The 115,343-nt window shown below is 35.7% G+C and carries 122 protein-coding genes, 1 pseudogene and 2 riboswitches (2 of these 125 running past the window's edge); of the genes and pseudogenes, 22 read left to right on the plus strand and 101 right to left on the minus strand.

The genetic code is table 11. The features are described from left to right. From copZ to hmpA, 4 genes are all read right to left on the minus strand, one after another. On the minus strand, positions 1-177 hold the 5' portion of the coding sequence (gene copZ, locus MKY26_RS07940; RefSeq protein ID WP_095372963.1) for a copper chaperone CopZ. 33 nt of this gene lie to the left of the window's left edge; the window shows 177 of its 210 coding nt (coding positions 1-177); it begins with the start codon at positions 175-177; the stop codon falls past the left edge of the window. Positions 178-190: 13 nt separating this feature from the next. After that, complete coding sequence (locus tag MKY26_RS07945; RefSeq protein ID WP_095372962.1) at positions 191-526, minus strand: metal-sensitive transcriptional regulator; 336 nt, start codon at positions 524-526, stop codon at positions 191-193. Between the two features lie 143 nt (positions 527-669). Further along, on the minus strand, positions 670-852 hold the full coding sequence (locus MKY26_RS07950) for an H-type small acid-soluble spore protein (RefSeq protein WP_095372961.1): 183 nt from the start codon (positions 850-852) through the stop codon (positions 670-672). A 263-nt stretch (positions 853-1,115) separates the two neighbouring features. Next, positions 1,116-2,270 (minus strand): NO-inducible flavohemoprotein, encoded by a 1,155-nt coding sequence (hmpA, locus tag MKY26_RS07955; RefSeq protein ID WP_341095029.1) that lies wholly within the window; start codon positions 2,268-2,270, stop codon positions 1,116-1,118. A gap of 173 nt (positions 2,271-2,443) precedes the next feature. Between hmpA and MKY26_RS07960 the strand changes: the two genes are divergently transcribed. Further along, positions 2,444-2,881, plus strand: coding sequence for an Rrf2 family transcriptional regulator (locus tag MKY26_RS07960; protein WP_095372959.1), 438 nt, complete (start codon positions 2,444-2,446; stop codon positions 2,879-2,881). 237 nt (positions 2,882-3,118) lie between these two features. Here the strand turns inward: MKY26_RS07960 and MKY26_RS07965 are convergent, their stop codons facing one another. Further along, positions 3,119-4,546, minus strand: a complete 1,428-nt coding sequence (locus MKY26_RS07965; protein WP_341095038.1) for an alanine/glycine:cation symporter family protein — start codon at positions 4,544-4,546, stop codon at positions 3,119-3,121. 224 nt (positions 4,547-4,770) lie between these two features. Continuing rightward, entirely contained in the window at positions 4,771-4,974 is a 204-nt protein-coding gene (locus MKY26_RS07970; RefSeq protein WP_095372957.1) for a cold-inducible protein YdjO-related protein, read from the minus strand. A gap of 267 nt (positions 4,975-5,241) precedes the next feature. Here MKY26_RS07970 and MKY26_RS07975 point away from each other — a divergent pair, with 267 nt between their 5' ends. Further along, positions 5,242-5,535, plus strand: a complete 294-nt coding sequence (locus MKY26_RS07975) for a DUF6509 family protein (protein WP_095372956.1) — start codon at positions 5,242-5,244, stop codon at positions 5,533-5,535. A gap of 41 nt (positions 5,536-5,576) precedes the next feature. Here MKY26_RS07975 and MKY26_RS07980 read toward each other — a convergent pair whose 3' ends face one another. Next, on the minus strand, positions 5,577-5,972 hold the full coding sequence (locus MKY26_RS07980) for a cytosolic protein (protein ID WP_095372955.1): 396 nt from the start codon (positions 5,970-5,972) through the stop codon (positions 5,577-5,579). A 131-nt stretch (positions 5,973-6,103) separates the two neighbouring features. On the opposite strand from MKY26_RS07980, the gene MKY26_RS07985 reads away from it, so the two are divergent. Beyond that, entirely contained in the window at positions 6,104-6,922 is an 819-nt protein-coding gene (locus MKY26_RS07985) for a GNAT family N-acetyltransferase (RefSeq protein ID WP_341095053.1), read from the plus strand. A 140-nt stretch (positions 6,923-7,062) separates the two neighbouring features. Here the strand turns inward: MKY26_RS07985 and MKY26_RS07990 are convergent, their stop codons facing one another. The 10 genes from MKY26_RS07990 to MKY26_RS08035 form a co-directional block, all read right to left on the minus strand. Beyond that, complete coding sequence (locus tag MKY26_RS07990) at positions 7,063-7,263, minus strand: cold-shock protein (protein ID WP_095372953.1); 201 nt, start codon at positions 7,261-7,263, stop codon at positions 7,063-7,065. A gap of 85 nt (positions 7,264-7,348) precedes the next feature. Beyond that, positions 7,349-8,812, minus strand: coding sequence for a DEAD/DEAH box helicase (locus tag MKY26_RS07995; protein ID WP_095372952.1), 1,464 nt, complete (start codon positions 8,810-8,812; stop codon positions 7,349-7,351). Positions 8,813-8,995: 183 nt separating this feature from the next. After that, positions 8,996-9,196 (minus strand): cold-shock protein, encoded by a 201-nt coding sequence (locus MKY26_RS08000; protein WP_095372951.1) that lies wholly within the window; start codon positions 9,194-9,196, stop codon positions 8,996-8,998. A gap of 241 nt (positions 9,197-9,437) precedes the next feature. Next, a complete protein-coding gene (locus tag MKY26_RS08005; RefSeq protein WP_095372950.1) occupies positions 9,438-10,280 on the minus strand; it encodes a bifunctional 5,10-methylenetetrahydrofolate dehydrogenase/5,10-methenyltetrahydrofolate cyclohydrolase in 843 nt (280 codons plus the stop codon). A 39-nt stretch (positions 10,281-10,319) separates the two neighbouring features. Then, a riboswitch (ZMP/ZTP riboswitch) is annotated at positions 10,320-10,402 on the minus strand. A gap of 729 nt (positions 10,403-11,131) precedes the next feature. Continuing rightward, the gene (locus tag MKY26_RS08010) at positions 11,132-12,778 is read right to left on the minus strand and encodes a glycerol-3-phosphate dehydrogenase/oxidase (RefSeq protein ID WP_095372949.1); all 1,647 of its coding nucleotides are present in this window, start codon (positions 12,776-12,778) and stop codon (positions 11,132-11,134) included. Positions 12,779-12,815: 37 nt separating this feature from the next. Then, positions 12,816-14,306, minus strand: a complete 1,491-nt coding sequence (glpK, locus tag MKY26_RS08015; protein WP_341095081.1) for a glycerol kinase GlpK — start codon at positions 14,304-14,306, stop codon at positions 12,816-12,818. 15 nt (positions 14,307-14,321) lie between these two features. After that, the gene (locus tag MKY26_RS08020) at positions 14,322-14,963 is read right to left on the minus strand and encodes a phosphatase PAP2 family protein (RefSeq protein ID WP_095372947.1); all 642 of its coding nucleotides are present in this window, start codon (positions 14,961-14,963) and stop codon (positions 14,322-14,324) included. Between the two features lie 66 nt (positions 14,964-15,029). Next, positions 15,030-15,890, minus strand: coding sequence for a non-homologous end joining protein Ku (gene ku, locus MKY26_RS08025; RefSeq protein ID WP_095372946.1), 861 nt, complete (start codon positions 15,888-15,890; stop codon positions 15,030-15,032). Positions 15,891-16,085: 195 nt separating this feature from the next. Continuing rightward, positions 16,086-16,343 carry a spore coat protein gene (locus tag MKY26_RS08030; RefSeq protein WP_095372945.1) on the minus strand — a complete coding sequence of 86 codons (258 nt, stop codon included), beginning with the start codon at positions 16,341-16,343 and terminating at the stop codon, positions 16,086-16,088. 91 nt (positions 16,344-16,434) lie between these two features. Beyond that, a complete protein-coding gene (locus MKY26_RS08035; protein ID WP_095372944.1) occupies positions 16,435-17,340 on the minus strand; it encodes an ATP-dependent DNA ligase in 906 nt (301 codons plus the stop codon). Between the two features lie 111 nt (positions 17,341-17,451). Here MKY26_RS08035 and ligD point away from each other — a divergent pair, with 111 nt between their 5' ends. Further along, positions 17,452-18,657 (plus strand): DNA ligase D, encoded by a 1,206-nt coding sequence (ligD, locus tag MKY26_RS08040; protein ID WP_322909500.1) that lies wholly within the window; start codon positions 17,452-17,454, stop codon positions 18,655-18,657. Between the two features lie 311 nt (positions 18,658-18,968). Here ligD and dapF read toward each other — a convergent pair whose 3' ends face one another. The 4 genes and pseudogenes from dapF to ribE form a co-directional block, all read right to left on the minus strand. Then, complete coding sequence (gene dapF, locus MKY26_RS08045) at positions 18,969-19,958, minus strand: diaminopimelate epimerase (RefSeq protein WP_095372941.1); 990 nt, start codon at positions 19,956-19,958, stop codon at positions 18,969-18,971. A gap of 128 nt (positions 19,959-20,086) precedes the next feature. Then, the gene (ribH, locus tag MKY26_RS08050; RefSeq protein WP_095372940.1) at positions 20,087-20,554 is read right to left on the minus strand and encodes a 6,7-dimethyl-8-ribityllumazine synthase; all 468 of its coding nucleotides are present in this window, start codon (positions 20,552-20,554) and stop codon (positions 20,087-20,089) included. A 46-nt stretch (positions 20,555-20,600) separates the two neighbouring features. Continuing rightward, positions 20,601-21,191: pseudogene (gene ribB / locus MKY26_RS08055) on the minus strand (3,4-dihydroxy-2-butanone-4-phosphate synthase); the annotation flags it as partial. 10 nt (positions 21,192-21,201) lie between these two features. Continuing rightward, positions 21,202-21,843 carry a riboflavin synthase gene (ribE, locus tag MKY26_RS08060; RefSeq protein WP_095373660.1) on the minus strand — a complete coding sequence of 214 codons (642 nt, stop codon included), beginning with the start codon at positions 21,841-21,843 and terminating at the stop codon, positions 21,202-21,204. A 260-nt stretch (positions 21,844-22,103) separates the two neighbouring features. Continuing rightward, positions 22,104-22,246: riboswitch (FMN riboswitch) on the minus strand. Between the two features lie 434 nt (positions 22,247-22,680). On the opposite strand from ribE, the gene MKY26_RS08065 reads away from it, so the two are divergent. After that, entirely contained in the window at positions 22,681-23,103 is a 423-nt protein-coding gene (locus MKY26_RS08065) for a hypothetical protein (RefSeq protein ID WP_341095110.1), read from the plus strand. 117 nt (positions 23,104-23,220) lie between these two features. On the opposite strand, the gene MKY26_RS08070 is transcribed toward MKY26_RS08065, so the two are convergent. From MKY26_RS08070 to MKY26_RS08115, 10 genes are all read right to left on the minus strand, one after another. After that, on the minus strand, positions 23,221-23,685 hold the full coding sequence (locus tag MKY26_RS08070) for a YxiG family protein (RefSeq protein WP_341095116.1): 465 nt from the start codon (positions 23,683-23,685) through the stop codon (positions 23,221-23,223). Between the two features lie 89 nt (positions 23,686-23,774). Continuing rightward, entirely contained in the window at positions 23,775-23,975 is a 201-nt protein-coding gene (locus tag MKY26_RS08075; protein ID WP_341095120.1) for a hypothetical protein, read from the minus strand. 262 nt (positions 23,976-24,237) lie between these two features. Continuing rightward, positions 24,238-24,639: a hypothetical protein gene (locus MKY26_RS08080; RefSeq protein WP_341095125.1), complete on the minus strand. Its 402-nt coding sequence runs from the start codon at positions 24,637-24,639 to the stop codon at positions 24,238-24,240. 142 nt (positions 24,640-24,781) lie between these two features. Continuing rightward, a complete protein-coding gene (gene rbsB, locus MKY26_RS08085) occupies positions 24,782-25,714 on the minus strand; it encodes a ribose ABC transporter substrate-binding protein RbsB (RefSeq protein ID WP_341051433.1) in 933 nt (310 codons plus the stop codon). 39 nt (positions 25,715-25,753) lie between these two features. Next, entirely contained in the window at positions 25,754-26,698 is a 945-nt protein-coding gene (locus MKY26_RS08090; RefSeq protein ID WP_095372933.1) for an ABC transporter permease subunit, read from the minus strand. Next, the gene (locus tag MKY26_RS08095) at positions 26,685-28,190 is read right to left on the minus strand and encodes a sugar ABC transporter ATP-binding protein (protein WP_307313344.1); all 1,506 of its coding nucleotides are present in this window, start codon (positions 28,188-28,190) and stop codon (positions 26,685-26,687) included. Before MKY26_RS08095 ends, MKY26_RS08090 begins: the two co-directional genes overlap by 14 nt. After that, positions 28,190-28,579 carry a D-ribose pyranase gene (gene rbsD, locus MKY26_RS08100; RefSeq protein ID WP_224937594.1) on the minus strand — a complete coding sequence of 130 codons (390 nt, stop codon included), beginning with the start codon at positions 28,577-28,579 and terminating at the stop codon, positions 28,190-28,192. Before rbsD ends, MKY26_RS08095 begins: the two co-directional genes overlap by 1 nt. Further along, the gene (gene rbsK, locus MKY26_RS08105) at positions 28,554-29,462 is read right to left on the minus strand and encodes a ribokinase (protein ID WP_341095165.1); all 909 of its coding nucleotides are present in this window, start codon (positions 29,460-29,462) and stop codon (positions 28,554-28,556) included. Before rbsK ends, rbsD begins: the two co-directional genes overlap by 26 nt. 23 nt (positions 29,463-29,485) lie before the next feature. Further along, positions 29,486-30,469 carry a LacI family DNA-binding transcriptional regulator gene (locus MKY26_RS08110; RefSeq protein ID WP_263624248.1) on the minus strand — a complete coding sequence of 328 codons (984 nt, stop codon included), beginning with the start codon at positions 30,467-30,469 and terminating at the stop codon, positions 29,486-29,488. A gap of 302 nt (positions 30,470-30,771) precedes the next feature. Continuing rightward, complete coding sequence (locus MKY26_RS08115) at positions 30,772-31,350, minus strand: TetR/AcrR family transcriptional regulator (protein ID WP_341095181.1); 579 nt, start codon at positions 31,348-31,350, stop codon at positions 30,772-30,774. A gap of 205 nt (positions 31,351-31,555) precedes the next feature. On the opposite strand from MKY26_RS08115, the gene MKY26_RS08120 reads away from it, so the two are divergent. Next, positions 31,556-32,302, plus strand: coding sequence for an SDR family NAD(P)-dependent oxidoreductase (locus MKY26_RS08120; RefSeq protein WP_322909504.1), 747 nt, complete (start codon positions 31,556-31,558; stop codon positions 32,300-32,302). Between the two features lie 51 nt (positions 32,303-32,353). On the opposite strand, the gene MKY26_RS08125 is transcribed toward MKY26_RS08120, so the two are convergent. The 4 genes from MKY26_RS08125 to MKY26_RS08140 form a co-directional block, all read right to left on the minus strand. Continuing rightward, a complete protein-coding gene (locus tag MKY26_RS08125; RefSeq protein WP_095372929.1) occupies positions 32,354-32,665 on the minus strand; it encodes a hypothetical protein in 312 nt (103 codons plus the stop codon). Between the two features lie 74 nt (positions 32,666-32,739). After that, the gene (locus MKY26_RS08130) at positions 32,740-33,312 is read right to left on the minus strand and encodes a TlpA disulfide reductase family protein (protein ID WP_322909505.1); all 573 of its coding nucleotides are present in this window, start codon (positions 33,310-33,312) and stop codon (positions 32,740-32,742) included. Between the two features lie 79 nt (positions 33,313-33,391). Next, positions 33,392-34,162, minus strand: a complete 771-nt coding sequence (locus MKY26_RS08135) for a hypothetical protein (protein ID WP_322909506.1) — start codon at positions 34,160-34,162, stop codon at positions 33,392-33,394. A 164-nt stretch (positions 34,163-34,326) separates the two neighbouring features. Beyond that, positions 34,327-35,169 carry a patatin-like phospholipase family protein gene (locus MKY26_RS08140; RefSeq protein ID WP_224937588.1) on the minus strand — a complete coding sequence of 281 codons (843 nt, stop codon included), beginning with the start codon at positions 35,167-35,169 and terminating at the stop codon, positions 34,327-34,329. Between the two features lie 415 nt (positions 35,170-35,584). Here MKY26_RS08140 and MKY26_RS08145 point away from each other — a divergent pair, with 415 nt between their 5' ends. From MKY26_RS08145 to MKY26_RS08165, 5 genes are all read left to right on the plus strand, one after another. Next, entirely contained in the window at positions 35,585-36,070 is a 486-nt protein-coding gene (locus MKY26_RS08145; protein ID WP_095372926.1) for a DinB family protein, read from the plus strand. Between the two features lie 125 nt (positions 36,071-36,195). Further along, positions 36,196-36,579, plus strand: a complete 384-nt coding sequence (locus MKY26_RS08150; RefSeq protein WP_341095206.1) for a hypothetical protein — start codon at positions 36,196-36,198, stop codon at positions 36,577-36,579. A 136-nt stretch (positions 36,580-36,715) separates the two neighbouring features. Beyond that, positions 36,716-36,868: a hypothetical protein gene (locus MKY26_RS08155; protein WP_341095210.1), complete on the plus strand. Its 153-nt coding sequence runs from the start codon at positions 36,716-36,718 to the stop codon at positions 36,866-36,868. Between the two features lie 316 nt (positions 36,869-37,184). Beyond that, complete coding sequence (locus MKY26_RS08160) at positions 37,185-37,841, plus strand: Type 1 glutamine amidotransferase-like domain-containing protein (protein ID WP_341095217.1); 657 nt, start codon at positions 37,185-37,187, stop codon at positions 37,839-37,841. 591 nt (positions 37,842-38,432) lie between these two features. Then, complete coding sequence (locus tag MKY26_RS08165; RefSeq protein WP_340975298.1) at positions 38,433-39,143, plus strand: DUF421 domain-containing protein; 711 nt, start codon at positions 38,433-38,435, stop codon at positions 39,141-39,143. 767 nt (positions 39,144-39,910) lie between these two features. Here MKY26_RS08165 and MKY26_RS08170 read toward each other — a convergent pair. Beyond that, on the minus strand, positions 39,911-40,234 hold the full coding sequence (locus MKY26_RS08170) for a DUF4870 domain-containing protein (RefSeq protein WP_095372924.1): 324 nt from the start codon (positions 40,232-40,234) through the stop codon (positions 39,911-39,913). Between the two features lie 211 nt (positions 40,235-40,445). Here MKY26_RS08170 and MKY26_RS08175 point away from each other — a divergent pair, with 211 nt between their 5' ends. From MKY26_RS08175 to MKY26_RS08185, 3 genes are all read left to right on the plus strand, one after another. Further along, positions 40,446-41,225 carry an undecaprenyl-diphosphate phosphatase gene (locus MKY26_RS08175; protein WP_307313318.1) on the plus strand — a complete coding sequence of 260 codons (780 nt, stop codon included), beginning with the start codon at positions 40,446-40,448 and terminating at the stop codon, positions 41,223-41,225. A gap of 102 nt (positions 41,226-41,327) precedes the next feature. Next, a complete protein-coding gene (locus tag MKY26_RS08180; protein ID WP_095372922.1) occupies positions 41,328-42,455 on the plus strand; it encodes an amidohydrolase in 1,128 nt (375 codons plus the stop codon). 492 nt (positions 42,456-42,947) lie between these two features. Then, positions 42,948-43,508: a GNAT family N-acetyltransferase gene (locus MKY26_RS08185; RefSeq protein WP_095372921.1), complete on the plus strand. Its 561-nt coding sequence runs from the start codon at positions 42,948-42,950 to the stop codon at positions 43,506-43,508. A gap of 20 nt (positions 43,509-43,528) precedes the next feature. Here MKY26_RS08185 and MKY26_RS08190 read toward each other — a convergent pair whose 3' ends face one another. Together MKY26_RS08190 and MKY26_RS08195 are read right to left on the minus strand one after the other, a co-directional pair. Then, positions 43,529-43,684 carry a DUF2639 domain-containing protein gene (locus MKY26_RS08190; protein ID WP_095372920.1) on the minus strand — a complete coding sequence of 52 codons (156 nt, stop codon included), beginning with the start codon at positions 43,682-43,684 and terminating at the stop codon, positions 43,529-43,531. Between the two features lie 56 nt (positions 43,685-43,740). Then, positions 43,741-44,514: an SDR family oxidoreductase gene (locus MKY26_RS08195; protein ID WP_095372919.1), complete on the minus strand. Its 774-nt coding sequence runs from the start codon at positions 44,512-44,514 to the stop codon at positions 43,741-43,743. 189 nt (positions 44,515-44,703) lie between these two features. On the opposite strand from MKY26_RS08195, the gene MKY26_RS08200 reads away from it, so the two are divergent. Next, positions 44,704-45,168 carry an Hsp20/alpha crystallin family protein gene (locus MKY26_RS08200; protein WP_307313313.1) on the plus strand — a complete coding sequence of 155 codons (465 nt, stop codon included), beginning with the start codon at positions 44,704-44,706 and terminating at the stop codon, positions 45,166-45,168. Between the two features lie 16 nt (positions 45,169-45,184). Continuing rightward, on the plus strand, positions 45,185-46,639 hold the full coding sequence (locus tag MKY26_RS08205; protein WP_340975300.1) for a flavin monoamine oxidase family protein: 1,455 nt from the start codon (positions 45,185-45,187) through the stop codon (positions 46,637-46,639). 249 nt (positions 46,640-46,888) lie between these two features. Here MKY26_RS08205 and MKY26_RS08210 read toward each other — a convergent pair whose 3' ends face one another. The 7 genes from MKY26_RS08210 to MKY26_RS08240 all read right to left on the minus strand — a co-directional run bounded on the left by MKY26_RS08210 (position 46,889) and on the right by MKY26_RS08240 (position 53,499). Then, positions 46,889-47,659 (minus strand): SDR family NAD(P)-dependent oxidoreductase, encoded by a 771-nt coding sequence (locus MKY26_RS08210; RefSeq protein ID WP_224937579.1) that lies wholly within the window; start codon positions 47,657-47,659, stop codon positions 46,889-46,891. Between the two features lie 104 nt (positions 47,660-47,763). Beyond that, positions 47,764-48,408 carry a GntR family transcriptional regulator gene (locus MKY26_RS08215; RefSeq protein WP_095372915.1) on the minus strand — a complete coding sequence of 215 codons (645 nt, stop codon included), beginning with the start codon at positions 48,406-48,408 and terminating at the stop codon, positions 47,764-47,766. Positions 48,409-48,753: 345 nt separating this feature from the next. After that, a complete protein-coding gene (locus tag MKY26_RS08220; RefSeq protein ID WP_322909511.1) occupies positions 48,754-49,629 on the minus strand; it encodes a CAP domain-containing protein in 876 nt (291 codons plus the stop codon). 479 nt (positions 49,630-50,108) lie between these two features. After that, positions 50,109-51,512 (minus strand): sensor histidine kinase, encoded by a 1,404-nt coding sequence (locus MKY26_RS08225; RefSeq protein ID WP_095372913.1) that lies wholly within the window; start codon positions 51,510-51,512, stop codon positions 50,109-50,111. Then, the gene (locus MKY26_RS08230; RefSeq protein WP_095372912.1) at positions 51,509-52,189 is read right to left on the minus strand and encodes a response regulator transcription factor; all 681 of its coding nucleotides are present in this window, start codon (positions 52,187-52,189) and stop codon (positions 51,509-51,511) included. The genes MKY26_RS08225 and MKY26_RS08230 overlap by 4 nt, the downstream gene beginning before the upstream one ends. Further along, positions 52,186-53,160: a YncE family protein gene (locus tag MKY26_RS08235; RefSeq protein WP_341095265.1), complete on the minus strand. Its 975-nt coding sequence runs from the start codon at positions 53,158-53,160 to the stop codon at positions 52,186-52,188. Before MKY26_RS08235 ends, MKY26_RS08230 begins: the two co-directional genes overlap by 4 nt. Positions 53,161-53,235: 75 nt before the next feature. Continuing rightward, positions 53,236-53,499 carry a hypothetical protein gene (locus MKY26_RS08240; RefSeq protein ID WP_341095269.1) on the minus strand — a complete coding sequence of 88 codons (264 nt, stop codon included), beginning with the start codon at positions 53,497-53,499 and terminating at the stop codon, positions 53,236-53,238. Positions 53,500-53,599: 100 nt separating this feature from the next. On the opposite strand from MKY26_RS08240, the gene MKY26_RS08245 reads away from it, so the two are divergent. Continuing rightward, the gene (locus tag MKY26_RS08245) at positions 53,600-53,842 is read left to right on the plus strand and encodes a DNA alkylation repair protein (protein ID WP_341095275.1); all 243 of its coding nucleotides are present in this window, start codon (positions 53,600-53,602) and stop codon (positions 53,840-53,842) included. A 91-nt stretch (positions 53,843-53,933) separates the two neighbouring features. Here the strand turns inward: MKY26_RS08245 and MKY26_RS08250 are convergent, their stop codons facing one another. The 10 genes from MKY26_RS08250 to MKY26_RS08295 all read right to left on the minus strand — a co-directional run bounded on the left by MKY26_RS08250 (position 53,934) and on the right by MKY26_RS08295 (position 64,591). Beyond that, positions 53,934-54,752, minus strand: coding sequence for a hypothetical protein (locus tag MKY26_RS08250; protein ID WP_322909516.1), 819 nt, complete (start codon positions 54,750-54,752; stop codon positions 53,934-53,936). 220 nt (positions 54,753-54,972) lie between these two features. Then, positions 54,973-55,893, minus strand: a complete 921-nt coding sequence (locus tag MKY26_RS08255) for a CobW family GTP-binding protein (RefSeq protein WP_341095292.1) — start codon at positions 55,891-55,893, stop codon at positions 54,973-54,975. Positions 55,894-55,915: 22 nt separating this feature from the next. Next, on the minus strand, positions 55,916-56,278 hold the full coding sequence (locus MKY26_RS08260) for a hypothetical protein (protein ID WP_307313291.1): 363 nt from the start codon (positions 56,276-56,278) through the stop codon (positions 55,916-55,918). A 56-nt stretch (positions 56,279-56,334) separates the two neighbouring features. Continuing rightward, positions 56,335-57,234, minus strand: a complete 900-nt coding sequence (locus tag MKY26_RS08265; RefSeq protein ID WP_322909517.1) for an LCP family protein — start codon at positions 57,232-57,234, stop codon at positions 56,335-56,337. Positions 57,235-57,415: 181 nt separating this feature from the next. Further along, a complete protein-coding gene (locus MKY26_RS08270) occupies positions 57,416-58,621 on the minus strand; it encodes an MDR family MFS transporter (protein ID WP_341095315.1) in 1,206 nt (401 codons plus the stop codon). Between the two features lie 5 nt (positions 58,622-58,626). Beyond that, positions 58,627-59,862 carry a multidrug effflux MFS transporter gene (locus MKY26_RS08275; protein WP_307313283.1) on the minus strand — a complete coding sequence of 412 codons (1,236 nt, stop codon included), beginning with the start codon at positions 59,860-59,862 and terminating at the stop codon, positions 58,627-58,629. A 428-nt stretch (positions 59,863-60,290) separates the two neighbouring features. Beyond that, positions 60,291-61,784 (minus strand): lmo1851 family serine protease, encoded by a 1,494-nt coding sequence (locus MKY26_RS08280; protein WP_095372902.1) that lies wholly within the window; start codon positions 61,782-61,784, stop codon positions 60,291-60,293. 498 nt (positions 61,785-62,282) lie between these two features. Next, on the minus strand, positions 62,283-63,140 hold the full coding sequence (locus MKY26_RS08285; RefSeq protein ID WP_095372900.1) for a M15 family metallopeptidase: 858 nt from the start codon (positions 63,138-63,140) through the stop codon (positions 62,283-62,285). A gap of 309 nt (positions 63,141-63,449) precedes the next feature. Continuing rightward, positions 63,450-64,151, minus strand: coding sequence for a purine-nucleoside phosphorylase (deoD, locus tag MKY26_RS08290; RefSeq protein WP_307313278.1), 702 nt, complete (start codon positions 64,149-64,151; stop codon positions 63,450-63,452). A 131-nt stretch (positions 64,152-64,282) separates the two neighbouring features. After that, positions 64,283-64,591, minus strand: a complete 309-nt coding sequence (locus MKY26_RS08295) for a YodL domain-containing protein (protein WP_095372898.1) — start codon at positions 64,589-64,591, stop codon at positions 64,283-64,285. 185 nt (positions 64,592-64,776) lie between these two features. On the opposite strand from MKY26_RS08295, the gene MKY26_RS08300 reads away from it, so the two are divergent. Continuing rightward, positions 64,777-65,655, plus strand: coding sequence for a glycerophosphodiester phosphodiesterase (locus MKY26_RS08300; protein WP_095372897.1), 879 nt, complete (start codon positions 64,777-64,779; stop codon positions 65,653-65,655). Positions 65,656-65,729: 74 nt separating this feature from the next. On the opposite strand, the gene MKY26_RS08305 is transcribed toward MKY26_RS08300, so the two are convergent. Next, complete coding sequence (locus MKY26_RS08305) at positions 65,730-65,912, minus strand: YozD family protein (RefSeq protein WP_095372896.1); 183 nt, start codon at positions 65,910-65,912, stop codon at positions 65,730-65,732. 148 nt (positions 65,913-66,060) lie between these two features. Between MKY26_RS08305 and MKY26_RS08310 the strand changes: the two genes are divergently transcribed. Further along, positions 66,061-66,231, plus strand: a complete 171-nt coding sequence (locus MKY26_RS08310) for a hypothetical protein (RefSeq protein WP_157733954.1) — start codon at positions 66,061-66,063, stop codon at positions 66,229-66,231. Here the strand turns inward: MKY26_RS08310 and MKY26_RS08315 are convergent. The 21 genes from MKY26_RS08315 to MKY26_RS08415 form a co-directional block, all read right to left on the minus strand. Continuing rightward, entirely contained in the window at positions 66,206-66,922 is a 717-nt protein-coding gene (locus MKY26_RS08315; protein ID WP_095372895.1) for a hypothetical protein, read from the minus strand. The genes MKY26_RS08310 and MKY26_RS08315 overlap by 26 nt on opposite strands. Positions 66,923-67,276: 354 nt before the next feature. Continuing rightward, on the minus strand, positions 67,277-68,992 hold the full coding sequence (locus tag MKY26_RS08320) for a SulP family inorganic anion transporter (protein ID WP_341095360.1): 1,716 nt from the start codon (positions 68,990-68,992) through the stop codon (positions 67,277-67,279). A gap of 95 nt (positions 68,993-69,087) precedes the next feature. After that, entirely contained in the window at positions 69,088-70,968 is a 1,881-nt protein-coding gene (locus MKY26_RS08325; RefSeq protein WP_095372893.1) for an alkyl/aryl-sulfatase, read from the minus strand. A gap of 48 nt (positions 70,969-71,016) precedes the next feature. Then, a complete protein-coding gene (locus tag MKY26_RS08330; RefSeq protein ID WP_095372892.1) occupies positions 71,017-72,606 on the minus strand; it encodes a class I adenylate-forming enzyme family protein in 1,590 nt (529 codons plus the stop codon). 27 nt (positions 72,607-72,633) lie between these two features. Next, positions 72,634-73,803: an acyl-CoA dehydrogenase family protein gene (locus MKY26_RS08335; RefSeq protein ID WP_322909521.1), complete on the minus strand. Its 1,170-nt coding sequence runs from the start codon at positions 73,801-73,803 to the stop codon at positions 72,634-72,636. A 78-nt stretch (positions 73,804-73,881) separates the two neighbouring features. Continuing rightward, a complete protein-coding gene (locus tag MKY26_RS08340; protein WP_095372890.1) occupies positions 73,882-75,387 on the minus strand; it encodes a tripartite tricarboxylate transporter permease in 1,506 nt (501 codons plus the stop codon). Between the two features lie 28 nt (positions 75,388-75,415). Next, positions 75,416-75,868 carry a tripartite tricarboxylate transporter TctB family protein gene (locus MKY26_RS08345; RefSeq protein WP_307313261.1) on the minus strand — a complete coding sequence of 151 codons (453 nt, stop codon included), beginning with the start codon at positions 75,866-75,868 and terminating at the stop codon, positions 75,416-75,418. Positions 75,869-75,913: 45 nt separating this feature from the next. Next, positions 75,914-76,933, minus strand: coding sequence for a tripartite tricarboxylate transporter substrate binding protein (locus tag MKY26_RS08350; RefSeq protein WP_307313259.1), 1,020 nt, complete (start codon positions 76,931-76,933; stop codon positions 75,914-75,916). A 38-nt stretch (positions 76,934-76,971) separates the two neighbouring features. Then, positions 76,972-77,778 carry a GntR family transcriptional regulator gene (locus tag MKY26_RS08355; protein WP_180316956.1) on the minus strand — a complete coding sequence of 269 codons (807 nt, stop codon included), beginning with the start codon at positions 77,776-77,778 and terminating at the stop codon, positions 76,972-76,974. 676 nt (positions 77,779-78,454) lie between these two features. After that, positions 78,455-78,673, minus strand: a complete 219-nt coding sequence (locus MKY26_RS08360; protein WP_095372886.1) for a YozE family protein — start codon at positions 78,671-78,673, stop codon at positions 78,455-78,457. Positions 78,674-78,741: 68 nt separating this feature from the next. Then, entirely contained in the window at positions 78,742-79,032 is a 291-nt protein-coding gene (locus MKY26_RS08365; protein WP_095372885.1) for a YokU family protein, read from the minus strand. A gap of 10 nt (positions 79,033-79,042) precedes the next feature. Beyond that, positions 79,043-80,458 carry a lysine 2,3-aminomutase gene (gene ablA / locus MKY26_RS08370; protein ID WP_095372884.1) on the minus strand — a complete coding sequence of 472 codons (1,416 nt, stop codon included), beginning with the start codon at positions 80,456-80,458 and terminating at the stop codon, positions 79,043-79,045. A gap of 218 nt (positions 80,459-80,676) precedes the next feature. Further along, positions 80,677-82,092 (minus strand): sigma-54 interaction domain-containing protein, encoded by a 1,416-nt coding sequence (locus MKY26_RS08375; protein ID WP_307313254.1) that lies wholly within the window; start codon positions 82,090-82,092, stop codon positions 80,677-80,679. A 75-nt stretch (positions 82,093-82,167) separates the two neighbouring features. Beyond that, positions 82,168-83,028 carry a putative beta-lysine N-acetyltransferase gene (ablB, locus tag MKY26_RS08380; protein ID WP_341051466.1) on the minus strand — a complete coding sequence of 287 codons (861 nt, stop codon included), beginning with the start codon at positions 83,026-83,028 and terminating at the stop codon, positions 82,168-82,170. A 70-nt stretch (positions 83,029-83,098) separates the two neighbouring features. Next, positions 83,099-84,520: an aldehyde dehydrogenase family protein gene (locus tag MKY26_RS08385; RefSeq protein ID WP_307313249.1), complete on the minus strand. Its 1,422-nt coding sequence runs from the start codon at positions 84,518-84,520 to the stop codon at positions 83,099-83,101. A 90-nt stretch (positions 84,521-84,610) separates the two neighbouring features. Continuing rightward, on the minus strand, positions 84,611-85,879 hold the full coding sequence (locus tag MKY26_RS08390; protein ID WP_341095421.1) for a peptidase: 1,269 nt from the start codon (positions 85,877-85,879) through the stop codon (positions 84,611-84,613). A 108-nt stretch (positions 85,880-85,987) separates the two neighbouring features. Continuing rightward, the gene (locus MKY26_RS08395) at positions 85,988-86,650 is read right to left on the minus strand and encodes a 3-oxoacid CoA-transferase subunit B (protein WP_095372879.1); all 663 of its coding nucleotides are present in this window, start codon (positions 86,648-86,650) and stop codon (positions 85,988-85,990) included. Continuing rightward, on the minus strand, positions 86,635-87,327 hold the full coding sequence (locus MKY26_RS08400) for a CoA transferase subunit A (RefSeq protein ID WP_095372878.1): 693 nt from the start codon (positions 87,325-87,327) through the stop codon (positions 86,635-86,637). Before MKY26_RS08400 ends, MKY26_RS08395 begins: the two co-directional genes overlap by 16 nt. After that, positions 87,324-88,694 carry an aspartate aminotransferase family protein gene (locus MKY26_RS08405; RefSeq protein ID WP_307313243.1) on the minus strand — a complete coding sequence of 457 codons (1,371 nt, stop codon included), beginning with the start codon at positions 88,692-88,694 and terminating at the stop codon, positions 87,324-87,326. Before MKY26_RS08405 ends, MKY26_RS08400 begins: the two co-directional genes overlap by 4 nt. A 330-nt stretch (positions 88,695-89,024) precedes the next feature. Then, entirely contained in the window at positions 89,025-89,999 is a 975-nt protein-coding gene (locus MKY26_RS08410) for a S66 peptidase family protein (RefSeq protein ID WP_341095437.1), read from the minus strand. Between the two features lie 173 nt (positions 90,000-90,172). After that, positions 90,173-90,346, minus strand: a complete 174-nt coding sequence (locus MKY26_RS08415; protein ID WP_095372875.1) for a YjcZ family sporulation protein — start codon at positions 90,344-90,346, stop codon at positions 90,173-90,175. Positions 90,347-90,552: 206 nt separating this feature from the next. On the opposite strand from MKY26_RS08415, the gene MKY26_RS08420 reads away from it, so the two are divergent. Together MKY26_RS08420 and MKY26_RS08425 are read left to right on the plus strand one after the other, a co-directional pair. Next, entirely contained in the window at positions 90,553-91,641 is a 1,089-nt protein-coding gene (locus tag MKY26_RS08420) for a GDSL-type esterase/lipase family protein (protein WP_341051474.1), read from the plus strand. Between the two features lie 78 nt (positions 91,642-91,719). After that, entirely contained in the window at positions 91,720-92,808 is a 1,089-nt protein-coding gene (locus tag MKY26_RS08425) for a DUF3500 domain-containing protein (protein ID WP_341095455.1), read from the plus strand. 11 nt (positions 92,809-92,819) lie between these two features. Here the strand turns inward: MKY26_RS08425 and MKY26_RS08430 are convergent, their stop codons facing one another. The 3 genes from MKY26_RS08430 to msrA form a co-directional block, all read right to left on the minus strand. Further along, positions 92,820-93,599, minus strand: coding sequence for an IclR family transcriptional regulator (locus MKY26_RS08430; protein ID WP_180316955.1), 780 nt, complete (start codon positions 93,597-93,599; stop codon positions 92,820-92,822). A gap of 147 nt (positions 93,600-93,746) precedes the next feature. Then, positions 93,747-94,184 (minus strand): peptide-methionine (R)-S-oxide reductase MsrB, encoded by a 438-nt coding sequence (gene msrB, locus MKY26_RS08435; protein WP_095372872.1) that lies wholly within the window; start codon positions 94,182-94,184, stop codon positions 93,747-93,749. Then, positions 94,177-94,722, minus strand: coding sequence for a peptide-methionine (S)-S-oxide reductase MsrA (gene msrA / locus MKY26_RS08440; protein ID WP_095372871.1), 546 nt, complete (start codon positions 94,720-94,722; stop codon positions 94,177-94,179). Before msrA ends, msrB begins: the two co-directional genes overlap by 8 nt. Before the next feature lie 208 nt (positions 94,723-94,930). Between msrA and MKY26_RS08445 the strand changes: the two genes are divergently transcribed. Continuing rightward, complete coding sequence (locus tag MKY26_RS08445) at positions 94,931-95,590, plus strand: DUF4397 domain-containing protein (protein ID WP_307313227.1); 660 nt, start codon at positions 94,931-94,933, stop codon at positions 95,588-95,590. An 83-nt stretch (positions 95,591-95,673) separates the two neighbouring features. Here MKY26_RS08445 and MKY26_RS08450 read toward each other — a convergent pair whose 3' ends face one another. The 21 genes from MKY26_RS08450 to MKY26_RS08550 form a co-directional block, all read right to left on the minus strand. After that, positions 95,674-96,255, minus strand: coding sequence for a YpmS family protein (locus MKY26_RS08450; RefSeq protein ID WP_095372869.1), 582 nt, complete (start codon positions 96,253-96,255; stop codon positions 95,674-95,676). A 12-nt stretch (positions 96,256-96,267) separates the two neighbouring features. Beyond that, entirely contained in the window at positions 96,268-97,083 is an 816-nt protein-coding gene (locus tag MKY26_RS08455; RefSeq protein WP_233435227.1) for an SGNH/GDSL hydrolase family protein, read from the minus strand. A 309-nt stretch (positions 97,084-97,392) separates the two neighbouring features. Next, positions 97,393-97,965 carry an SCO family protein gene (locus MKY26_RS08460; protein WP_341095487.1) on the minus strand — a complete coding sequence of 191 codons (573 nt, stop codon included), beginning with the start codon at positions 97,963-97,965 and terminating at the stop codon, positions 97,393-97,395. 158 nt (positions 97,966-98,123) lie between these two features. Beyond that, positions 98,124-98,969, minus strand: coding sequence for a DegV family protein (locus tag MKY26_RS08465; protein WP_095372868.1), 846 nt, complete (start codon positions 98,967-98,969; stop codon positions 98,124-98,126). 310 nt (positions 98,970-99,279) lie between these two features. Continuing rightward, positions 99,280-99,534: a DUF2535 family protein gene (locus tag MKY26_RS08470; RefSeq protein WP_095372867.1), complete on the minus strand. Its 255-nt coding sequence runs from the start codon at positions 99,532-99,534 to the stop codon at positions 99,280-99,282. 86 nt (positions 99,535-99,620) lie between these two features. Continuing rightward, positions 99,621-100,364, minus strand: a complete 744-nt coding sequence (gene tatC / locus MKY26_RS08475) for a twin-arginine translocase subunit TatC (RefSeq protein WP_307313215.1) — start codon at positions 100,362-100,364, stop codon at positions 99,621-99,623. A 201-nt stretch (positions 100,365-100,565) separates the two neighbouring features. Then, complete coding sequence (locus MKY26_RS08480; RefSeq protein WP_095372866.1) at positions 100,566-100,754, minus strand: twin-arginine translocase TatA/TatE family subunit; 189 nt, start codon at positions 100,752-100,754, stop codon at positions 100,566-100,568. Between the two features lie 85 nt (positions 100,755-100,839). Next, on the minus strand, positions 100,840-102,108 hold the full coding sequence (gene ilvA, locus MKY26_RS08485; protein WP_095372865.1) for a threonine ammonia-lyase IlvA: 1,269 nt from the start codon (positions 102,106-102,108) through the stop codon (positions 100,840-100,842). Positions 102,109-102,763: 655 nt separating this feature from the next. After that, positions 102,764-103,249: a dihydrofolate reductase gene (locus MKY26_RS08490; RefSeq protein ID WP_095372864.1), complete on the minus strand. Its 486-nt coding sequence runs from the start codon at positions 103,247-103,249 to the stop codon at positions 102,764-102,766. 133 nt (positions 103,250-103,382) lie between these two features. After that, entirely contained in the window at positions 103,383-104,363 is a 981-nt protein-coding gene (locus tag MKY26_RS08495; protein WP_341095514.1) for a thymidylate synthase, read from the minus strand. 26 nt (positions 104,364-104,389) lie between these two features. Further along, positions 104,390-105,100: an anthrax toxin lethal factor-related metalloendopeptidase gene (locus MKY26_RS08500; RefSeq protein ID WP_307313209.1), complete on the minus strand. Its 711-nt coding sequence runs from the start codon at positions 105,098-105,100 to the stop codon at positions 104,390-104,392. A gap of 118 nt (positions 105,101-105,218) precedes the next feature. Next, positions 105,219-105,830, minus strand: a complete 612-nt coding sequence (locus MKY26_RS08505; RefSeq protein ID WP_095372861.1) for a TerD family protein — start codon at positions 105,828-105,830, stop codon at positions 105,219-105,221. Between the two features lie 22 nt (positions 105,831-105,852). After that, positions 105,853-106,947 carry a toxic anion resistance protein gene (locus MKY26_RS08510; RefSeq protein WP_370873270.1) on the minus strand — a complete coding sequence of 365 codons (1,095 nt, stop codon included), beginning with the start codon at positions 106,945-106,947 and terminating at the stop codon, positions 105,853-105,855. 28 nt (positions 106,948-106,975) lie between these two features. Next, positions 106,976-108,607: a YceG family protein gene (locus MKY26_RS08515; RefSeq protein WP_095372859.1), complete on the minus strand. Its 1,632-nt coding sequence runs from the start codon at positions 108,605-108,607 to the stop codon at positions 106,976-106,978. 436 nt (positions 108,608-109,043) lie between these two features. Then, the gene (locus MKY26_RS08520) at positions 109,044-109,889 is read right to left on the minus strand and encodes an HAD family hydrolase (RefSeq protein WP_341095532.1); all 846 of its coding nucleotides are present in this window, start codon (positions 109,887-109,889) and stop codon (positions 109,044-109,046) included. Then, entirely contained in the window at positions 109,886-110,971 is a 1,086-nt protein-coding gene (locus MKY26_RS08525) for a cysteine protease StiP family protein (RefSeq protein WP_341098679.1), read from the minus strand. The genes MKY26_RS08520 and MKY26_RS08525 overlap by 4 nt, the downstream gene beginning before the upstream one ends. Positions 110,972-110,996: 25 nt before the next feature. Beyond that, a complete protein-coding gene (locus tag MKY26_RS08530) occupies positions 110,997-112,355 on the minus strand; it encodes a phosphoribosyltransferase family protein (protein WP_341095541.1) in 1,359 nt (452 codons plus the stop codon). Continuing rightward, positions 112,264-113,475: an HpcH/HpaI aldolase/citrate lyase family protein gene (locus MKY26_RS08535; protein WP_307313198.1), complete on the minus strand. Its 1,212-nt coding sequence runs from the start codon at positions 113,473-113,475 to the stop codon at positions 112,264-112,266. Before MKY26_RS08535 ends, MKY26_RS08530 begins: the two co-directional genes overlap by 92 nt. 130 nt (positions 113,476-113,605) lie before the next feature. Continuing rightward, a complete protein-coding gene (locus tag MKY26_RS08540; protein ID WP_095372854.1) occupies positions 113,606-114,376 on the minus strand; it encodes a TerC family protein in 771 nt (256 codons plus the stop codon). A gap of 90 nt (positions 114,377-114,466) precedes the next feature. Then, entirely contained in the window at positions 114,467-115,045 is a 579-nt protein-coding gene (locus tag MKY26_RS08545; RefSeq protein ID WP_307313193.1) for a YpjP family protein, read from the minus strand. Positions 115,046-115,076: 31 nt separating this feature from the next. Then, positions 115,077-115,343 carry the end of an LL-diaminopimelate aminotransferase gene (locus tag MKY26_RS08550; protein WP_322909532.1) on the minus strand. Its footprint extends 900 nt past the window's final position, so 267 of the gene's 1,167 nt are visible here — the last part of the coding sequence; the start codon falls outside the window, past its right edge — the gene reads right to left on this strand; it ends in the stop codon at positions 115,077-115,079.

A 115,343-nucleotide genomic window follows, 5' to 3' on the forward strand; every position in this document is an offset into this window, starting at 1 on the left:
TGTTTCTTTAATTTGATCAAGCTTTACAGATGAAGCATCAAAAGCAACTTTGACTTCTTTTCTATTTAAATCTACTTTAACCGTGTCTACTCCTTTAAGTTCACCAACACTACTTTCCACCGCTTTCACACAGTGACCACAAGACATTCCTTCTACATGTAAAATTACGTTTTCCATGTTTAAAATCCTCCTATTTTTTCATTAATTTTTGAATTGTAATAAGAAATTCATCTAACACTTCTTCGTCACCTTCATTTATCCGATCAATGACACACCCTTTTAAATGACCTTCAAGTAAAATCTTAGCGACACTATTTAAGGCAGATTGTGTTGCGGATATTTGTGTAATCACATCATCACAATACGTATCTTTTTCAATTAGACCTTTAATACCTCGAATTTGTCCTTCGATACGATTCAATCGAGTGACTAAATTCTTTTTTACTTTATCTGAATGATGACTTCGTCTATCTGCATGCTCTAGGCACATTGTTTCTTCTCTTACCTGATCTTCTTCATATCCCATTGAATCGCCTCCCTTACACATATTATATTATACCCCGGTACCCTATGTAAAGTGAAAGAAATTTTAAATATGGTTCATTTCTCCACTATAAATAAAAAGGTAGGTAGCAGTATCTACCTACACTCTAACATGTTGAATTGTAATTACACTTCATTAAGGTCTGAAATATCTACTTCTGTTCTTTCTTCTAAAGGAATTCCTCTTAAATGAACAGTAACTGTTTTATCATCTTCATGTAACTTATCTATCCATACAGAAGTTCCATTGTATTGAACTTCTACATCACTCGATGATGAAAGTATTTGTTTTATCCTCTTTGTTTCCATATGATTCACCTCTCATAATTGATAAATATATTCTTTAACATTTTAGCCTTTTTATACATTTCGAAAGGAACTCATTTGTTGATGAAGGACTTCTCGACAATATACAATTAAGGTTACTAAGAGATGAAAGGTCTTAACAATGGATTGATTTTAATTTATTCATTTATATCGTGTAAGTTGAAAGGGAAAAGGCAAAATTGAATAAACAGAAAAGAGATGAGTTTTCATCTCTTTTCTACTGAAATATTTCAAAAGCTCTTCTTTTACATATTGATCTTTTCTTTTAGAGGAACGGCTGGACCAAACAGTTCAAGATGAATATGCGAATTTTCCACACCTAACATCAATAATTGTTCCTTCATATTTTCCATAAAATTGATAGGACCACATAGATAGTACTCTGCTTCCTCACTAATATGTTGCATTAAATCCTCACTATCTAATCTGCCCTCGTCATCACTATATTTTACTAGGAAACGCCCATTTTCAATTCCTGCTATCAACGGCCTCACTTCATCTCCAAACGCATGTAAGTTTTTGTTCTTACAACTATGAAGGAAACTTACTTCTCGCTTTGTCCCTTCTAATGAATGAAGCATACTCAATAATGGTGTGGTTCCAACACCACCACTGATGAATACCACTGGTGTCTCTGCTTGGGATGATAATACAAATTCACCAGCTGGTGCACTAACATCCAAACTGTCTCCTATTTGCACATGGTCATGTAACCAGTTAGAGACTTTACCATGTTCTTCTCTTTTAACAGATATACGATACGTCTTTTCTGATGGTTTTCCTGATAAGCTATATTGACGGTTATGGTCGTATTTTTCGCCAGCTATATTTACCCGAATCGTTACATACTGGCCAGGTTGGTGGGTTGGTAAAGTAATACCATCATTTGGCTCAATATAAAAAGAAGTGATAAGATCACTTTCAGGTACCTTATTTACTACTTTAAAAGATTTAAATCCAGCCCATGCTGATGCATTGTATAGCTCTTCTTCTGTGGAAATAAAGATAGCGGCAATCACTCCATAAGCCTCTGCCCATGCCGTAATAATGTCTTCTGTTGCTGCATCACCTAGAACTTCTTTTATCGCTGCTAATAGATGTTCCCCGACGATTGGGTAGTGCTCCTTCTTAACCCCTAAGCTTCGATGCTTATGAGCAATTGTAGCAACTGCCGGCGCTAAATTTTCTAAATGTTCAATATGGTTAGCTGCTTGAAATAATACATTAGCGAGTGCTTTAGGCTGTCTTCCCTTCTCTTGATTAGCATGATTGAAAATGTTAAGTAGTTCAGGATGTTCAGCAAATAATCGTTTATAAAAATGCGTGGTGATAGCGGTTCCATGAATTTCTAATACGGGTATGGTTGATTTGATGATTTTAATCGTCTCTTGTTTTAACATTAATATCTCCACCCTTCAATTTTAAAGCAATATTTTAAATACATCTTTAAAATATACCGTTTCCAAATTTAAAGCAATATTTTAAATACATCTTTTAAAAAGTTGTCACAATTGGTTCCATAACAAGCAATATGTATAATAGAACTATTAATAGAAAAAAGGTGTGATTCATAATGCGTCTTACCAACTACACGGATTATTCATTAAGAGTTCTCATATATTTAGCAACAATTGAAAAAGACCAGCTTACAAATATTAAAGAAATTGCAGACACATATCAAATCTCTAAGAATCATCTGATGAAAGTCATCTATCAATTAGGGAAAAATCAATATGTTGAGACGATAAGAGGAAGAAATGGCGGCATTCGTTTAGCGATGTCACCTAAAGAAATTAATATTGGTGAAGTGGTCAGAAAAACCGAAGAAGATTTTCATTTAGTTGAATGCTTTGATACTAATAACAATCATTGTGTCATTTCACCTGTTTGTGGTCTAAGACATGTATTAAATAAAGCATTAAAAGCGTATTTAGAAGTACTAGATCAATATACATTAGCTGATCTAACGAAGAATCAAGCGGCATTAGCAGACTTTTTGTTTAAAAGTTAATTTTAGATAGCAATGCATTCTTTCCTACCAAGTAGGGAGATGAAATAATAAAATAGCGGACTTTAGTCCGCTATTTTTATTACAATCGAGAACCTAACGCTAAATTGAAGCGAAATTAACATTGATAGCAATTTCAATCATATTGCATCCGAGATACATTCTCAGCTCACCTCCTCCATTAGCTGACTTACGCAAAAAATGAGCGAACCACTAAAAATTAGGATTCGCTCATTTCGATTACATTGCTTTCTTTCTTTTCTCCTTTTCTCTGACAGGCCAAGCTTCTACTCCTGTTAGACCAGGGATATCCCCTTGATAAAATTGTGGTTCCAAGCCCGCTTTCCGTTGCTGCATATAGTTTTTCAACAGCTTAACTACGATAGGCGATAACATCGTAATGGCGGTTAAATTGACAAGCGCCATGATACCCATTGTTAAATCTGCCATTCCCCAAACAATTTCTAAATTAGCAATTGCACCAAACATGACCATTCCTAATGCAGCTACCTTATAAGCATGATGAAATACTTTACTCTTATGAATGAAATTTAAGTTTGCTTCACCATAATAATATGATCCGATAATAGAAGTAAAAGCAAATAAAAAAATAGCAATACCGAGAAACATTCCACCTATTGTACCAAAGTGTTCCGACATCGCAGCTTGAGTCAATTCGATACCTGTTAAGCCTGAAGCATAGCTTTCGGAGGATAAAATGATAAAAGCAGTAGCAGAACAAACCAATAAAGTATCAAATAATACCCCTAAAGCCTGAACAAAGCCTTGTTTTACTGGATGAGATACAGTCGCTGTTGCAGCTGCAATCGGATCTCCCCCCATACCTGCACCATTGGAGAATAATCCGCGCTTAATGCCATTAACAATAGCAGCAGCTATCCCTCCACCAATAGCCTGCTCAAATCCGAATGCACTTTTAAAAATAAGAGCAAACATTGCTGGTAACTCAGTAATATTTGAAGCAACTGCGAATAAAGCTAACAGAATATAACCAAAAGCCATAAACGGCACGATTAAAGAAGAAATATCTGCTATTCGCTTAATTCCTCCAAATACTACTAATCCTGTTAAGAAAACAAGAATGATACCAATATAAACAGGCTGAATCCCAAATGAGTTCTCCATTGCAACAGCTATCGTATTACTTTGTACAGCGTTGAATGTCGTACCATACGATAAGATAATCATAATGGAAAATAACACAGCCATCCAAGGACGTTTTAATTGCTTCTTGATATAATATGCTGGACCGCCTTTGAAGCCTATATTAGACTTAACCTTATAAGTTTGCGCTAACGTATTTTCGACAAATGAGCTAGCACTACCAATTACTGCAATTAACCACATCCAAAAGATTGCTCCAGGACCACCTAATACCATCGCAATAGCTACTCCGGCGATATTACCTGTACCTATTCTCGTTCCTGCACCAACAAAAAACGCTTGTAAAGGCGAAATAGTTTTTTTAGATTCTGTTGTAACGGTTTCTTTAACAAACAGTAACCTAACCATCTCACCAATATGCCTGACTTGAACAAACTTTGTTCTTATACTAAAAAACAGCCCTGCAATCACTAACACAAAGATAAGAACATAACCCCATAATACCTCATTACTCATATTCACAATGTTTTCAATAAACTCCATCAAATCCCCCTTTAATATAAATGAATACTTACTGTATTTATTAAAAAATTCTGTCTTTTCACCCCCTTAAGATATCTACATACCCGTTCTTACAATAAATAAACCTATATTGATAAAGTTTTTAAATAAAATAAAAAAGAGTGGTTATCAAACAACCACTCGTCTTATCCTGTTCATTCAATTACCCTTGACTTAACGGAAGCCAAAAAAATAACAGAAGAATATTATTTGTTATAAAGACTATTGTTATTAACTACTTGTAATTCTTTTGTTGTTGCTACCATTTCACTCTCACAAATTGGGCATTTTGGTGTACTTTTAAAGTTGTCTCTCACCCAAGCATTACATGTTTCTGAGGAACATTCCCAAATTTTAATCTCTTCAGTCTTCACTTCTTCCATGTTCTTTCTTCCAAATCCCATTGCCATTATCAGGCACCTCCTAAAGGTAGAACATATCATCCGAAAAAAATAAAAATCACTCGCTATGCCAAACCAGTATGGTCCTTTATAACAAGTGTGTGTGATATTTTTTACTTAACAAATATTAGTATAGCACATTTTTTTATCCGTGTCAAAACAAGGAAACTTCCACTTTAACATGTTGTCCTATAAAAAACAACCTTTATGTATGAATTATAGTGGAAAAAGTGTATAATAGAGACGCTGATTGCTTTAAAGAAAGGATGAAGACATTTGCATATTTCTAGTTATACGGTGGAAGAGATCAATGATCCAACTGGTATACTGTCTGGAGAGAGGTACGAATTCTTTTTAGATATTGATGTTGATGAAGATGATGAATTATATTCAGAACAAGGTATTCGCTTGCGCGTGTTATTTTATAAAGGTGAGGACGAAATGAAGATACTTAATTATCACTTCCAAGAGAATAATAATGAAGAGATTTTGGAATTTGGATTAGAGGAAGAAGAAGAAATATTAATCACTAAATTCTGTAGTCAACATCTCAATGCAAATGAAGAATAAATCATAAAATGCCTAGGGTTAGCTCCTAGGCATTTTTATGATTATTCCTCTACTTCTTTACCTTCTTCAATGATATGATACATTAAATGGGCAAGGTGATGTATTGGACCATACACTTCTTCATCCTCTTGCTCTTCTTCGTTAAATTCTAGATCATTTAAATGCAAGGCAACAAACTGGTAAAAATCCGGCAATGAAAAACTGTAACAAGCGGTTGGCTCTTCTTCTTCGCCTTCATAATGAAGAACCATATACGACTCTTGTCCATCCTTATTAAGACCATCAAAGTAAACAAAAAAGCCAATATTCGTATCTAACTCAAACAGGTGTCTTGTTCCACCTTCTGTCATTCGATTAAAATCTTCCTCTGATAGTTTGTTTACATTCATTTCATCTACTTGATCTTCTTTATGGAATTGTACTCTAAATGATTGCATACATCTCCCTCACTTTCTCTATATGATGATAGCATAAACACCTGTATTATCCTATTATTACCTTCGTAATAAAAAAGAAACTTCTCATTTTAATTTTTACAGATATAATAGCTTAAAGGAGTGTGAAGAATATGAATATTCACGAGATCTATCAGTTGCAAAAAATTTGTGAACAACATGATGATATCATTCTTAAATTAAACTTTGATATGATAGAAAATTCCCAAACCGAAACACCTTTGTACAAGCACTCTATTGATGGTCAACTTATCGGTTTTGTTGCACTTTATCCATTCGGGTCAAAACTTGAAATATGTGGTATGGTTCATCCTAATTATCGTAGAAAAGGAATATTCTCTTCATTATTTACAGAAGCTTTGCCGATGATTAACCACTATCAAGAAGTACTAATTAATATACCAGGTCAATCACATACGGGTACTACCGTTATGTCTGCATGGAAACAACCGTATGCTTACACAGAATATCAAATGGTCTATGAAGGAGACCAACCGACAAAAAAAGAGCAGCGAAATATTCATCTCAGAATCGCAGAATTAGCAGACTCTAATTTCTGCAACCGAATCGATCAACTATGTTTTAACCTTTCAGAAGAGGATGCTAAAGCGATCAATGGTGATTTCAACTTACATAAACAAGATAATCAATTACTAGTCATTTGCGATGGCAATCAGAGAGTCGGTAAGATACGTCTTCAAATAAGGAATCATCATTTATGGATATACGGGTTCGCCATTCATCCCGATGAACAAGGTAAAGGGTTAGGAAGTGAAGTATTGCGTCTAATCATTGAACAATACGAAGGGCATTATTCCATTCACCTAGAGGTTGAAGTTCAAAATAACCGGGCACTCATGCTTTATAAAAAGTGCGGATTTAAAGAGTGTGGCAGTCAGGATTATTATCATTTCAATAAAAACCATAGATAGGCAATCACATTCGTTTCCATCTGAATGGGTTTCTATATAAATCTCTTCAAATACAGCGGTGGAGTACTAATAACCATGAATCAAAGAAAAAGATCACTCCCCAATGGAAGTGATCTTTTTTCTTTGATTGAACATTTGTATTATAGCTTTGTCACATTTACAGCTTGAGGTCCACGTTGCCCCTCTTCTATATCAAAAGACACTTCTTGTCCTTCATCTAATGTTTTAAAGCCTTCTGTTTGAATTGCAGAGAAATGTACGAATACGTCATCTCCACTTTCTTGTTCAATGAAGCCAAATCCTTTTTCTGCGTTAAACCATTTTACTTTACCTGTTGCCATTTTTTCTTTTCCTCCTAAACATTTGAAAAACTCACAGGAATAATCTCCTGCATTTCCTAATATACCACAATTTACTTTATTTTAATCAATCGCGGCCCTTATTATTTTTTACACGACGTCTTTCGCGACCTTTATAGTCACGTCCGCCCCCTTTACGATCTCTTCCACCAGATCTCGGACGATCACCAAAGCGACTGCGGTTACGTCCATCTCTATTTTTAGGTTTTTTCGAACGAAGTGGCTCTACAGCTGTAATTTTTACAGGTGTGACATCTGGATCTTTTGTTAATAATTTTAATGCTGCTGCCAATACTGTCACTGAATCTGTATCTTCTAACAATGATTCTGCAATACGCTTATACTCATCGTAGTCATTCTTATCAATCGTATTCATTAAACGATTAATTGTCACACGTTGGTTACCTGCCACAACATCTTTAAACGTTGGCACTGGTTCTTTTTTCATTTTTGTCTTTGTTACATTTTCAATAATTTTCAAGTGATCGATTTCTCGTGGAGAAACAAATGTAACAGCTAAACCTTTATTCCCAGCTCTCCCAGTACGTCCAATACGGTGCACATAGCTTTCAGGATCTTGAGGAATATCAAAGTTATAGACATGTGAAACGCCTGAAATATCTAGTCCACGTGCGGCAACATCTGTTGCTACCATAATATCGATTGTTTGATCTTTAAAACGACGAATAACTTGATCACGTTTCGCTTGTGGAATATCACCATGAATACCTTCTGCAGAATATCCACGTTTAATTAATCCTTCTACCACTTCATCTACGCGTTTTTTCGTTCTACCAAATACAATCGCAAGTTCAGGAGATTGAATATCCAATAAGCTGCATAATACATCAAATTTTTGTTTTTCATGCACTTCGATATAAGATTGTTCAATATTTTTTACTGTTAACTCTTTTGCTTTTACACGAACAATTTGTGGGTCATTCATAAACTTCTCAGCTAGAGTTTGAATACGTCTAGGCATTGTTGCTGAGAAAAGAAGCGTTTGACGTTCATGCTCAATTTCACCAAGAATTCTTTCAATATCTTCAATGAAGCCCATATTTAGCATTTCATCCGCTTCATCTAGAACAACTGATTTAATATTGTTTAGACGAATCGTTCTTCTTTCAATATGATCAATTAGACGGCCTGGTGTGGCAGCGATTATTTGCGGACGATTTTTAAGTGCGCGAATTTGTCTACCAATATCTTGACCACCATATATCGGTAAAGTTCTGATTCCTTTCACTTGTCCAATACGATTTAATTCTTCAGCCACTTGCACAGCTAGTTCCCTTGTTGGAGCAAGAACCAAACCTTGAATGCCATCTTCTTTCGTTACTTTCTCTAACATTGGGACACCAAATGCCGTTGTTTTACCAGTACCTGTTTGGGCTTGACCAATCATATCCGCACCAGCTAATGCGATTGGTAGTGATTGTGCTTGAATAGGTGTTGGCTCTTCAAAACCCATATTAGAAAGAGCTTTTTCTAGCTCTGTACTTAAACCAAAATCCGAAAATTTTACCAAGATAAATCCTCCTTGTATTTCAAACATACTTCAAAATAATCTATAGTATGAGTGTATCCAGTTTCCATTAATTTTTATCAATTTATAAGCAATAAAAGTAAAATCATTGTAACGGTATAAGAACGGTTGGGGAGTAGTTCACATAAAAAGGTGATGCATGAAAGGCCATGCATCACCGCATTATTATGCTTTTACAACGTTTGCAGCTTGAGGGCCACGGTCGCCATCAACGATTTCAAAAGTAACTTCTTGACCTTCTTCAAGAGTTTTGAAACCTTCAGATTGAATCGCACTGAAATGTACGAATACGTCTTGTCCTTCTTGAGACTCGATGAAACCAAAACCTTTTTCTGCGTTAAACCATTTTACTTTACCGTTATTCATGATAATACCTCCAAAAAATAATCACTAAAAAGTCATAATTATATAAGCTTATAGAGAAAAGTGGAATGCCTCGTACTTTAATTTTCTTATGAAGTTAAAAAGGCCGTAACTGAAAGAAATGAAGAGTACAATCGCCTACATTTCTTGCAGTTACGACCACTTATCCAAATAATATATAACGAACTTTACAGCGTATATTTTATAATACATTGTTTTATCGCTAAATGTCAATAGTTATTTCTCACTGAACCGTTTTCTCTGCGGAAGCTACAGTGTGTTTTAATAACATAGAAATCGTTACAGGGCCCACTCCACCAGGGACAGGTGTAATGGCAGATGCTTTTTCATAACAGCTATCATAATGAGCATCGCCAATATTTCCTGGGTTGTATCCCGCGTCTAACACAACAGCCCCTTCTTTTAGCCAGCTTCCTTGAATAAAATTAGGTTTCCCAACAGCTGCAACAACAATATCAGCTTTGCTTAAATGTTCACTTAAATCCTTTGTTTTAGAATGACAAGTCGTTACAGTTGCATTACGATTGAGTAGTAATGCAGAAACAGGCTTACCTAAAATAGGACTTCTTCCAACCACAACTGCATTTTTCCCTTCAACAGGAATATCATAAAAATCAATAATTTCCATAATAGCAGCAGGTGTACAAGATGGGTAAACACCAAAACCAAGTGCTGTTTGACCATAGCCAAGACTGGTGACACCATCCACATCCTTTTCGATGTCAATCGCTTCAAATGCTTTTCTTTCATCTATATGTGCAGGTACTGGATGTTGCAATAGGATCCCATGTACATTTTTATCATTATTCAAATCCTGAATCGTTTCTATGAGTGTTTCAGTAGAAATACTTGCATCTAGATGTATTCTCTTTGATAAAATACCCAGTTTTTCACAGGCGTTACCTTTCATACGTACATACGTAGCAGAAGATGGATCATCTCCCACTAAAATAGTAGCTAGGCAAGGCGTTACTCCTTGTGCCGATAATTTTAATACTCTTTCTTTTAAGTTTTCTTTTACATCTTTCGAAACTTTTTGTCCGTCTAGTATCGTTTTTTCTTCCATGTCTATTCCCTCCGAAATAAAAAAGAGATAAGGAAAACTTACCTCTGCCCAGACGACCGGCTAAACATAGACGCAGCTCCCCAGCGGTTATTTCCGCAATGTCGTCAGTTACTGCGATTTCTTCAGCTTCCTCTTTATTATAACAGAAAACACATATGTTTCAATAAAAAATACGCTTATTGTTCGCCTTTTTGAATTTACGTCATAGGCTATTTTATTACTTTACATTTGATTATTGGTTGATTATTGCATAATTTTTGTTGAGAATCAAAGGTAATGCTGAGAACTACATAAATGAAGGGAATTTATCTTAATTAACGCTACACGACTTTATCTCTATTATAAAGAATAAATCAAAAGCGAACCGCTTCAATGACGGTTCGCTGGTTATATTTGAGATTATTAAATTTCAATAAGTTCTTTACCTAAAACAACGAAAGCCCTACCTCTCTTCCATCCTTGCAACCCCGAAGCTGCGCCAGTGAGAATCAGGTTAAATCTTCATTTGTTCTTGAGAAAAGTAACTCTTTGTTGAATTGTATATTGGGGTTTAATTATTGAAGTAACCATATAAAGTTCATTTATGGGTAAATAGAAGATGATTTAAGAAGAATTTCAACTTACTTATGAAGTTGTCCACAAAATAGTTCTTAATTATAAACCTTGCTTAGCGAACTTTACTCTAAAGAGTAACTTTCACATCAAGAAAAGCCGTATGACTACCGACTATCTTTCTATCTCAAATACCACAATCTATTATAGTACTTTGGTAGATATATGTCAAATTCATTGGTTTTATACGACAGGATATGAGAGAGGCTCACTATATCCCGTCGTCACCCACGATCTTTTCACCCTTTGTTTGTCGCCCATTTAATTACTTCATTTAGTTCGTTCGTATATGATCGTGTTTGTTCAACTGTCCAGTCAAGCTCATCTTCCATGATCTCAATGATAGCCTTTTTATATGTGAACACACACTTAATGTTAAACAACAATGCGCCTGTCCGGCGGAAAAAAAAGTCTACAGGCGAAACAACCATTTCATATTCAATTGCATATTTTAGCTCTAACCATAAGACTCGTGGGATTAGATGCTCTCCTTTATGATATTGCTTAACCAAAGAGAATAAAACCGGCGCATTTGAACCGTAACGCCTTAAGAGATAAAGAGACTCTTCTCCATTTAATCCAGCTTTTATCCCTTCCTGTTTCTTTGATTCAATAAAAGTAGGGAAATATTTTGCTCCGCCTACTCTTCCACCTGACAACGGTAGATGTTTTGTCATACTTTTTGAAAACAATAGTTGATATTCTTCTTTTAACATAAACGAAACTTTGTCTACAATTGTCTCGGCCATTTTCCGGTAACCTGTTAATTTACCACCAGCAATCGTAATTAAACCGTGCTCTGACACCCAGATTTCATCTTTTCTCGAAATTTCTGACGGTGACTTTCCTTCTTCATGAATAAGTGGACGCACACCTGACCAACTAGATTCGATATCTGCTTCTGTCACCTTCACGTTTGGAAAAATCCCTTTAATTGCGTTCAGTAAATATTGCCTATCTTCATCTGTTATCGAAGGATGCACAGGATCACCTTTATAAAAGGTATCGGTCGTTCCAACATAGGTTTTCCCTTCCCTTGGAATAGCAAAAATCATTCGACCATCTTCACTGTCAAAGTAAATAGCTTGCTCTAATGGGAAAATAGAATGATCGATGACAATATGAACACCTTTTGTTAGTTTTAAAGATTTATTTTTCATTTGCTCATCTTTATCTAAAAGCTGTTCCACCCAAGGACCGGTTGCATTCACGCATTTTTTTCCGAAAACTTGAAAAGACTCATTACTTAGTTGGTCTTGCACCTCAACACCAATAATCGTTCCATCCCTATAAACAAAATCAGTTACTTTAGCATAATTAATCACATCTGCTCCTCGATGAGCGGCTTCTTTCATCACTTCAATAGTTAACCGTGCATCATCAGTCCGGTATTCCACATAATGACCACCACCAAGTAAACCTTCTTCTTTCAATAATGGTTCTTTTATTAGCACCTCTTCTTTATTTAACATTTCTCTTCTTTCATCTCTTTTAACTCCCGCAAGGAAATCATAGACCTTCAACCCAATTGATGTTGTGAACTTCCCGAAAGTTCCTTTTTGATAAAAAGGTAAGACCATCCATTCTGGTTTTGTAATATGAGGGCCGTTTTCATACACAATCGCCCGTTCTTTTCCTACTTCAGAAACGACATGAAATTCTAATTGTTTTAAATAACGTAGACCACCATGCACAAGTTTAGTTGAGCGACTTGACGTTCCTGCAGCAAAGTCCTGCATTTCAATTAAAGCTACTTTCATCCCTCTTGTCACAGCATCAAGGGCAATTCCAGCTCCTGTAATACCTCCACCGATAACAACGAGATCATACTCATTGTTAGTTAAATGCTGAATGGTAGTAGAACGATTTTTCACAGAAAATTTCATTTTCGTACCCTCCTGTTTTTTCAAATGGTGAAGTACCTTACTTAAATGCCATTGTTGCGTTGATTGCTGTTTGCCAGCCTTGATACAGTTTATCTCTTTCTTTTTCATCCATTTCTGGTTGAAATTCTTTATCTAGATCCCACTTCTTGGTAAGTTGCTTTTTGTTTTCCCAAAAACCAACAGCCAAGCCTGCTAAATATGCTGCTCCTAAAGCTGTCGTTTCATTAATCTTTGCCCGTTCAACAACTGTATCCAGTAAATCTGCTTGGAATTGCATGAGAAAGTTATTTTTTGCTGCACCGCCGTCCGTCCGTAAAGAAGTGATATCAATCCCCGAATCCTCAATCATCGCTTGTAATACATCCTTCGTTTGATAGGCAAGTGACTCCAAAGTGGCTCTTATAAAATGTTCCTTTTCCGTTCCACGAGTTAATCCAAAAATAGCTCCCCTTACCTCACTATCCCAATAAGGTGTACCTAAACCAACAAATGCAGGTACCATATACACACCTTCTGTTGATTGTACTTTTGTTGCGTAATCTTCACTATCCTCCGCATGCTTTAACATCCTCAAACCATCTCGTAACCATCCAAGAGCAGAACCGGCTACGAAAATACTCCCCTCAAGCGCATAGGTGATTTTACCATCTATCCCCCATGCTATCGTTGTTAAGAGACCATTATCTGAATGTACTGCTTTTTCACCTGTATTCATGAGCATAAAACAGCCCGTACCGTACGTATTTTTTGCCATACCTTCAGTAAAACATGCTTGACCAAATAATGCAGCTTGTTGATCACCTGCTGCGCCGGCTATAGGAACTGACTGACCGAAAAAATGATAAGGAGCCGTTTCTGCATATATCTCTGAAGAACTTTTCACTTCAGGCATCATAGAACTTTCTGCCCCAAATAAATCTAACAGTTCTTCATCCCATTTCAGGTCAAAAATATTAAACATTAGAGTTCTTGCCGCATTTGTATAGTCCGTGACATGAGCTTTACCACCGGATAATTTCCATATAAGCCATGTATCAATGGTCCCAAATAATACTTCCCCTTTTTTCACCTTTTCACGTGCACCTTCCACATGATCTAGGATCCACTTCACCTTTGTTCCAGAAAAGTAAGGGTCAATTAATAGACCAGTCTTTTGACGCACCTTCTCTTCCATTCCGTTTTTCTTAAGCTCTTTACAGATGTCGTTCGTTTGTCTAGATTGCCAAACAATGGCATGGTAGATGGGGTCTCCCGTTTCTTTGTCCCATAAAACTGTTGTTTCTCGTTGGTTCGTAATACCTATACCGGCAATTTGAATGGGAGTAACATTTGCCTCTGATAAAACACTAGCAATCACTGACAGTACACTTCCCCAAATTTCATTCGCATTATGTTCCACCCATCCAGGTTTCGGAAAATACTGTTTAATCTCTTTTTGCGCACTATGTACTGGTTCCCCTTCATGATTGAATAAAATTGCTCGAGAGCTCGTTGTTCCTTGATCTAATGAAAGAATATATTTTTCCAACCTTTTCCTCTCCTTTTATTTATTAAATATATGCTCATACATATGAAAAACCATAATTGAAAGCATTAACCAAATCGCTCCGACCAAAAAACCAGCCGCTACGTCACTAGGGTAATGGACACCTAAATATATCCTACTTAACCCAATCGACAAAATCAGTAACCCCATGATGATTGCTACAGCCCATTTCATACTTGTCTTTTTAGCTACATGAATGATGACAAAAGCAAGCGATCCGTAGAATATAAACGAGCCCATTGAATGTCCACTTGGAAAGGCATAGCCAGTTTCTTCAATTAATGGAAGGATATCTGGCCTTTCCCTTTTAAAATAGTGCTTAAGAGTCCAATTTAAAAGAGCCCCTACTCCCGATGTCAAACAAATATAAATAGCTAATGCATACTTCTTTTTTAAGACAAGAAGGACTATTACAACAACTGTGGCTATGACAAACCACAGCACAGAACCTAGGAAAGTAAAACGATCGATAAATGTGGTTAATGCAGGAGTTACATTTTGCTGGACAATATGAATGACCTCCATATCAAACCAAGCAAGATCATTGTTTGTGTAATCGAAAACGATAAACAAAAACATACCTAAAAATAGAATGAATAGTATGATGTTTGTCGTTATGTATAAGGTTGATTTTTTCATTGCCCATTCCTTTATATTTTTTAGGAAGTTGGAGAAGTCTAGACTTCTCCAATTGAATAAACAAAACTATGCTTCCTTCTTTGTCTTTGCAGCACTCGTTGATTTTTTCTTTTTTGACTTCGTCGTCGCTTTTTCTTTTTTCGGTTGTGGTGGTTTTGTTTGATCGATGGATGCTTGCAATGCAGCCATAAGATCAGTAACATTGGATGTCTTTGGTTGCTGTTGATTTGTTATTACTACCTCTTCCCCATTTTTCTTTGTTTCAATCAACTCTAGAAGTGCTTGGCGATATTCATCTGTATATTTCTCAGGTTCAAATGTTGTCGTTAGTTGGTCTATCAATAACAATGCGGTGTCTAATTCTTTTTTGGCTATTTTTTCTTCTGCAGGAATATTAGGCACATCTGCAAAATTTCTCACCTCATCAGGAAAGTGGATGGTTTCCATTACTAAAGTATTGTGAAAAACTCTAAGAAGAGCTAGCTGTTCTTTTGCGCGAATGATAATTTTCGCTATCCCCACTTTTTCAGACTCCTTCAAAGCTTCCCTTAATAAGGCATACGCTTTCGATCCACTATCTCCTGGAGATATATAATAAGATCGAGAAAAATATATCGGATCTACTTCATTGATTTTGACAAAATCTAAAATCTCCACTGCTTTATCTTCATTTTCTTTTTTTAACGCTTGTAATTCCTCTTCATCAAGTACGATAAATTTCCCTTTCGTGTACTCATATGCTTTCACTATATCACTTTGTTCCACAGGTTCATCACATACAGGACAAACTTTCTCATACTTAATAGGCGAATGACATTTACTATGCAAATTACGCAATTTAATATCTTTATCTTCAGTTGCCGCATGCAATTTGATCGGGATATTGACTAAACCGAAACTAATGCTTCCTTTCCACATTGTGTGCATCAGAAAACCTCCTCCATTCTTATTAATTGTATTTTTTCTCTGAGGATTATTCATATACACGTACAATGTTGGTAAGATTAGCTACATCTCTTTTATATGTCTTCATCTAACACTGTCTTTACAAAAAAAACAAGCAATAAAAGCAATAAACACCACAGCTGAATCTGTGGTGTTTGTGAAATCTGAGCCATTTTTTTAATAAACCGGATAAGGTGGGTATGGTGGGTATACAGGATATGGTGGATAAGGCGGGTACACCAGAGGTGCTAATAATGCGCCACCTAATAAACCTGCCGCTACACCACCTAAAAATGGACCACCAAAACCAAAACCAGGTCTCCCAAAGCCGGGGCCGCCAAAGCCTGGCCCTCCCCCAAAACCAGGACGACCACCATAAGGCCTTCTATATAAGTGAGTCTGTGTATATGCCGGGTAAAAGTGTTGATTCACCATTTAACCTCCTCTGTCGTTCTCTTTATATACTCCTTATAAACTATGTAAAACACCTAAATTTGCTGTAGGCAAAAACCTATCCGAAAACGATTTAAAAAACAAACGACTGAATGACTGGTTGCCTCATTGTATGATCTTTTGTCCACTCTAAGAAAGTAACCTTCACTTTTAAAATTGGAGAAAGCCATTCATGATTTTTCAATAAGCCGCTATAATTATGAAACGGACTTGCTCCCTGAAGTATTTGGTTAGTCACTTCAGTCACTTCACGCCAATCCTTTAAAGTAAGCTTGCTCGAGCCTGCACTGCCGATATAAATAAGCTCACCCTTTTCATTATATACACCTAAATCAATTGAACGAATAAGTGCTCCATTATAAGTTACCCCTCCAACAATAGCAATAAGGTCCTGTTCTTTTTTCTTTTTTAACCAGCGTTCATCTTTTCCTCCTAATATATAAGCACTATATAAATCCTTACAAACAATACCCTCTAATCCTTGCTCTATGACAGCATCATATAATGATTGACAGTCTCTAAAACTTTGGACGATTTGAATCTCATTTGTTGGCTGGATGATTTCCATCAACATCTCCTGGCGTCTATATAATGGGGTTTCAATCAGCCATTTACCGTTAAAATATAAGAGGTCAAATATCATATAAGTAATAGGAATTTCTGTCTGTAAATGATTGATTGTTACCGTATTCTTCCGCCGATCTCTTCTCATCACATCATAAAAAGAGGGAACACCGTCTTGAAAAGCGATTACCTCTCCATCTAAAATGAAGGAATTCCCCTTAATTAATGAGGGTAATTGATGTAATTCCGGATATTGGATGGTGCGCTCATTTCCTTTTCGATTAAAAATCCTTAAATTCTCTTTTTCATAATAAGTCAATATCCTTGTACCATCCCACTTTACTTGCGCTATCCATTGATCGCCATTTGGAATCTCATTTGTCATTTTTGGTTCAAAAGGAATAATTGGCTTCATTGGATCGATCCTCACTTGTATGTCTTTTTTTAATCTAACCATACTATGACCATGTGTAATAGGTTTTATGAATGTAAACCAAAATCTAGTCAAAGGATGGTTGAAGGTCATATGAGGAAAAAAGGTCGTTTCTTTATTACTGGCTGGAATGTTACAACTAATCAGTTTGAATATAGTATCGTATATCAAAATAAAGTAAAGGCAATGGGCGAATTTTCCGAAGGTCTAAATGAACAAGAATTGGCTATTTTAGTCAGCTTGATTCAAAAGAATGGAAAAAAAGTAAGTCAAGTAAAATACAGCATCTCCCCAAGCATTTGTATTCAACTTTGCTTTCGCGACATAATTGAGGATACCTTGATCCACCCTCAATTTATGCAATTCTTACCGACTGAGCAATGGGAAACATGTACTTGGGAGAGATTACTGATAGAAAATGCAAATATCGACTCTTCTATAGAAGTGACCCACCCAGAAAAACCGTTATGGGACAACCCAAAAATCAATAAAGAGCAGCTCATTGCATATCTTGTTTGCGTCGCTCCACGGTTGTTACCGTTTGTGAAGAATAGATTGTTAACAACCATTCGCTATCCACATGGCTATATAGGGAAAGAATGTTTCTATCAGAAGAATAAACCTGATTATGCACCGTCATTTGTGAATTCTTTTACAAAAGACGAAATCGACTATATCCTTTGTAATGATTTATCTACTCTTGTTTGGCTAGGTAATCAATTAGCACTAGAGTATCATACCCCTTTTGAAACAATTGGTAGCGACCATCCGCTTGATATTGTGTTCGACCTTGACCCACCAGATGAAACACACTTTCTACTAGCTGTTGATGCTGCACAGAAACTAAACAAGATTTTCGAAGAATTAAATATTATCGGCTTCCCAAAATTAACTGGTGGTAAGGGTATACAAGTACATATCCCAATTATGCATCATCATTTTTCTTATGAAGATACCAGACTGTTTACTTCGTTCATAGCTTCCTATTTAGTTGAAAAAAACCCAGATTTATTTACGACAGAAAGAATGAAAAAGAATCGCGGGAAAAAGTTATATATCGATTATATACAGCATGCAGAAGGAAAAACGATGATTGCTCCTTACTCTCCTAGAGGCAGAGAAGGTGCGATAATAGCAGCCCCACTCTATTGGGATGAAGTAAATAAACAACTGCAACGAAAGAATTTTTCACTAGACAACATTCGCAAGTATCGTTTAACTGATCGCTGCCCAATGGCAACCTTTTTCGAAACAAAAAATGACACGATTGCAAAAATTATAGATTCATTAAAAGGATAAAACTATACGCAAGCATATGCGATTTTTTGTGTTTTAGGAAGTGAAAGCTAAGCAAATCTGATATGCACGTTATCCAAAGCCAAAACGCATTTAAACGATTGCCTTTTCAGTTTACGTATCACTCAAAAGCTAAAACTGATTTGAACGTTTTGCTCATTCAGCATGCACGACATCAAGGAGCGAAAACACATATGAAACGACCTGCTAATGCAATTCCTGCGCGTTATTCAGATGAAAAAACAAAAAACCGAACCAACACTATTTACTCATAGTGCCGTTTCGGTCCAAAACCCTTTTTTCTTAAACATTTCTTAAGCATTTAATTGCTTGGTTAAAAAAGCAGAAGCTTCTTGTTGCAACTTCGCATATTGCATCATTTCTTCAATATATTCTTCGCTATTATCGACGGTAAATGTCCCTGGATGATTTATATCTATCTCAATTGTACATTGATAGACAAAGCTAGCATTACCAATAAGGTCGATTGTAAAGCTATCATTTTGCTTATGAACAATGCAACGGACCTTACCACCATTGTTATAAACCTCAATCGGCTGCTCATAGGTATTGATACTTTGCAGACATGTGACTAAACTTGAAGCCGACATCGCTGTCCCACATGCATTCGTAAAGCCCACCCCTCTTTCATACGTACGAACAAAAATCCCACCTTCTGGTAGTGGTTTGACGAAACTCACATTTACACCATCAGGAAAGTAATCATTTTCTCCGTTGACATACAAACTTATTTCTTCTTGAATATCTGATTGCATCTGTTCTTTTTCGACAATAGCAACAAGATGGGGATTAGGTACAGAAAGAGCAGTAAAAGCGATATCTTCCGAAAGGTCTTCCATCTTTTCATTGACTAATTGGTGCTGATTGATGTGAAGTGGTAAAGTAGCAACATCAAATGACACCGGTGAAATTTCTACCTTGTAAGTAGGGATATCTTTATAAATATCGCTTTCTTTACTAACATGAAGGGTTACTTTCATCGTATCAATTGTCGCCTCTTTGATTTTCAGTTTCTCACAAACATACCTCGCGACACAACGAAGACCGTTACCACACATGGAAGCTTCTGAACCATCTGCATTAAATACGCGCATTTTTGCATCAGCAACTTCACTGGCTAATATAAATAAAATCCCATCCGCACCGAGCTCACTGCCACGATTACAAAGACTAATCGTTAATTTCGCTCGTTCTTCATCACTCCACCCGAAGGACTGCTCCATTTCATCAATAATAAAAAAGTCATTTCCCGAACCGTGACATTTAATTAATTCTAATTTCATCATAAACCCTCTTTCTCTTTTAGGCTCTTCATTTATCTTCTATACATGTTTTTACCATTGTTCATGTGAATATAAACGTAATATTATTATAACGAGAAAAAGAAAGAGGGAGCAAAGAAAATTAATTTTTAACGAAAATGTTTATTAAAATTACTCATTTCAATCGCATTAACAGCTGCATCCCAGCCTTTGTTGCCTGCTTTTGTACCCGCTCTCTCAACCGCTTGTTCAATAGAATCAGTTGTTAACACACCAAAAATTACTGGAATGCCAGTTTGTAATGAAGTTGCTGCCACTCCTTTGGCTACCTCTGCATTCACATAATCAAAATGTGGTGTTGCCCCTCTAATAACTGTTCCAAGGGCAACAACCGCATCGTATTCGCCACTTTCCGCAAGTTTTTTCGCAGCTAGAGGAATTTCAAACGCTCCTGGTACCCAAGCTACCGTAATATCCTCTTCAGCCACATCGTGACGCTTGAAGCTATCTAATGCACCATCTAATAATTTTTTTGTAATAAACTCATTGAAACGTGATACAACAACAGCTACCTTTATTCCCGTTCCAATTAAATGTCCTTCTAGTATTGTATTCATTCTACTTCACTCCTAAATTAGATTAGTTTAATAATAATTGTGATTGCTTATAAGATATTAATTGTTCAATCGTAATCATCTTCAAATCATATTTTTCTGCTACTTTCTCTAACTCTGCTACTCTAGCCATTTCACCATTTTCTTTCATAATCTCGCATATAATCCCGACCGGACTTGCCTCAGCCAATTTTGCTAAATCTACTGCCGCTTCCGTATGGCCTGAACGCTCAAGGACGCCACCATCCTTCGCTATAAGGGGGAAAATATGACCTGGACGATTGAAGTCTGATGCTTGTGTTTTGTCGTCTAACATTTTTTCTACGGTTAAAAACCGTTCAAATGCACTTATACCAGTCGTTGTCTCTTTATAATCAATACTTACAGTAAAAGCAGTTTGATGGCTGTCTGTATTATTAGTTACCATCGGATGCAAGTCTAATTTTTTGGCGATTGACTGCTCAATCGGCACGCAAATAAGCCCTCTTCCCACTGTCGCCATAAAATTGATTGTTTCAGCTGAAGCATACTCGGCAACAGCGATAAAATCACCCTCATTCTCACGATTCTCATCATCACAAACGATAATCACTTTTCCCATTTTCAAGTCAGCAATCGCTTCTTCAATTGAGTGACTCATATATTCCCTCCTAACTTAAGAATCCATTATTCTCTAATAACTGTTCGAAATTTCTTTCACGTTTCGATGTGTCTGAAAAGGCAAATACATATTTAGCAAATAAATCATATTCGATATTGACAGTATCATTTGGCTTTTTTTCACTAATCACCGTTTCTTCAGCTGTATGAGGAATTAACGCAATCGTAAAATAACCATCCCCTACCTCCATCACTGTTAATGAAGTGCCATCAATAGCAACAGATCCTTTAGGTAGAATTAGATGCTGATACTTCTCTGATAGTGAAATTGAAAGATAAATCGCATTTTCTTGTCTTTGTTTTTTTAAAATTTTTCTCGTTTCATCCACATGACCACTTACATAATGGCCGCCAAATCTTCCTCCTGCTAACATCGCTCTTTCTAAATTCACATTGCTTCCTACTTTTAAAGAGGAAAGCGATGTCGCATGAAAAGTTTCTGGCATCACATCTGCTGTAAAACTTCTTTGTTGGAATTCGGTCACTGTTAAACAAACACCGTTCACAGCGATGCTATCACCGATATGGATATCATCCATAATCTTTGTAGCATTGAACACTAATTGAATAGTAGATCCACGATGAATCGTTCTTTGTACAGTACCGATTTCTTCGATAATACCTGTAAACAGAATGATCAACCTCTCTGCATAAGATTTATTCGTTTAAGTAAAAGTTGAAATTTTCCGCTCGGGGCAAATACGCGGTATCGGGAGAGTTTGTTGAAAATTACAAAAAGAGTTGGACTCACACTTATCGTTATCCCATATCATCACCACCCTTTTTAAAATACTCATGAATAAATAAACCCGTATACGAATACGTATACGGGAAAAGTAATCATGGCCAAATAAACGTCAAAATCAACTGTTTTTGAACGTTTTTACACACACGCATCCTTCTCCCATCCAGACTATACTGTCGGCTTTGGAATTGCACCAAATCCACCGTTCTCATTCCTGAGCCCGGGTCACGGACTAAGAGGTCACCCTCATCACCGCCGGTTGGGAATTTCACCCTGCCCCGAAGGATATTCTATTAAATTGTTGATACTATAGAGAACAGACAGTATCTAATACTTTTAAAATAAATAAAGATTCCCCTGCTCTTATTACAGTATCTAAATATAGGATAAATGTAAATAAGTAATTAATCAATAGAAAGAGTGTTAAATAGGAGATTATACATAAAGAAAACTAAAATAAACCATCACCCTAACATTTGAGACAGAAAAAGGATAATAGTTATATATCTAATATTATATTTCAAAACCCTACCTCAATTTTTTCTTTACTCCTTAAAGTTGTCAATTCATCTATGTATGATATAAAATACAGTTAAATACAGTTAAATACATTATTTCTATTAAATTACATAGAAAAGAAGGTGTGTTTTTGTAAATAACTATTCATCAGGACATAAAGATAACATAAAAATTACAAAATCCAACTATAAAAGGAAGCCCATCTATGAATAGAAAATTAATTATTATTTTCATCTTTCCTTTAATTTTAGTGTCTTGGATGATTTATTCTTGTAAGCAACCAATTGTACTAAAAGGAAAGAGCTCCGATGGAAATTGGAGAGCGGAATATAGCCCTCATCATTCTCCTAACCCTAAAGGGATTTGGAAAGGAGAGGCAACTTGGTTAGGAGGGACCAATCTCCCTACTCTGAATTTTTTGGTATTTAAATCTGGAGAGGAAATGGTCACTTTATACGATAAGCCAAGTGATTTTCCTCAGGGAGATGTTATTGAATTTGTCAGTATCGAAGGCGCCCCGTTGGATGCGAATTACTCTTTACAAATTAAATGGACATACGAAAATAAGGAATTTGATGAGGAAATAAAACTAGAACGAAAGAAACACTTTTTCATCTTACCGTTTTAACAATATTAACATTATGCATAAAGCTAATAGCGCTATTAATATTGCTGACAGTATTTTTATCTGAAAATAGCTCCAATTCTTTCTATAATAAATTCATCACACTCCATAAAGTTTGCTTCATTCACAATATTTCAGTGTTCTACTATCTGCAAGAAGGTTTACAAACCGTTCATCATTGATTTGCACACTATTGGCTTCAATAAAAAATGAGTCTTTATTATTTACTTGAAAGTAAAAATTAGTTTTAGCATGTAATTTTTCGATTTCTTTCAAATCTGATTCTAAACTTTCAATTTTTATATGACCAAAACCATTCTTGTGATAACTAATTTCGCTTAATAAATTCGCATCAGTAAAACTACGGTCATTTAAGCGTATCGTTCCTACATTAGGCTCTTGATAAACAAAGAACGACATCACTTCCTTTATGAAGATGTAGGTTCTCTTAATTTGTTGTTTATGACAACTAAGTAATTTTAATGTAATGGATTCATTTAAATAATCAATCTGTAAATCATCTAAATCCCAGTATTCTGCTTTTTCGGCAAACAAAGTATTTATTCTATTTGGACCGCTAGACATCTGATCACCCCGTTTACTTTTTTCTATTACCTGTGGAAAGCACACAATCTACCGGCGATATTTCAGTCAAACATCTTCTTTTTGACAGTTTATTCCCCTTTGTTTTCGAGTATTTCAATATACCTTTCAAAATTGTCATTGAATCTTTGTTGTTCATAATGACCATCATTCGCTAAACTATTATCTAGTAGACTCTCAATCGCTCCAGCAATAGTACAGGATCCCAATATAAAGCAAATTCCAATAATCCAAGCAGCATTAAGTAAATCTTTCCTGTTTATATTCATCATTTTTCTCCTATCCTTTAATTGTTAGACATCGAATTACATTTACCGTTTTTTCGGTAATTTCTTGATGACGGTAACACTATTTGCTAATCCGTCTTACAGAAGATTACTCATCTTCGTAGAAAGTATCATACATTTCAGGGAATAGATCTTTTAATCTCCTTATCGTATGCGCATTTGCAACTATATCCAGTACATCAGAACTAATATAAAATAAAAAAGCACGATGCACAAAACAAATATAGAGTGACGTGTGACCAACCAATCATTTAAGGGTATAGCGAAAAAACGCAGATGATTTGACGTTCTTTACTGTTGAAAAGACAAAATAACTGCTCATTTCTTCTTCCCAAACTACTTCATTAGACCAATTATTTATCTTAAAAAACCGTCGTAAATTTAACTTTTCTCTCCTTACCCTTGTGCTATCAATATCTTGATAACCAGAAATAAAAGTCATATCTAACTTTTCCTCTATAGGAAATAGATGATGAAATAAGCTTTTCGCTAAACCCGGATGTTGTCTGAATGTCTCTAAACCGAACCGAATTCGATTGTCTTTCACTACTTGAAAATAAGGCGTTGCGGCGTTCGTCATATCAACACCGAAAGTATTTGCAGGGATCATTCTACCACTCGCTTCTTCACAAAATATAATGATTACCATAATTATACACTCATTTCATACTAACCGCTTATATATTTCTTTCACACTTCTTTCCTTAACCTGCGTTCACTTAGAAAATAAAAAAGCACGTGCTCATTCCACCTTTAAGCAGAATCTACACGTGCTTCATTCAATCATTTCCTTATTTAATTAACTCTAACTCAACAGGGATAAATTCTTCCACCGTTTCACCATCGAGTACTTTTTTGGCTGTTTCTACAGCTTGCTCGCCCATTCTGTCTGGTTTTTGAGCGACTGTTGCTGCCATATCGCCACCTTCAACTGCAGCAATGGCATCATCTGTTGCGTCGAACCCGACAACAATGACATCTTTCAATCCAGCAGCCGTTAATGCTTGATAAGCACCAAGTGCCATTTCATCATTATGAGCAAATACAGCTTGGACATCTTTATTGCTTTGGATGATGTTTTCCATTACTGTTAAGCCTTCTGCACGATCAAAATTCGCAGATTGTTTTGTTGCTACTTCCACATTGTCAGATGCTTCAATGGCTTCATTGAAACCCGCACCTCTTTCGCGTGCTGCCGATGAACCAGGGATCCCTTCAAGTTCAACTACTTTTCCTTCGCCATCAAGTTGTTCAATGATAAATTCTCCTGCCATTTTACCGCCTTCTGCATTATCAGAAGCTACGTGAGCGACAACTTCGCCACCTTCTGCACTTCTATCAACAGTAATAACCGGGATATCTGCATTATTAGCTGATGTAATGGCAGAAGCAACCGCTGCTGAATCAGCTGGATTAATAATTAATAAGTCAACACCTTGTTGAATTAAATCCTCAATATCACTTACTTGTGTTGCTGGGTCATCTTGTGCATCTACTGTTTTAATCGCATAACCAAGCTCTTTTGCCTTCGCCTCTGCACTATCACGTAGTGTAACAAAGAAAGGATTATTTAATGTAGAAATCGATAGACCAATTGTTTTTTCTCCTGATGCTTTTTCATCATTATCAGTTGCTTCATTATCATCAGCCCCATTATTTAATGAACATGCACCTAATAAAGCGACTACTAAAACCAAAGTAAGAAGCTTCCATATTTTTTTCATTTGAGTATTCCTCCTTCATAGGTTTGCAAATCATATATGTTAAGCAGCTTTCTTTCTATCAATTAGTACAGCTAATAGAATGACGCCGCCCTTCACCACTTGTTGGTAGAAAGATGATACATTTAATAAATTCAAACCATTATTAAGTACACCAATAATCAAAGCACCAATTAATGTACCAAAGATCCATCCGCGTCCGCCTGAAAGACTTGTCCCACCAAGAACAACTGCCGCAATGGCATCTAATTCGTAGCTTGTACCAGCTGTTGGCTGTGCAGAGTCAAGACGAGAAGTTAACGTAATTCCGGCAACTGCAGCAAATAATCCTGAAATCGCATAAACACCCATTTTCAAGCGATCCACTTTTAAACCAGAGAGCTTAGCGGCTTCTTCATTCCCACCAATCGCATAAACACCGCGACCAAAAGTTGTTTTCTTTAGCAAGAAGTATAAAAATAAATAAGCTAACAGCATCGTAACAACAGGAAATGGTACCCCGAGAAAATAACCTTTACCAATCATTTGAAAGCTAAAAGCATCAGATAGACCAGTTATTGGTCGACCTTCTGTATAAACAAGTGTTAACCCTCTGAAAATTGTCATTGTCGCTAATGTTGCAATAAAAGGAGCGACTTTACCTTTTGCAATAATTACGCCGTTGACAAGTCCCATTAAAGCACCTGCTAATAAACCGAGAAGAACCGCAATTACCGGATCCATACCACTAGCTAACATACCTGCAGTAAGTGCGGAAGATAGCGCTAAAATCGAACCGACAGATAAGTCGATTCCCCCTGTCAAGATAACAAATGTCATTCCAAACGCAATTAAAGCATTGATTGAAACTTGTCTTAATACGTTCAGTATATTGTCAGCTGTTGTAAAGCTTGGACTCATAACCGATAAAATAATAATGATGAGCAGTAAGCCTAAAACCGGTCCTAGCTTTTGAATGGAGCCGATGCCTTTACTAATTTTGTTCATGCTTTGTCCCTCCTGTTGCTGCTTCCATAATTTTTTCTTGAGTCGCATCTGTTTTTTCCAGAATGGCGGCTACTTTCCCTTCATGAATCACCATAATACGATCTGACATACCTAGTATCTCTGGTAACTCAGATGAGACCATAATAATGGAATGGCCCTTCATTGTTTCTTCATTCATAATCGTATATATCTCTTTTTTTGCTCCTACATCCACACCACGAGTAGGTTCGTCCAAAATTAACAGTGTTGGATCGATTCCAAGCCATTTTCCAAAGACCACTTTTTGTTGGTTCCCACCACTTAAATTCTTAACTTCTTGTTCAGGACCGGCTGTTTTAATTTTTAACTTGTCTATCATTTCTTTGGAGAAAGCTTTTTCCTTTTTAGTAGACATAATGGCACTTTGCGAAAGCGCTTTTAAATTAGGAACGGCTAAATTCTCCCTTACACTTAATCCAAGTATAAGACCTTCATCTTTACGGTCTTCTGTAATGAAACCGATACCGGCAGCAATTGCTTGTTTTGGTGCACGAATGTGTAGTTCTTGACCATTCAAAAATATCTTCCCAGACGATTTCTTTCGTGACCCAAAAATCGCTTCCATGATCTCCGTTCTTCCAGCTCCCATTAAACCGGCGACGCCAAGTATCTCACCTTTTCTAACATCAAATGAAATATTAGAAAAATGATCTTTCACACTTAAGTTCTCGACTTTGAAAAAAACATCACCAATTGTTGCCGTCCGAGCCGGGTAACGCTCACCAATTTCTCTACCAACCATCATTTTCACGATTTCATCGAATGAGGTGTCTGTGGTATATTTCGTTCCTATTGATTGACCATCTCGTAAAACCGTAATACGGTCACACATTTTAAAAATCTCTTCCATGCGATGAGATATATAAATGATTGCCACATTCTCTTTTCGCAATTGATCAATAACGGAAAATAATGTATCAATCTCTCTATCTGTTAAAGCGGCTGTTGGTTCATCCATGATAAGAACTTCAGAATTGGCAGCGATTGCTCTTGCAATTTCAATCATTTGTTGTTGTCCAACGGAAAGTTCTCCAGCAGGCTGTTTTACATCCATTTCAATGCCTAAGCGCTTTAAATGCTTTTCTGCTTTTACATTCATCTCTCTCGTCTTTAATAAACCGAAAGTACTTAATTCTTTACCTAAGAACATATTTTCAGCCACTGTTAAATAAGGAATAATATTTAACTCTTGATGAATGACAGCAATACCATTTTTTTCTGCATCTTTCGGTGAAGAAAATACGGCCTTATTCCCTTTATAATAAATCTCACCTTGATTGCTTTCATGAATGCCTGTAAGGATTTTAATTAAGGTCGATTTCCCTGCCCCATTCTCACCCATAAGCGCATGGATCTCCCCAGCTCTCAAGTCAAAATCAACGCCTTTGAGTACTTCCACCGAATAGAAGGATTTATGAATATTCTTCATTTCTATTATTGATGATTGCTTCATTAAAATATCACTCCTGACGTTAAAATGATGTTAGCGTAAGGGGAAGCTTCTCCAGTTCGTATAATCGCCTTTGCTTTTTCCGTTTTTTTCTTAAATGTTTCATGCGAGACATAGCTACAATCAGAGAACTTGTCTTTAATTGCTAAAAATAACGGTTCATTATCTGTTTTAATTTCAGTTGCTAATGTGACACTCTCTATCATTAATTCTTTTTCAAGCTCATTTAAGACGTCTAAAAAGGAAGGTGTCCCTAGCTTTAGAGCTAGGTCAATTTTTTTTACACCATCTGGGATAGGTAGTCCACAATCAGCAATAACAATTGTATCTGTATGTCCCATATCACTGATGACTTTTGCTATATCACTATTCAGCATTCCTTGTTTCTTCATGATGATTCACTTCCATTTTTTCAATTTCGGCTTTTGTCGGCATTCCTACTTGTGCACCCATTTTCGTTACAGATAAACCTGCAGCCTTTATTGCGAACGTAATTGCCTGTTCTATTGTTAAGCCATCATCAAGGGCAACCGCTAAAGCGCCATTAAAAGTATCTCCTGCTCCAGTCGTATCAACCGCCTTTACCTTAACAGCAGGAATGGTCATAAGTTCTCCGTTTTCAAAGAACGCGGCACCTTTATTTCCTTTTGTAATGACAAGCTTTTGTTTCAGTAGTTCCGTTGCCTCTGTATCATTTGCATATGCTTCGAATAACTGTTTCGCTTCATATTCATTCGGTGTGAGGTAGGTTACTAACTCAAACCAATGAGAAGGAATATGATGGAAGGGAGCTGGATTTAAAATGACACCGACATTGCCCTCTGCCGCAATCTCTAGTACTTTTTCTACGGCAGACAATGGAATTTCTAATTGCAGAAGCACCCATTCACTCGCTAAAATATCATCGCGATATGCTTCTATAACGTCACTTGTCATTAAATGATTGGCACCAGGTACAACAATAATTTTATTATCATGGTGATACACTGTTATGCTTGCTGTTCCAGTACGTACAGATTTTTCTATTTGGATACTTTCCGTATTGATAAGCATGTCATTAAAATAATTCATATACTCTTGACCAAAAGGGTCATCGCCGACTTTACCAATCATTTTCACATTCGCTCCAAGCTTAGCTGCAGCCACTGCTTGGTTTGCTCCTTTACCACCTGGCACAGTAAAAAATGATTCTCCCATCACGGTTTCACCCATTGACGGGTCTATACTTGTTACCGTGACTAGATCCATATTGATGCTTCCGATTACTGTAATCATCTAATCACTCTCCTTCTTCTGTTTTAATGCGTTGTTGTTTCTCTTATTTTTAGTTCGGTCGGGAATACAATATGATCCTGACCTTCTTCCTTTCCGTTGATACGGTTCAAAAGCATGGTTGCTGCTTTTTTCCCCATCTCATATATTGGTTGAGCGATGGTTGTAATTTCTGGTGAAACAGTTTCCGTCCACTCAATTCCATCAAAACCAATGATTTGAAGTTCTTTCGGTACATTAATCCCGAGCTTTGTGCATGCCTTTAGGGCACCAACTGCCATCACATCATTACCAGTGAATATAGCATCAATGTCCTTCTGTTCGTGCAGGAGACGAAATGTAGCTTCTTGGGCTGTTTTCATTTGATAATGACCTTCACTTATATACACAGGTCTTTCTAGTGCCATCATGACATCTTGGTAAGCTTTTTTCCTCAGTTGGGAATTGATAATATTTTCTGGTCCACTAATATGGGCGATTTTCTCGCAGCCATTTTCAACTAAATGCATAACTGCCCTTCTCGCTTCCTGATAATTATCTATCGTCACTGAGGGAATACTTTCATGGAACACACGGTCAAGTGCAACTACCGGGATCTGTAAATTGGCGAGATGGCTTTCATTCATATGATTGGATACAATGATTACGCCATCAATATAGTTTTCCGCCATTTTATTTAAATACATCAGTTCCTTTTCTAAATTGTCATCACTATTACATAGAAAAGTAGTATACCCTTGTGCTACTGTCACATCTTCCACAGCGCGGACAAGTTGTGGGAAGAATGGGTTTGTAATATCAGGGACAATGTACCCAATCATTTTTGACTGCTTTTTAAATAGGCTACGCGCTACATTATTAGGTCGGTAGTTAAGTGCTTTGATCGCTTCTTCCACTTTTGTTTGCGTTTCCTTTTGGACATATCCTTTTTTATTTATCACTCGCGATACAGTCGCAACAGAAACATTTGCATACTTTGCTACTTCTTTAATTGTGGCTATATGAATCATCACCTTACATTTGTTAATACTGTTATTATTAAACTTATATTAAAAGGTAGTATGTAACCCGTTACATATTAGACACTCACTATCTGAAGCGTTATTCTCTCATGACTAGGAAAGGCATGTAACGGGTTACATATTTCAGAAAAAAACAAAATCTATTAATTACTATTTTATTTGATATGTAACGCGTTACACACTCATCTGTAACCGTTTACACAAATTTAGTTTACCATCTATTAAAATTTTGTCAACTTTATTTTATCCCTCCTTTTTATAGAGAGGATTTCTGTTCTATCACCACTTGTTTATACGGTCCTAACTTTCATGAGTTGCGCAGCCATATATTTAGCGGTATACGGACAATCATTTTTCAACCACCATATAATCACACCTAAAAACGCAGAAGCGTAGAAGCGTATGGCCATTTCTCTTGGTATAGTCAATAAGTCATCATCTGGTTGCATAACGGTCATGCCATCTGCAATAAATTCGCTCAACACAGCTGTTAGTTTATCACGAAAATGAGGCATTGTACTTTCAGACAGCAACACTCTATATATGTAATCATATGTGCCAATTTGCGCAAATAATTGAATAAAGCTTTCATTTGGTGATTCAGTATCATACGTCCCTTTACTTGCTACAAAAGAAGTCTTCATTGCTTCTTTTAACTCATCAATCATGTCATCTGTACTTTGCTCAAGCAAATCGTATTTATCTGTAAAATGGAGATAAAAAGTAGCGCGGTTCAGCATCGCTTTTTTTGTAATTGCCTGCACCGTTACTTTTTCAAAACCTTGTTCTTCTATTAAAGAAATAAGGGCGTCAGTTAACATTCGCTTTGTTCTTACTACACGGGGATCGACTTTTTCTTTTTTCGACATTTTTCTGCTCCTTGTATTAATTATTCTTATTTTTAAACAAATTTGTATGAACTGTTGAGTATACAACGATCTCAACTTTTTTGTTCATTGCTTCATTTTTTCATCAGTTGATATAATCAGATTATCAACGGTTTGTTGATAAAGCAACTAGTTGTATTAAAAATCGTACGATATTGTCTAAGTTTTTACCAAATGGGGGTATATCATGAAAAGGTTAGAAGGAAAAGTAGCCATTATTACCGGAGCAGCTAACGGGATGGGTGCAGCAGAAGCAAAGTTATTCGCGAAAGAAGGCGCTAAAGTAGTAGCGACTGATTTACAAATGGAAACTTTAAATAAAGTGGTTGCAGAGATAAAAGAAGCAGGTGGTGAGGCGATTGCCCTTGCCCATAATGTGACGTCTGAAGAACAATGGCAAGCAGTTATAAATGAAGCCATTGAACAATTTGGTAAACTAGATATCCTGATTAACAATGCTGGTGTCGCTTCTCCCAAAACTCTAGAGGATATGTCAATGGATGAATGGAATAAAATTTTAGAAATCGACTTAAATGGTTGTGTAATCGGCATGAAATATGTCATTCCCGAATTAAAGAAAAATGGCAGCGGTTCCATTGTCAATATTTCTTCCATCGGCGGTATAGTTGGCATGGCAGGGACAAGTCCATATACAGCCGCTAAGGGTGCTTTACGAGTATTATCCAAATCTGCAGCAATAGAATATGGAAAAGAAAATATTCGAGTCAATTCTGTACATCCTGGGATTATTTCGACCCCAATGACAGCTCCTTCAATGGAATCTGCCTTACCGTTCTATCAAACTTATACGCAGTTGCCTTATTTCGGCAACCCTGAAGATGTTGCTTACGGTGTCCTTTTCTTAGCATCAGATGAGGCAAGATTTGTTACAGGTACAGAGTTAGTGATTGACGGCGGTTGGACTGCCATATAATAAAGCCTAATCTAAAAACGAGCCGTGACTGATTTCATCGGCTCGTTTCATTTAATATACTTTTGTTTTATTTTGTTTTGAACTAAGACCAGCATCTACAAATAATAACAACGCTGTAATAATATGCATAATCATTCCAACTACCGGAATCCAACCAATAATAGAAGTAATGATACCTGTGATACTACCGTACTTGTTTTCTCCAGCTCTTACGGATAGTACAAGTGTGATTACATGAAGGAAAAACATAACAATAAGTGGCACCCATCCATTTGCGAGGATAAAAATTCCTCCTAGAAAAGGAATGCCAAGAAATGCTTCACATGCACCTGTTATCCATTTTAGTATTGTTGATGTACTCAATTTGCCACATCCTTATTGCTTAATCTAATATTATTATACATTTATACCCACACATTCGTTTTAGAAAACATCCTCTATGGTAAACGTAAAATTTCCTTTTCCAAGAAGTCTTCATTTAGCGCACCTAATACTTTATTTCGAATAATCCCATCCGAATCAATGAAGTAACTAGTTGGGTAGGCAATCACCTCATAGTTATCTAAGACAACGCCTTCAGGGTCCATTGGTATGATGAAGGATAGTTCATTCGCTTTCACGAAATCAGCGGCATTTGTTTCGTTTCTTTCCGTTTTGGTCATATTTACAGCTATGACTTCAAATCCGTCATCTTTATATTCTTTATAAACTTTTTCCATATAAGGCATTTCTTCTTCACAAGGTCCGCACCAGCTTGCCCAAAAATTAAGTAATATTTTCTTTCCTTCATAGTCACTTAGTTGAAATGACTCACCATTCAGTGTTTCCAACTGGATTTCAGGTGCCTTCTGACCAATTTCCAGGCCAACAGCTACATTTTCAGGGTTTTCTATTTCCTCATATTGGTCAATTTGTACTTGTGACAATAAACCTTTGTCCTTTAGAATGGTCCGATCTACGATTAATAAAATAATAAGTAATGAAGCCGCAATGATTAAAAACTTTCTCATAGAACACCTCAACTTAGAACACTTTTCAAAACTGTCTTAATCATACTATAGTTGAGACAACTTTAGCGAATCTTTTACTTCAATGTTGAATGTTTTTTACATACATGATCAATAAACTATAAAAAATTAATTGTTCATCAGCGGGCAAAGGTTGATTCATCATTAAAAAGGGGGTGTTGTTTACCTTGAACGATTCCATCCATTCTCTCGGAATCCATCCTTTTTGTAATTTCCCAAGCTCCCTTCCATTCTCAGATTGAACCAATAGATTCATAAAAGTCCGTTCATACCTTAGCGTATAAGCTCGGCTATCTTTTTGACAAATAAAGCGTTTATTATTGTCATTGTGGAGAAGAATCGTATTACTGTTATAATCAATCTGGATATTGTGTTTTCGCACTGTAATTATTGCAAGCACCCTTTGATCAACAACTAAAGCATAGCGATTTCTATAAATCCAGCGGTCGACAAATGTAGGCAAAAACCAGCGCCACTTATGAAAAGCTAAATCACGAATTTCAGCAGCCGTTCTACCATCTCTATTAAATAATAATAATCTTAAATTCGGTGCTGGTAAAAAACCTATAAGAAATTCCCTTTGTGAAAATATATTTTTTTGCTTGCTATTTGTTGATGCATATGAACTTATCTTTGCTTGATTATTTGCTAACACATAGCTTTGATAAGACATCCCACTATATAAAACAAAGGGTAAACACCACCAAAGAAGCCCGCTAATCTCCTGAAAGAAACTATGATATATGACTAATATCCATAGTGGTATACACGCAACTAAACTACCATTAAGAGAGGCTTGTGCTGATTGCTGATAATATTGCTGAATATTCATGAACTTCCTACCCCGATTCTCTCAATAAATGTATTACTACCAATCTATTATAGAACGAAGGAAATCATGAGTAATATTCATTTTCACCGCTAAAAACCAAAAGAGAAAGACATTTCTCCTCTTCTATGGGAGAAGAGAATGATCTTTTTTCACCAAACTTTCAATTAAAATATAAATCTTGTTAAACTATCTTCTGCATCCTTATAGCCTTGCTCATAAAAGGCAGATAATTTTTTTAAATCTCTTTCCATTCTTCCCACATCAACCTTCTCAGGTCTAATAATCATCACTTGTCCTTTTTTTTCTTGCTCCTCTAAATATTCAACGGTTTCATTATACATTTTGTAACGATTCATCATTGCTCTTTGGAGCCCTGGATATTGTGGATATTTTCTTCGCAATAAAAAACTCATTCTTGATGGTTTTTTTCGGTAACCTTTGGGTCGTGTTAAAACAACAACAGCTTTATCATATCCATCTGCTTGTGCTTTTCTTATTGGTATGGAATCAGCAATACCACCATCAAGTAACATTCGATTATTAAAAGAAATTTCAGGTGCAATAAAAGGTAATGAACTTGACGCTTTTAAAAGAAGCAACAAGTTTTCCCCATAGTCTTTCTTCCCATAATAAACAGCTTCTCCACTCAGACAATCGGTTGTACCAATTATAAACTCACTTTTCCCGTGAGAGAACGCTTCATAATCATAGGGAACCAGCTTATTTGGAATTTCATCAAAAATAAAGTCCATACCAAATAACTGTTTAGATTTTCGATAATTTCGCAAGGAGAAGTATCTAGGATCAGATACATACTCCACACTTACCTTCTTGTTACGGCCCTTTTGTTTCGATAAATATGAGGCAGCATTCGCGGCTCCTGCAGAAACACCAATTACATATGGAAAAGTAATACCTTTATCTAAAAATAATTCCATTACACCAGCAGAGTATGCCGCTCTCATTCCTCCACCTTCTAATACAAGGGCTGTTTGATGTACATTCATTCTCACAACGAATCCTTTCTTATTAAAGTCCTTGTTCTATTATAACAAGCTTGAGTTGTCTATTCTACGAAAGAGAGGTACGCGATGAATGATAAAAATGCTGAAAAAACGAAAATAGCATTGTGTGCTCTGTCCTAGTGAATGCATATAAAAAAGTTTGCTAAGAAGCTATCCCACTCCTTTTATTAAACACGGTCAGCTGTTCACGAATAATAATGTTATTTAATAAATAATAAAGTTATTTAAAAATGAAGAGCATACATCGTGATCTTGTCAGTTCTTCTTGAACTACCGGGCAGGTTAGTTGAACAAGGAATTTAAACTATGACTGAAGAAATAGTATATAGTAAGTAAAGTTTTTTATATTCCAAACGTATATTTTAAGGTTAATATTTTTTATTGCGGAGGGGTTTTATTGCAAACACTTTTTAAATATAACTGGATGATACGAAAAGATTGGTATAACTGGTGTGAAGATTTAAGTGAGGAAGAGCTTTTGCAAAATCGAACTGGTGGTATGGGCAGTATATTACATACACTTTTCCATATTGTTGATGTCGAGTGGAGCTGGATACGTCTATTACAGGGAAAAGCGGACTTTCAGGAGAGTTTTGATTATTATAACAGCTTGGACAAGGTTCGAAAATTGGACGCAGAATTTCATATGGAAGTAGAGAACTTTGTGAACAACTGGGATGCAAGTATGGAAAATCAATTATTTTACGATACCCTGCCAGATGGAAGAATTGTAACAGATACTTGGGGTGAAGTTATGCGCCATGCCATTGCTCACGAAATTCACCATATAGGACAATTATCAATTTGGGCAAGAGAATTGGGAAGGAAACCGGTTTCTGCAAACCTTATCGGGAGAGGACTTTCCTCTCATTCGACAAAATAATTTATTAAAGGGTTTGCAGAGGTAGCATCTGTTTTCTTGTTGTACTAAGGGGGCAGTATAGCACAATAACCAATACTATGAAATAATAATCAGAAAGTAAAAATTACTTAGTGAAGGTAAAAAAATTGAGGAATAAAGTTTACTTAGTTTTATTGTTTTCTTTAACACTTGTTGGCTTGCTCTTTATAACGAAAAGCACATTTAAATCTAATGTTGGATATACAACCTTTAAACCAACAGGAGTTAAACACGAATTTACTAGGGTTGATTTAGAACAGAAACAAGTGGTTGGTACGGTCTCATATAAAAATAAAACATATATGACTGTCGTTGTGGATGTAACCTCGGACACCTTTCAAGTCGAGGGAAGTGTTGATGAATTAGAAGATTTATCAATGAGCCAAGATTCTTACATAAATCTGTTCAAGCAGCAAGCTAAATATTTCATTGAAAAAAATATTGATAATCCTAAAAAGTATTATGAAGAATTAGAACATCAATCGTTTTAAACAAACGGGTGATTAAGTATAAGTAGGAGGGTTGCTGAGGCAGCTTTTTTCTTTGTCGTTATTAACATAATACGCAGGTTACTTGAAGAATAATATGGGTTATTATGGTAATGTAGATATAAATGAGGTTGTCTAAATGAAGATAATTATACAAGTATTTATTGGTTCAATTATAATTCATATAATCTATATAGTCGGTATGATGTTAGTCGGTTATATCAAAACAAGAAACTACAAACCAGATATATCAAGTGCGTGGGATAAAGTAGAGACACTTCAAAGTGAGTAGATTTTGGTAAAGCTAATTCTCCTTTTCTTTACTTGTTTACTTTTATAGGAGTAACAGTGATTTGCGGAATTATTATATTTTCTTATAAAAATAGGTCAACCAGAAAAATCTGGCTAACCTTAGATTACGAACGGGTGCAAGAGTTAAAGATGATTATCGCTGGAGCGTTCTTTTTTTCTTGTTTAACAAACAGGGCAGGCTAGTCGAACAGTGTTGTTTAAATTGTGTTTAACAATCGGCCATATTGAGAGTGACAAGAAAACAGAATGAGTGACTCAAGAATAAATGTTATTTACACTTTGCTGGGGAGGTACTTATGAAAACTCACTATTATTTAGGTTGGTTTAACAATTTTTTTTCAGAGAATCTGGGTAGGGCGTTACAGGAGGATATAACTGATAGAAAATCGCTTGCTATGATTAGCTCGAATCCATCTGTTTTTGAAGATGATGGTGCTACTGAACGGTCGTGGCTTGACCAGGCTGGCATTATGTTTAATGAATATTATTTAATTAATTATCGCTTACAGAAGGAAGATGCCCAAACGATAATTCAAAATGCTTCCGTCATTTTCTTGTTGGGTGGCAATATCCTTAATCAAAATGGTTTTTTGATGGAGTATGAATTATCGGATTCGATTAAAAAAAGCAACGCCGTTGTAATGGGAGCAAGCGCTGGGGCAATCAACATGTCCGCTAAATGGTTATGCTCGAAAAACTTTGGAGATAAAGTTGAAATGAGCTCTGTTTACGACGGAATCGGTCTTGATAATTTTTCCGTCCTGTCTCATTTTGATCTTGAAAATAACATGGCACTGGTTCAAAGCGAACTATCTCCCCTATCGGAAGAAATAAATATTTATGCGTCAAACAAAGATTGCGCTGTACGTGTAAAAGAAGACAAAATCGACGTTTTTGGCAATGTATACTTAATTTCCGACTCAAAGATTCAGAAATTGGATGAGACGCTCTAGTTCTAGCGAAACGCTATGGCTTAATTGAATTAATTTTTTGCACCGTCTCTATTTTAAATATTTTAAATATAGTGAAGGAGAACTGGCACGAGTGTTGAATTGCGTCCATTTTTCTACTTCACCCTTCTACAAAATATTTAGTTAAAGTAATTAAATTCTTATTGAACTAACGGATGCAAGAGTTAAAGATGAGGATTGCTGGAGCGTTCTTTTTTTCTTGTTTAACAAACGGGGCAGGTTAATTGAATACGAATGAATCAGAAGATCGTCATTAAAGTCGATCTTTTTTCTTGTCACTGTTTCAGATAAAAGAATAACTAACCGTTGGAATCAATTTATAGTAATAAATTTTATTAATTGGAAAATAATAGTACAAAGAATGAGGGAGAAAAGGAAATACAGGGGAAACTTCGCTCGAGTCGATACCCCCTTATAGAGTCATGAGGTTTGGGAAGTCTTGCTTCAGCTTTCGTGCCGTACACGGCACTGCTAAAACCAGTTAACTTTGTCCAAAATATATATTTTCCTTATGAATACAGGCTGATCAAGATAAGTTTTTTTTTTAATTCTGTTTAAAGGGTGTGTAAGATTATGGAATTTTTCACTTCGCAGGAATCCTTAACTATTGTCCAATGGATGCTCCGGGCAATTGTTGGATTTGTGTTTTTCGTCATACTTGTCAAATTAATGGGTCAGCGTTCCCTTTCCCAAGTAGGACTTCTCGATTTTGTTATCGTGCTGATTATTGGAAATATTATTGCCCATCCGCTGTCCGATGAAGGGTTAGGTCTGGAAGGGTCGATGATTACAATGAGTGTTATTTTAATCTTGTATATAATCGGAATCTACCTAAGTTTGCATTTTAGACATTTTAGAAAGTGGTTTATCACCGATCCGATTCCATTAATAGAAAATGGAATGATTAATAACCGTAATATGAAACGTGCCCGAATTTCACTTGATGAACTGCAGACCGAATTACGAATGAAGAATATTGAAGAAATCCAAAAAGTCGCACTTGCCTTATGGGAGCATGGTGGCAAGGTTTCCATCTTTCTGAAGACGGAACATTTGCCTTTAACAGCCGTCACATTTAGCAAACCAGTCAAACCTTTTTATTTTCCAAATACCGTTATAAAAGAGGGAACGATTAATTGTAAACAGTTGCATCAATTAGGCAGGGATGAAGAATGGATTCTTAAAAAACTTCAAGATACCTATCCAAATATAACCATCAAAGATATTCTACTTGGTACCTTAGATGGCAAGGAAAATCTAAGTATATTCCTATATAATTCCTAAGCTCCCTCATGGTATCTGCCTTAGTAATTCTACATTAAGTAGGTGGATTTAAGAAGTACATCATTCATATTTATTGCTGTTCCGTCCGATAAAGTTATTTTTTCCTTTGTACCTTGTTATACGAACACGCATAATGGAACGATATGCTCCATAAGTTAATGCAGTTATTTCTAATGTTAATATTCATCTTCTTACTCCTTTTTATAATAAATGCCACCCTTATTTTTGGAGTTTGGGATAACTATAATTGGAAAATTTAGGACATTATTATGAGAACCCGAATTATTAACAAACCAATAAAAAGATACGAGTGGAAATGTATCTAATCTCGTTAATCCCCTTTTGCAGATTCCTTCAGGTTTTCGCTTTTTTTCTTTCTATCATGTAGAGAAGCTTTTTTTGTCCAAAGGGAAATAACTTCAATATCAAATTCGAAGATAAGAATAATTATATTGATACAAAATTAAACAACTTTAAAAAATCCTTATTACAATAAATCGTAGTAAGGCATTTGTTTATTATTTCAAAATTAAACGGCTTTATTATCTCTATACATCAGCTACCCTATCATTGACACCCAAACCTACTTAAATCAAAGAATCCCCGAATAAGCATTCCTTTATGAATGAAGGAATCATTTACTTTGTTCCTTATTGGTAAATATATTATTCTATGAGCCAATAATCCGGCTTTTAATAAAAAGACCAAAAAGAAAACACGAATTATTATTCGCGTTTTCTTTTTGGTCTTTTATACTTACATAATTATTAGAGGATACGGATGATAAACGGGATGCGATACTCTTCCCCTTCAAACGCCTTAACGGCTGCAATAATGGTAAATACGATAAATGCAATGCCAAATATGGCTCCTAATAAATAACCAATAAGCACTAACATCAAGATCGTACTAATGATTCCATAAACAAAGTAAGTAATGAGGAAGTTAAAATACTGTCTACCATGATAGTCTACAAGCTTTGAGCTATCTTTCTTTATGAGCCAAATAACAAGTGGTCCTATAAATACAGTAAAGAAACTAATAATATAAATGCCAGCAGCAAGTATTCTGTCTGTTTGTGAATCTTTCATTGTTGTTTTCCCCTTTCTCTTATTCCTTCTTGTACTATATACCTATTTTACGAAGATTATTATAAAAAGTTTCAAAGTTTTTATTTTCAAATTTCGGTTCTTCTATTGGACAACTTGAATACATTTATAAAAGCGAGAGAAAACAAGTTGATACGTGAGTTCCCCTTATTTTACTACTATGAAAAAAATAAACAAATAGGTGATTTATATGATGTCAAAAATTGAAGCATTTATTCTTGGAATCATTCAAGGGATAACAGAATTTCTTCCTATTTCAAGCACTGGGCATTTGTATCTTGGAAGACATTTATTTGGTCTTGATGAAGCAGGATTATTTTTAGATACCATGCTCCATATTGGTACACTATTAGCTGTCCTTGTTGTTTATAAAAATGAGTTACTAGAAATCATAAAAAATCCATTCGGAAAGTTATCTATGCTGCTTGTCATTGGTACGATTCCTGCTGTTTTTGTTGGTTTATTATTTAATGATCTATTTGAGACGATCTCAAAAACCGGCGTCACCATTGGCTGGGAATTTATTATTACCGGAATCATTCTTTGGTTCTCAGATAGTATTAAAAATGGTGCGAAAAAAATGAAAGATATTAGCTATAGTGATGCATTATTTATTGGTAGTTTTCAAGCAATTGCGATATTCCCTGCTATTTCAAGATCAGGTTTAACAATCGCTGCAGGGCTCATCCGTAAACTTGATCGAGAAACAGCTGCATACTTTTCATTTTTACTATCTATACCGACCATAGCAGGAGGCATTGTACTGCAATTTGGAGAAATATATGCTGGCCATATTGAAGCTATTAGCTTTGGCAGTATGTTAATTGCCACACTTGCATCAGCCATTTTCGGTTATATTGCCGTTGTTTGGATGATTAATTTTCTAAAAAGAAAATCACTAAAGATATTTGCCGTTTATGTTTGGATTTTAGGATTAACAATCCTATTTATGCAAATGGCAGGCATTTTTTAAATTTATTCTCATGAGTAGGTTCTTGATTTCTACTCACTTTTTTGTCACTTTAACAGTGTATTTGCTAAGGATGAATTTTATTAGAAAAAGGACTGGATGCTGATGTCGACGATACTTTTTAAAAATGCCATTGTCTATCCCATTACTTCAAAGCCTTTCCACGGAGATGTATTAATAAAAAATCGTATAGTGAAAAAGATCGGAAAAGATATTCAAGATTTGCATGCACAAGTCGTTGATTGTTCTCATGGTTTTCTGTTACCTGGTTTTATTGATGTGCATACACATATTGGATTATATGACGAGGGGACTGGTTGGGCTGGTAATGATGCGAATGAGACAACACAGCCATTAACACCTCATATTCGGGCAATCGATGGCATCCACCCTTTTGATCCTGCTTTTCGTGATGCACTTAAAGCTGGGATAACTACTGTTCACGTAATGCCAGGCAGTGCGAATATTATTGGTGGCACCACATCCATCTTGAAAACGTACGGCAATAGTGTTGAAGAAATGCTTGTTAAAGAAACTGCTGGATTAAAAATTGCTCTTGGAGAAAACCCTAAAAAGGTTCATAGTCATAGCAATGAACATTCAATTACTAGAATGGGCATTATGGGGATGTTAAGAGAAGCTTTTTATAATGTTCATGCTAATCCAAATGAAGTAAACCTGCGCACATCCCCTATTATTAAAGCACTTACACAAGAAATACCTGTACGAATCCATGCCCATAGAGCAGACGATATTTTAACTGCACTACGATTTGCTAAAGAATTTCATTTAGATATTCGAATTGAACATTGTACAGAGGGTCATTTAATTACTCCTTATTTAGGAAAGAATCTACAAGTGAGCGTTGGACCAACATTAACAAGACGATCAAAAGTAGAGTTAAAAAACAAGACGTGGGACACTTATAAAATCCTCGATCAAGCAGGTGTCTCCGTTTCAATAACTACCGATCATCCTTATACACCTATTCAATACTTAAACATTTGCGCAAGTATTGCTGTTCGAGAAGGTTTATCCGAACAAAAAGCATTGGAGGGAATAACGATCGCTGCCGCTAAAAACTTAAAAATCGATCATATCGTTGGAAGCATTGAAGAAGGGAAAGAAGCTGATCTTGTACTCTGGAGCCATCATCCTTTTCATTTTCTAGCAAAACCAAAATGGACAATGGTCTCAGGCAATTGGGCATATACAAATGCGGTGGATAAATAAAATGATAAGGAGGCGATTTATCTTCAAATTGGAATTTCCGTCTCCTATCTTTGTCTAAATGATGATAAGGTTTCTTCACCATTTATCTCCAATCAATAAACTGTTTTCTATGTCCCTACCTCTCTTACCTCAATGTATGGTACCTTTTTCACCTTCTCATTTACTGGTTCCTTTTTGCAATTTTACCATTAGAATCCGGTATGCAAAAAATGGAGAAATTTGGCGAAAAATAATATTAAAAATAAGGTAAAAAATCTATTCCCTTTTTGCTATTTTTTTAGTATTATACTTTCATAAAATAATATTTTTAGTCGATAATATCTTTTGTTTTTGGATATTGGGAAGGCAAATGGTGCGCCACCAGTTTACTGGTTCTAGTGGGTTCGATTCCCACCCCGAAATTTTTTAGTTACATTACAAAAAATTTCGAGGGTGGGCCTTTTCTGTCTTTTTGGCATGGAGTAGGTTTACTCTCACGTGGAGGGATAACCAATGCTGAAAAAACGTGACCTAAATGATTGTCAAGTTTTATTCGAATTGATGACGCACCCCGATGTCTTCCCTTTTGTGCGTCATAAAGCTCAATCTTATGAAGAACTGTTATTTATTACGAAACAAACGCTCGAAGCTGAGGAACAAGAAAAGCTCATCTCTCGTACCATTACAGATGAATGGAATAATCCAATTGGCACAATTAGCTTATATGACATTGAAAACCAAGCTGGTTTTCTTGGCACATGGATTGGTAAACCTTATCATGGTAAAGGTTATAATCAATTAGCCAAAGATGCTTTCTTTAATGAACTTTTTTATGATTTAAATATTGAAACTATTTTTATGCGCATAAAAAAAGAAAATATTCGTTCATTAAAAGCTGCCCAGAAACTACCTTATGCCATTTATGCCAATGAATCACGTAAAAGTTTGTATGATAAAATAAATGAAACTGGCCAGATTTATGATTTATTTGAAATTCCTAAAGATCTTTATTCTCTTCATATGCTTAGAGAAGGACTTACAGTGGAAGATACAACTCATCTAAAAGAAGCTTAAAAAACAAGGGAGCTTAATAGCTACCCTTGTTTTTTATTCGCTAAAACCTGTTGATAAATTTTTCTGACTTCATAGGTCTTGTAAAGTTCTAATTTCCGTAACTCTATTGGATGTCTATTAACACCAAATTCTTTTAGTTTTGCAATATACCAGCCTTTTGAACCTTGATAAGCCATCCTCATCTCTCCCACAGTCTTTTTAACAATATATGTGATAAGAATCGGAGACATGCTTATTGATGAAGGTTTTTTCCTAACACATCTTTTGCTCCAGTTATGGGAATGACACTACCCGTGATAAAACTAGATGCAGGTTCAATAAGAAAAGCAATCACCCTCGCCACATCCTCCCCTGTGCCAGGGCGCCCGACAGGAGTTCGATCATCTTTTACTGTACAGGCATCGTCTATATCACTCTCTTTCCACTTGCCAATAATATCCCCTGGACAAACCATATTTACTGTTATGCCATTTTCTGCTTCTTCTAAGGCAAGCGTCTTTGTTAATGAGACTACACCTGATTTTGCTGCAGCAAAAGCCGAACGATACATCCATCCTGGGGCAGTTTCAGCGCGATCAAAACCTATTGTTATGATTCTCCCCCACTTCCCCTTTCTCATGAGTGGAATGATGGCTTTTCCTAATATAAATAAAGCTTGTAGATTTCCATTTATTAAATAAGACCATTCATCTAAAGAGTATTCAATCATTTTCTTTTTTTCATGAATATATGGGCCCGCGTTATGTATCAAGATATCAATTGAATCTGTTTTCGCTAATGATTGCTGTATGAGATGATTACATTCATCTTCATTCGTAATATCTGCTTTAATTGCAATATTTTTTGTCCCATATTTGTTAGTAAGGGCCTCACAAAGTTCAATTGCTTTTTGTTCACTATGTCTATAATTAATAATCACATTTACATTTTGCTCTGCTACTTTCCAAGCAATACTGCTACCGATACCGGTTGACCCACCAGTAATTAACGCTGTCTTTGTATTCACAAAACAACCCCTTTTAGTTAGAATTTTTAAAATTATTATTTAATTTTAATACTAATCACTATAAAGTAATGTTGCAAGTGTTTTGAATTGATGTTTTTTTAACGAAAATAGAAATGTTGCATAAATTAATGAATAGGCGATTATCATCATCGGAAAGATCATCTCTTTTTTTGGAAGGGTGAAAAGTGTATGTTCCCTTGGAATCAATTCCCATTTAATAAAGAAATGAAGTCCAAATTCGAAAAATTAAACCAAAAAGAAGTCAATGAGTATGTACAAGGGATGCTCGGAAAAGTCTTTCCGAATGACCTTCAATATTCAAACGAGCAAAAACAAGAAGAAACTCAACATACAACAGAAAATAGTCCATCACAAAGTAAATTAAGATTTCGTGTCTTGGAGACACATAAATATGTTTTTGTGCGAATAGAAATCCAAAAACGAGAATGGTTAAAGCAATTAAAAATGTATCATACAACCAATCAACTCATTCTCGAACATATTCCAAAAGACAGTGACCAAACACTTATTACATTACCGACTCTTGTAAATAAAAAAGGCGCTAAAGCAGACTACCAAGATGCCATTTTAGAAATCCAACTTTATAAGTTGATTGACCGGCAATTATCTGAAATACATGTCGATGACCATTAGTTAGGAGGGGAATATTATGTTACTACCTGAATACCCTAACGACATGCTTTCAATCATCAAAAATGGATTACCAAATATAAAAAAAAGAAAGAAGAAAGTCTTAATTGCAGGTGCAGGCATGGCTGGATTAGTTTCAGCCTCACTCCTTAAACAAGCGGGTCATACTGTCACTGTTCTAGAAGGGAATAACCGTATAGGGGGTAGAATCTACACGCTTAGGTCCCCTTTTACAAATGGAAATTATCTTGATATGGGTGCGATGAGAATTCCTCATACACATAAACTCGTATTACAATATATAGAAAAGTTTCAATTGCCATTATCCCGTTTTATTAATAGTCATCCAAACGATATTATTTATATTAATAATAGGAAGATTTCAAGAAAACAATACGAAGAAAATCCAAACTTACTTGATTTTCATTTAAATAAAAATGAGCAAGGAAAGACAGCCTTTACACTATTACAAGATGCCGTAGAGCCATTTATCACTCTCTATAATAATAGTACAGAAGAAGAAAAGAAAAAAATGATCTCAGAATACGACAAATATTCAATGGTCGATTTTTTAAAGTTTAACCCTTTAGCAACGCCTTTATCTTCAAATGCGATCAGATTAATTAGTATTCTCTTAGGTATTGAAGGGTTTCAAGAATTATCATTTATGTCGATTTTATCTAGTGTTCTCTCCCCACTCTTTCAACCTGATATCCAATATTTTGAAATAAGAGGTGGGAATGATCAACTTCCCTATTCCTTTCAAATGGAATTAGCATCGAACCTATTTTTCAATCAAAAAATAGAAAGAATCAAACAAAGTAGTAATAAAGTAAATATATACGTACATGATACATATCAACATACATTTAAAACGTATACAGGCGATTATTGTCTTATTACCTTACCGTTTACTACACTTCAATTTATAGATTTACTACCCAAAAATAGCATTAGTCAAAAAAAATGGCAGGCAATTAGAGAATTGCAAAACATTTCTTCTATGAAAATTGGAATTGAGTTTAGTAGCCCTTTTTGGGAAAGGTACAACTTTGGTCATGTCATAACTGATTTACCGATTCGTTTTAGCTATATTCCAAGTAGAGTAAATAATGATGCACCAGCGGTTTTACTTGCAAGCTATAGTTGGGGCAGTGACGCTTTATTATGGAATAGTTTGTCACAATCAGATATTACGAGGGAAGTCTTGAAATGCTTAAGTGAAGTATATGGCAATATTGTCTATAAAGAATACCTTAGAACCTTTACATTTAATTGGAGCAGAAATTCATTTTCTGCAGGTTGTTTCACGTTATATGCACCAGGTCAACAAAAACATTTCGGTGAGGAGGTAAGTAAACCCTCAGGCAAACTTCATTTTGCTGGGGAGCATACATCCTTATTCCCTGGTTGGATTGAAGGAGCAATCGAGTCAGGTATTCGTGCAGCGGCAGAAATTCACATGAGGGAATAGTCATAATAAAAAAACGGTGAAAAAGCCATAAATAATACAAAGACCTTTTCACCGTATATGTTATTTAAGTAACAGTATATCCACCGTCAACTGTTACAGATTGAACCGTAAGTAAGCTTTACCCATCTTTACGCTCATATCAGCAATGACAACGTTTGCACATTTTTCACTGCATGCCTTGACATCTAAATAGCCAATCACTGTAACACCACTCGTGATGATATGCTTTCGCGTAAGTTTATTTACAAATTAAACCGATGTAGCACCTTGTCCACCATCGATACGATAATATGAACCTGAAATAAATGAAGCTTTTTCTGATGATAAAAATACCATTAGATCAGCAATTTCCTCAGCTGTTGCATATCTTTTCATTGGTACAGAGCTTTCAAATTGTGTACGTGCATTCTCTGTTTGTTCAGGCATGGCGTTTGCTTCAATGGATCTCATCATTTGTGTATCTACACCAGATGGTGCTACTGCATTGACTCTAACACCATAATCTGCCGCTTCTAATGCAGCCGTTTTATTTAACCCGATTACCGCATGTTTAGATGCAACATAAAGTCCCATACCTGGTGCACCTAATAAACCGCCGTTTGAAGCCGTATTAACGATTGCCCCACCTTTTTGAGCTTTCATCACAGGTAAAACATATTTTAATCCTAAAAACGCACCGTAAACATTTACACCAAATACTGCATCAAAATTTTTCTTTGTTTGCTCATCTAAGATGGCAAAATCGCCATTGATCCCAGCGTTATTTATAAATGTATCGATACGACCAAATGCTTGTTGTGTATCTTCAACATATTTCTTTACATCTTCTTCTTTTGTTACATCAGCTGATAACAATAAAATCTCCTCAGCATCAATAGAAGCAGCAGCCTTTTCTAATGCTTCTTTAGATAAATCTACTAGTGCGAGCTTGGCACCTTCTTTAGCAAAAGCTTTAGCTGCTGCTATTCCAATACCACCTGCGGCACCTGTAATTAGAACTACTTTGTTTGCGAAATTCATCTCATATTCCTCCCTTTTGTCTCATACAAAATAATCATACTACTAAAATTGTATATTGTCGACAATTTTGTTTGCTATAATAGGATGCCCAAAAAGTGGCATCCTTATTCTAACGTTTCTAATAAAAGAGCTGGAACTATATCCTTCGCTTCAGTAATTTTATTTTCCATTAGATTCTTGGTGATTAATTTCATTTTTGGATGAAAACGATTCATCGTATTCGTTGTCCATTTCACTTGGGCAAACACTGTTAATATATAAACAGATTCATAATAAAATTTAGATAGTGCTTTATTATTCGCCACTTCAAAAAAGAACGTAGTTAAACCCGTGGACTTCATTTGATAACCAATGAGATCACCTGCAAGGAAAGCTTCTTCCACTGCATTGAGTTTTAATTTTAACGTATCTTTCGTTTCATCATGCCATTGATGCGAAGTCATATCTAGTGCCATTTGAATGAGTCCAACCATGACATGTGTATATTCTTTAATATCTTCTGTCGTAAAGGATTTTACAACTGTCCCTTTTCGATGAATACGCTCGACAATATTGTCTACTTGAAGTAAATATAATGCTTCTCTCACAGGTGCTCTACTCGTTTTTAGCTCTTCTGCTATTTTCTCTTCCACAATTTTATCTCCAGGAATATAAGAACCTTCCATGATTTTCGTTAATATGTATTTGGCAATTTGTTCGGGAAGCGATTCACCAAATCGATGCTCATTATTAAATAAAAAATCCTTCAAACCATTCACTCCGTTGTTTAATTACTCTTTATTTATCCATTATATCATTTAATTAGAACGATTTGGAAATTTAATCAGAATTGGATGAGTAAGCCGTCAGGTATATAGTTGTAATCAGATGGTTGTAAAATTTAAATTTGATATCCATCAAATTCATGTACACAAACACAAACTATATTGGTAAACATTCATGAATAAACCTTACTTTGCTACAATAAGTCAAATCATAAAGTCTGAATATGCATTTGTTTTATAGAGGAATAAGAAAAAGATGAGCAACGTCTGCATCATATGATACAGGTGTTGCTCATCTTGAAGGATAATTTAAGCATATTTATCCGATGATTATTTACCGATGAACATTTGAGTCCAGTAATTACCGTTCTCAACATAACCTACTCCAAGGTGAGTATAGCTAGAGTTAAGAATGTTTTCACGGTGACCTTGGCTATTCATCCAAGCTTGTACTACTTCTTCTGGTGTTTGTTGACCTTGGGCAATGTTTTCACCTGCTGAAGTATAAGAAATACCAAATTGTTTCATCATATCAAATGGAGAACCATATGTTGGGCTGTTATGATCGAAATACCCTTTTGCTTGCATATCACGAGATTTTTCACGCGCTACCTTACTAAGCTCCACATCAAGTTTTAATGCAGGAAGACCAGCATTTGCACGCTCTTTATTTGTTAAATCAAGTACTTGTTGTTCATATGCACTAACTTCAGATGAAGCTTCTTCTGATGGTGCTTGTTCTTCTTCAGTTACTTCTTGCTCTGGTTGTTTTTCTGGTTGTGCTGCTTCTTCAGCTGGTTGTTTTTCTGGTTGTGCTACTTCTTCAGCTGGTTGTTTTTCCGGTTGTGCTGCTTCTTTAGCAGGTTGTTTTTCCGGTTGTGCTGCTTCTTCAGCTGGCTGTTCCGCTTGCTCTGGTTGTGCTGCATGCGCTTTACCTTGTTCTAATGCTGCTTGTGCTTTTTCTTTCGCTTGACTTAAGATATTTTGAATATCCTCTTGATTCCAATTTACATTATATTTACCGATGCAATCTTGCATCACTTTATTAATATAATCTTGGTTTAACATATTAGAAGTTTGATAGACAAAAGCCTTTGTATCTACTTTTACTTGAGCTGGCTCTGCCGCTTCTGCCTTGTTTAAACCTGGTGCTGATACTAGTAATGCAGCTGCTGCCGCTACTGAAAAAATAACTTTCTTACTCATAATCTATTTCCTCCCTAATGGATGTTTTTTGTTGTTTCTTGCTGTGACATAATCATATCATAGGTTTTTTTGTAATATTTTTGGGAGGAAATAGCAATGAATTATTCTTGTATGGTTCTATCTAAAAATAGAAAGAAAAAACGTTATGATTAGTAGGTTTGTTTGATTTTTAGAGAATAGGTTTTTTTATCATTAATTGGTAATGACACTATCGTGTTTCCATTTATATACTAGAATACTATACTTGACAACTTAAAAAAGCCTTTTTCTCTTTTACGTTTATTACATGAAGGTAACATTCGTGATAATTATTATGCAACTATAATGAAATGATATCAAAGCCTAAAAACCTTGATATAAGGCGGTTTGTAGCATATAAACCTATTTTCATTTGCCTATTGAAGAGGAAGGGAAATACATCCCTATCCTTCTATATAAAAGGCCACTCTTCTTCTTATAGAAAGAGTAGCCTTTAAAAATTAATGATCATTTACCATCGGAAGTATAATTTGTATCGTTGTCCCAATATTGTATTCACTTTGAATAAGCAAGCGCCCTTCATGTAAATGTACGAGTTTCTCCACAATAGCTAACCCAAGCCCTGTACCTCCATCAGCTCTTGTCCTTGCTTTATTCACTCGGTAAAATCTTTGCCGGATTTTATCTAAGTCTTCTTCAGGTATCCCAATCCCAGAGTCTTCCAATTGAATACAACAGCCATCTTCTGTTTGGAAAAGATCAAGTAGTAATGTGCCCTCATCAGTATATCTAATCGCGTTATCAAAAATATTTTGCATAATTTGTTCGATTCTTCCTTCATCTGCAATAATAATGATATCAGGATCAAGATCTACTTCTATAGATAAGCCTTTTCTTTTAATTCGCGGACTATACTTTTGCACGACATCTTCCAAAAGCTGGGCTAGGGGTATTGGCGCCTTCACCAAACGATAGTCATCAGTTTCAAGTTTTGACAAATCTAATAAATCACCGACAAGTCTCTCCATCCGAGTTGCTTCCCGATAAATGAGTGCAAGGTATTTTTCGTGATCTTCTTCATTTGTTACAAGACCTGACTTTAGTGCATCACTATATCCTTTGACATAACTAATCGGTGTTCTTAATTCATGAGACACATTAGCAAGAAATTCTCTCTTTCTATCATCTTCTTTTTGAATAGATGTGGCCATTGAATTAAAAGCACTAGCCAGTTCACCAATTTCATCTTGTTGATTTGTCGATAGTTGCACATTGTAATTCCCTCTAGACACTTGTTCAGCTGCTAACTTCATTTCCATTAACGGGCTAGTCATTCTTTTAATGAGGAAAGTACCTGTCATAATGGCGAATAGAAGAAAGATGAACGCGGCAAGCATCCAAAGATAAGCGAAATCCTGTGTAATATCAGAAATTTTCTCTAACGGTAAATAAACATATATAATACCAGCGAGACGATTATCATCTAATAACGGGATAATGACACCCATAATACGAGTATCAAACCTTTCTTCAAAACCCGTTTTGTAAATTGGATTTCCTTTTAATAATTGCTCTCGTTCTTCTCCGTTAATGAGCGAATCATATTTCATTTCAAATGGAAAGCATGCGCTCAATTCCCTAGGATTATCTACCATGATGATATCGGTTTCTGATTTATCATTGTACCAAGCTACTTTTTCCTTTAAGTCTGTACTTATTTCTCCACCTTTGTAATCAGACGCTAAGGCTAATCCTTCTTCTAATAATGTATCTTCTACATTTTCGACATATAATTTCTCATAAAACAGATAAGATAATATGTAGGAATAAACAATTGTGATAAGTATCGCTATCGTCACCGTTAACCATAACTTTTTGGCTAATGTGTCGGTAAGGTACTTCATTTGTCTGGTACCTCTAGTTTATAACCTACCCCCCATACGGTTTGAATGTAATCTGCTATACCTAATTTCATCCTTAATGTTTTAATATGGGTATCAACCGTTCGTAGGCTACCATCATATTCAATTCCCCACACATGTTCAAGGAGCTGCTCCCTTGAAAGAGCCTGGTTAACATGTTGAATTAAATAAGAAAGCATTTCAAACTCTTTTAATGTTAAAGATATTTTTTCTTCTTCGACAAGGACTCTCCGCGCTTTTTTATCTATAGATAACTTTCCTATTTTTATTTGCTCTGATTCTTGTTTCACTTTTCCAGATCTCCGAAGGACTGCATGTATTCTAGCAACAAGCTCTCCTGGACTAAGTGGTTTAACAATATAATCGTCACCGCCTAATTGTAGCCCCTTCACTTTATCCCATTCTTCTCCTTTTGCTGAAAGAAAAATGATTGGAATATCTGAATTAGTACGTATTTTTTGACAAACTTCATATCCATCTTCATTTGGCATCATAATATCTAAAATGACTAAATCAATTTCAGCTTCCTTCAATTTCATGTAGCCCTCTTCACCACTCTCAGCTGTATAGCATTTAAATCCCGAATTCTCCAAATACATCTCAATCAATGTTCTCATATCTGGTTCATCATCAATAATTAATATATTTACTTTTCTCATGAATCCTCGTTCTCCCTAAGCAAAATTTGAAACGGACCTTCGCCTACTTCTACTGATCCTTTCAGTTTTATTGTTTCTGAATCGATAAATTGTAACTCAGAGCTATCATACCCTGCGACTAATACTATATCGCTAAAGGTTTCAATTGTGAAAGGGTTGGCTGTTACGCTCATTTCACCTATTACTTCACCAGCCTCATTTAACTTATACAGCAAATTGGTTCCATGGCTCACAACAAATATCGCCTCATCAGCTTTGGTAAAATCGACTGGCATCGAAGGAACACTAATTTTTCTTAATGCTTTTCCGGTCTCTCTATCATAAACATGTACATATTTTTCAATATCTAATCCTTCACCATGTCCACCAACCCATATTTCGTTATCTAATGGGAACAAACCTGTTGCATGTGTATGTATTTCATAGTTTTCTTTTATTTCCATTGTTTCCAAATCAATACTTGTAAGAAGATTTTCATCAAACCCTATAATGATGAGTTCATCCCGAGCTTCATCATGTTTCATCTCGAGTGGTCGATCAAAGATATCAATATGACTCTTTTCTTCTCCATTACTATTAAAAAAACGGACGCTATTTTTTCTTTCATCTAAAGCAACTATTGTATCAGGTCTTAGTTCCTCAACATCTACAACACCCTCACCAATTGTCCACTGATGAATCAGTTCCCCTTTAGATAATGAATAAAGATCAATGGTGTTTAACTTTTCACCATACAGTAACAGAGTGTCGCCATCTGATAGTACACTTCCTCCTGTGTATGCTTTATTGACCTTCCATGAACCAATGTTTTTTTGCGCCTGTATGTCTATAAATGATAGGCTCATCTCCTTAATATTTACTGTTATCGCAATATCCCGCTCAGCTGGTATATTAGTGAATTCTTCTTGTCTACAACCAGTTAAGAAAGAAGAAATCAGTAAGAAAAATATGAACGCCTTGTAATAACGCATATAAAGTTTCTCCCCAGTTTTAATGTTTTTATAACTCAAGGATACCGGATGGTTGTGTTAAAAGTGTGAAAACCTTCAATCGATTGTATCGAAAATTTCAAAATGTATATCAATGAGTGCGACTTTCATATCAGAAGAAAGTGAGGAGTCAATAATTCTTTTAATCGCAGCAATTAACTTTTTTTGTTTATCTTTTCTTACTCGTGGGTGAGCATTTTCATCTCTTAATTCTTTTTCTATTGCTATCATTAACACAATATCCGGATTTTCTTCATCTGTTGCCAGTGCTCTATTTTTCCATAATGAACGGTAGCTTTGTAAAAGATCCTTACTATTCATTTTAATTCACTCCTCTCATATTGAATCTACTTGATTCATACATAAATTTCAATTGAACGTTAAAAATAAAAGTAATTCATTAATAGGAAGGGGCTAGTCTATGACTACACCATATTGCTGTCCATCATGTAAAACTAATCGTTCACGCTTTAATATTATTGAACAACATCCGCGTTCAGTTAAGCTTGATCCACAATCAGGCTCTGTACTGGAAGAATACGCAGCAGAAAATTTAACTGCTTTCCATTTAAAATATAATGGTCCAACAGTAAGAATTCAATGCGGTACATGTGGCCTAATAGAAGATGAAAAAACTTTTATTAAGTTTGGAGAAAACCAATAAAAAATAAGGGTGTAGTAATGAAGAAAGCGTTCAAAATCGATACGATTAAGAACGCTTTTTTTATCTTGTTATTTCCCTATCTCATTTAAAGTCAAATGCGATTTTTCAACAAAAAATTCTTAGCATCGACCTGCCATGGATCAAGTGGAGAGAATCTTACTAAACGAATGGAACCCCGATAGCTCTTCTTGCCTTTATTCTTTATATACCAATCCACTTGAATGGGAAGATTAACTACTAATGCAGTATTTCCTTTCTCTAAGTGACCAATTGAAGTTAACTTTACATTTTCAATCGAACGAATCGCTTTGTCATCTATCTTGTTTAATGCGACAAGAGACAGGAGATAAGCATCTTGTTGTTTCAAGCCTGCTATAAAGGCAGCTGATACTTTTTCCGGATCAGATATTGCCATATACTCATCAAGTTTACCTGCAGCTTTGAGAATCATCAATTTATGAGATAAATCCATTGAATTGGTACGATGTGTCGTACTACCAAAAAAATGAATACAAAAATGACCTGGAAAATTATTCGATAAAGCACCTGCCCCGTGTGGCATCCCGTGCATGGAAGCAGCAATCCATTCTCCATCACTAATGACGATAATTGCTCTTCGCTTCCAACTCCATTTTCCATTATAAATTTCCTTCATTGTCTTTGTATCTTCTTTCGTTAATGGTTGAACATCTGCATGCTCACTACCAGCTCTTCGTTGGACATCAAATCGCTTACCAGTATCGACATCTAGCACAGTAAACTTCTTAAACTTCGGTAAATGTTCTTTCGCTTCTTTCCAAGGCAACATCTGGATAGGTAATCCAATTTCATCATCCACCATACTATACATCTTTATAGGGGACACTAAATAAAGCATTAAAAACAGGGAGACAATGCTCAACTTTTTCATCTTTTATCACTCTTCTTTATTAGGTTTCATCGTAAAGTTTGCCTAAAGATGAGCATTTATATGTATAGTAACTTTTGGATGGATTTGTCCATATGAAAAACAATAACAGAGTAGCTTCTAGAATTACACCTCTCGACTTGTTAACAGCTAAAGGCTTGGACTGTATTCCACAAAAAAACTGAGTAAGAACAAAATCCTACTCAGTTTATTTTTAATCAATTTATTCTTTTGGTTTTTCTAGAGATTGTAGTCCGCTTTCGATTTTATCCCAATCAATATTTTCTCCGATGAATACCATGTTTAAAGGAATATTCATATCTTCTTGAAAATATACAGGCATCCCGTATGAAAATTGGAAAAGCTGTGGATAGGCTAAAGATGAGAACTTAATATATCCCTTCATTCGATAGAGCGTGTCAGGTAATTCCCTCAAAAAATCCTCAAAAGCAGATCGATCTACAGCTCCTTTAAATTGATAAACAAAGGTGCTCAAATGTAAATCTGTGCCAATCCTGCTGCTAGATTGTTTTTCTTTCGGCAGTAAGGACAATTCTCTTATTCGTTTAATTGGTACTTTTGCATTTTTTGTTAACAATGTAAAAGCTGTCGAATTAATACTTTGAACTTCTTGGATGACATTTGCTTGTTCATCTTCAGATAACAAGTCAATTTTATTAACAAGTAGGCAATCTGCATGTCTAATTTGTTCAACTAAAAGCTGTAGCACTTGCGGTGTCAATTGTTTTCTGTGTAGCCATCTTGCACTATCAAGGATTGAAATAATACCTTTAGGGACAATTGAGTTAGCAAAAAGTGGTGAAAGCACAGCATCTAAGACTTCCACTGGATGTGCTGCTCCTGTCGCTTCGATATAGATGACATCTGGTTTTTCAAGCGTTAATAAACCTTGTAACTGTCCTTCTAATTTGTCTTGAATGGTACAACAAATGCAGCCATCCAATAATTCTCTTAATGGAATGTCCTCATCTATTGCATCTGAATCAATTGATACTTTTCCTAATTCATTCATTAAAACAGCCACTTTTCTACCGTTCTCTTTTTCATCCTGTAGCAACTGCTTTAACAGTGTTGTCTTTCCACTCCCTAAAAATCCAGCTAATATATAGATCTCTGTACTCATGTTTATTTTTTCCCCTTAAAGTCTATTCTGCAATTGTCTCTTCAATCATATTACTGAGTTTGTTTTTTATTATTTCATACGTATCGTCGGTGATATAACCTATTTTTTGGAACTCTTCTTGCTTACATTTCCATACGGGAATATAACCATGTGGGAAATATTCATCCTCTTCTTCTAATCCTACTTCAATAAAAGATTGGTAGTCGCTTTCTAAACATTGATCATGTTGTGCTTCTTTTCCTTTTTTACAGCGAATGAATTCAATCACCAAGTGTTCATGTTGTTTGTAATGTCTTAGCATTTCAGCGATTAACATTTCACAAGTTTGTTCGACCTGAACGACCTCCTTCTTCATATTATCATTCATTTGAACAATCTGCCTCATGGAAACCACCTCTTTCATTGAACCATTGTAAAGGATAGAAGAGAATGGCACAAATATTACGGTCGCCCATTGACCTCCGTGACATTCTTCTCTTTGAAAAACTGCCTGAGAGCGGAGATATTTTCTTCATAATCCATATCTAACACAGCGCCAGCATGTGGAGAATTTTTGTCAACAAATGAATCGTCTACCGGAATCCGCATTGTCTCTATATCTGTTATTGGATTCAATAATACAGAGGTCGCCATCGCAAACATCTGATCAATATGTAAATCTGTATCAACATTTGCCATAATCATTTTCATCATTTCAGGTGATTTGGCGATTCCTTCAATAGATGTCATATGGTTTTTTAGTTCTTCCTTTAATAAAGCAAGCACTTCCTGTTGTCGCTTTACTCTTCCATAATCGTATTCATCATCATGACGAAATCGAACGTAATCTAATAGTTGCTCACCATTCAAAAAGTTTTTACCTGGCTCAATGTTCATATTCATATCTTCAATCATTGCTGCAGGAACATCAACTTCCAGTCCATTTGGAGCAACAGTATTTAGGATATTTGCAAATCCTTTAAAGTCAATGACAACTGAATGATCAATATTTATTTGAAAATTTTCTTCGATTGTTTGTGAAAGTAATTCCGTTCCTCCTAAAAAATAGGCATGATTCAATTTATGGTATCCTTTTTCATAATTCGGAATTTCTACATAGCTATCACGCATAATAGAGACTAGTTTAACTCTTTCTTCTTTTGGTTCATACCGAGCTAACATAATTGTATCAGATCTTGAATCTGTTTCTCCTCTAGAATCAACACCAACAAGTAAAAATGTTTTTGGTTCTGAATTGTTCCATGTTGTTCCCTTCTCCTTTTGACGGTTATCTTTCTCAGATATGCCAGATGAACATGCTGCTAATAGTAAAGCTAACAAAATGATGACATATTTTCTCACGGTTCATCCTCCTTATTTTTCCTTATTCATTCATTGTAGGGATAGATGAACAACTTTATACTTTAAAAAAGAGGAAATAGTTTTTTACATTTTTTCCTTCCTAGAGTAAGAGCGGTTTCTCATAAAAAAAGAACAAACTAACAACCCATATAACGCGTGTTGTTAGTTTGTTCGGTGCTTATCAACTTAATTTCTTTTCAACTGTCACAATCACTTCTTTTTTAATTCCTGCTGAAAAGAAAATGATGCTACATAAACAAATGACGGCTATCACAAAGAAGGCAATCGTTCCCCCGCTGATACCAATCAAGTATCCACCAATCATTGGGCCTATAAAACTTCCTGTATTCCTGAACTGAGCAGCACCAAAATACGTGCCACGTAATTCCTCTGAAGCTAATTGATCAATTAATATACTACTTGCTGGAAACGATAATATTTCTCCAAAGGTGAATAAGATTACACCGATAACTGCCATTATCCAATGAGTGGATATAGCAAAAAAGAATAACCCAATAGCTACAAGAGCCGAACCAATAATCATAGATTTTAAAGGGCGAACCTTTTCCATCAGTTTTGCAAAAGGTAATTGTAATATAACTACAAGGATGGCATTAATGGATAAAAGAAATGAATAAATGACGACTCCATTCTCCAATCGATTATCAAAGTGTTGTGGTAAGTTTGAATCCATTTGCGAATAACCTATCGCAAGTAAAATACCACCTAGAATATAATACAATAGCGACCTATCCCTCCTAACAATGTGAAAGGCAACAGGCAAAGTAACATTTTCTTTATTCTCCAAACGAGGAACAGGCTGAATCGTAAACAATAAAATGAGCATATATGCTAAATAAATACCCCCAGTAATATAAAAAGTGAGAGTCGCATTTGTTAATGCTAATACAGCCCCGATTAATGGGCCAACAGCTGCCCCAATATTAATTGCGACATATCTTAAGGAAAATACTTTCATTCTTTGTTCCTTTTTTGTTAAATCGGCCATCAATGCTTGTGCAGTTGGTTCAAAAAAGGAATTACACAAACCAAGTAAAGCATTGAGTAGCAAAAAAGCAAGAGCTGAGGCGGACAAAGCAAAGCCAAAATAAGCGGCTGCTGTACCAATTAATGCAACAAGCATAATCGGCTTTCTTCCAAATTGGTCAGATAAATGCCCCCCTATAAAACCACCTATTGTCGACATTAATGGACCCATCCCGATAATGAGGCCAATTAAAAACGAAGGATAGTCCTGATTCACTAAATATATAGATAAAAAAGGCAACGTCATAAATGCCGCCCCGCGAGATAAGATTGTACCAACTAGTAAAATCCATATCGTGCGATGAAACTGATTATAATAATCTTGTAATCGTTTAATCATGTTGGTTATCCTTTCGATTCTTTTACAATACGCCCTTTAACTAGAAACAAATAAGATAATAGAGCTAAGATTTCTGCACTAGCAATAATAAATGCCATTGGCCATGAAGAAGATTCACCAGCTATTCCAACTAACGGAGCAGCCATACCACCAAGCAAGAACGTCATTAAGCCAATTAAGGCTGAAGCACTACCAGCATTTTCGCCTTGTGAAGCCATTGCCAACGAAAAAGTTGATGTATTAACAACCCCAACAGCAGAAACAACTAAAAATAACGGAATAAGAACACCCCAAATACCTAGATGAAAAATTTCACTTAGAAGTAATGTAACCCCTCCAACTAAAGCAATCATCAATCCACCGAGTAATAAAGTTCCCTCATGTATTCGCTCTGAAAGTTTTCCCGTTAATTGACTGCCTAAAATAATGCCAATTCCATTCATTGCAAAACAAACACTAAACATTTGCGGAGAAAGACCATAAATGTTTTGCAATACAAAGGGAGATCCAGAAATATAAGCAAACATTGCAGCACCAACAAAACCTTGAGATAAAGCGTATCCCATAAATTTACGGTCTTTTACGATTTTTCCGAAACGGCTAAAGGAAACAAAAACGCCTCCATTTAACCTTTTCTCAGCAGGCAAGCTTTCTTGTAATGAAAAGATAACCAGTAATAAGCTAAGAAACCCGATTAATGTTAAAACAAAAAATACACCTCTCCAAGAGGTAATCGCTAATAGTTGGCCACCAAAAACGGGTGCTAAAATAGGGGCTGCCCCGTTTATTAAACTAAGTGTGGCAAAAAATTTAGTTAATTGTGTGCCACTGTATAAATCTCGAACTACGGCTCTTGATATAACAATTCCTACAGCCCCGGCTAATCCCTGAATAAACCTTAATATGATGAATAATTCAATGTTTGGAGAGGCCATGCAGGCAACTGAAATGAGACAATATAAAATAAGTCCAACTATTAACGGCCTCTTACGGCCAACCATATCACTAATTGGCCCGGCAAAAATTTGTCCTAAAGCTAAACCAACCATACATGCTGTTAAGCTTAATTGTGCATAGGATGCACTTGTTTGCAGATCATCTGCTAGATTAGGTAATGCCGGAAGATACATATCTAAGGATAGTGGCCCAAAAGCAGATAACAATCCCAGAATAACGGCCAGCATGAGGCGCTTACTTCTACTTTCCTCCTTATCGTTACTTAATTCACTCGTTTCGTACATCACACATCCTTCTTTCCATCTTCAATACAATTTTAGAATATTGCTAATTTACCATAAAACCTTTAAAAAAACATCAGTCTTTTTCAAATAAATTCGTCAATCGAAATAAATAATTTAAATTTACTCTAAAGCTCAACAACTAAAGCCTCCGTTTGCTATTTTCTATTTAGTACTAATCTCGGGTTATCTGAATGACATGTAAACCCTCTTTTGCGAGGCGTTTCACATAATTTGTCTTTCAATGAAGCGTAAACTCATCATATTCTTTCTCAGTCTTAAAATTAACTGTCAAAACTAACATCTCACAAAAAAAAGAAGCATATCAATTGTTGATTTTGATTAAAAAAAGAAACGACCATAACCCTTATAAAGTAAAGGGTTATGGTCGCTTAAACGATTTTCACATGTTGTATAGAAGCTAGAATGAGTTATTTTTTCATTTCTTCTTTTAAAACTTCTATTGCTTTTTTGATTTGAGTATCGTTCTCTAGAAGCTTTTCACGTAAAGCTTCCATTAGTTTCACGGTTGTTTCACCTTCAATGACTCCAGTTTCATCCAATTCATTATCCTTTTGGAATGCTTTCACTGCAGCTTCTGTCTCTTCATCAAAGAATCCATCATTTTTATCAAGCTCATATTCCAGTGCCTCTAACATCTGCTGTGCTGCCTTAATTTGACTTGATGATTCCGATTTTTTTAATGGTTTCTCAGGATTAATATAAGGCAAGGAAGCATATTCAGGCAAGGAAACTTCATAATCAGGCTCAATACCTTTTTCATGAATCCAATTTGCATCTGGCGTTAACCATTTTTCTGTTGTAAATTTCATATTTGAGCCGTCAGTAAAATCTTGAGCACGTTGTACAGTTCCTTTACCAAATGACTTTTTACCGACTAGACTTACATCAGCTGATTCATGAACGGCAGCTGCTAATATCTCAGAAGCACTAGCACTACCTTCATCAATAACTACTACTAGAGGCGTCTCCATTTGCTTGCCATTAGGAGCTTGCACGGCCTCCCTATTCCCATTACGATCTTCAATTTGGAATAAAATTTCGCCTTCAGGTACAAACAAGCTCGAAATTTCAATTGCTTGATCTAATAATCCGCCAGGGTTTTGTCTTAAATCTAAAACTAGACCCTTCATCCCTTTTTCCTCTAAATCATTTAATACATCAACGAGTTCTTGCGCTGTATTTTCAGAAAAAGAAGTGATCTGAACTTTGGCGATATCATCTTCTAACATTTCGCCATATACCGTTTCAAGAGGAATTGTATCTCTCGTAATTGTTACATTCATCGGTTCACTGTTACCACCACGAGCAATTTCCAGTTCTACTTTGGAACCTTTTTCGCCTCTTATTAATAGGACAGCTTCTGAAGAACTCATTCCTTGCAAGCTCTTGCCATCAACAGAGACAATTTGGTCATTTGGTTGTAGACCAGCATCTTCTGCAGGTGAACCTTTTAATGGTGAAACAATGACAATTTGTCCGTCTTGTTCTGTAATTTCAGCGCCAATTCCTTCAAAAGAAGAGGAGATGCTTTGATGGAAATTAGCAGCTTCATCTTCATTCATATAATCAGAATATGGATCATCTAGAGAATCTAGCATCCCATTGATAGCTCCATTAATTAATTCACCCGAATCAATTTCTTGGAAATAATTTTCGTTCAAGGAATCATAGGCTTTATATAACTTTGAAAATTCACTTCTTTCATTCGTTCCTACATTTACGGCCTTCTCATCACCGAAAGACAATGCTAATGTGGTGATTCCAGCTGTAACAAAAACGAGGATGAATACAAGCATAATAAACGGGAATAACTTCATTTTTATTAGCTTAGGCTTATCCTTTACTTCCTGTTTTTCTTCATCATTATTTACTTCATTAGACAACCCTTTCACCACTTTCATCACTGTAAGCTGTGATGCTTACTCAAGTTTAAGATTCTTTATTGGCGTTATCGGTATCAATAACTGTACTACTGTAATGAAAATTATATCTTATTTCTTTGGAAAAGAGGAAGATTTTTCTTATGTATTCCTTTCATCTCAAGAATTCAAGCTTCTTTTATTATGTATCGATTAAATGGGGAAAGTCTTCTTCTACAAAGTGAATCTCATTTGTTCACTTCTAATTTCCCCAAACCCCACATAATCATTACATAAATGATGAAAGGAGAATGAATGCATGATTCCTGGTATATTACTATGGTGCTGTTTTGCTTTATCTATTATCTTTCTTATCTCAGGAATATTTAATCATTCTTATGTTCAAGCATTATTAAGTTTCGTTTTATTCCTGCCATTGAGTTGTTATTTATTTCGTATTGATCATTTTTTTCAATACTTTTTTCTTTTCCCTATTATTCCATTAATCGCTTTTTGGTACATTTTTATGAAGAAGCGTACTTAAATTTCTTTTACAGACTCAAAGTATTCTTCTAATGTTAGATCTTTCTCAAAAATGACTTTCGCTGCTTCTTTTCCAACATAGCGAAAATGCCAAGGTTCAAATTTGTATCCTGTTATTTCTTCTTTACCTTTTGGATAACGTAAAATAAAGCCGTACTTATGTGCATTCTCTTTTAGCCATTTACCTTCTGTTGTATCTTCGTAATCTTGAGTTAACGTGTAATCGACTGAAGGACTTGAAATATCCATCGCTAATCCTGTTTGATGTTCACTACTTCCAGGTAGAGCAACTGCTTCTGAAGCTTTTTCCTCACCTACGCTATTTACCTCTGCTTGGAAAACTGCTTCCTGCCGATCATATGAACGATACCCCGAAACAGCAAATAACGCTATTTTTTCTTTTTTAGCTGCAGAGAATAATTCTTCTAATGCATCTGCGGCTTCTTTTCTAAGGTAACTTTTTTCAATATCTTGATCTCCGAAAGAATATTCAACATCTGCACGAACAAGATCTTCAGGAGCATAATCTGCCGGTAAAGCAAAGTCTTTATTCACCATTACCATCAAGTTTGTTGGGTTTGCTATTGTTGGTTTTCCATCCACATCTTCAATTTGATTAAAAAATTGAGAAGCTAATGTTAGGTCATCTTCATTTTGTTCATCTTGTTCGGGAGGTTGTTCAGTTGGATTGTTTTCTGTTTCTTGCTGATTGTCCTCTTCTTTTTCTACAGGCTCATCTACTGAAGTTGGTTCCGAATTAGATAGAAAAGGTATTTTTTCTAAATAAGGATCTAATTGACTGCAGCCTCCAAGAAAAAGAGCAACTGTAACTGTTCCTGCAAGTACTTTCTTCATTACTTTTCCCCTATTCTCTTTCTTTATGTCAACGTCTATCATAACACTTTATATAATAAATTGCGAAAGAAGAGAAAGGCATAATCTATGAACCTTACTATTAGTGATTCTACCAATAACAAATGAGAAGAGGACCACTTTAAGTAGCTACAGATTCACTAGAGAAACGAGGGAAATAACAATTCTTAGAAAAGATGTCTTCATAAAATACTTCCCTTCATACGGATGTACATCTGCTTTAACTTTTACCTTAAGGCAAAAGAAAAGCGAGTGACTATGAAAAAATAATCACTCGCTAACATGTACGATTTATGAAATTGCTGCTTCTAATGCTACTTCAATCATTTCGTTAAAAGTCGTTTGTCTTTCTTCAGATGTAGTTTCTTCACCAGTAATAATATGATCACTCACTGTAAGGACAGAAAGAGCTTTTCTTGCATGCTTAGCTGCTAACGTATAAAGTGCTGCTGTTTCCATTTCGATAGCAAGAATTTGGTACTGTGCCCATTTTTCATGTTCAGCATTATCATTGTAGAACATATCAGCTGTAAAAACATTCCCAACCTTCAATTCCAATCCTTTACTTACCCCACTGTCATAAGCTCTGCGCAATAGATCGAAATCAGCTGCTGGTGCATAATCAACTCCACCAAAAGTTAAACGATTCATTTGTGAGTCCGTGGAAGCAGTCATCGCAAGGATCACATCTCTTACTTTTACATCTTTTTGGATGGCTCCGCATGTACCAACACGGATCAAGTTTTTTACATTATAACTATTAATCAGTTCGTTCACATAAATAGAAAGGGAAGGAACGCCCATTCCAGTACCCTGAACAGATATTCTTTTACCTTTATAAGTGCCTGTATAACCAAACATATTGCGGACTTCATTATAGCACTTTACATCTTCTAAAAAGTTTTCTGCAATATATTTTGCCCTTAATGGATCACCTGGTAGTAAAACTGTTTCTGCAATTTCATGTTCTTTTGCTCCAATATGTACACTCATCATATTCCTCCATCTATTAATCGTTCATTATCTAAAATATAGCATAGGATGAGTGATGATGGAAATGAAAAGGGGAAGCTAAGTTTTTCACTACATACCATTCATATAGATAAATATGAACAAACATTTTATTACCTAACCATTATTCGGTTCACTAAGGCCCAACCACCCGACTTTAATTGATAATAATATTGCCCTCTTCTCCCTTCATCAATATATAAAATATCTCCCGTTGATAAAAACCTCCCTTGGAAATCAAACGGCATGCGATCAAGGACATTAAATTGCTTAAATACAGTTGATAAACATTCTTCATGATTTGCACCTTCAATAAGTGTTCGATAAACTTCTCGATAGCCCCGAGTTTCTCTATATTTTGGAGTTTGAAAAATGGTAACATCATATTCTTTTGTTCTTGGTTTTACAAAAGTCTTGATCATATATACCCCTCCAATAAATGATTATTTTAAACAATATATTAGCTTTTTCTACGTTTATTTCCTTCAAAGAAATTCGCCTATTTTTGTCGATTAAAGAGAAATTTTATTATGAAAACGCTTACAATTTTATTTTTCTTTCATAAACTAGTATTAAACATAGTGGTGGTACAAAAGGGAGGGATAATTTGAAACGAGAGAAGATTCACTTCCATAAATTCTTTTTGTTGTTTGTTTGTATTTCCATCATATGCAGCTCATTACATTGGGTATTCCCATACAAAAACTATACAAAAATTGCACATCGTGGAGACGTTGCTTCAGCACCTGAAAATACAATGGCCGCCTTTCATTCTGCGCTAAACAATGGTTTTGATGTTATCGAATTAGATATCCATTTAAGTAAAGATAAAAAAATTGTCGTCATACATGATTCATCTGTTAACCGGACCACAAATGGTGAAGGTTTAGTGAGAAATATGTCAGTATCAGAGTTACAAAAACTCAATGCGGGCGGTTGGTACAGTCAACGTTTTTCTGAAGAGAAAATTCCATTATTACAAGAAGTGTTAGATGAGTTTGCTGGAAAGATCGTTCTGTTAATAGAAATAAAACCTGGCACAGAAACTCCAGAAATTGTAGATCAATTGGCAACTCTGCTAAAACAAACTGTAAATGCTGGTGTCCCTGAAAAAATGTTACAAATCCAATCCTTTCATATTGATACATTACAGCAATTTACACAACGCGCTCCTGACTTTCCCATTGGCCTTGTCTTAACCGCGCCTATTAATCTTATTCAAATGTATACGTATAAGACAGAAATTAGTTTTTTATCGATTCATTATACGAATTTAACACATTCATTCATTCAACAAGCACAACATTATGGATATACGATCTATGCCTGGACGATAGTTACCCCATCACAGTTCAAGCAAATGCAATTATTAGGTGTAGATGGAATTATTTCGAATAGTTTGGAGCGGAGAGAAGAGAATAGATATTATGCATTTCTACAATCATTTATAGAAGGTCATAAACTATTAGAAAGATTCTTTGTATAAATATAAAAACCCAATCAACTATAGCTCCATAAAGGAACATGAATAGTTGGTTGGGTTTTTGTTTATCTTGTTTCTTACTCTTCCGAATCAAAACTTACATCTTCATCGATAATACACTTTTTGATTAAGTATTCAAATGTAATATCAGCTAATTCATCTACTTCTTGCTCTACAGGAACGAACCCTCTTTTAGTCAACTCATGAAAGAAAAATTCAGCAATTTCTTCAGTATCAATAAAAACTTCAATTTCCTTCATATGCGACTCCCCCTTTGTACAAATTGTATGTGACACATTAATGAAACATGCAACATTTCAATAGAAAAATATTTTTTTATTCTTTTGTCATTAAATCTAGTAAAAGTACATAAATATTTTCTATCACTAGTTTTGAAAGGTTGATTAGATGGAAAAATTCACAGCAGTCTGCGATCGTTTTGTAGAAGATATAAATAATGAAGAAGGAAAATGTCTACAACTATTTGATCGATTATTACATTTTTTATTCATCGCTGTTTTACTAGTAGGCATTCCTGTCATGTCAGTGGCAATTATTCAACTGTTTCATCTTTTGTAAGATTAACTTTTTTTACTTTTGTTGTGATGGTTTCTAGCTTTTTCAAGATGATTTTCATTGCTTTTTTATATTCTTCATCTTGAAAAAAGTTGTACAAAAAAGAATAGTCATTATATATGTCTAGCAAACCATCTATGATTTGTTTCTCTTCGTTAGTACGATCCATTAGATTTGAATCAACATCTTGATAACAAACATCCTCAGAATTCTTTATTTCGTTCAATGCTTGTTGGTTAATAAGAAACAACATCCCTAATTTTTCTATAAATTCGTCAGCCTGTTCGGCATCAGATAATAAGGAAAGTTCCTCTTCACCAGCCTCAAGCCACTCTCCGTCAGATATTCGAGATAACTCATAAATGACGTCTTCCCATGCATCTTCTTTATAACGCCAAATCTCGGTACGGAAGCCGACTACTTTAAAAATCTCAGTACCATATCCTTTCACTTGGACAAGGTCCCCAAAAAAGTATTGGTACTCAATATCTACATGCTCCTTATCACTTACATCTCCTTCAAACTCTGAAAGAGGCTGTAAACTTGACTCCAAATAGAGACCATCACTTTTATTCACTTCATAAACATACATACCATCAAGCCATTTTACATCTGTTACTTTCCCTACCGTTCCATAAATTGTAATCACGACTGTATCACCAACTTCATATTTCGGTTTTTTACGATTAACCATTGCCCTCATCCTTTCCAATATAGTCGTGACTTTTAATTAAGATAGTATATGCATGAAAAAGCATTTTCGCTCGTATACAGGGCCGTCCAAATTTTTTTAGGGCCATCTTCATCATATGTTTATTTACGCAAAAAAACTGAATAAGATTTTACCTCACTCAGCTTTTTTATTCTTTATCTATTTTGAATTGCACTACTACCTATTTGTTATCTACTTCAAGTTTATAAGCTTATCATCATTTCTATTTTTCTTATCTTTTGTTTTCTCATCGTCTAGGGAAACAAAAGAAGATTATACTGTTTTGATTAAAGCCTTCATAACTATTTACTCTCTTCACAAGTGATGAACAGTCTTTCACCTCATATATAGAAAAGAATCACCACTTTCCCGTTGAGCATAAAACTTTATTTGTTTATCTTCAAGTAATTGTAATATAGAGATATAGCTAAGCTCTTTTGCAAACTTCTTTGTCCATCCTGCTTTTGCTGCCGTATCTCTGATGGGTCCTTTCATACCGACAAAGTATATAGAAATCCCCTTTTCATGTTTTAATTGTTCTATCATTTCTTCTAAGGATTTAAAAGAGTGTGCATCTATATCATTTACTCCTGAAAAATCAACAATGACTAATTTAGCATTAGGTTTTATCAATATAAGCTCATTTAATTTATGCTCTAAATATGAAATATTTGAAAAATGTATAGAAGAGTCTATTCGTGCAATAATCAAATCATCTCGCGTTTTTGCATTTGGAAATCGTTTTATATCTCGAAATACTTTCTCCTTTTCTAAATATCCCATTTCTATGACCCTAGGTCTAGATATCTTAATTAATAAAAGGCTGAAATTAAAAACAACCCCAATAACTATTCCCCATTGAATGCCAATAACTAATGTCGCAGTAAAAGTAACTAACCAGCTCCAACCATCAATTGCCTTTATATTAAACCATTTCCTTATTTGCTTGAAATCTATTAGTTTATAGACCGCTACGATGATAACTGCAGCTAATACTGCATTAGGCAGATAATAAAAATAAGTAGTAAAAAATTGGAGGGCAATTATAACAAGTACGCTTGTAAATATGGATACCATTTGTGTAACTCCACCACTTTGATAGTTTACTGCACTCCTTGAAAAACTACCATTAATTGGTAATATTTGAAAAAAGGATCCTAAAAAATTGGCAAATCCTAAAGCGGTTAGCTCTCGATTAGGATTTATTTTATAACCTTCTTTTTCTGCAATTGTTTTTCCTATAGAAAGTGACTCCATAAACCCTAATAGCGCAATGGTAAGTGCAGGAAGGATTAATTGCCTAACTGCATCTAGCGTAATTGTTGGAAAAACCGGAATAGGCAAGCCACTTGGTACCCCTCTGACAATTTGAACACCTCGTTCATGTAAATCAAAGGCATAGACACTTATAATGGAAAAAACAATTAATAGTAACGCACCCGGAATTCTAGTATTTATTCTTTTTAGTACAAGTAAAAATACAATGCTGCATCCCCCAATCAAAAGTGTTAAAAAATGAATCTTCGGAATCGCATTGATTAAATCCATAAATATTAGGTGTATTTGTAAGTAAGTTCCTAATGTTATTCCCAATAAATGCTTTAATTGACTTAATCCAATAATTATGGCAGCAGCAGAGGTGTAGCCTCCCAAAACCGACGGAGAAATATAGTTTACAATCATCCCCATTTTCAACACAGCTAAGAGAAGTTGAAAAATCCCAACCATCAAAGCTAAAAAGATTACAAGAGTGATATATTCATAGGTGCCCGGTTTTTCAAGTAAAGATACACCTGAAAAAACCAATAATGAGGTTATAGCAGTTGGCCCAACGGATAAATGCCTAGAAGAAGCAAATAATGCATATATGATTAATGGTAAGGTTGATGCATATAGACCCATTATTAGTGGGAGTCCCGCTAACATCGCATAAGCCATTCCTTGGGGGACCAGCATGACAAAAAGAGTGATTCCTGAAATGAAATCTTTTTTTAGTGTTTGTAATTTGTATGATCTAATCAAAGTGAAAGGATTATATTTTTTATCTAACATATCAACCTATCCTTTTTGAGCTTTCTATACATGAGATTAGAGAGATTACCTTGGTACTGCCTAAGATAAGAAATAGGGCATTTCTGCCCTATCCATTAAGGAGTTACAATATTAATAAACTGATCAAAATGATCGAGTAGGTTTAAAAATTCATCCAATTTTGTTTGGTCTCCAAATAATTTTAGTTTGTTTGAAGTAACAGCTTCCCTTGGGTCAAGGATTCCATTTACAATCGCATAAAATGTTGCCTTATTACTAATGAATGAAAGATCTGGATTATCATCTAGTTTATTTCTCTTATTTAATACACAATTTTCGAGATAAATGGTGTATTTCTCCTCTACATCTGATAGAGAAACATTCATGATCATTTTTTTATCTGCTGCTTTCGGACCATTTAATCTTACAGAAAGTAATTTAAAGAATTCATCAAACGGCATTTTAAGCATCATTCCCGAATGACCTTTTGCTATTGCTCCCTTCTTCCTAGTCCCATTTCTTAGTTCTGACGCACCGATAAGATAAGCGTTACGCCAATTAGCTGATTCGGCCTGATATCCTAATTGTTCAAAGGTGTCTGCTAATAACTCTTTTGCTTCCTTATTGTCCGGTTCTGCCATCACTACATGTTTTAATACTTGAGCAACCCAACGATATTGCCCGTTTTCAAAATCTGCTTTCGCTTGTTTGACCACATGAGCAGAGCCACCCATGTAACTTACATATTTTTGACCTGATTCAACTTGGGGAAGTGGATCCAAATCAGAAGGATGGCCACTATAATATCCTAGATAGAAATTATAAATCCCTTTAGAATTATGCTTTAAAGTACCATAGTATCCTCGATTACCCCAATATTGGTCCAACGTCTCAGGTAGCTTGAGCTCTTCTGCTATTTCTTCCATTGTATACCCGTGATTGGCTAGACGAACGGTTTGATCATGGATATATTTGTAAAGGTCACGTTGTAATACTAAATGTTCTAAAGCTTGCTCTTTTCCCCATACTGGCCAGGCATGTGCCATGACTAAAGCATCAATCTCTTTACTCATAGTAAGATCAATGGTTTTATCGATTGCCTTCACCCATTCTAGCGTATCGCGAGTTTTTGCCCCTCTAATCGTATAAATTTGATGCATTGTTTTATTAACATTTTCTGATACAAATAATACTTTGTAATCCTGAATATAAAAGTGCATTTCTGCTGGTGCTTCAGTATTTGGTGTTAACAGGAATTCGAAATTAATACCATCTATTGTTAATTGCTCAATCTCTTCTTTTATTTCTCTATTAGGCATTTCAAAACCATTACCTGAGTGGAAAACAGTTCCGATGCCTGCGGATAAAAACCCTTTTTCTCCCACTGGTAACCCTATACCAAACTGATAGGATGCACGCCTAGACATTATTGGACCTAATAGGACATTTTCACTGAACATCTCTTGTGTAAAATGTTCAGGGACAATAATTGGAATTGTGGATGTCTCAGCATATTGAAGAATTGAATGTGTACCCCCAAAATGATCAGCATGGCTTTGGCTGATGATAATTGCAGTAACTGGCCTTTTAGGTCGATAACTAAAATATAATTCAATGGCCGCATCTGCAGCAGAATTACTAGATGAAGTATCAATGACAATGACTCCGCTTTTCCCTTCAACAAAAATCACGGTAGCTAACGAAAGTCCGCGAACTTGATACACACCTTCTACGACTTTATAAAGACCTGATTTTGCCTGTAATTGTACATTTCTCCACAAGCTTGGATTTACAGTTTCAGGAGATGGCTGATTTTGGATATTTAAATTTTCTATCCTATTTTCATACGGAGCAATTAGACCCCTATCTGCATCTTCATAATCTTGCTTGTTTTCAAAATTTAGGGATTCAAAAAAATCCTTGTTAGCTTTTTTTGTCACAGTAGTAGCATTCTTTGGGAGCTTGGATAAATGACTTGTCGGAACAGTACCTGACATTTAATATACCTCCTAGATTAAGAGATGAGATATGATTTCTCATACTTTTTAATTTATTTGTCTTTCTTTATCTTTCCAGAAGTCCTTTTTCAATTCTTTTTTATCAATTTTTCCTATTTGAGTTAATGGTAAATTTTCTTTAAAATAGACTTTTTTAGGTACCATATAACTAGATGTCCGCGCTTTACAGAACTCAATAATTTCTTCATCGGAACACTTCAGCCCATCACGTAAAACAACAAAAACTGTTACTAGTTCGCCCCAATCTGGGTCCGGTACGCCAATACATGCACTCATAACAACTGAAGGATGTTGATTAACAACTTTTTCAACTTCAACAGAATAGACGTTCATTCCACCTGAGATGATCATATCTTTCTTTCTATCAACAATATACAAAAAACCTTCTTCATCAAATTGTCCAATATCTCCTGTATGAAACCAGCCATCTTTGATTGCTTCTAATGTTAAATCGGGCCTTTTATAATAGCCTTCCATTAAGTACGGTGATTTTAAAATCACTTCTCCTTTTTCGTATGCTTTAACATCTTGACCTTCCTCGTCTATTATTCGAATCTCGGTCATTAAACAAGGTTTTCCACAACTCTGGAGAAACTTAGCACCTGTCTCTAATGCTCGTACGTGATCGAATTTGTGCATTCTTGTGATAAGAACGTTCGCTTCAGTTGCTCCATATTGCTGCACAAATACCGGTCCAAACAGCTCCATCGCTTCTTTTAATCTTTCGGAAGAAATTGGCGAAGAACCGTAGTGAATGCTTCGTAAAGAACTAACATCAAATTTCACCTTTTTCACTTTGTCGATGATTCTGTAAATGATAGTTGGCACCGTGAATGTAACTGTAATCTTTTTTTCTTGCACCGTCTTTAAAAATGTATCCGGCTTAAAATTATCAATATAAATATGCGCTCCACCAGCTAACGCCCGTAGCATTAAACTTCCCGCTGAATGCTGAAGCGGGGTTGTTAATAACACTTTATCGCGATCATCCATTGGAAACTCTATGAAGCTCGCAATAAGTGCAGCAGCTTTTCCTCCTTGAGAGTGCATAACACCTTTTGGCCTGCCTGTTGTCCCCCCGGTATAGGAAATCATAGAGATATCCTCAGGTAACATGTCTGGGAATGACGACACATTTTCGACCTTTTGAATCTCTTGTCTGCTTACCGTAGTAAATTCTTCAGGGTATTGTAGATTAAAACCCGCCAATCCCAGTACTTTTACGGATTGATGTTGCTCTTTTTTATCATTTACATATTTCAATACTGTTTTCATATGCATTTCCGTTGCCATAATGACAAAATCCGTATCAGAATCATTTAAAATAAAGTCAACTTCACGAACGCCTAACTTAACACCCATTGGAATTGAAGTTGCACCGCAGCGAGCAACAGCTTGGCTAAATAGAACGAATTCTATACTATTTGGAATGAGATAAGCAACGTGCGACCCTTTTTTTACACCTAAATGAACTAAAAAACTGGCAATTTTGTCTATTTCTTTCCGTAATTCACGGTAGGTTAAGGTTTCATTTGTTGACATGAATGTTACTGCAGGATGCTCTTCAAATCGTTTTAATGCTTTATTCATATAACCTTGAATAGTCTCTATACTCATCAGAATCACCTATCCTTTATTTTATTTTTACTTTGTCTGTAACAATTCTTTCGCAATTGTATTTCTCTGAATTTCAGAAGTACCAGTTAAAATTCTAAACATTCTTACCGTACGATACATTTGTTCAATTGGATGGCCCTTCAAAAGCCCCTGGCCGCCGAAGATTTGCACGGCTTTGTCCAACACACGTCCAGCCACTTCAGATGTAAACAGTTTTACCATTGAGGCAGTTGCTCGATTATCTTCCCCACTCTCGATTCTGTCGATAGCATCGTACACCATACACCTTGCAGCATAAATCTCTGTCGCCATATCCGCTAGCATATGTTGAATAGCTTGAAACTCACCGATTGACTGTCCGAACTGCTTTCGTTCATTTGCTCTTTCAATCGATAAATCTAATGCTCTTTGAGCCACCCCAATATATGTAACCCCCCAAATGGCTCGATTTTGACTGATCCTTTTTATTCCAAGTAAAAATCCTTTCCCTGATGCTCCAAGAATATTTTCAGAAGGTACTCGACAATTATTAAAAATCAGTTCCCCTGTTCCACGTTCTCCTGAAATGGGAATTTGTGTCTCACCTAATTCATAACCCGGTTTTTCATTTGTTTTTTTATCAACTAAAAAGGCCGTTATGCCAACAAATTTTTCTTCAACGACTTCTTTGCAGATTACAATAGCAAAATCTGAATATGGTGCTGCACTAATAAAGTGCTTGATACCATTTAAAATGTATCCATCTCCATCTTTTACGGCAGTCGTTTGGATTGCTCTTGCATCTGAACCTGCTCCTGGCTCGGTTAGAGCGAAACAGCAACTCGTTTCCCCTCTAATTAATGGATTAACATACTTCTCAATCTGTTCTTTTGTGAATGATTCAAGCATCTGCCCGATTCTAAGGACACCGCCTTTTTCACCTAAAACAAATCCCCATAGAGCAGACCCTGACCGAGCTAGTTCTTCTTTTAGCAAACATAACTCTTTTAAACTTACATTTTGACCACCATATTCGTGTGGTAGAGTAATCCCATAAAAACCTAATTCAATGGCTCTATTTCTCACCCATTGAATAGCTTCGTTCGGAATGACCTCTTCCGTCTTAATATTCATTGCTTTTTCATATGGAAGTAGCTCATTATAAATAAAGTCACGCATTTTAGTAAGTAATTCTTGTGATTCACTCGTTATCACCATATATACTCCCTCCTGATTATGTGTAGACATCTATATACATCTTATATAAAACCAAACGATGACGATTCCTTATCCTATTTACATGTTTTTAGTGGAAGAATCTTTTTCTGTTTTATTTTTCCTTATATGTGGAAGTACTAGAACGATAGCTGTTGCTATTAGGAAAAATAGTGAGATCGGGCTTTTAAAGAATACGGTTAAATCACCTGTGGCAGTCAAGATTGCTTTCCTAAGATTATCCTCAAGCATTGGTCCTAATATAAATGCAAAAAAGAACGGTGCTAAAGGGAAATTCGTTTTTCTAAAAAAATAACCTAGCAGTCCAAAAATGATCATAAGCCAGATATCAAAAAAACTATAATTAATCATATAAACACCAATAAAACAAAATGCAGCAATAAATGGAACTAGGAACAGTTCAATTTTTTGGATTAAAAAGGCAAAGGCAGGCACAAAAGCAACGTTTAATATTAACAGCAATACATTTGCAATGAAAAAGCCTGCAAATGATGCCCACACGATGGTTGAAGAATTTTCAAATAAAAGCGGCCCAGGCTGTAAGCCAACCATAAGGAGTCCCCCCATCAATATGGCTGCAGAAGCGGAACCAGGTATACCTAAAGCAAATGTAGGAATAAGTGCACCACCTACTGACGCATTATTGGAAGCTTCTGGACCACTCAATCCAGCAGGGGCACCTTTTCCAAATTCCTCAGGTTTCTTCGACAACTTTTTCTCGACAGTATAAGACAAAAACGTGGATAGAAGACCACCGGGTCCTGGCAAAACCCCTACGATAAATCCGATAATTGATCCTCTTATCATCGAACCCGTGTTACTAACAACCTCACTTACTTTTGGAAATAAAGAGGAGAATTTTATATCTGTCTTCATCCCTCTTGTAGTTACTTTCTCTTCAAGCCTAAACAGTACTTCTGAAATACCAAAAAGCCCAATACCGATGACAGCGATATTCATTCCATCCCATAATTCCACAAAGCCAAAAGTTAAACGTTCCTCACCTGTAACCATATCTGTTCCGATAGTTGATAGTAACAGACCTAACAATGTAGCGATAATTGGTTTTAATGGATTTTTCTGCGTTAACCCACAAGCTACAATCAACGTAAATAAGATGAGTGAGAAATATTCCGTGGGTCCAAACATGAGTGCATATCTAGCAAGGATGGTGGTTAAAAATACCATACCCGCAAACCCAAAAACGCCCCCAACAAATGAAGCAATCGCACTTAATGTTAAGGCATACCCGGCTTTTCCTTTTCTCGCCAATGGGTAACCATCGAATGTTGTCACAATGGCGCCACCATCTCCAGGTACGTTGATTAAGATTGAACTAATCCGTCCCCCATACATCGATCCTAAATAAATACTCATTAATAAAATTAAAGAACTTAACTGGTCCATCTTAAACGTTAAAGGTAACAGAAGGGCCATGCCGGTAATAGGACCCAAGCCAGGTAATGCACCGATGATTGTGCCTAAAGTTACACCAATTACACACCAGAGCATTGCTTCTGGACTTGAAAGCATCGTTGTAAATCCAGTTAATAATTCCGATAACAAAATCTCACCCCCAGAAATGAATTATTTTTCATCCAAAAATACCCAATGGTAGCGGACTATCTAACCACAATTCAAAAATCAAATACATCAAAATCAAAACAACAATGGTAAAGGTAAACGCTTTAAACCAAGGTATTTTCTGCACAAATGCTAAAATGGTGAACATAAACACCCCTATACTTGCTAGCATGCCAATGAAGTGTGATAATCCAATCGTCACTGCAAGAAAGAGGATAATGAAAACTTGTTGAAATCGGATTTTTTTATCGACTTCTTCTTCTGACTCTTTTTTCTTTAATCTCATTATCTGCATAAGGTGGAAGCAAAGAAGCAGGAATAATAATATGGAAATGATTCGTGGAAAAAAGCCTGCTCCAACCGCACCCAGATTAGTCGAATATACTTGTAAACCAAACGACATGATGAGAAAAACAATACTAATAAACAGTAAAAACAATCCAAAATAGCGCTCAACGAACATACGAAACCTCCTTTCGAGAAATGAAATTTAATAATTACAAGAAAATTATTTTTCTAAATCTTCCAAATATTTTTTAAACTCTATTCCTTCTTCTTCAATTAATTTTGTATATTCTTCCGTATTTAGATAATAAGGAGACAAACCACGGTTCTTTAAAAATGTTTTCCAGGTATCTGTTTCTGTCATTTCCTCTAGGTTTTCTGCCCAATAATTAACAACCTTAGCTGAAACGTCCCCACCTGTCCAAATTCCTGTATATCGATGGAAAGCAACTTCCACTCCCGATTCCTTTAAAGTCGGGACATCTGGTAAATCTTTAGAACGTTCTTCTGAAAGGACAGCTAACACTCGCACTTCACCTGTTTTGATATAGTCATTAATTAATGGAAGTACACCTAAGGTTGTATCAATTTGGCCACCGAGTACAGCCGTCAAGCCTTCAGAAGCCCCTTCCATTGGAACGAAGTTTAATTTATCAATACCTGCACCTTGTTTGATTAGATCCCATTTAAAGGCTTCACCCCCATCAATTGGACCGAGTGTACCAATAGTTACATCTTTCTCCGATTTTAATGAACTTAACAACTCCTCTATCGTTTCATATGGGGAGTCTTTATGGACATAGATAAATAGTTCACTAGTAGCCAGGGAAGCAATAGGTTGGAAATCAGAAAACTTTAAACTAAGTCTTGGGTCCCAACCTGGACCATATTCAGGAATCACTATTAACTTGTAAGGATCACTATTTTGCCTCGCTAATTCTTCACTTGCAATACGACCTCCAGCACCTGTTTTATTAGTGACGACAAAAGATTGTTTTATTATCTCTGCATCATTTAAAATTTGTGCCGTTGTACGCATAATTAGGTCTTGACCACCACCAGGAGCAAAACCAACAAGTGCATCAATAGATTTATTAGGATAATTCTCTGGTAAGCCTTCATTTTCTTCTTTTGCTTTTTCAGACGAAGATGCAACATCTGATGAATTACACGCGGATAAAACTAGCATTACTAATGTAACTAGCAAAACAACAACGAATGAACGCGCTTTCATTTTTTTCATATTAAAATATTCCCCCCTAATTTTAAATTTATTTTTTATCAGTAAATTGATAACATCTCTAAAGTCGGCTTATCATTATTATCTTTACTGTTACTTCTAATAGTGAATTGATAACAGTCTGTATTTAGATACATGAGCCCTGCTACAAGAGGAGAAGCATCTTTATAGTAAAATACTCGGCTTAATGTCATTAGAGGCTGGTTATTAGGGACGTTTAGCCTATTTGCTATTTCCTTCGAAACAGGACGTACCCCTATTGAACATCTTATTTCCTCAAGACCCAGCAGAGAATTATCTTGGCTTGTTTTTAACAATGTACTTAATGGTTGGTGCTCCACTTCATCGATCATCTTTTCTGTAAAAACTAATTCAGGGGATAAATAGGTAATGTTAAAAGCGATCGGCATATCTTTCAAATAAAATATTCGGTATATTGTACGTATTTTAGTATCCATCGAGCATTCTAGTGCTTCGGCAATATTTTTTGGTATCTCTTCTTCGCCGTATTTGACTAACTTTATTTTCACGTTTAGACCTTGACCTGTTAAAGTTTCATAAAATCCTCTAAAGTTTTGCACGTCTAATACATCGTTCATAATGTCCGTTTGAATGATTGGAAATTTAACATACATACCTTTTCCTTGTTGAATGATAATTAGGTCTTCTTCCAATAAAAGTTTTATTGATTTTCGAACCGTTAATCTGCTTACCCCATATTCTTCTGTTAATTCATGTTCACTAGGTAATCTCTGTCCTGGCTCAAAGATGTTATTCTCAATCTTCCTTTGAAGGTCTTGAGCAATTTGTTTATATAAAGGTATATAACTTTCACGATTAATAGTCATCATAACTCTCCTCACATATATACATGTATATAGATGTTATATATAAACTTAAAAAAATTTTTTCAGGAAAACTATTGGGATAAGCTCTTTAATAAGTCTCATTTCACCCTTAGTTTAAATTCCCAACTTCTTTTGGTTTAGAAACTTCAAACTCCCCCATACATTTATACATGTATGTAGACGTTATATAACAAGTTAAAAAAATACTGATATATTCGCCCTTATGATTAAGGTATGGCAAACGGGCGTATAAACACCAAGCTATTCCTACAGCTTTTTCTAAATATATCTCTTTTCTATTACCCCTCCTAACGAAGATTTGGGCGTATGCCTAGCTTATTAACTAACATTTTATTAAAACTATTTGTAATTGTCAATTTATTCTTAATATTATATTTCCATTATTATAGGCAATTCATTAAATAAACATGTCATTCACTTCATATGAAGATTATGGTCCTTGATCCTATCAAAGATATTATGTTACTAGCTAGGGAGTATAAAACACGGCGGTCATACCCAAGTCAATTATAAATAAAAAGCACCTTTAGGTAGATCTTTTACGTATCTACTCTATAAGGTACTTTTAAATTTACTTCCTACTCTCTTATATAAAACGTAAGTCTACACCATATTAATAGAATCATAGGCGAAGAAATTGAGTAACACTAAGCATTTATCCCTTATGATTATATAGTTCCCACGCTTCATCAAAGACAGTCATCGTTGCTAAATAAGATCCGTTTAACTCAAGGTAAGAACTGATTTCTTGATAGTTCTTAGACATTTTAGGAAAACTATGATCAAGGTAAGCATCGTTTGCAAAAATACTTATTTCATCCTTTGGTTCAGGATGGCGGTAGGTCATTAAAAAATGATAAAAAGATTTTGCCATCGTACCAACTTCCTTTAATCCGTTTTTCTACATCATGAAGGAAAGTTAATAACAAATCAAGCATTAGGTTAATCTAAATGAGAGAAATCAAAATAATTTCTCTTAAGCAATCGTGGTCTAGCCATCAATTCAGCAAAAGAAATCTCCTTATCTATTGTTTTCGTATCAATTAAAAAAAGTTGATCTTCAATTTCTTTAACTTGTTCATCAGGTTGATATTCCATATCACAGTCTTGGCACAAAATAGATGGTGTTTGGGTAATTTCTATTGCTCTCGTGCCATCTGGGAGCTCCCAAAACACACTGGCTTTTGTCTCTTCAATATGCTTACTATCACACCATGTACAATGGCTATGCATTGTTATCACCTCACTCATTAGAAGCTGCCGTTTCCGACTCTGACCTTTTCTTTTGTTCTGCTTGGTATTTCTTTTCTTTTAACTCGTCACGTTTTTCCCTACGATTCTTCAAATTACTATGAGATGGATCATGGTCATAATTATCACGACGATTTAATCTTGATAATCCTTCTGGGACAAGATTAAATGCTTCATCATTCAATAGGCCCGCAATACCTACTTTTGATTTCATATCTTCCATATCTCCATATACACCTTGGAAATAATCATCAGCTTTACCTGCGACATAGTTTTCAGGCTCTGGATAAGTCGTAATTACTCCCTCAAAGTTTCTTAAGACTACTTTATCAGCACTTTGTGAGATCAAGTAATTCGGCTGAAGAGAAATTTTCCCTCCTCCTCCTGGCGCATCGACCACAAAGGTTGGCACAGCATATCCTGAAGTATGACCTCGCAAGCCTTCAATAATCTCTAACCCTTTTGAAACAGGTGCACGGAAATGGCCAATCCCTTCAGATAAGTCACACTGATAAATATAATACGGCCTTACCCTAATCTTAACTAAGTCATGCATCAGTTTCTTCATAATTGCTACACTATCATTGATTCCTGCCAAAATAACTGATTGATTACCTACTGGCACACCAGCATTTGCTAACATTTCACAAGCCTTTTTCGATTCTTCAGTAATTTCAATCGATGTATTAAAATGGGTATTTAACCAGACTGGATGATACTTTTTCAAAATATTACATAGATTCTCCGTGATTCTTTGCGGGAATACGACAGGTGCTCTTGTACCAATTCTAATAATTTCCACGTGATCAATTTCTCGCAAGCTTTTTAAAATATACTCAAGTATTTTATCGTTGATTAATAGACCATCTCCTCCAGATATGAGGACATCACGAACTTCAGGTGTGTTTCTAATATACTCAATTGCATCATCTAATTGTTTCTTCGGCACACCCATGCCAATTTGACCGGAAAACCTTCTCCTTGTACAATAACGGCAATACATAGAACATTGATTAGTTACTAAGAAGAGGACACGATCTGGATAACGATGAGTCAATCCAGCAACAGGCGAATCCTCGTCCTCATGAAGTGGATCTTCCAAATCATATTTGGTTTTATGAATTTCTTCTGAAATGGGTACAGATTGCATGCGAATCGGACAGCGTGGATCATCTTGACTCATAAGTGAGGCATAATAAGGTGTAATATTCAATGGAATGGTTTTCGTTGATATTTTAACCCCTTCTTCTTCTTCAGGCGTTAAATCAATAACCTTTTTTAAATCATCTAACGTTCTTATCGTATTGGTTAGTTGCCATAACCAATCGTTCCATTTTTCCTCAGGTACGTCTTTCCAAAGTTCGATATCCTTCCAATGCCTTTTTGGCTTATACAAAAACTGTTTCACATGATTTCCCCCTTCAAAGTAGTCGTCAATTTTATTATGCAAAAGCCATGCCAACTATTTCATTCTAAGAATAAGATATGCGAACACCTACACAGTGGATACAAATGGAGGGAACAGCTAATAGAAGGGCTCTTAACAAATGGTGGTCATAAAAAAAATGCCGATTATTCGGCACTTTAAGAAGAACATTTATTATGTCAAAGCTTAGTCATCCCCTATCATTCTTTAGCACCTGATATCACTTCAAGCCTTTGTAGTTTATATTGAAGCGTTTGCCTTGGAATTTGTAACAATTTAGCTGCTTTTAATATATTTCCCTCTGTCTGGTTGATGGCTTCCTCTATTAATTGGTTCTCCAATTTGGCTAAAGCGGGACGCAGGGCAAAGTCAGTTTGTTTAGTAGAGTCCTTCTTTTCTTTTACATATTGTTTAAGCATTAGAGGGAGATCTTGAATAGTCAGGGTTGATCCATTACACACATTCATCATATATTCAATCGTATGCTTAAGTTCCCTGACATTTCCTGGCCATTTGTACTTGAAAAAAAACTGCTGTACTTGTGGGTGTAGACCTGTAATATTTTTTAAAAATTGCTCGTTATATTGCTTAATGAAATGTTCAGTTAAGAAAACAATGTCTTTTTTCCTTTCTCTTAAAGGTAATAATTCAAACGTGAGTACATTTAAACGATAGAATAAGTCTGCTCGTATTTTCCCTTCTGCCAGGGCAATTTGAGGGTGAATATTCATTGCCGCAATGACGCGAAAGTTCACATATGTGTTTGTTGTGCTTCCTAGTCTCCTCACTTGACCATCTTCTAACACACGTAATAGCTTCGCTTGTAGCTCTATAGGCATCGCATGAATCTCATCTAAAAATAATGTGCCCCCATCAGCCAACTCGAATAATCCTGGCCGATCCATGGCACCAGTATAGCTTCCTTTCGTTGTCCCAAATAAGACACTTTCTAATAAAGATTCTGGAATAGCAGCACAGTTTTGTGCAATAAAGGGAGCATTTGCCGAGAGTGATGCATCATGTATTCCTTGAACAAATAATTCCTTTCCGCTTCCACTTTCCCCAATTACAAGCATCGGTGACTGTGAACGGGCTAGTTTTTTTGCTTCGTTTTTTACCGCTATCATTTTCTCATCTTTTGTTAATAAGCTATCAAGGGTATATTTGGTTGCATGTGAATGACTTGTTGCTGTTTTTCTTTTGCTTTTTACTTTTGATCTTAAATCAATCAAACTATCATTCAGTTCTTTAATTCGCGAATAATCTTTCGCAATTTCAACCGCACCAGCAACTTTCCCATCAAGCTCGATCGGTAAAGTAGTATTGACGGTCTCAATCTGTTTTCCATATAAGTTCACATAACTTTGCTGTTCATTGATCATTGGTTGCTGAGTTTGCATGACATTAAACAATGTGCTCGTATTTTTGTTTAACGAGGGAAAAACGTCTAAAAGTGGTCTTCCTAACACTTCTTCTATTTTTAAACCATCATGTTTGGCCGCTATCTCATTGTAGTAGATCGTATAGCCATGTTGATCAACAACATGAATCCCTTCGTCTATGCTATTTAAAATTGCTGATAAGACCTCTTTAGAAATACCGTACTCACTTGTCAATCTCATTCCCCCTCTATTCCATAAATACAGATGAGGTGCCGAAAATTTGTCATACACTGCCAACTTTTGGGCAAATTATTTTAAAATCGTTGTTGATAAATCTTTTACCCAAACATTCATATCCTCGAGTTTATTAAAAATATAACAATTCTTTCCTAACCTTCCACGATAGACGTAGTCTAATTGGTGTAGGGCTGCGTTCATACCAAAAGATAAAGAACGAGCAATCGAATAAGCACAAAAGATTCCATCATTTGCAAGTTCCTTCTCTAATCTCTGTAATAACACTTTCATTAGTCCATGCTTACGATGTTCCACTAAAGTAGCACAATCCGTTAGCTCTGCGTTTTTATACTCATTATTTACTTCTGCTGAAGCAGCGCTTACAATTTCATCTGCATAAACATAACCAAAATAAATCGTACCATCATTCATTGTTTTCTTAATATACTCGGGGTCATGAAGAGGCGTTGGATATACTTCAAATATAGCCCGATAAAGTGTAGCCAACCCTTTGGCATCATTTTCTGTCATTCTTCTTAATTGATAGTCTGCGGGTGGGATATTTATTTGAAACCCCTTTGACAATTTAGAAACATTTTCAACAATCTCATCTTCTTTTATCCAGTCATCACTTCTTCTTCTTTCTGTTTGATAATACTTACAGAAAAAGAATAAATCAGACCCAAGAAAATAGCGATTTATGGTAGCTTCACATAGAAAACCATTCTGTATCAGCGTTTCAAAATCCTCCTTTCTTGCTTTAATTATTACCTTTTCAATCTCATGTTCATCGGAAACTTCAGTTATTTTTTTTATGATTGCGCACATATCACCACGATAATCATCAATCCTTATTCGTTTATTATAGAAATCCTTTACAACGTCCATTACATAATGATTTGTACACAGTTTTTCCTGTATGATTTCAACCATTTTTCGCCCTCCATTATAGAAAAAGCCCGGCTATCGCCGAGCCTTCATATTCTGTCACTCATTTGGTTCGTTACGCTAAGCGAAAGCTTACTAGTTTCATTTCAGTCATTTCTTCCACCGCATATTTTATTCCTTCTCTACCTGTTCCACTTTCCTTCACGCCTCCATATGGCATATGATCTACTCTAAATGTTGGGAAATCATTAATCATCACACCACCAACATGCAGCTTTTTCGCAGCCTGAAACGCTCTTTGCAAGTCATTTGTAAACACACCAGCTTGTAACCCATATTTAGATTGATTCACCCAATCAAGTGCAGTATCAAATGAAGCAAACTCATTAATATGAACGACCGGGGCAAAGGCTTCCTCACAAGAAACTTTATCATCCAACCTTGTATTTAATAATATAGTTGGTTGCAGTACACCCTCTTCTTCTCTTCCTCCATATGCTAACTCAGCACCATTCCTTATCGCTTCATCAATCCATGCTGAAGCCCTCACTGTATCGTCTTCAGATATCAAAGCTGATACATCTGTTCGGTCATCGAGGGGGTTTCCTAAATTAAGCTTTTTGGTTTCAGCAACAAAGGCTTTCACAAAAGAAGCAAAAACATTTTGATGAACGAAGACTCTTTGTACGGAAATACACACTTGACCTTGAAAATTATAAGCTCCAGCAACAATCCGAGGTACGATTCTTTCAATATTTGTATGTTCATCAACAACAACAGCTGAATTGGATCCTAATTCAAGCGTCACCCTTTTTAAACCAGCATTTTCTTTAATTGATTTTCCAACTGCAGGCGAGCCCGTAAAAGTAATCATCGCAATTCGTTCATCACTGGTGAAAACATCGCCAATTATACTCCCGCTCCCTGTAACAACATTGAGCGCACCTGCTGGAAGACCTGCTTCTTGAAACATTTCGGCGATTTTATAGGCTGATAGCGGAGTTTGACTTGCTGGTTTAAGCACAACAGCATTTCCAGCTGCAATTGCAGGACCAACTTTATGAGCAACAAGATTCATAGGGAAATTGAAAGGGGTAATCGCAGCAATAACTCCAAGTGGTTCGCGAACAGTGTAAGCCACCCTTCCCTCTCCTCCTGGAGCCGCATCCATAGGGATTGTTTCACCTTGGATATTCCTTGCTTCTTGAGCGGCAAATCGATAGGTCATAATGGTCCGCTCTACTTCTGCTAATGCCGCTTTTATCGGTTTTGCTGCTTCTTTTGCAATGATCTCAGCACAATTTTGTCTTTGCGCCTTTAATTGTTCAACAACAGATTCTAAAATCTCTGCTCTTTGATAAGCAGGCATTTCTCTCATTTTTTTCGCCGCTTCATTTGCTGCTTCTATCGCCTCTTCTACTTCATTTGATGAAGCTTGAGCGATTTCTGCTATTACCTCTTGGTTATAAGGACTTTTTAGTGCTTTTAACGTTTGCGTATTTTTATGTTTTCCGTTAATCCATAATAATTGCTGCATCTAAATTGCCTCCTACTAATCTTTTAATATTGTTTGTTTATCTATTATTTACCCTACTGCAATCAACAACTAACCTAAGCAACTATCTATTTACTCTTCAACTATGCCACACCATGAAACAATGGAGAGGGCAATTACCTCAGCAGCCTCAAATACATCATCTAAAAAAATATATTCATTAGCATCATGAGCAGAAGCTGTGACACCTGGACCAATGACAACAACCGGTGTATGACCAACGTTTGATAAGATGCCTCCGTCCGTTCCCCACGGAGAGGCTTCAATGATTGCTTCTTTATTTGTCACCCTTTCAAAAGCTTTACCGACAGTAGTGATTAATGGATGATCACTTTCTAGATTCCCCGGTTGCCACCTGCCTCCAAACCATTCAATACTTGGTATATTTTCTGATAGCCATCCATCTTTCACACACACCTCATCAATGGCCGCTTCTAATTCTTTTTCTACGTCTTCCATTCTCTCATGAGGAGCTACACCGATTCTGCCCTCAATTATAGCTATATCCGGTACAGAAGATGGCCAATCTCCACTCTTAATTTTGCCAATATTCACTGGCACAGGGATGGGTATATTTTCATATAAAGGATCGTCAATTCTCGCATTTCGCACTCTCTCTAGCTGCTGAAGTCCTTCTATGACTAACATCGATTTTTCAATGGCATTGATTCCTTCATATCTGGTGCCACCATGTGCTGATTTACCTTTCACAGATACACGAAACCACATTGACCCTTGTTGCTTTGGAAATACTTTCATATTAGTAGGCTCTGGTATGATTGCGCCGTCCGCTTGGTAACCTCTTAAAACAGCTGCTAATGTTCCTGCTCCTCCACTTTCTTCTTCTATCACACTTTGAAAGATAACATCACCTTTCAGTTTAATATTTGAAGCAATAATCGCTTCTAAAGCGAGTAGTAATGCGGCTGTTCCACCTTTCATATCTGTTGTACCTCTACCGTACATTTTACCTTCTTGGATATGCCCACTAAACGGATCATCTGTCCAGTCATTTATATCCCCTTCTGGTACAACATCAATATGACCATTTAAAATGATTGATTTGCCGTCTCCTTTGCCCTTTAGAACAGCCACTACATTTGGATTACCACTATAATCCTTTCTATCAGAACAATAAGCAGGATGTTTAAGCAGCTCTTCATCTCCAATTTCCCATATATCGAGGGCAAGCCCTAATTTACGGCATTTTTCAATAATAATTGCTTGTGCACTACTCTCGTTTCCACGCGTACTTTTTTCTTGAACAAGCCTTTGTAAAAAACGTGTACCCCTCGCTCGATTTTCATTTAACCAGTCTTTAAGTTTTAAATCTTCATTCATCGAAGCCCCACTCCTTTAAAGATATCGTCGATGGTGAAAAAGGTTGAATCATGTGGAAAAAGTGCTTTCTTTTCAGTTATTCGCTAATGCTAAGTATTTTCCTTTGCCCTATGAAAAAATAATCTTGTCATGGAGTGACACAGTTGCATCAGTAAGTTGTAATACTTCATCAATAGTATGAGGTTTAAAGACCTCATGAAGAACTAATCCACGATTTTTCTCAACCGAAAAAACTGCCATATCTGTAATAACCATATTGACACAAGCAGTTGAGGTTAAAGGAAGACTACATTTTTGCACAATTTTCGATTGACCGTGTTTATCCGTTTGATTCATGACGACGATCACTTTTTTCGCTTTTTGGGCTAGCTCCATTGCCCCCCCCATCCCCGGTACCTTTTTACCCGGGACAATCCAATTAGCTAAATCACCGGTTTCACTCACTTGTAATGATCCTAAAATAGTTAAATCCACCTTACCCCTACGAATCATGCCAAAAGCGAGCGCGCTATCAAAATAAGAACCACCTGTAACTAAAGAAACAGGAAATCCACCGGCATTGCATAAGTTTTCATCTTCTTCGCCATGGATGGGGCTCGGTCCCATCCCAATAATGCCATTCTCGGCATGAAACATGACGGCAAAATCTCTAGGGAGATGATTAGGTACTAATGAGGGTATACCTATGCCGAGATTCACAACCATTCCAGATTTGATTTCTGCAGCTGCTCTTTTGGCCATACGATTACGCTTTTCTATTGCCAAGCCCATTTCCAGTCAACCCCCTCAGATTGGATGATATAATCAACAAATACACCAGGCGTAATTATTTCTTCTGCCTGTAAACTTCCAACTGGAACAATTTCTTCTACTTCAGCAATGGTAATGTCTCCTGCCATCGCACAAAGGGGATTCGTATTTCTTGCACTTTTATCAAAAATGAGATTACCAAATGTATCTGCTTTCTTAGCATAAACGATACTAATATCCGCTGTTAACGCCGTTTCAACCATATAGCGCTTTTCAGCGATTTCACAAAAAACCTTGCCCTTTTGTACGATATCATTATCGATTGCAATATCTGATAAAATCCCTGGTAACCCCATACCGCCAGCTCTGATACGCTCTGCCAGTATCCCTTGTGGAGAAAATTCAACCGCCATCCTCCCATCTGTCATTAATTGGCCTGCAATCGGATTAGAGCCGATATGAGAAGTAATTATATGAGACACACGGCCGAGGCTAACGATTTTTCCAATACCAATATGAGGAAACCCAGTATCGTTACCAATAAGCTTTAACTGTGAGACCCCTTTTTGCTTAATCGCTTCAATCAGTGTCGGCGGTGATCCTACCCCACCAAAACCACCATACATTAATGTCATACCGTCAAAAAATAAGTGATCCACTTCTTCAATAGATGAAACTTTATTGAGTGCCTGTTTCACTCTTCATCACCTTCTAACTTTAACTCGACTTCTTTTAAATAAAAGTTCGTAAATTGCTGTAAGGTTTCTTGCAAGCGTTGAATTAAGTCATCCATTTCTTTAAAAGTAATATTCAAAGGGGGGGCAATCATAACTGCATCTCCATTCACACCGTCTGAACCTGCTCCAGCAGGATAAACAAGTAACCCATGATGTTGAGCAATACTAATCATACTTTCGGTTACTTTCATCGCCCTAGGGAATGGCTTCTTTTCTACAAAGTTCTGGACAAACTCTATCCCCAGCATTAAACCTCTTCCCCTTATATCCCCGATAAATGAAAAACTTTTTTGTAGCTGTAATAACTTTGCTTTTAAATATTCACCTTTTTTCTTTACTTCAGGTATAATTTTATTCTTTTCTAAATATTCTATGACAGCGAGTGAAACGGCACAGGCTTGAGGGTTAGCACTCAAAGTATGCCCTCCCATAATTGTCTTAGAACCTGAGACAATCGGTTCCATCACATGATCACCGACTAAAGTAGCAGCAATCGGCGTGTATCCTGCCCCCATCCCTTTACCTAATGTAACGATATCTGGTTCAACACCCCACTGCTCACAAGCGAGCATTGTACCTGTGCGTCCAAATCCCGTCATTACTTCATCAGCAATAAATAAGATTTGATGGCGCTCACAAATCTCTTTAATAATCTTGTAATAATCTTGCGGTGGAGTGATAGCTGCCCCCGATGCCCCAATGATCGGCTCCGCTATAAAAGCAGCAATATGCTCACTCCCTATCCTTCTAATCATATTATCTAACTCATTTGCACAGAGGTAACCACACTCAGGAGCTTCTTTATTGTACGGACACCTGTAACAATAAGGAGGTTGAATTACTGGAAAATCTTCTAATAGGGGAATAAACCGCGCTCTTCTCCCAGTATGCCCTGACATAGAAAGTGCACCTAAAGTGATTCCGTGATAACTCATCCATCTAGATAAAACCTTTGTCTTGGTCATCACACCTTTTTCTTGCCAATATTGAATACTAATTTTCATGGCAGTTTCTGTTGCTTCCGACCCGCTATTGACAAAGAAACACCAATTCAACTCTGGGAAGGATAAACTTGCTATTTTCTTGGCTAACCTTTCTGCTGGCTCACTTGTGAACTGTGAGCGATATACAAAAGATACTCGCTTAGCCTGTTCTGTCATTGCATCAATAATTTCCTGAACTCCATGACCGATATTTGCCGTAATCGCTCCAGATGAAGCATCGAGATATTCCTTCCCCTCACTATCGTACAAATATACACCCTTGCCATAATCAATCATTGGATACTCTGCATCTATTACAGGTTTGATTAAATATGTGCGGTCCATCCCCATCCCCCTTACTAATCGAGCATTTAAACGTACATAAAGAAAACCCGCTAAAACCTACCAATAACATGTGAGGTAAACGAGCAATGAAGTATTATTATTTTTTTGGAGCGGGCGAATCAGATTGATTTATGTTTTTATTTCAATTGTATGTTTGAGAAATGTAAAACTTTCTTAAAGATTTAAAAGAATATTTTAGTTGCCATTGTTATGAATTGAATGAGGGATTTGACGGAGGCTCTAAGTGTGAAGTCAGCTTGATTTGTGTATTAATGACTTAACGAATAAAAAAACAGTATACCCAATTTCATGAGTACACTGTTTCCCTATCTATTCACCTACAAAAATCTCCACATCTTCTTTTTCCGCTTTAATGGTAGCATACGACCCAAACGGAATCGTCGCTGCTTGATTTGTATGTCCAAAGTCAATATTAGCAATAATTGGAACACCGCTAATTTCCTTTTTCGATTCAATCATTTTCTTTAAGAAATAATCTGTAACCTGTGATTCCTTTTGAAATCTCCCGATAAGTATCGCTTTTATCTCATTCGCATCTTTTTGCTGTAGCAAAGATTGCAGCCCCCGTTCAAAAAGAAAGGGATGTGATTCTTCATTATCCTCTATAAAGATAATCGCACCTTTCAATGAAGGCATATATTCTGTCCCTTGTAATGACGTTAATGTTGATAAATTTCCACCTATTAATTTTCCGCTTGCCTCTCCTTCTTGAAGAACAAGATAGCCTTCGGATGCTATATACTGCTTTTCATCTTGCTCCAGATGCCATGGATCATCACTCCATTTATCCGAAGGTTCAATTTCATACATGCCATCAGTCGTTACTGCTTGAAGGAAGCTATTGAGTGTATATTCAAACCCATATTTTATACCAAAATCAGCAAAGAAAGGGCCGGAGTATGTAATTAAGCCCGTTTTATGATGAATGGCAGCTAGCAATGCTGTTATATCACTATACCCACAAAAAACCTTTGGGTTGTTCTTGATTAATGAATAATCAATTGATTTTAATAATTGATTGGTATTATAACCACCTATACCAGCTATAATCGCTTTAACATTCGGGTCACGAAACGCATCATGTACATCTGCCACTCTTTGCTCAATACTTGTACTAAAAAAATCATCATGTTCGAGGACATATTGACCATATGTTATTTTAAATCCTAAATTAACTAACCGTTCTTCTGCTAATCTTCTTTGTTCACCCTTTATGACAGCCATACTTCTTGAAGGAGCAATGATTCTGATTTCATCTCCTGATTGTAATCTCTTTGGAAACATCTATGTACACATCCACTTTTTTCTTTCTATTTTACCGTAATTTTCATCTAATTTCGACAAGATACATAAAATCTTGTTTATAATCACTCAACGATTTTCCACTTGTTATTCACTGACAAATATGTTGATGAAAAAAAGAGAGACTCCTAAAAGCCCCTCCTTATTCTTTATTATTACCAGTTACCACACCAGCTAGCACCGATGATTACTAACAAGATAAATAATACTACAATTAACGCAAAGCCACCGAATGCTCCATTTCCACAACCACCGTATCCACCTACTGGATAGCTATAATAAGGTTGAACTTGTTGAGCACAAGGATCGCATCCATATCCGTAATTCATAATCATTCCACTCCTCTTTTTGTTTTAGGCATTTTCAAAATCATCATATGACATAGGTTCTTGTCCTGCATGTGTTTTTGCCCAATTTTTTTAGAATGTCAGTTTTTTTCTTTTTCCTCTAGACGTAAAGCGTTTTCATCTCATACAATTTAATTACAAGATAAATTGGGTAATCTAAAATTGTCATATTTAAAGGAGTACAAATAATGAAAAGAAAATCACTCCTCCTATGTTCCATGTTATGTATTGGATTTATATTTTTATTTCAATTCTTTCAAGAACCTAAAGTGGAGGGAGATCAATCAGTAGAGAATTTTTATGAAAAAGTAGGAAGCGAAAAAACAATTAACTATTTAATCATCGGTGATAGTATTGGTAGAGGATCAGGGGCATCAGAGCCAAATAAAAGATGGTTTCAAATATGGGAAAATAAAATGAAAGATACATATGATGTTGATTTTAAACGTCATATGGTTGTACAAAGCGGAAGCACTGCTTTTGAAGGGTTAAATAAGCTGAACGCCACTCCGCACCTAGGAAGCATCGATTTAACTTTTATTGTGTTCGGGGAAAATGACCGAAAATATATGAATGAAAAGCAGTTTGCCCAATTTTATGAAGGACTTCTAAGGCAAGTAAAGAAAGATTATCCTGATACAGAAATATATACATTAACAGAATCACCTTTAGATAATGAATTATTCATTCAAAAGATCACAGATATCTCAGCCCATTATTTAGCTAAAAATATTGATTTACGACCTGTATTTAGTGAATCAACTTATTCTGCCTTTGAATTAACGACAGACCTTGTACATCCAAACGATAGAGGCTATCAACTTTATGCCGAAGCGATTTTTCAAGAAACACAAAATTTGATGAATCAGGATACGCAAATAGCTGTACTAGCTGCTCCTCTTCATGATGACGTAAATATCGCCTTACAACAATCTTCAGCCTACACACATGCCAGTCATCCATATAAAGGTATTTACTGGTATAGTGAAGATGCTGGAGAAACAATCAAATTTTCCTTCTCTGGAACTTTTCTCGGGATGAAAGTGAAGAGTCACCCTGCAGGAGGCATGCTCGATATTTATATTGACGGTCAGCCTGTACGAACATTATCAACGTGGTGGCCTTTAGAAAAAGAAAGATATCTATATATATCAAGCGGTTTAGAGAAAGGTATTCATCAAGTTACATTTACTGTGTCCAAGCAAAAATCCATCTTTAATGAGTCAGGTAAAGCGGAGATATTTCTTTCAACGATCATTACCGAGGGTACGAACTAGACCGTTTTTCAAAATAAGTGAATGAGCTCTCCTTCCTTTACACACATTAACAAAAAAAGGACAGGGAGAGTTTTTCTCATGTATCGATGTTTAGTATTACTCGTTTTCATAGCCTTCATATATTCCAATCATGTGCTTGCCTCTTTTGCTCCAACAGCGGCAGAATTACAAGAACAAGACTACATTCTTGAACAACTCAACCATATCTTAGATGAACCCCATATTACGAGTAAGGAAGAATCAGTTAAACTTGCTCATCAACTTTTCGAAAGTTTAAATGAAGAACAAAAAGAAGAAATGATCCTTCCACTAAATAAGGCAATTGCACATAAATGGTCTAATCTACCTATTAATCAAGCAAGTAGAAATGGCGTTCCCTTGTCTGAACTAAATACACAAAGTTTTATACTCGCCATGTTATTACTTCAAGCAAATCTCAGTCCACTTGGCTTTGAGCATATGACAGAAATCATTAAAGCTGATTACTTTTTATCAACAACAATCAAGAACCCTCCATTTAAATGGGGGGCACAAGAATATTATATCTCTATACATGGAAACCCTTCCTATACAAAACCTTGGATGATTCAACTAACAGGGCATCATCTTGCAAAGAATATTTTCATTAACCGTTCAAAAACGACGATTACCCCTGAGTTTACGGGGACGCAACCTCGTATTTTTCAAATAAATAATCGTACGTATCATCCAATGAATGCAAAAGTAAATGCTGTCCATGCACTCTTACTATCTTTATGTAATGAGCAAAAACAGCAAAGTAAACTTAATGATGAGTTTAACGACATTTTACTAGGCCCCGGAAATGACCAATCGTTTCCCACTCAAGAAGGTTTACTTATAAAAAATCTAAATACAGAGCAACAAATACAAGTAAAACACATGATTGAGGAATGGGTCGCTCATGCACCTTATGAAGCAAGAAAGGCATTGCTACACACGTATTTATCTCAGGAACAACTTCAGAAAACGACGATTGCTTGGGCTGGTTCAACTTCAATCAAGCGACCGGGTAGCTACTTTCGTATTGATGGACCGCAAATTTGGATAGAAATCTATAGTAAAGAGGGCGTTGCCAATAAAAAACAAGCACATGTACATTCTATATGGCGCGATAAATTAAATGATTATGGGGGGATATTGAAGTAAATAACATCAGTCTAATTTTTCTGTATCTTACCTGTTATAATCCTGGCTCCTTCAATGACAGTTTCAACTAGCTCTTCTTCTTCATAATCATCAATACGAACAGACGGGATGGTAATAGATATACTTGCTAAAATTTCATTTTGAGGATTAAATATCGGTGCACTATATGAAATCGCACCTTTCACTCTTTCACCATTGCTTTTGGCATATCCTCTTTGTTGAATAGATTGTAGCTCCTCATATAAGACATCTTTATCAATAATCGTCGTACTTGAAAGAGGTTCGAATTGGATTTTTGCTAAATACTCTCTTTGGATGTCTGCTGGGAAATAAGCCAATAATATTTTTGCTGAAGCGCCTGCATATAGTGGTGATTCTTGTCCCACCGTAATCATTGTTTGTAGTTGATGACTGCTTGCGATAAAATCTATACACTTTCTTTTTTCGTTTTCAATCACATTTAAACTAATGCACTCTTCTATTTTCACCCACATTTCTTTCATTACCGGGGCGGCTATGTTTAAAAAACTTGAGTTTTTTTCTACTAAATGACCTAAAAACAATAACTCTAATCCTAACTGATATCTTTTTGTTTCTTCATTTTTATGTAATAAGCCTTCATAAACAAGGGTAGAAAGCAATCTTTGCAAACTAGGTTTAGATAGACCCGTACGTTTATGTAATTCTGTTAATGACAAAGTTTTATGCTCATAAGAAAAAGATCGTAGAATTTGTAATGCTTTATGTAAGGTTTGCATCGAATAGTTCTTTTTAAACATTTGATCATTCATGGATGCATCCATCACCTCTTAAATAATATTTACTTTACAATAAATTTACCATTTTCAAAACCTTTCCACAAGCGGAAAAAGATTTCTTGGGAAATGAAAAGAAGGATTCAACTAAAGTGAATCCCCCTTGGTCTAAATACACTTATATTAAGCTTCTTCAGCAAATAATTTCAGATAACGCCCATAGCCTTCTTTCTCCATATCTTCATATGGTATGAATTTTAAAGAGGCTGAATTAATACAATATCTTAATCCATTCTCACCTGGCCCATCATTAAACACATGACCTAAGTGAGAATCAGCTTCCTTACTACGAACCTCTGTTCGAACCATATTGTGACTGTGGTCTTCTTTTTCTAATACTTCTTTCTCTTCTATTGGTTTGGTAAAACTTGGCCAACCACAGCCTGCATCATACTTTTCGGTTGAACTAAATAACGCCTTACCTGAGACGATGTCAACATAAATTCCCTTTCTAAATTCATCCCAGTATTCATTTCTAAATGGCGGTTCCGTACCATTATTTTGTGTGACATAAAATTGCATCTCATTTAATTTATTCTTCAAATCTTTTTTCTCACTCATCTTTTTTCTCACCCCAATTTTGTTTAATAAACCCTGCTCTACCTGAGCCTTGATGGTAAGCCTGGTAATGAGTTGGATTTTTCTTATAATAATGTTGATGATACTCTTCTGCAGGATAGAAAGCTTTTGCTGGTAATATCTTTGTCACGATTGGATCTTTAAAGGGCCCCTCTTTCTCCAATTTTTCTTTTGAAGCTTCGGCCAATTGTTTCTGCTGTTCATTATAATAAAAAATAGCCGTCTGATAAGATTGGCCCCGATCGTAAAATTGACCACCAGTATCGGTTGGATCAATTTGTTGCCAATACAGTTCAAGTAATCTTTCATACGGGAAAATCGTTGGATCAAACGTGATTTGCACCGCTTCATAATGACCAGTCGTTTCCGAGCAAACCTCTTCATAAGTTGGATTTTCTTTATCACCGCCGGTATAACCAGATATTACCGCTTTAATGCCCGGTAACTCATCAAATGGTTTAACCATACACCAAAAACAACCACCGGCAAATGTCGCTTTTTCCTCATTATTATTCGCCATCTTGTCACACCTCATTTTTATTTTCCTTAGCTCTTAAAGAAATAGCTTGTAACACTAAGATAAAGAAAAGTGGATGTAGATGCAAATAAACAACCTTCAATTTCTACTTATGGTCTCCGATACCCTCTTCTCTATAATTTTTTAGCGCATTAAACATTTCGATGAATACAATAATGAAAAATCATAAGTAAGGAGGTTGGCTTAACTAATGGTGCAGCAATCATCTTCAGAGCAAAAGGTCTTACAAAAAATGTCGTCACCTGCCAATCAACTACTGAATCAGAACTTAGATGCATTAGGCTATATCCAATTCTTTCATCTCTCTTCAAGTAGCAAAATGATAGATATCTTTATAAATGGTGTCAAGATATACAAACAAATTTCTTATAAACAATTGACTAATAAACTTGCATTACCTGCCTCTAGTTACCATATTGATATTTATCCAACTGACGTCATGGTCTCATCTTTACTTAGTAGAAAAATTGAAGTCCTCCCCGAAACATTGCATAATATCGCACTCTCAGGTGAAGCAAATGACATGAAATATACTGATACACCAACTAGTATCGCTATACCAAATTCACTCAATGCAAAATTTATTCATCTGGTAGCTGATGGTCCATCATTCAAACCGGTAATATTAGCACCCAAAAGTGAGGAATTGCCACTCATACAATACAAGCAATCGAGTAAATGGATGAATCTTTCGCCTAGTATGCTTCAAGGCTGTATTTACGGTTACCCTTATAGAGATTATCTCACATCGTTTCGCTTTCCCCTACAGCCTCAAAAGCAACATCTTATCTATATCTTTGGTTCTGTGACAGGAGATCCACCATTAGAACTAATGGTACTTATTCAATAACTGCCAGAACTTTTCTTATTCGTTCATATAAAAACCTGTAGCTGGTATATTACTCAATAAGAGTACTCGCTACAGGTTAATGCTTACTTTACCGGTACTAATAAAGTAAAGTCAATATCATCTTCTTCTAAATTGAATTCATTCACTTTTACTTTTATATCACTTTTTAAATCCATTTCTGTTAACGCTACATAGATTTTCTCTTCATTTGGTTGGATGACTACCCAATCTGGTGTTTTATAATGATTATTAATTAGTTTGAGTAAGAAGGAGATCGGTAAATCCATTTGGCCAATAGATAAATCCTTTTGTTCCAATACAACATCCCCGTTTGGTAATACAGAGGGTTCAAAAGACATTCTTAAACGCAACTGTTGACTGAATACCGGTAAGGTGCCGTATAAATTCACTTCATCATCCAACCTTACTTCATAGTCCAGTCCTCCGTCTAAAATTTCTTCCTCTAAGTAATGATTAATTAATAGGTTTAAATCATTTTTATTTGTTGATATATGAAATGGAGCGTAATCCGCCTCATTTAATTGCACACTTTCATAAGGGTCATCCTTCGCTGGAATACTAACCATAATAAATAAAATAAGCGCAAATAGAATGATTATACCCAGTAGCCCTAAGAAAAGCACTTTCCATTTATTCCCCTTCAATGAAGCTCCCCCTTAATTCTCTTTATTTTCAATGACAGACTTAATTCCTATTTGATCTAAAACTTGATAAATTCTCCCTGCCATTAATTCATATCCTCGATCATTAGGATGGAAATGATCTGTGAATAGTAGATTTTCTTCACTCGTTTCAAAAATATCATCTACATTTACAAAATACATGTTCTCATACTCACCTAGTACTTGTTGGCTGGCTATATTCCACTGACGCATGATCAAACTTAGCTCTTTAATGCTTGAAAACCATTCTAAAAAAGGGTTATATAATCCCACTAATAATACTGTACTCTTCGGATTATATTCGCGAATGGTATGTAGAATTGTATTTAAATTATCTTCAAAAACATCTTGTTCTTTTTCAAAAGCAGCTACATTTAATTTGGTAAAATTAGATCTGACTACCTTCATAATATCATTGCCACCAATAGTAATAATAACGAGATCCGATTCTGTTACCGCATTTTTTACTTTGTCCATATTAAGCCGTTCTAATAATTGGTTTGACCGATTCCCTTTTACACCATAATTAATAAAACTTGTATAATTAATCGACCGATGTTCCTCTAAGAGCTTCTCTAAATAGGGTATATACCCACCACTTTCAGTCGTGTCGCCTACACCTTGGGTCAATGAATCACCTATTGATACGACATTTAAATCAATGGGGAAAAATTCTGCAGGAATATCTTGTTTAGTTAAATCCTCCATTTGTTTTGCTTCAGCGGCCTCATTATCGCTTGTCATCGCATTGGTATTACAACCCGCCAATAGAACCATGATTGATAGTAATAAGGTGAATATTCTTTTCAATTCTTTCTCACCTCTTTATTAAAGTATGTTTCATTATATCATGTTGTGGTAATCACATAAAAAAGTGTGATTACTTAATAATATTAAATTATACTCTTTTAACCACTATTAAACTTAAATGAAGAGAATAATTTAAATAAAATACCATCTATGGGTACAGAAGAAACAATTTATCACTTGATACTCTTATGAAATGAAGTTAAAAGCAACACTTAAAGAGGTAAATATATTAGCACAAAAAAGAAGCAAGACCAAGCTTTGAGTTTACACTTTAGGCTTGGTCTTGCTTCTAAGATCTGTTGAATGAAATTATTGAATTTTTTTTATATCGGCAATGATTTCTTCATAAGGAACATCGGATACACCATCATAATCCTTCATAACCACACCATTTTGATCGACTAAATAAATTGAAGTCTGATGAATGACTTGATCATCATTCTTTGGTTTTTTTACTAATGACTTGAATGAATCAACAGCAAAGCTTTCAATCTCTTCTTGGGTATAGCCCGTTAAAAAATGCCAGTTTGAAAAGTCTATTTCATAGTTGTTCGCAAAATCTTTTAATGCCTCAGGACTGTCCACAGTTGGATCAACACTAAAAGAAACAAACTCTACATTTTCAATCCCTTCTTCTTTAACCTTATCTTGCAATTGACTCATATTATATGTCATTGGTGGACAGACCGTTTCACAGCTAGTAAAAATAAAATCAGCTATCCATACTTTCCCCTCTAAATCACTTAAACCTACAGCCTGATTTTCTTGATTAGTATAATTAAAATCTCCCACATCATAGTTTAGTGCATTTTCTATACCACTTTGGCCACAAGCGGCTAGAATAATTGTAAAAAGACCAATAACCGCGGCTAATTTTTTCAACACTTTCACCTGCTTTTATGTATTTATCAATTCAACATTAATGTACCAAACGAAATTGTTTGAATGAAGAAAAAAGTATGACATCTATGTGAACAAAGGAAAATAATGCAAATACCTCTTCTAATAATCGAATAGAAGAGGCATTTACTGCTTAAAGGTTATTCGATGTGATAACAAAAACCAATTGCGCCTTCACCAGTATGGGTACTAATAATTGGTGTTGTATCCTCTATTGTTACATGATTAAAGCCTGTTAATTCACTGATTACTTCTTTCAGTTTTCTTGCTAATTCTAAACCACCCGCATGGGTAATTCCTACACTTTTAATCGTCTTTCCTTTTGCATCTTCTACTAATTGTTTGGATAAAAACTTTATCACTTGAGAGTGACTTCGTACCTTTGTTATTGGTGTGTACACGCCATCTGCTAACGAAGCAATCGGTTTAATATTTAATAGAGAGCCAATTAAACCTTTGCCTTTTCCTATTCTTCCACCTTTAATCAGGTTTTCCAAAGTGTCTACAACAACATAAAGTTTCGTATTTTCTTGAATTTCTTGAATTCTCTGGATAATACGCTTGTAATCTTCTCCCTTATCTGCGAGTTCAGCAGCAGCTATGACTTGAAATGCCAACGCTTTTGAAATGAAGCGAGAATCAATAACAGTCACATTGGCCTCTGTTATGTCTGCAGCAGTTCGAGCAGAATCAACTGTCCCACTCATTCCTCCAGTCATATGGATAGAAATAATTTCGTCGTAACCATCTTTGTTTAGTTGATCATACAATTCTACAAATGTCCCTGTTGCAGGTTGAGAACTTTTAGGAAGCTCATCAGACTGTCGCATTAAATCCAGAAATTCTTGGGGCGTAATATCGACACGGTCCTCATAAGATTGTCCATTAATATTAATTGATAATGGTACAACAGCTATATCTAACTTTGTAATCATTTCAGCTGATAAGTCAACAGTTGAATCCGTTACAATTTTTATTCTAGTCATTCATTCACGTCCTATCATAGCAATTCAACCTTCATTATACATGTATATCACTGCGATTAAAAGATTTATGTTGAAACGTCTTTATACTGTCAAAATTACAATAAAAAAGATTATTATATTTATTTAATGTTTTTTTAGTTAGGTAAACTGGACAAATAATCAATAAACAAAACAAAAAACCTTTCAAAATAAATGTTAACTAAAATACATGATTTCACAGGCATATTAGCTTTTATAACTATTTGGACCCTTTTTATAACTTTCTCAACTTGTTCACTACACTAAAAAAAAGACCCCTTTACGGGATCTATCATGCATTGCTTTTTAATTCTTTTGTTTGAAATACCATCTCAACATCTGACCACTTCATCACACGTTTTAAATACTCTTTAAATGAGTACACAGTTGTCTTACAATGTTCCGTATGATAAATTTTCGTTACAAACTGCTGTAGTCGAATGTGTACTAAGAAAAAACAAGGACTATCCTTATCCACTAAAGGAATCTCTGTAATCTTCACCTTCTGTCCAAATACATTTCTGAACTCTAGGCTTTTACATATCAAAATATCAATCCTCATTTTCACCCGTTTAATCGTATTATACATCATTTCGTTTAATAATTCTTCTAGATTTTTTGTGCTTATTAAAATTATGATGAGGAGCTTTCCAATGCTTCTAATTGTTCTTTCTTTAACTTTCTGCGATAAACGATTTTTGATAAGGTAATACTGATTTCATATAGGACAAGAAGCGGAATACTGACGATAATATCTGACATTAAATCAGGTGGTGAAATAATAACAGAAATCACTACAAGAACAAAATAAGCGTATTTCCTGATTTTTGTTAACACGTATGGGTTAATCATCCCGAGGGATGTTAAAAACATCGCCACAACTGGCAATTCAAATAGTATTCCAAAAGGCAACGTCATATGAAATATAAACTGAAAATACTTATCTACCGTAAAACTCATTTCCATCATACCTTCACTTAACCCAGTCAAAAAGTTAAACAATGTAGGCATAATGACAAAATAACCAAAGCTTAACCCAACTAAAAACAATACAAAAAGAGCTGGAATGTAAGCTAATGTAATTTTTCTCTCTTTAGGCACAAGTCCAGGTTTAACAAATTGCCATAATTGCAATGCCACAACTGGTATTGTCCCAGCTATGGCAATAACAGAAGCAATCGTAAAATACACCCAAATGATATCACTTGGTCCAAGTACAATTAACTGCTCTTTCAAATCACGGACAAACCATTGGTAAATATGATCGACGAACAGAAAACCGACAATAAAAAACAATACAAATGCCACTATACAAAGAATTAACCGCTTTCTTAATTCCTCTAGATGCTCAATATAATTCAATTCTTCTTGTTTCATAACCTACTCCTGCTTCGTTTTCAATTTAACCTGTTGAATCTTGCTTCACTTTTGTCCACTATTTAAAGACGAACAAAATGGAAAACCTACACAAAAAACGAGAAACATGTGGTTAGGTCAAAAGTAGTTGATTACTTTGACTAATACATGTTTCTAATTTTCACAATTATTCATTTTCATAACTATATGTAGCCCTATCGATTAGGCCTTTTTATTCATTGTCTCTCTCTCAGCATCATCGTCATTGGCTAATTCTTTCGTAGATTTCTTAAACTCTCTTAATGTATCACCTAGCGCGCGACCAATTTCGGGTAATTTCTTTGGACCGAAGATGATGAGTGCCAGCACAAGAATGAGAATAAGTCCTGGAAAACCTATGTTTGAAAACATGAAAAACATCCCCTTAAACTGTTGTTCAAGCCATCCCCATTATAGCGTTATTTTAAAAGAAAAGTCAATTAATTCCTAACAATCATTAGACTAAAAGATGAAACAAATTTTCATCATTGTTAATTTCTTGGTAAGAGAATCCTTTTTTATTCATGCGCTCGATTAAACTATGATTATCACGTCGATTCTTTAGCTCAATACCGACTAGAGCTGGACCACTACCTTTATTGTTCTTCTTTGTATATTCAAATCTTACAATATCATCCGTAGGACCAAGCACCTCATCTAAAAACTCTCGTAATGCCCCTGCTCTTTGAGGGAAATTAACAATAAAATAATACAATAACCCTTCATACAACAAGGATCGTTCTTTAATTTCCTGCATTCTTTCAATATCATTATTTCCACCGCTTAAAACACATACAATTGACTTTCCTTTAATCTCATCTTTATAAAAGTCTAAAGCTGCAATTGATAATGCTCCTGCTGGTTCGGCAACAATTGCATGCTCATTGTATAATTCTAATATTGTTGTACAAACTTTTCCTTCTGGGACGCTAATAATGTCATCTACATATCGTTTACAAATATCAAATGTCATCTCACCCACTCTTTTAACTGCTGCACCGTCGATGAATTTATCAATTTCATCTAGGGCCACGACTTGATTTTGTTGAACGGATTCCTTCATCGAAGAAGCTCCTTCAGGCTCGACACCAATCATTTTCGTTAAAGGTGACACACTTTTAATGTACGTGGACAAACCAGACATCAATCCGCCCCCGCCAATACTTGCGAAAACATAATCAATTGGTTCATCGCAATCATGAAGCATTTCAACAGCAATAGTTCCTTGACCAGCTATCACATGCTCATCTTCAAAGGGATGAATAAATGTGCGCCCTTCCTGATTACAGCAAGCCTGAGCCTCAGCGAATGAATCATCAAATGTATCGCCAACAAGAATAATTTCAATTGAATCTTTGCCGAATAATTCAACTTGGCTTACTTTCTGTTTAGGTGTAGTTGCCGGCATAAAGATTTTCCCGTTAATACCTAATCGATGGCAAGCATAGGCAACCCCTTGTGCATGATTGCCTGCACTTGCACAAACAACGCCGTTCTTTATCCGTTCCTCTGGTAATGACATCACTGAATAATAGGCACCTCTTAGTTTAAAAGAGCGTACATGTTGCAAATCTTCCCGTTTAATATACACATTGCACTCATATCTTTCAGACAAGCGATTATTTTTTTGCAGCGGTGTATGGGCAACGATATCCTTTAAGTGCTGGTACGCAATTAAGATATCCTCCAATTGCACCATTTTCTCTTTCACTGCTCTCTGTTCCATTTGCCAACTCATCCCTTTTCCTTTTGTAATTTGTACATTATAACATGAGAATAATAGATTGATGCACAATTTTTTAAAAATTCATGTTTTTTTAAAAATGAAAACGGTTACTTTATTTCTGATTTTTCATTTCCGATATATGGAATAATAATCATTTACTTCATAGAAAAAAATTGATGAGGAGATTATAGTGAATCGGGCATAAGACTTGGAGTACATACACTTATAATTGTTCCCGAGCAATAATGGGTTGCACGATTTTTTAGAAGTAAAAACTGGGATGAACGCTTTTTCAAATGTGATTTTACGTTATTCATGGTATGAGGGCAAATTGGCAATGTCATGTTTACATGCAAGAGTCAGAAGAAAAAAGATGACAACTGGTAGAAATGATATTATTTTATAAGAATCACCAGAAAAAAGATAAATGTAGGTGTACCCACCCATAACATATAATTGTTTTTGGACATTCTTAAGTAATCAAAAAAAGAGATTAATAGCTTAACGTTTATAGTTACGCCGCATAATGCATTTTCTTACTCCTTGCCTGTTTTAGGGTAGGCAAATAGATAAAGAACAAATACTTCATAGGAGACCATGAAAAAAACACGAAGCCACTTCGTGTTTTTAATGGCTCATAAAGAAGCCGTCTATTTTATTTTCTAACATATACTTGAAATTCGTAATCGTAAGCATTTTTTTCGTCTTTGCTTCGTTTCTCGACGGACACTTGTTTCCATTCGGTGAGGTCGAATGATGGAAAGCTTGTGTCACCCTCGATTTCAGCATGAATTTTGGTAATATAGAGCTTATCTGCATAAGGTAAAGTAGATTGATAAATTTGCGCTCCACCAATGACAAAAACTTCCTGCTGTTTTTCTTGACTGTATGTAATTAATTGTTCAATCGAATTTAATACTGTTGCTTGCTCTGGAGAAAAATCTGTATTCCTAGTAATGACAATATTTTCTCTTCCTGGAAGTGGCCTTCCAAGTGAGAGCCATGTTCTTCTCCCCATCGCAACTGGGTGACCTAACGTCGTCTCTTTAAAAAACTGCAAGTCCCCTGGTAAATGCCACGGTAACTGATTATCTTTTCCTATCACTCTATTTTCACTCATTGCCCAAATTAATGAAATCATTTTCATATCCTCCAATCGGCACTAGCAATTAATTATAAGTTTAATATAATTCTCTGCACTTGAAAAGAAAATCCAATAATAAAGCTTCTCAGCAAAAGAAAAGCACTCATCCCATGATGAGTGCTTGGTCTACTTAAACGGCAACTGGGGCTTTAATTGTTGGATGAGGATCATAGCCCTCAATTGCTAAATCTTCCATTTCTATATCAAAAATCGAGGTTTTATTGTTATTAATTCGTAGTTGCGGCAATGCCTTTGGTGTTCTTGATAATTGTTCCTGTACTTGCTCAAGATGATTTGAATAAATATGCGCATCACTGATTGTATGAACAAAATCACCAACCTCTAAACCACACTCATGAGCAATTAAATGAGTGAGCAACGAATAGGAAGCCACATTAAATGGAATCCCTAAGAAGGTGTCGCCACTGCGTTGTAATAGATGGCAACTCAACTTACCATTTATGACATAAAATTGGAACATGGCATGACAAGGAGGTAATGCAGCTTTGCTTCCTTTTCCACCTGCATTGATCACATCTTCAGGGTTCCATGCATTCACAATGATTCGTCTTGAGTCAGGGTTATTTTTTATCTGTTCTATTGCATCTTTTAACTGGTCAAGCTCTTCCCCAGTTGAAGCAGTCCAATTTCTCCATTGCTTTCCATATACATTTCCTAAATCTCCGTATTTTTCTGCAAACTCATCGTTAGTAAGGATTCTTTCACAAAACTGTTGTAATTCTTTTTGATAGATTTCATTAAACTCGCTATCAATTAAACAACGTCTACCAAAGTCTGTCATATCAGGACCGTTATATTCATCTGATTCAACCCATTTTTTAAACGCCCATTCATCCCAAATATGGTTATTATGCTGCAATAAATAGCGAATGTTTGTATCACCTTTAATAAACCAGAGTAATTCACTTGCAATTAAACGGAACGGTACACGCTTTGTTGTAAATAATGGGAATCCTTGACTTAAATCGAAACGCATTTGATAGCCAAAAACACTTAAAGTTCCAGTACCAGTACGATCTTGTTTCTTTTGTCCATTTGTTAAAATATGTTGTAGCATGTCTAAATATGCCTGTTCTGGATGTTTCTCCATGATACTCACCTCTTAAACTTTATATCTTAATGATTATGGGCCATTTGTCTAATAAAAGAAAACGTTTTTGGCGCATTTTCATACAAGTAACTTCTCGTTTCTACATTCAAAAAATAAAGGGCAAAACTCTCAGCAAAATATTCTTCGGAAAACGTAGAGAAATAGGAGTCATTTGGAAATAATCGTGGTTGCTCTTCTTGCCAAATACGAATAAATTGGCTATTCGAACGGATTTCCTCAAAGATATAACGATCAATGGAATGTGCCAGCTCATGTAATTCCAAATTAACGGAGCCATGGTCCATCCCTTGGTCACTATAGCCTATTTTTACAAGCACTGTTTTCCCTCCACCAATGCCTGGAACTTGATCCCATGTCGTTGATGAAGTATATCCACGTGGAATCATTCCAGTTAGATGTTTTACGCTAGGATTCTCTGTCAACCTGCCTGAAAAAAGCTTAATCTTAATATTTTGATTGTCTATTTTTTGTAATAAGGTAGACGGTAATTGGTCCAAGCGGGATATGATGGCAGCTGCTTCTATTTCATCAAAAGATTCTGTTGGTAATAAGACAATCTCTCCTAACAAATCCGCTGATGTAAGATCAACTGCTTGCTTTAGTTCTGAAGAATATGGATAGTTCTTTAACTGAATCGCACCGATATCGGCTTGTGAACTTCCCATTAATGTTAAGGAAACAACTAAAAATAAGCCTGTAAATATCCACTTTTTCATAGCTGTTCCTCCCTTTTCTATCATTAATCGTATCATTACTAGTCTATTAATTATATCATAGATTTTCATTAAATATAAAAAGGACTAATCAAAGATCAGCCCTTTTAATCTAGCACAATTATGAATAAGAACGAACAATATCGCTTAAGCTAGCAGCTTGCGTACCATTCCCTACCGCTGCAAATTTCCAGTCTTGACCATGGCGGTAAATCTCACCAGCAACTAAACTTGTTTTCCCATCGTAATTTTCCGTTAAGTTAAAATGAATTAACTCTTGATGATTATTTGAATTGACAATGCGAATAAAAGCATTCTGAATCATACCAAAATGTTGTTTTCGTTTTACACAATCATAAATATTAACAACAAATACAAGTTTATGGATATGACTAGGAATACGACTCAAATCGATAAGGATTTGTTCATCATCACCATCTCCATCGCCCGTTAAATTATCACCGGTATGTTGAATGCTTCCATCACCACTTTTTAAATTTCCAAAATAAATGACATCTTTATTGTTACGTAATTTATCGTTATCCCCAAGCAGTATAACCGAAGCGTCACAATCGATATCGACACCCCCACCGCCTCCAAAGAGACCAGCTAATAGTCCACCACTACTTTTTTGCTTTACTGGATCCCATCCTAAACCAACAAGTATTTTTGAAAGACTTGGATTCCCTTTTGTTAAATCTACTCTTTGTCCCTTTTGTAAACTAATCGCCATTGTTTATCTCCCCTTTGTTTTTTTATCTCTTGTTTTTCATATTGCGAAAATTATCTTGCAACTGTTCTAATTTTTTCGTTCCTTCTTCTCTTAATTTGCGATTCTCTTCCTCAATCGACTTTGTTTCTTGCATCCCCTTCATGATGATATCCCAAGACTGTTCAATTGTTTCAATCTTAATACTTGGTCCACCAGCAAGTCTTGCAATGTCTGTACTTTGTTGTGATATATTTTGCGCATTTCTAACTAACATTTCATTTGTTCTGCGATCTAATTCACTCATCGAATCAGCAACGAGCTTTTGCCTTTTCGCTGCCATCGCTTGAATAAGTCCATTTTTAAAGATTGGAATCGTCGTCACAAAAGCTGAATTAATTTTCCCAATTAACTTCGTATTCCCTCTTTGAAGCATACGGATTTGTGGTGCCGTTTGTAATGCAACCATTTTCGCCATTTCTAAATCATACACTCGTTGATCTAATAATTCGACTGCATTTCTTAGAGTATCTAATTGCATAGAGGCCATTTGATCACCTGCAATTGCTTTTTGCTCTAATTGTGGCAATTGATTGGCTTTGAGTTCATCAGATTTCATCTGACCAGCAACAGCATACTGTTCAAGGGAAAGGTAATATTGATAGTTTTCCTCATACATCCTATCTAACGTAGTAGTTGCTTCAACCATTTCATTTTGATATTTAGAGATTTCAACATAAATTTTATCGATTTCCTTGCCCATTGTTTGGTATTTTCCAAACAACTTTTCAATAAGTTTTTCGCCCTTTTTGAAGAGTTTATCAAAGAAACCTGGCTTTTCTTTCTCAAAATCTTTCGGGTCAAACTGATCCATAATTTTTCCAAGCTGTTTCAATAATTCTCCGGAATCCTCTACTTTTGTTGTTCTCATATTGCCGAGAATTTGATCAGAAAACTTGGATATCTCCTCAGCTGGTTCTTTACCAAATTCCAAAATTTGGATTTGATCACGCTCGTCTATTGAGGCAGAGAGTTGTTGAACCTCTTTATTTTCTCTTAAAGCTAGTTTAATTTGACTCGCAGATGCTTCTGTTAACTTGTCTTCTGGGTTTGTTGAAATGACATCCAAATTCGTTTGCATATCAGATGAATTCATTTATTTCACTCCTTTATAACTTCTTGAAAAATTTAGTTAGTGCAGATTTTATGAAAGATGGTTCTTTATACTCTAATTCAAAAATGACATCTTCCAACCAATGAACATCATATAAACGCTCATCAATATAATTCTCAATATCATTATGTCCTGCTGGATTATAAACGGTGATATCCACACCGAACTGATTCATCAAAAGTAGCAATACGGCATCATGGCGACTCATTAAGCCATTTAATTCATTATTAAATAAGATAAGCTTAGGTACATCTTGTGAATAATCAAAACGTTGAATGAGTTGTAGCATCTTACCTTGGAGTTGCATACTTTGAGCAAAAATATAAACCTTTAAATCTTCTTCAGATTCATTTGCTTGTTTTTTTAATAATGATTTTTCACAAATTTTTCTTATCGCATAGGCTATCCCTTGCTGTAAGCCATTAGGTAAATGCTTGTAAGTCCAAAAATGAGCATTCATCACTTTATCTGGATCAACTAATCCGTCTTGATCAAGTGCATTACGATAATGGTAGCGATAATCGCTGCTCACCCCTTTTGAAAAAGGAAAAGAGCGGATTAAATAACTATGATCGTTTTCTTCAAGTGTGTGAAGCCTTTCCCAGTATTCTTTGCGGTCTCTACTGACACCTTGAATTTTTGCAAATACGTGCGGAATTTTCACAACCTTGTCTGCCACATCAAAATTAGGGCGAATCATCGCCTTTTCTTTAACAAGTAGAAAAAGTTCATCATAAGTTGTTTTCAACGTCAGCGACGCGGGCAAATATTCTCGTAATTGCCATGGCTTAAAAATACCTGATCCATCTTGATTAAGTATCGATTCTATTTCTTTTGATGCACGATAGGCAACGGTCGATTTTCTTCGTCGCTTTTCAGTTGGAAAAGGTTCAGCCTCATTCTTATTTTGAAAATGATGTACCGGAGTATTTGCCCAATCTAATTGAAACGAGGCAAACGCATCTTCTCCACTAGGTGATATGTAAATCACATCACAACCGAGCGAAAGTAAATAGTAAATAAAGTAAGCATGCGTTTTTTTATAAGGTCCATACCAAATAAATTTCGGGAGCTTTACTGTTAAATCAGCGTTGGTTAAGCTTTCTCCCAAATGGTTATGAGACCATTTAATAAGATCTGTTAAGATTCTACGCAAATCATTATGCTTAAGCCCACCTTCCTCTTTATCAGAGAAAAGTTGTAATGTTTCCATTAATGCTTCGCGGATTTTACGCTGAATAGCTGGTAGTTCTGAACGAAGTAGTAATCCTTCCCCATCTAAAAAAGCGACAAATCGATTAATTGAAAGCTGCTGATCTCTATGGATATTAATAACCTTTTGGATGGACTTAAAATGTTCATTATTCATCGATTTGTCTAAATAGTCTTCACCAATTACTGAAATATCGATCGTTGGATCATTAGCTAGGTCAAACAGTTCATTATAATAGGCATCCTCGTCTAATGGTACACCTAATAACCGGAGAAAGATTTGATTATAAGTAAGTGTACGATTGGCCACCTCATACATCGGCCTTTCATTTAGTGGCGTTTTTAATGCTTCTTTATACCCTTCATATGTAACTGCCATTCGGATATTTTTCACATGACTATGAGTGACATTCATTGACTGATCCCTTCCCTTTAATACATTCGTCTTACAGGCTCATTTTGTATATATATTGTTGTTTTAGAAACAATGATTATAAACACGTATCCATTTCATCTTAACATAAATAGTTACGATTTGAAGCTATTGAATAAGGGCTTCTGCCATTTTCACCATTTACTGTGGTTATGCATATAGTTGCATTACTAAGGATACCTGTATTTGCTTCAAACGAAAGGATAAATGTAATCAAAGGATGGATTAAAAATGAGAATGTTAGCGAAGCGTTCCAAGTTACCTAATATCGATTCAGAATTAAAAATACTGGAACGAACTTTAAACTCCTCAATATTTATAATGCTTGATTTACTCTTTTTGGCTGCCTTTCTTTCATTATTCACTTATACAGTTCACCAGTCCATTTTCTACACGAGCATGATCTTTATTTTCTTTATCACAGCTGGATTGGTTGTATTTTCTGTTGTAAATCGGATCTTTCTCTCCGGTCGAAAGGATTGGTAACTGTCTGAAGTATTTTAGTAAGGAATTCTTCTGTTGCCAGCATCCCTTTTTCCTTTGTTAACCAATGGGAAGACTTTTTTAAATGTTGAGCCAGTTCTCCATGAGCAGGAACAAATGATTCATCACAAATTTTTAAAAAGTCATAATCTAATAATGAATCGCCTGCTCCGAATAAATACTGGGCCCCTTCATTTTCTGCGATATACTGTAGTGCCCTACCTTTGCTTATCGCATTTGGTATAAAATATAATTTTCTACCTTGCAAAGAAATACGCCATCCAAGCCCTTCTGCCGTTAGGCGTATTTCAGCCAATTGGCAATCTGGCAATGTTTCCATTAGCACATAGTAGAAAAACCACCCATCTGCTTCACGCAATCTACCCTCTATCTTAAATGGGATTAAATGATTCAAGAGTTTCTCTTTCGTTCCACTCTTATCATAGACTTCTCGCTTGATACTTTCTTCCCAATTTAGCAAAGGCTGACCGTTATATAGAATTTGTGCGCCATTGGCAACAACTGCATAACGATGGCTAAAAAGAAATTCAATCCGCTCAAATTGTTGCCGTGTTCGTGTAGTAATTGGCACGAACAGAAGGGTATTGCGAATTTGTTGTAATAATTTTATGGCACGATCACTCATCACAGATAAAGCTTTATTATTTTTATATTCAACAACGGTTGCAGATTTACTTGGAATTGCTTCCAATTGCGATATCGCTGTCTCTGAATAGATTAATGTCCGATCTAAATCTGAGGCAAAAATTCCTCCTCTCATTGGATAACCTTCTTAATTAGCCCACAACATGTATAGCTCATTTGTGGATAATGAACCAATTCAAACTTTCTCTCCTCAGCAAGTGCAAACAAATGTTTTAGATAAGGACTATTTTTATCTTTAATCAGTATTTTCCAAGGTACCCTTCTTAAAGCTACTCTCGTCGTCTCACCTACACCTGGTTTAACGAAATGAGAAGATTCGATACCGAACTCCTTTTGGATTCTTAGTATTTCATTCATACCTGAAAAGGTCGCTCCGTAATTTTCATCCACTATTTTACTTGCTTCCTGCTTTGCAATAGATACAACTTTTTGAAATTGCTGAGTTATTTTGTCTAAATAGATGTTTGATAAATCTTCATCAATCATATGATGGTAATATTTCGCCCCATGAAAATCCTTTTCACCAATCCATTGATTATTTAAAACCGTCCTGCTGACTAGTCCAGAAACAGTCGAATTTAAGCAAGCACTCGGAATTAAAAAGTCTTCCCTCGTTCCAAATACGGTTGTACAATGGCCAGGGTCAGCTAAAACAGCCAATGTATCATCAATTTTCACTCCATATTTCTGAAAGAATAAGTGGCAAGCATTTGTTAATTCTATCGAAATGGCACCTTTTCCTGTCCAACCGTCTACGAATTGAATCATTCCCGTTGAATGTTTTTCTAAAATATAGTGAAGAGCATTTTCATCGATTCCTCTATCGCGAATAATAGAAATACTATAATGCGGCAAATCTACATGGTATTTAAAAAACAAATATCTTTTAATTAAAATGCCTATTGGTGTACCTGCTCTCGCTAGTGAAACCAAAACTGTCTGTTTGCCTTTAGCTGCATAAATCTGTTCTGCTACAACAGCTATACTTAAAGCCACTTTCTCTTTAAATTCGTCTAAAGAACGAAAGAAAAGATCGATATACGCTTTTGGTGGCTGGTATTCTATTGGTAAGGTTTCACTATAATGAGCACCTGATTGAATGGCATGTTCTCTGTTTTCTGTTGTATCTTCTAAATGGATATGACTTAAATCCTTTAAAAGAAAGGTGACCTCTCTTCGGTCATATGACCCAAACATAGGCTGTCTGGCGACAATAGTCAAATCACCTCACTCCTTTCAAAAAGACAACTTGAATACTTGGTATTTTTAACTGTTGTAAAAACTTGCTTAAAACCTGTTCATCTACTAATCTTTCAAAAAAGATAAATACTTCATCATATGTTTCCGGTGGTATATTATAGATATAGTTCACCACTTCTTCCACTTCAGGGCTAGGAAAAGTCATACCAAAGCGTGCGCCATAGGATGGTTTATTATGGACATGAATAGGGCTACGGGTTGTACTTTGATACTTTACACTACCCTCCATTAAGCTAGCTATTTTCATTGGCAAATACATAAACTCACCTGTGCCGATACATAAAATATGTTTACCCTTTCTTTTTTGATCAAGAAATGTTGCAACCTTCTCTGCTTTTGAGTTTAATAAAACGTTCACTTTACTATCCAACCCGAATCGACCACTTTCAGCAATATAAGGAACAGTGTTGAAGGGAGACTTTTGATTTGTCGTAGGATAATACTTAGAAGCAAATAGCATAGGTAATTCTTTTTCTATGTAAATTTCATTCATTTCTGTAGATGGACGGTAAAAGTCTACACTTTCTTCCTCCTTAATAACTGGGTTCCCATCTACTTCAACTTCGCCAGCAAGAAGGGATATATGACGTATAGTGATATCTAACGCTTCCTCTAATTCAATAAATGCATTCTTGTTGGTCTCATTTCTCCAATCAAGAATAGAAACAACAGTATAATGCTTCCTCGGAAACTTATCATGTAATGAAGTGATAATATTTCGCGCTGTCTTTCCAGTCGTCACCTCATCATCTACTAATATAATTTCCCGACTATTTTGCAACAAATTGGCGTCGATATAACAACGATGAGAAGTAGCATGTGAATGCTCTTCCTCAAAATGAATGATCGATTCAACGTTTAAAAGATCTTCTCTCGTTGTATGAAAATAATCTGCATTCTTAAACGCTTGAAAAAATGCCTGACCGAGCGCTGTCGCAGTTTCTGCAAAACCAATAATGATGGGGGAATATTGATCGCCAATAAATGCTGTATCACTAAATTTAGACTGCTTATTTTTCAGTACATCCACAAAGGGTGATGATGACGAAAGCTTTTTCCCTTCCACATCCTTAAGGTAGCTTTCTGCTAATAACAGTCCCGTTGCTAACCCTTTTGCCGGCGAGATAGGCAGATGTTTACCTAACACTTTACTAACGAATAAAAAGGATCTTTTTTTATTCTTTCTTGCTGCCATCTGGAATAATTCATCGAATTTAAAATGGTAAGGATTATAGTTGATATTTAGCTTCACCTGCATGGGCTCGATGACGTCTATCATGTGATAACTGTTGGAAGAAATCAATTGTGTTGTATTGTTCATTTAGCACCCCGTAAACTCTTGATTTTAACTCGATTTTTTTTGCCCAATAATAATGGGGCTTCATTTCGTTCATTTTGTTCTGACTCGCACTTTTCATCACACCACGGGCCCCATTTGAATGATTTAATATATCCATTGCATCATTGTATTCTTCATAAGTCACAGTGTTTAAAGCTTGTACCGGCGTAATTTGCGTGGGATGTATAATCGTTTTACCGATGATACCATTACTAATATCGAGTAATATTTCTGCTATGAATCCTCTCATCTCTTTCGGTAGTTTGTTCATAAATGACGATGAATCCATGATTTGCTCCGTTTGATTACTTAGTACGTTAACTTTTTCTTTAGAAACAAAATGCTCCCAAACAGGTCCAGAAAGTAAGTAAGTATTAGGTGCCCTTTGGAAAAAGTTCATAATGTCTGCTAGACAATCTCTCAATACAGCAATATCATATAATGAAGTGGATGTGTTTCTTCTGATTCCTAAAAGTCCACAAAAATCTGTCGCCCCTATCCGGATATTCAAAATAAAATGGGCGTACTTATCGAATATTCCTTTTAGTTTTTTTAATTCTTCCATTCTTGTTTCTTTAAATAGAACTTCTTTCGTTTCAAGAATTGGCATCGCATATAATTCATGGCCACTATTTCGTATATCACTTACGAGTTGCAGCATGTCTTCACCATCGATTGAAGAGAATTTTGGAATGACAATACCAGTTAGTAACTGCCATTCATCTTTAAATAAAGTTATTAGCCGAACTAACTGCTCTTTATTTCTTATACGAATAAAAAGTAATGGCAATTCTTCTAATGTAATAAAGCCTCTAGAAATATCTTGTTGAAGTTTATGTAATGAATGCTGTAATTCCTTTTCCGCTATTTCCACTTCTAGATCACCAATACTATCTTCTAAACAAATGACAACTGATGTTAGACCAGCGTGCTTTTTATTAATCAAATCTTGATGGATTGCAGGACGTGTTGCAGGCATATAAAGGGTGGCTGCTAATGCATATGCAAGCTCATTCTTCGGTGTATATTTATTAAATGTCGTCGGTTCTTTAAAAAAGTACTCATCTAGTGCAGCTTGAGATAAATCTGTAAATAACCTCATACGCCAACTCCTTTTTTTAATTTCAGAAAAATTTAATAGAGGGGACCCAGAAATAATTGCAATTATTATCAGATATTGGAAGATATTGATGGAGTGAAAAAAGAGGGATGAAGCAATTCATCCCCTTTTCTTATGAGCCTGCTGCTTCAGTACGTTTTCTCTTCGCATGTACAATAAAAGTAATTGCAAAAACAATCACAAGTACGCCAAAGAAATACATATGATCTATGTGAATACCTGCTGCACTTAACAACATCTTTAAAGAGATTAATAGAATAAGAATATAAGAGCTTGTTTCAAGTTCAGGTACACGGTCAATTAATTTTAAGAATACCCCTGCAACGCCCCTCATCATGATGATACCTAGCATACCACCAACAAGAAGTACCCATATTTCTTGACTCACACCTAGTGCTGCTAAAATGCTATCAATTGAAAAAGCAATATCCATTAATTCAACGGCAATAACTGTTCCCCAAAATGTCCCAAACAGACGAATCAATAAGCCTCGTTGATTGATTCCTTCCAACGCTTCTTCGTCTTCTGCTTCTTCTGCTTTCTTTTTGTCGATAAAATATTTAATAGCTAACCAGCCTAAGTAAGCGGCTCCTAGTACTTTTATCCACCAAAATTTAATTAAAAATACACCTACACCTATCGCTAAAAAACGGAAGAAATAAGCGCCAAGCAACCCATAAAAAAGTGCTTTCTTTCGTTGTTTTGGTGGTAGGTGCTTAACCATTACTGCTAAGACAAGCGCATTATCGGCTGAAAGCAAGCCTTCTAAAATGACCAATGTGCCAATTAGCACCCATGCATCTGGTCGAGATAATGCCTCAACCCACATATCCCAATCAAAGAAACTAGAATAGGTATGTAGGATCCCATCGATAATTTCCATAGTGAATTTTTCCCCCTGATCAACTTTATATACTATCGTTCCTCACCTAGTATATACGAATATGTACTAGAAAAGTTTCAATTTTTGAAATTAACTCATCCATTTTGGCGGGGTATTTTTATCCCAGTAGATAGATCCTAGTTCATGGTGAGTTTGGAATTGATCATAGGCAGTATGATAATGGAAATTAAACCAATAACCTTGCTGTGGTGGATGATCTCTTCTGACATGAAAACGAATGACATCTTTCTGCTTGGCCTCATCTGCTATATGAAAAATTCGTTCTGAAACGCCCGCAGAGGCCGTTTCAGTGATACTCAAATGATGCAGATTCTCCTCTGTATACTGCTCTGCAACTTCTGAAATCGCCTTTTCTATATTAGGTAGGATGACGATTTGAAATTCTGATTCAATGACCGGTTTAATTTTTTCACCAAACTTTTCGAAAGAATGCTTTTCCGCGGAAGTAACCATTTCCTTTATAAAATCCTCCCTCGAAACTTGTGAAGTTTCTTCTCCACTTACATCTGGTAAGCTTTCAGCTAAAACTGCTTTTCTTGGTGACTTATCTTCTTCATGCTGAATAGGTAATAAACTCGTTGGTGTTACCAATCCAAATGTAAAGATTGTCACCATCACCACTAATGATTTTCTTAACCAACTCGGCAAGTGTATCTCCTCCTCAGATGACTTTCATTATTTATTTAAAAATGCCACTTTTCTCAATACGGGAAACAACTTCTAATAATGTTTCTTCTGATTGGACAATACCCATGCGTACATAACCTTCGCCCCATTCACCAAAGGCATTTCCAGGTGTTACAACGACTCCCGCTTTTTCAATTAATTCAAGTGCGAATGGCTTAGATTTCATTCCATCCGGTAATTTCCCCCATACGAACATCGACCCTTTAGGTAAAGCCACATCCCAACCTACTTCTCGTAATCCAAGAACAAAAGAATCTCT

The organism is Cytobacillus sp. FSL R7-0680 (assembly GCF_038009245.1).
GTDB lineage: Bacteria > Bacillota > Bacilli > Bacillales > Cytobacillaceae > Cytobacillus > Cytobacillus kochii.

What these genes read in the sequence shown, in the direction of transcription:
- MKY26_RS07945 (WP_095372962.1), bottom strand. Translation starts at nt 526, where the DNA reads ATGGGATATGAAGAAGATCAGGTAAGAGAAGAAACAATGTGCCTAGAG.
- MKY26_RS07950 (WP_095372961.1), bottom strand. Translation starts at nt 852, where the DNA reads ATGGAAACAAAGAGGATAAAACAAATACTTTCATCATCGAGTGATGTA.
- hmpA (WP_341095029.1), bottom strand. Translation starts at nt 2,270, where the DNA reads ATGTTAAAACAAGAGACGATTAAAATCATCAAATCAACCATACCCGTA.
- MKY26_RS07960 (WP_095372959.1), top strand. Translation starts at nt 2,444, where the DNA reads ATGCGTCTTACCAACTACACGGATTATTCATTAAGAGTTCTCATATAT.
- MKY26_RS07965 (WP_341095038.1), bottom strand. Translation starts at nt 4,546, where the DNA reads ATGGAGTTTATTGAAAACATTGTGAATATGAGTAATGAGGTATTATGG.
- MKY26_RS07970 (WP_095372957.1), bottom strand. Translation starts at nt 4,974, where the DNA reads ATGGCAATGGGATTTGGAAGAAAGAACATGGAAGAAGTGAAGACTGAA.
- MKY26_RS07980 (WP_095372955.1), bottom strand. Translation starts at nt 5,972, where the DNA reads ATGCAATCATTTAGAGTACAATTCCATAAAGAAGATCAAGTAGATGAA.
- MKY26_RS07985 (WP_341095053.1), top strand. Translation starts at nt 6,104, where the DNA reads ATGAATATTCACGAGATCTATCAGTTGCAAAAAATTTGTGAACAACAT.
- MKY26_RS07990 (WP_095372953.1), bottom strand. Translation starts at nt 7,263, where the DNA reads ATGGCAACAGGTAAAGTAAAATGGTTTAACGCAGAAAAAGGATTTGGC.
- MKY26_RS08000 (WP_095372951.1), bottom strand. Translation starts at nt 9,196, where the DNA reads ATGAATAACGGTAAAGTAAAATGGTTTAACGCAGAAAAAGGTTTTGGT.
- MKY26_RS08005 (WP_095372950.1), bottom strand. Translation starts at nt 10,280, where the DNA reads ATGGAAGAAAAAACGATACTAGACGGACAAAAAGTTTCGAAAGATGTA.
- MKY26_RS08010 (WP_095372949.1), bottom strand. Translation starts at nt 12,778, where the DNA reads ATGAAATTTTCTGTGAAAAATCGTTCTACTACCATTCAGCATTTAACT.
- MKY26_RS08020 (WP_095372947.1), bottom strand. Translation starts at nt 14,963, where the DNA reads ATGAAAAAATCAACCTTATACATAACGACAAACATCATACTATTCATT.
- ku (WP_095372946.1), bottom strand. Translation starts at nt 15,890, where the DNA reads ATGCACACAATGTGGAAAGGAAGCATTAGTTTCGGTTTAGTCAATATC.
- MKY26_RS08030 (WP_095372945.1), bottom strand. Translation starts at nt 16,343, where the DNA reads ATGGTGAATCAACACTTTTACCCGGCATATACACAGACTCACTTATAT.
- MKY26_RS08035 (WP_095372944.1), bottom strand. Translation starts at nt 17,340, where the DNA reads ATGAAGCCAATTATTCCTTTTGAACCAAAAATGACAAATGAGATTCCA.
- ligD (WP_322909500.1), top strand. Translation starts at nt 17,452, where the DNA reads ATGAGGAAAAAAGGTCGTTTCTTTATTACTGGCTGGAATGTTACAACT.
- dapF (WP_095372941.1), bottom strand. Translation starts at nt 19,958, where the DNA reads ATGAAATTAGAATTAATTAAATGTCACGGTTCGGGAAATGACTTTTTT.
- ribH (WP_095372940.1), bottom strand. Translation starts at nt 20,554, where the DNA reads ATGAATACAATACTAGAAGGACATTTAATTGGAACGGGAATAAAGGTA.
- MKY26_RS08065 (WP_341095110.1), top strand. Translation starts at nt 22,681, where the DNA reads ATGAATAGAAAATTAATTATTATTTTCATCTTTCCTTTAATTTTAGTG.
- MKY26_RS08070 (WP_341095116.1), bottom strand. Translation starts at nt 23,685, where the DNA reads ATGTCTAGCGGTCCAAATAGAATAAATACTTTGTTTGCCGAAAAAGCA.
- MKY26_RS08075 (WP_341095120.1), bottom strand. Translation starts at nt 23,975, where the DNA reads ATGATGAATATAAACAGGAAAGATTTACTTAATGCTGCTTGGATTATT.
- MKY26_RS08080 (WP_341095125.1), bottom strand. Translation starts at nt 24,639, where the DNA reads ATGGTAATCATTATATTTTGTGAAGAAGCGAGTGGTAGAATGATCCCT.
- rbsB (WP_341051433.1), bottom strand. Translation starts at nt 25,714, where the DNA reads ATGAAAAAAATATGGAAGCTTCTTACTTTGGTTTTAGTAGTCGCTTTA.
- MKY26_RS08090 (WP_095372933.1), bottom strand. Translation starts at nt 26,698, where the DNA reads ATGAACAAAATTAGTAAAGGCATCGGCTCCATTCAAAAGCTAGGACCG.
- MKY26_RS08095 (WP_307313344.1), bottom strand. Translation starts at nt 28,190, where the DNA reads ATGAAGCAATCATCAATAATAGAAATGAAGAATATTCATAAATCCTTC.
- rbsD (WP_224937594.1), bottom strand. Translation starts at nt 28,579, where the DNA reads ATGAAGAAACAAGGAATGCTGAATAGTGATATAGCAAAAGTCATCAGT.
- rbsK (WP_341095165.1), bottom strand. Translation starts at nt 29,462, where the DNA reads ATGATTACAGTAATCGGAAGCATCAATATGGATCTAGTCACGGTAACA.
- MKY26_RS08110 (WP_263624248.1), bottom strand. Translation starts at nt 30,469, where the DNA reads ATGATTCATATAGCCACAATTAAAGAAGTAGCAAAGTATGCAAATGTT.
- MKY26_RS08115 (WP_341095181.1), bottom strand. Translation starts at nt 31,350, where the DNA reads ATGTCGAAAAAAGAAAAAGTCGATCCCCGTGTAGTAAGAACAAAGCGA.
- MKY26_RS08120 (WP_322909504.1), top strand. Translation starts at nt 31,556, where the DNA reads ATGAAAAGGTTAGAAGGAAAAGTAGCCATTATTACCGGAGCAGCTAAC.
- MKY26_RS08130 (WP_322909505.1), bottom strand. Translation starts at nt 33,312, where the DNA reads ATGAGAAAGTTTTTAATCATTGCGGCTTCATTACTTATTATTTTATTA.
- MKY26_RS08135 (WP_322909506.1), bottom strand. Translation starts at nt 34,162, where the DNA reads ATGAATATTCAGCAATATTATCAGCAATCAGCACAAGCCTCTCTTAAT.
- MKY26_RS08140 (WP_224937588.1), bottom strand. Translation starts at nt 35,169, where the DNA reads ATGAATGTACATCAAACAGCCCTTGTATTAGAAGGTGGAGGAATGAGA.
- MKY26_RS08155 (WP_341095210.1), top strand. Translation starts at nt 36,716, where the DNA reads ATGAAGATAATTATACAAGTATTTATTGGTTCAATTATAATTCATATA.
- MKY26_RS08160 (WP_341095217.1), top strand. Translation starts at nt 37,185, where the DNA reads ATGAAAACTCACTATTATTTAGGTTGGTTTAACAATTTTTTTTCAGAG.
- MKY26_RS08165 (WP_340975298.1), top strand. Translation starts at nt 38,433, where the DNA reads ATGGAATTTTTCACTTCGCAGGAATCCTTAACTATTGTCCAATGGATG.
- MKY26_RS08170 (WP_095372924.1), bottom strand. Translation starts at nt 40,234, where the DNA reads ATGAAAGATTCACAAACAGACAGAATACTTGCTGCTGGCATTTATATT.
- MKY26_RS08175 (WP_307313318.1), top strand. Translation starts at nt 40,446, where the DNA reads ATGTCAAAAATTGAAGCATTTATTCTTGGAATCATTCAAGGGATAACA.
- MKY26_RS08180 (WP_095372922.1), top strand. Translation starts at nt 41,328, where the DNA reads ATGTCGACGATACTTTTTAAAAATGCCATTGTCTATCCCATTACTTCA.
- MKY26_RS08185 (WP_095372921.1), top strand. Translation starts at nt 42,948, where the DNA reads ATGCTGAAAAAACGTGACCTAAATGATTGTCAAGTTTTATTCGAATTG.
- MKY26_RS08190 (WP_095372920.1), bottom strand. Translation starts at nt 43,684, where the DNA reads ATGGCTTATCAAGGTTCAAAAGGCTGGTATATTGCAAAACTAAAAGAA.
- MKY26_RS08200 (WP_307313313.1), top strand. Translation starts at nt 44,704, where the DNA reads ATGTTCCCTTGGAATCAATTCCCATTTAATAAAGAAATGAAGTCCAAA.
- MKY26_RS08205 (WP_340975300.1), top strand. Translation starts at nt 45,185, where the DNA reads ATGTTACTACCTGAATACCCTAACGACATGCTTTCAATCATCAAAAAT.
- MKY26_RS08210 (WP_224937579.1), bottom strand. Translation starts at nt 47,659, where the DNA reads ATGAATTTCGCAAACAAAGTAGTTCTAATTACAGGTGCCGCAGGTGGT.
- MKY26_RS08220 (WP_322909511.1), bottom strand. Translation starts at nt 49,629, where the DNA reads ATGAGTAAGAAAGTTATTTTTTCAGTAGCGGCAGCAGCTGCATTACTA.
- MKY26_RS08225 (WP_095372913.1), bottom strand. Translation starts at nt 51,512, where the DNA reads ATGAAGTACCTTACCGACACATTAGCCAAAAAGTTATGGTTAACGGTG.
- MKY26_RS08230 (WP_095372912.1), bottom strand. Translation starts at nt 52,189, where the DNA reads ATGAGAAAAGTAAATATATTAATTATTGATGATGAACCAGATATGAGA.
- MKY26_RS08235 (WP_341095265.1), bottom strand. Translation starts at nt 53,160, where the DNA reads ATGCGTTATTACAAGGCGTTCATATTTTTCTTACTGATTTCTTCTTTC.
- MKY26_RS08240 (WP_341095269.1), bottom strand. Translation starts at nt 53,499, where the DNA reads ATGAATAGTAAGGATCTTTTACAAAGCTACCGTTCATTATGGAAAAAT.
- MKY26_RS08245 (WP_341095275.1), top strand. Translation starts at nt 53,600, where the DNA reads ATGACTACACCATATTGCTGTCCATCATGTAAAACTAATCGTTCACGC.
- MKY26_RS08250 (WP_322909516.1), bottom strand. Translation starts at nt 54,752, where the DNA reads ATGAAAAAGTTGAGCATTGTCTCCCTGTTTTTAATGCTTTATTTAGTG.
- MKY26_RS08255 (WP_341095292.1), bottom strand. Translation starts at nt 55,893, where the DNA reads ATGAGTACAGAGATCTATATATTAGCTGGATTTTTAGGGAGTGGAAAG.
- MKY26_RS08260 (WP_307313291.1), bottom strand. Translation starts at nt 56,278, where the DNA reads ATGAGGCAGATTGTTCAAATGAATGATAATATGAAGAAGGAGGTCGTT.
- MKY26_RS08270 (WP_341095315.1), bottom strand. Translation starts at nt 58,621, where the DNA reads ATGATTAAACGATTACAAGATTATTATAATCAGTTTCATCGCACGATA.
- MKY26_RS08275 (WP_307313283.1), bottom strand. Translation starts at nt 59,862, where the DNA reads ATGTACGAAACGAGTGAATTAAGTAACGATAAGGAGGAAAGTAGAAGT.
- MKY26_RS08280 (WP_095372902.1), bottom strand. Translation starts at nt 61,784, where the DNA reads ATGAAAGTGGTGAAAGGGTTGTCTAATGAAGTAAATAATGATGAAGAA.
- MKY26_RS08285 (WP_095372900.1), bottom strand. Translation starts at nt 63,140, where the DNA reads ATGAAGAAAGTACTTGCAGGAACAGTTACAGTTGCTCTTTTTCTTGGA.
- deoD (WP_307313278.1), bottom strand. Translation starts at nt 64,151, where the DNA reads ATGAGTGTACATATTGGAGCAAAAGAACATGAAATTGCAGAAACAGTT.
- MKY26_RS08295 (WP_095372898.1), bottom strand. Translation starts at nt 64,591, where the DNA reads ATGATCAAGACTTTTGTAAAACCAAGAACAAAAGAATATGATGTTACC.
- MKY26_RS08305 (WP_095372896.1), bottom strand. Translation starts at nt 65,912, where the DNA reads ATGAAGGAAATTGAAGTTTTTATTGATACTGAAGAAATTGCTGAATTT.
- MKY26_RS08310 (WP_157733954.1), top strand. Translation starts at nt 66,061, where the DNA reads ATGGAAAAATTCACAGCAGTCTGCGATCGTTTTGTAGAAGATATAAAT.
- MKY26_RS08315 (WP_095372895.1), bottom strand. Translation starts at nt 66,922, where the DNA reads ATGGTTAATCGTAAAAAACCGAAATATGAAGTTGGTGATACAGTCGTG.
- MKY26_RS08320 (WP_341095360.1), bottom strand. Translation starts at nt 68,992, where the DNA reads ATGTTAGATAAAAAATATAATCCTTTCACTTTGATTAGATCATACAAA.
- MKY26_RS08325 (WP_095372893.1), bottom strand. Translation starts at nt 70,968, where the DNA reads ATGTCAGGTACTGTTCCGACAAGTCATTTATCCAAGCTCCCAAAGAAT.
- MKY26_RS08330 (WP_095372892.1), bottom strand. Translation starts at nt 72,606, where the DNA reads ATGAGTATAGAGACTATTCAAGGTTATATGAATAAAGCATTAAAACGA.
- MKY26_RS08335 (WP_322909521.1), bottom strand. Translation starts at nt 73,803, where the DNA reads ATGGTGATAACGAGTGAATCACAAGAATTACTTACTAAAATGCGTGAC.
- MKY26_RS08345 (WP_307313261.1), bottom strand. Translation starts at nt 75,868, where the DNA reads ATGTTCGTTGAGCGCTATTTTGGATTGTTTTTACTGTTTATTAGTATT.
- MKY26_RS08350 (WP_307313259.1), bottom strand. Translation starts at nt 76,933, where the DNA reads ATGAAAAAAATGAAAGCGCGTTCATTCGTTGTTGTTTTGCTAGTTACA.
- MKY26_RS08355 (WP_180316956.1), bottom strand. Translation starts at nt 77,778, where the DNA reads ATGACTATTAATCGTGAAAGTTATATACCTTTATATAAACAAATTGCT.
- MKY26_RS08360 (WP_095372886.1), bottom strand. Translation starts at nt 78,673, where the DNA reads ATGGCAAAATCTTTTTATCATTTTTTAATGACCTACCGCCATCCTGAA.
- MKY26_RS08365 (WP_095372885.1), bottom strand. Translation starts at nt 79,032, where the DNA reads ATGCATAGCCATTGTACATGGTGTGATAGTAAGCATATTGAAGAGACA.
- ablB (WP_341051466.1), bottom strand. Translation starts at nt 83,028, where the DNA reads ATGGTTGAAATCATACAGGAAAAACTGTGTACAAATCATTATGTAATG.
- MKY26_RS08385 (WP_307313249.1), bottom strand. Translation starts at nt 84,520, where the DNA reads ATGCAGCAATTATTATGGATTAACGGAAAACATAAAAATACGCAAACG.
- MKY26_RS08390 (WP_341095421.1), bottom strand. Translation starts at nt 85,879, where the DNA reads ATGAATGAAGATTTAAAACTTAAAGACTGGTTAAATGAAAATCGAGCG.
- MKY26_RS08395 (WP_095372879.1), bottom strand. Translation starts at nt 86,650, where the DNA reads ATGGGCTTGGCAATAGAAAAGCGTAATCGTATGGCCAAAAGAGCAGCT.
- MKY26_RS08405 (WP_307313243.1), bottom strand. Translation starts at nt 88,694, where the DNA reads ATGGACCGCACATATTTAATCAAACCTGTAATAGATGCAGAGTATCCA.
- MKY26_RS08410 (WP_341095437.1), bottom strand. Translation starts at nt 89,999, where the DNA reads ATGTTTCCAAAGAGATTACAATCAGGAGATGAAATCAGAATCATTGCT.
- MKY26_RS08415 (WP_095372875.1), bottom strand. Translation starts at nt 90,346, where the DNA reads ATGAATTACGGATATGGATGCGATCCTTGTGCTCAACAAGTTCAACCT.
- MKY26_RS08420 (WP_341051474.1), top strand. Translation starts at nt 90,553, where the DNA reads ATGAAAAGAAAATCACTCCTCCTATGTTCCATGTTATGTATTGGATTT.
- MKY26_RS08425 (WP_341095455.1), top strand. Translation starts at nt 91,720, where the DNA reads ATGTATCGATGTTTAGTATTACTCGTTTTCATAGCCTTCATATATTCC.
- MKY26_RS08430 (WP_180316955.1), bottom strand. Translation starts at nt 93,599, where the DNA reads ATGAATGATCAAATGTTTAAAAAGAACTATTCGATGCAAACCTTACAT.
- msrB (WP_095372872.1), bottom strand. Translation starts at nt 94,184, where the DNA reads ATGAGTGAGAAAAAAGATTTGAAGAATAAATTAAATGAGATGCAATTT.
- msrA (WP_095372871.1), bottom strand. Translation starts at nt 94,722, where the DNA reads ATGGCGAATAATAATGAGGAAAAAGCGACATTTGCCGGTGGTTGTTTT.
- MKY26_RS08445 (WP_307313227.1), top strand. Translation starts at nt 94,931, where the DNA reads ATGGTGCAGCAATCATCTTCAGAGCAAAAGGTCTTACAAAAAATGTCG.
- MKY26_RS08465 (WP_095372868.1), bottom strand. Translation starts at nt 98,969, where the DNA reads ATGACTAGAATAAAAATTGTAACGGATTCAACTGTTGACTTATCAGCT.
- tatC (WP_307313215.1), bottom strand. Translation starts at nt 100,364, where the DNA reads ATGAAACAAGAAGAATTGAATTATATTGAGCATCTAGAGGAATTAAGA.
- MKY26_RS08480 (WP_095372866.1), bottom strand. Translation starts at nt 100,754, where the DNA reads ATGTTTTCAAACATAGGTTTTCCAGGACTTATTCTCATTCTTGTGCTG.
- ilvA (WP_095372865.1), bottom strand. Translation starts at nt 102,108, where the DNA reads ATGGAACAGAGAGCAGTGAAAGAGAAAATGGTGCAATTGGAGGATATC.
- MKY26_RS08490 (WP_095372864.1), bottom strand. Translation starts at nt 103,249, where the DNA reads ATGATTTCATTAATTTGGGCAATGAGTGAAAATAGAGTGATAGGAAAA.
- MKY26_RS08495 (WP_341095514.1), bottom strand. Translation starts at nt 104,363, where the DNA reads ATGGAGAAACATCCAGAACAGGCATATTTAGACATGCTACAACATATT.
- MKY26_RS08500 (WP_307313209.1), bottom strand. Translation starts at nt 105,100, where the DNA reads ATGAAAAAGTGGATATTTACAGGCTTATTTTTAGTTGTTTCCTTAACA.
- MKY26_RS08505 (WP_095372861.1), bottom strand. Translation starts at nt 105,830, where the DNA reads ATGGCGATTAGTTTACAAAAGGGACAAAGAGTAGATTTAACAAAAGGG.
- MKY26_RS08510 (WP_370873270.1), bottom strand. Translation starts at nt 106,947, where the DNA reads ATGCAAACGAATTTGGATGTCATTTCAACAAACCCAGAAGACAAGTTA.
- MKY26_RS08515 (WP_095372859.1), bottom strand. Translation starts at nt 108,607, where the DNA reads ATGAATGTCACTCATAGTCATGTGAAAAATATCCGAATGGCAGTTACA.
- MKY26_RS08520 (WP_341095532.1), bottom strand. Translation starts at nt 109,889, where the DNA reads ATGAGAGGAGGAATTTTTGCCTCAGATTTAGATCGGACATTAATCTAT.
- MKY26_RS08525 (WP_341098679.1), bottom strand. Translation starts at nt 110,971, where the DNA reads ATGTTTGGGTCATATGACCGAAGAGAGGTCACCTTTCTTTTAAAGGAT.
- MKY26_RS08530 (WP_341095541.1), bottom strand. Translation starts at nt 112,355, where the DNA reads ATGAACAATACAACACAATTGATTTCTTCCAACAGTTATCACATGATA.
- MKY26_RS08535 (WP_307313198.1), bottom strand. Translation starts at nt 113,475, where the DNA reads ATGAGGTTATTTACAGATTTATCTCAAGCTGCACTAGATGAGTACTTT.
- MKY26_RS08540 (WP_095372854.1), bottom strand. Translation starts at nt 114,376, where the DNA reads ATGGAAATTATCGATGGGATCCTACATACCTATTCTAGTTTCTTTGAT.